105 protein-coding genes, 2 pseudogenes and 1 riboswitch (1 of these 108 running past the window's edge) are annotated in these 115,343 nt (G+C 60.0%); of the genes and pseudogenes, 36 read left to right on the top strand and 71 right to left on the bottom strand.

Annotated features, from left to right (window positions below; translation table 11 throughout):
• Together QP965_RS00535 and QP965_RS00530 are read left to right on the top strand one after the other, a co-directional pair.
• Positions 1-1,014: pseudogene (locus QP965_RS00535) on the top strand (IS256 family transposase); it begins 331 nt to the left of the window's first position.
• Positions 1,015-1,050: 36 nt separating this feature from the next.
• A pseudogene (locus QP965_RS00530) lies at positions 1,051-1,778 on the top strand (IS1634 family transposase); the annotation flags it as partial.
• Between the two features lie 30 nt (positions 1,779-1,808).
• Here QP965_RS00530 and QP965_RS00525 read toward each other — a convergent pair.
• The 15 genes from QP965_RS00525 to hisD all read right to left on the bottom strand — a co-directional run bounded on the left by QP965_RS00525 (position 1,809) and on the right by hisD (position 14,964).
• Complete coding sequence (locus QP965_RS00525; RefSeq protein ID WP_225746763.1) at positions 1,809-2,699, bottom strand: cation diffusion facilitator family transporter; 891 nt, start codon at positions 2,697-2,699, stop codon at positions 1,809-1,811.
• Positions 2,700-2,994: 295 nt separating this feature from the next.
• On the bottom strand, positions 2,995-4,410 hold the full coding sequence (pyk, locus tag QP965_RS00520) for a pyruvate kinase (protein WP_269953210.1): 1,416 nt from the start codon (positions 4,408-4,410) through the stop codon (positions 2,995-2,997).
• 159 nt (positions 4,411-4,569) lie between these two features.
• Entirely contained in the window at positions 4,570-5,523 is a 954-nt protein-coding gene (gene lgt, locus QP965_RS00515; RefSeq protein ID WP_284814906.1) for a prolipoprotein diacylglyceryl transferase, read from the bottom strand.
• A gap of 45 nt (positions 5,524-5,568) precedes the next feature.
• Positions 5,569-6,399 carry an indole-3-glycerol phosphate synthase TrpC gene (locus QP965_RS00510; protein WP_179386685.1) on the bottom strand — a complete coding sequence of 277 codons (831 nt, stop codon included), beginning with the start codon at positions 6,397-6,399 and terminating at the stop codon, positions 5,569-5,571.
• An 84-nt stretch (positions 6,400-6,483) separates the two neighbouring features.
• Positions 6,484-7,122 carry a TIGR02234 family membrane protein gene (locus QP965_RS00505; RefSeq protein ID WP_284843796.1) on the bottom strand — a complete coding sequence of 213 codons (639 nt, stop codon included), beginning with the start codon at positions 7,120-7,122 and terminating at the stop codon, positions 6,484-6,486.
• On the bottom strand, positions 7,119-7,481 hold the full coding sequence (gene hisI / locus QP965_RS00500; RefSeq protein WP_049377587.1) for a phosphoribosyl-AMP cyclohydrolase: 363 nt from the start codon (positions 7,479-7,481) through the stop codon (positions 7,119-7,121). The genes QP965_RS00505 and hisI overlap by 4 nt, the downstream gene beginning before the upstream one ends.
• Positions 7,478-8,248, bottom strand: a complete 771-nt coding sequence (gene hisF / locus QP965_RS00495) for an imidazole glycerol phosphate synthase subunit HisF (RefSeq protein WP_284843795.1) — start codon at positions 8,246-8,248, stop codon at positions 7,478-7,480. The genes hisI and hisF overlap by 4 nt, the downstream gene beginning before the upstream one ends.
• A gap of 30 nt (positions 8,249-8,278) precedes the next feature.
• Positions 8,279-9,061 (bottom strand): inositol monophosphatase family protein, encoded by a 783-nt coding sequence (locus tag QP965_RS00490; protein ID WP_284843794.1) that lies wholly within the window; start codon positions 9,059-9,061, stop codon positions 8,279-8,281.
• Between the two features lie 3 nt (positions 9,062-9,064).
• A complete protein-coding gene (gene priA / locus QP965_RS00485; RefSeq protein WP_284843793.1) occupies positions 9,065-9,853 on the bottom strand; it encodes a bifunctional 1-(5-phosphoribosyl)-5-((5-phosphoribosylamino)methylideneamino)imidazole-4-carboxamide isomerase/phosphoribosylanthranilate isomerase PriA in 789 nt (262 codons plus the stop codon).
• Positions 9,854-9,867: 14 nt separating this feature from the next.
• Positions 9,868-10,500, bottom strand: coding sequence for an imidazole glycerol phosphate synthase subunit HisH (gene hisH / locus QP965_RS00480; RefSeq protein ID WP_284843792.1), 633 nt, complete (start codon positions 10,498-10,500; stop codon positions 9,868-9,870).
• Positions 10,501-10,503: 3 nt separating this feature from the next.
• On the bottom strand, positions 10,504-11,754 hold the full coding sequence (locus QP965_RS00475; RefSeq protein ID WP_284765795.1) for an MFS transporter: 1,251 nt from the start codon (positions 11,752-11,754) through the stop codon (positions 10,504-10,506).
• Positions 11,751-11,918 carry a CG2302 family histidine operon protein gene (locus QP965_RS00470; protein WP_005324605.1) on the bottom strand — a complete coding sequence of 56 codons (168 nt, stop codon included), beginning with the start codon at positions 11,916-11,918 and terminating at the stop codon, positions 11,751-11,753. Before QP965_RS00470 ends, QP965_RS00475 begins: the two co-directional genes overlap by 4 nt.
• Before the next feature lie 5 nt (positions 11,919-11,923).
• Positions 11,924-12,526 carry an imidazoleglycerol-phosphate dehydratase HisB gene (gene hisB, locus QP965_RS00465; RefSeq protein WP_284843791.1) on the bottom strand — a complete coding sequence of 201 codons (603 nt, stop codon included), beginning with the start codon at positions 12,524-12,526 and terminating at the stop codon, positions 11,924-11,926.
• Positions 12,523-13,653, bottom strand: a complete 1,131-nt coding sequence (locus QP965_RS00460) for a histidinol-phosphate transaminase (RefSeq protein ID WP_284843790.1) — start codon at positions 13,651-13,653, stop codon at positions 12,523-12,525. The genes hisB and QP965_RS00460 overlap by 4 nt, the downstream gene beginning before the upstream one ends.
• Positions 13,654-14,964 (bottom strand): histidinol dehydrogenase, encoded by a 1,311-nt coding sequence (gene hisD, locus QP965_RS00455; protein WP_284768576.1) that lies wholly within the window; start codon positions 14,962-14,964, stop codon positions 13,654-13,656. It lies immediately after the preceding gene.
• A 125-nt stretch (positions 14,965-15,089) separates the two neighbouring features.
• On the opposite strand from hisD, the gene QP965_RS00450 reads away from it, so the two are divergent.
• Positions 15,090-15,986, top strand: a complete 897-nt coding sequence (locus QP965_RS00450; protein WP_284843789.1) for a type III secretion system chaperone family protein — start codon at positions 15,090-15,092, stop codon at positions 15,984-15,986.
• A gap of 9 nt (positions 15,987-15,995) precedes the next feature.
• Here the strand turns inward: QP965_RS00450 and QP965_RS00445 are convergent, their stop codons facing one another.
• The gene (locus tag QP965_RS00445; RefSeq protein WP_284843788.1) at positions 15,996-16,400 is read right to left on the bottom strand and encodes a hypothetical protein; all 405 of its coding nucleotides are present in this window, start codon (positions 16,398-16,400) and stop codon (positions 15,996-15,998) included.
• A gap of 82 nt (positions 16,401-16,482) precedes the next feature.
• Positions 16,483-17,271 carry a hypothetical protein gene (locus QP965_RS00440; RefSeq protein ID WP_284843787.1) on the bottom strand — a complete coding sequence of 263 codons (789 nt, stop codon included), beginning with the start codon at positions 17,269-17,271 and terminating at the stop codon, positions 16,483-16,485.
• 164 nt (positions 17,272-17,435) lie between these two features.
• Here QP965_RS00440 and QP965_RS00435 point away from each other — a divergent pair, with 164 nt between their 5' ends.
• The 5 genes from QP965_RS00435 to QP965_RS00415 all read left to right on the top strand — a co-directional run bounded on the left by QP965_RS00435 (position 17,436) and on the right by QP965_RS00415 (position 23,247).
• On the top strand, positions 17,436-17,975 hold the full coding sequence (locus QP965_RS00435) for a TetR family transcriptional regulator (RefSeq protein ID WP_284843786.1): 540 nt from the start codon (positions 17,436-17,438) through the stop codon (positions 17,973-17,975).
• A gap of 21 nt (positions 17,976-17,996) precedes the next feature.
• On the top strand, positions 17,997-20,195 hold the full coding sequence (gene glgX, locus QP965_RS00430; RefSeq protein ID WP_284843785.1) for a glycogen debranching protein GlgX: 2,199 nt from the start codon (positions 17,997-17,999) through the stop codon (positions 20,193-20,195).
• 13 nt (positions 20,196-20,208) lie between these two features.
• On the top strand, positions 20,209-21,540 hold the full coding sequence (locus QP965_RS00425) for an exonuclease domain-containing protein (protein WP_284843784.1): 1,332 nt from the start codon (positions 20,209-20,211) through the stop codon (positions 21,538-21,540).
• 80 nt (positions 21,541-21,620) lie between these two features.
• Positions 21,621-22,238 carry a hypothetical protein gene (locus QP965_RS00420; protein ID WP_005328828.1) on the top strand — a complete coding sequence of 206 codons (618 nt, stop codon included), beginning with the start codon at positions 21,621-21,623 and terminating at the stop codon, positions 22,236-22,238.
• Positions 22,239-22,248: 10 nt separating this feature from the next.
• Positions 22,249-23,247, top strand: a complete 999-nt coding sequence (locus QP965_RS00415; RefSeq protein ID WP_250409992.1) for a GTP pyrophosphokinase — start codon at positions 22,249-22,251, stop codon at positions 23,245-23,247.
• Between the two features lie 22 nt (positions 23,248-23,269).
• Here QP965_RS00415 and QP965_RS00410 read toward each other — a convergent pair whose 3' ends face one another.
• Genes QP965_RS00410 through ilvA form a run of 4 tightly spaced genes read right to left on the bottom strand, consistent with a single transcriptional unit; the run spans position 23,270 to position 25,808 of the window.
• On the bottom strand, positions 23,270-23,659 hold the full coding sequence (locus QP965_RS00410) for an RNA-binding S4 domain-containing protein (protein WP_284843783.1): 390 nt from the start codon (positions 23,657-23,659) through the stop codon (positions 23,270-23,272).
• Positions 23,660-23,899: a hypothetical protein gene (locus QP965_RS00405; RefSeq protein ID WP_225746746.1), complete on the bottom strand. Its 240-nt coding sequence runs from the start codon at positions 23,897-23,899 to the stop codon at positions 23,660-23,662.
• 2 nt (positions 23,900-23,901) lie between these two features.
• Positions 23,902-24,540 carry a YigZ family protein gene (locus tag QP965_RS00400; RefSeq protein WP_284843782.1) on the bottom strand — a complete coding sequence of 213 codons (639 nt, stop codon included), beginning with the start codon at positions 24,538-24,540 and terminating at the stop codon, positions 23,902-23,904.
• A complete protein-coding gene (gene ilvA / locus QP965_RS00395; RefSeq protein ID WP_284843781.1) occupies positions 24,540-25,808 on the bottom strand; it encodes a threonine ammonia-lyase IlvA in 1,269 nt (422 codons plus the stop codon). Before ilvA ends, QP965_RS00400 begins: the two co-directional genes overlap by 1 nt.
• A 99-nt stretch (positions 25,809-25,907) precedes the next feature.
• Between ilvA and QP965_RS00390 the strand changes: the two genes are divergently transcribed.
• Positions 25,908-27,773 carry a choice-of-anchor I family protein gene (locus tag QP965_RS00390; protein WP_284843780.1) on the top strand — a complete coding sequence of 622 codons (1,866 nt, stop codon included), beginning with the start codon at positions 25,908-25,910 and terminating at the stop codon, positions 27,771-27,773.
• 62 nt (positions 27,774-27,835) lie between these two features.
• Entirely contained in the window at positions 27,836-28,321 is a 486-nt protein-coding gene (locus QP965_RS00385) for a hypothetical protein (RefSeq protein WP_284843779.1), read from the top strand.
• A 49-nt stretch (positions 28,322-28,370) separates the two neighbouring features.
• On the opposite strand, the gene QP965_RS00380 is transcribed toward QP965_RS00385, so the two are convergent.
• On the bottom strand, positions 28,371-29,561 hold the full coding sequence (locus QP965_RS00380; RefSeq protein ID WP_284843778.1) for a cobalamin-independent methionine synthase II family protein: 1,191 nt from the start codon (positions 29,559-29,561) through the stop codon (positions 28,371-28,373).
• A gap of 72 nt (positions 29,562-29,633) precedes the next feature.
• Positions 29,634-33,206 (bottom strand): DNA polymerase III subunit alpha, encoded by a 3,573-nt coding sequence (gene dnaE, locus QP965_RS00375; protein WP_284843777.1) that lies wholly within the window; start codon positions 33,204-33,206, stop codon positions 29,634-29,636.
• Between the two features lie 27 nt (positions 33,207-33,233).
• Here dnaE and rarD point away from each other — a divergent pair, with 27 nt between their 5' ends.
• Entirely contained in the window at positions 33,234-34,103 is an 870-nt protein-coding gene (rarD, locus tag QP965_RS00370; protein WP_284843776.1) for an EamA family transporter RarD, read from the top strand.
• Here the strand turns inward: rarD and QP965_RS00365 are convergent.
• The 5 genes from QP965_RS00365 to lspA are packed head-to-tail and all read right to left on the bottom strand — an operon-like array spanning position 34,090 to position 37,416.
• Positions 34,090-34,359, bottom strand: a complete 270-nt coding sequence (locus tag QP965_RS00365; RefSeq protein ID WP_284843775.1) for a permease — start codon at positions 34,357-34,359, stop codon at positions 34,090-34,092. The genes rarD and QP965_RS00365 overlap by 14 nt on opposite strands.
• 9 nt (positions 34,360-34,368) lie before the next feature.
• Positions 34,369-35,412: an HNH endonuclease signature motif containing protein gene (locus tag QP965_RS00360; protein WP_284843774.1), complete on the bottom strand. Its 1,044-nt coding sequence runs from the start codon at positions 35,410-35,412 to the stop codon at positions 34,369-34,371.
• A 60-nt stretch (positions 35,413-35,472) separates the two neighbouring features.
• Complete coding sequence (locus QP965_RS00355) at positions 35,473-36,009, bottom strand: hypothetical protein (protein ID WP_284843773.1); 537 nt, start codon at positions 36,007-36,009, stop codon at positions 35,473-35,475.
• A complete protein-coding gene (locus QP965_RS00350; RefSeq protein ID WP_284814872.1) occupies positions 36,006-36,932 on the bottom strand; it encodes an RluA family pseudouridine synthase in 927 nt (308 codons plus the stop codon). Before QP965_RS00350 ends, QP965_RS00355 begins: the two co-directional genes overlap by 4 nt.
• Positions 36,925-37,416 (bottom strand): signal peptidase II, encoded by a 492-nt coding sequence (gene lspA, locus QP965_RS00345; RefSeq protein WP_502869219.1) that lies wholly within the window; start codon positions 37,414-37,416, stop codon positions 36,925-36,927. The genes QP965_RS00350 and lspA overlap by 8 nt, the downstream gene beginning before the upstream one ends.
• A gap of 41 nt (positions 37,417-37,457) precedes the next feature.
• Between lspA and QP965_RS00340 the strand changes: the two genes are divergently transcribed.
• Complete coding sequence (locus QP965_RS00340) at positions 37,458-38,399, top strand: hypothetical protein (RefSeq protein ID WP_284843772.1); 942 nt, start codon at positions 37,458-37,460, stop codon at positions 38,397-38,399.
• Here the strand turns inward: QP965_RS00340 and QP965_RS00335 are convergent, their stop codons facing one another.
• Entirely contained in the window at positions 38,400-39,050 is a 651-nt protein-coding gene (locus QP965_RS00335; RefSeq protein ID WP_049377625.1) for a WKL family lipoprotein, read from the bottom strand.
• 108 nt (positions 39,051-39,158) lie between these two features.
• On the opposite strand from QP965_RS00335, the gene QP965_RS00330 reads away from it, so the two are divergent.
• Positions 39,159-40,052 (top strand): asparaginase, encoded by an 894-nt coding sequence (locus QP965_RS00330; RefSeq protein WP_284843771.1) that lies wholly within the window; start codon positions 39,159-39,161, stop codon positions 40,050-40,052.
• On the opposite strand, the gene QP965_RS00325 is transcribed toward QP965_RS00330, so the two are convergent.
• Positions 40,049-41,437, bottom strand: coding sequence for a DNA polymerase IV (locus QP965_RS00325; protein ID WP_284843770.1), 1,389 nt, complete (start codon positions 41,435-41,437; stop codon positions 40,049-40,051). The genes QP965_RS00330 and QP965_RS00325 overlap by 4 nt on opposite strands.
• Positions 41,438-41,740: 303 nt before the next feature.
• Here QP965_RS00325 and QP965_RS00320 point away from each other — a divergent pair, with 303 nt between their 5' ends.
• The 3 genes from QP965_RS00320 (at position 41,741) to QP965_RS00310 (ending at position 44,303) form a co-directional block, all read left to right on the top strand.
• Positions 41,741-42,364, top strand: a complete 624-nt coding sequence (locus tag QP965_RS00320) for a metallophosphoesterase (protein WP_284843769.1) — start codon at positions 41,741-41,743, stop codon at positions 42,362-42,364.
• A 65-nt stretch (positions 42,365-42,429) separates the two neighbouring features.
• Complete coding sequence (locus QP965_RS00315; RefSeq protein ID WP_284843768.1) at positions 42,430-43,074, top strand: GntR family transcriptional regulator; 645 nt, start codon at positions 42,430-42,432, stop codon at positions 43,072-43,074.
• Entirely contained in the window at positions 43,071-44,303 is a 1,233-nt protein-coding gene (locus QP965_RS00310; RefSeq protein WP_239278940.1) for an MFS transporter, read from the top strand. Before QP965_RS00315 ends, QP965_RS00310 begins: the two co-directional genes overlap by 4 nt.
• Before the next feature lie 72 nt (positions 44,304-44,375).
• Here the strand turns inward: QP965_RS00310 and ileS are convergent, their stop codons facing one another.
• Positions 44,376-47,546, bottom strand: a complete 3,171-nt coding sequence (gene ileS / locus QP965_RS00305; protein WP_284843767.1) for an isoleucine--tRNA ligase — start codon at positions 47,544-47,546, stop codon at positions 44,376-44,378.
• Positions 47,547-47,834: 288 nt separating this feature from the next.
• Between ileS and QP965_RS00300 the strand changes: the two genes are divergently transcribed.
• Positions 47,835-48,836: an HNH endonuclease signature motif containing protein gene (locus QP965_RS00300; protein WP_284814860.1), complete on the top strand. Its 1,002-nt coding sequence runs from the start codon at positions 47,835-47,837 to the stop codon at positions 48,834-48,836.
• 75 nt (positions 48,837-48,911) lie between these two features.
• Here QP965_RS00300 and QP965_RS00295 read toward each other — a convergent pair whose 3' ends face one another.
• The 21 genes from QP965_RS00295 to QP965_RS00195 all read right to left on the bottom strand — a co-directional run bounded on the left by QP965_RS00295 (position 48,912) and on the right by QP965_RS00195 (position 70,843).
• On the bottom strand, positions 48,912-49,133 hold the full coding sequence (locus QP965_RS00295; protein ID WP_284843766.1) for a zinc-binding dehydrogenase: 222 nt from the start codon (positions 49,131-49,133) through the stop codon (positions 48,912-48,914).
• 99 nt (positions 49,134-49,232) lie between these two features.
• Entirely contained in the window at positions 49,233-50,408 is a 1,176-nt protein-coding gene (locus QP965_RS00290; RefSeq protein WP_239278942.1) for a DivIVA domain-containing protein, read from the bottom strand.
• A 203-nt stretch (positions 50,409-50,611) separates the two neighbouring features.
• Entirely contained in the window at positions 50,612-50,905 is a 294-nt protein-coding gene (locus QP965_RS00285; protein ID WP_239278943.1) for a YggT family protein, read from the bottom strand.
• Between the two features lie 76 nt (positions 50,906-50,981).
• Positions 50,982-51,434 carry a cell division protein SepF gene (locus QP965_RS00280; RefSeq protein WP_005324522.1) on the bottom strand — a complete coding sequence of 151 codons (453 nt, stop codon included), beginning with the start codon at positions 51,432-51,434 and terminating at the stop codon, positions 50,982-50,984.
• A 104-nt stretch (positions 51,435-51,538) separates the two neighbouring features.
• Entirely contained in the window at positions 51,539-52,237 is a 699-nt protein-coding gene (locus tag QP965_RS00275) for a YggS family pyridoxal phosphate-dependent enzyme (protein WP_284843765.1), read from the bottom strand.
• Positions 52,237-52,968 carry a peptidoglycan editing factor PgeF gene (gene pgeF / locus QP965_RS00270; RefSeq protein WP_239278945.1) on the bottom strand — a complete coding sequence of 244 codons (732 nt, stop codon included), beginning with the start codon at positions 52,966-52,968 and terminating at the stop codon, positions 52,237-52,239. The genes QP965_RS00275 and pgeF overlap by 1 nt, the downstream gene beginning before the upstream one ends.
• A 24-nt stretch (positions 52,969-52,992) precedes the next feature.
• Complete coding sequence (gene ftsZ / locus QP965_RS00265) at positions 52,993-54,312, bottom strand: cell division protein FtsZ (protein WP_284768541.1); 1,320 nt, start codon at positions 54,310-54,312, stop codon at positions 52,993-52,995.
• Positions 54,313-54,625: 313 nt separating this feature from the next.
• Entirely contained in the window at positions 54,626-55,297 is a 672-nt protein-coding gene (locus QP965_RS00260) for a cell division protein FtsQ/DivIB (protein WP_239278948.1), read from the bottom strand.
• Entirely contained in the window at positions 55,297-56,760 is a 1,464-nt protein-coding gene (murC, locus tag QP965_RS00255; RefSeq protein WP_284843764.1) for a UDP-N-acetylmuramate--L-alanine ligase, read from the bottom strand. The genes QP965_RS00260 and murC overlap by 1 nt, the downstream gene beginning before the upstream one ends.
• Complete coding sequence (murG, locus tag QP965_RS00250; RefSeq protein WP_284843763.1) at positions 56,761-57,861, bottom strand: undecaprenyldiphospho-muramoylpentapeptide beta-N-acetylglucosaminyltransferase; 1,101 nt, start codon at positions 57,859-57,861, stop codon at positions 56,761-56,763. It lies immediately after the preceding gene.
• A 23-nt stretch (positions 57,862-57,884) separates the two neighbouring features.
• Entirely contained in the window at positions 57,885-59,285 is a 1,401-nt protein-coding gene (locus QP965_RS00245; RefSeq protein WP_284843762.1) for an FtsW/RodA/SpoVE family cell cycle protein, read from the bottom strand.
• Between the two features lie 29 nt (positions 59,286-59,314).
• Positions 59,315-60,706: a UDP-N-acetylmuramoyl-L-alanine--D-glutamate ligase gene (murD, locus tag QP965_RS00240; RefSeq protein ID WP_284765761.1), complete on the bottom strand. Its 1,392-nt coding sequence runs from the start codon at positions 60,704-60,706 to the stop codon at positions 59,315-59,317.
• Between the two features lie 41 nt (positions 60,707-60,747).
• Positions 60,748-61,854 (bottom strand): phospho-N-acetylmuramoyl-pentapeptide-transferase, encoded by a 1,107-nt coding sequence (mraY, locus tag QP965_RS00235; RefSeq protein ID WP_239278954.1) that lies wholly within the window; start codon positions 61,852-61,854, stop codon positions 60,748-60,750.
• A gap of 30 nt (positions 61,855-61,884) precedes the next feature.
• Entirely contained in the window at positions 61,885-63,414 is a 1,530-nt protein-coding gene (locus QP965_RS00230; protein ID WP_284843761.1) for a UDP-N-acetylmuramoyl-tripeptide--D-alanyl-D-alanine ligase, read from the bottom strand.
• Positions 63,415-63,416: 2 nt separating this feature from the next.
• On the bottom strand, positions 63,417-64,952 hold the full coding sequence (locus QP965_RS00225) for a UDP-N-acetylmuramoyl-L-alanyl-D-glutamate--2,6-diaminopimelate ligase (RefSeq protein ID WP_284843760.1): 1,536 nt from the start codon (positions 64,950-64,952) through the stop codon (positions 63,417-63,419).
• Positions 64,953-64,961: 9 nt separating this feature from the next.
• Positions 64,962-66,833, bottom strand: coding sequence for a peptidoglycan D,D-transpeptidase FtsI family protein (locus QP965_RS00220; protein ID WP_502869816.1), 1,872 nt, complete (start codon positions 66,831-66,833; stop codon positions 64,962-64,964).
• Positions 66,834-67,028: 195 nt separating this feature from the next.
• A complete protein-coding gene (gene ftsL, locus QP965_RS00215) occupies positions 67,029-67,823 on the bottom strand; it encodes a cell division protein FtsL (RefSeq protein WP_284843759.1) in 795 nt (264 codons plus the stop codon).
• Positions 67,820-68,860 carry a 16S rRNA (cytosine(1402)-N(4))-methyltransferase RsmH gene (gene rsmH, locus QP965_RS00210; RefSeq protein ID WP_284843758.1) on the bottom strand — a complete coding sequence of 347 codons (1,041 nt, stop codon included), beginning with the start codon at positions 68,858-68,860 and terminating at the stop codon, positions 67,820-67,822. Before rsmH ends, ftsL begins: the two co-directional genes overlap by 4 nt.
• Positions 68,861-69,018: 158 nt before the next feature.
• Entirely contained in the window at positions 69,019-69,453 is a 435-nt protein-coding gene (gene mraZ / locus QP965_RS00205; protein ID WP_005324499.1) for a division/cell wall cluster transcriptional repressor MraZ, read from the bottom strand.
• A 450-nt stretch (positions 69,454-69,903) separates the two neighbouring features.
• The gene (locus tag QP965_RS00200; RefSeq protein ID WP_239278959.1) at positions 69,904-70,302 is read right to left on the bottom strand and encodes a DUF3040 domain-containing protein; all 399 of its coding nucleotides are present in this window, start codon (positions 70,300-70,302) and stop codon (positions 69,904-69,906) included.
• Positions 70,303-70,411: 109 nt separating this feature from the next.
• The gene (locus QP965_RS00195; RefSeq protein ID WP_239278961.1) at positions 70,412-70,843 is read right to left on the bottom strand and encodes an SAV_6107 family HEPN domain-containing protein; all 432 of its coding nucleotides are present in this window, start codon (positions 70,841-70,843) and stop codon (positions 70,412-70,414) included.
• A gap of 227 nt (positions 70,844-71,070) precedes the next feature.
• On the opposite strand from QP965_RS00195, the gene QP965_RS00190 reads away from it, so the two are divergent.
• Genes QP965_RS00190 through QP965_RS00180 form a run of 3 tightly spaced genes read left to right on the top strand, consistent with a single transcriptional unit; the run spans position 71,071 to position 74,254 of the window.
• Positions 71,071-71,625, top strand: coding sequence for a GNAT family N-acetyltransferase (locus QP965_RS00190; protein ID WP_239278962.1), 555 nt, complete (start codon positions 71,071-71,073; stop codon positions 71,623-71,625).
• Between the two features lie 50 nt (positions 71,626-71,675).
• Positions 71,676-72,755 carry a polyprenyl synthetase family protein gene (locus QP965_RS00185; RefSeq protein ID WP_239278979.1) on the top strand — a complete coding sequence of 360 codons (1,080 nt, stop codon included), beginning with the start codon at positions 71,676-71,678 and terminating at the stop codon, positions 72,753-72,755.
• A gap of 8 nt (positions 72,756-72,763) precedes the next feature.
• The gene (locus QP965_RS00180) at positions 72,764-74,254 is read left to right on the top strand and encodes an alpha-(1->6)-mannopyranosyltransferase A (RefSeq protein ID WP_284768527.1); all 1,491 of its coding nucleotides are present in this window, start codon (positions 72,764-72,766) and stop codon (positions 74,252-74,254) included.
• Here QP965_RS00180 and QP965_RS00175 read toward each other — a convergent pair.
• Positions 74,223-74,627, bottom strand: a complete 405-nt coding sequence (locus tag QP965_RS00175) for an Rv2175c family DNA-binding protein (protein WP_080970387.1) — start codon at positions 74,625-74,627, stop codon at positions 74,223-74,225. The two genes, QP965_RS00180 and QP965_RS00175, sit on opposite strands and share 32 nt — an antisense overlap.
• Before the next feature lie 10 nt (positions 74,628-74,637).
• Between QP965_RS00175 and QP965_RS00170 the strand changes: the two genes are divergently transcribed.
• Positions 74,638-75,990 (top strand): protein kinase domain-containing protein, encoded by a 1,353-nt coding sequence (locus QP965_RS00170; protein WP_284843757.1) that lies wholly within the window; start codon positions 74,638-74,640, stop codon positions 75,988-75,990.
• On the opposite strand, the gene QP965_RS00165 is transcribed toward QP965_RS00170, so the two are convergent.
• A complete protein-coding gene (locus tag QP965_RS00165; protein WP_225746712.1) occupies positions 75,987-77,375 on the bottom strand; it encodes a class II 3-deoxy-7-phosphoheptulonate synthase in 1,389 nt (462 codons plus the stop codon). The genes QP965_RS00170 and QP965_RS00165 overlap by 4 nt on opposite strands.
• Positions 77,376-77,419: 44 nt before the next feature.
• On the bottom strand, positions 77,420-77,929 hold the full coding sequence (locus tag QP965_RS00160; RefSeq protein ID WP_225746711.1) for a polyadenylate-specific 3'-exoribonuclease AS: 510 nt from the start codon (positions 77,927-77,929) through the stop codon (positions 77,420-77,422).
• A gap of 74 nt (positions 77,930-78,003) precedes the next feature.
• Here QP965_RS00160 and QP965_RS00155 point away from each other — a divergent pair, with 74 nt between their 5' ends.
• A complete protein-coding gene (locus tag QP965_RS00155; RefSeq protein ID WP_284843756.1) occupies positions 78,004-79,185 on the top strand; it encodes a glycosyltransferase 87 family protein in 1,182 nt (393 codons plus the stop codon).
• Here the strand turns inward: QP965_RS00155 and QP965_RS00150 are convergent.
• The 12 genes from QP965_RS00150 to ctaC all read right to left on the bottom strand — a co-directional run bounded on the left by QP965_RS00150 (position 79,091) and on the right by ctaC (position 92,290).
• The gene (locus QP965_RS00150; RefSeq protein ID WP_284843755.1) at positions 79,091-80,182 is read right to left on the bottom strand and encodes an acyltransferase family protein; all 1,092 of its coding nucleotides are present in this window, start codon (positions 80,180-80,182) and stop codon (positions 79,091-79,093) included. The two genes, QP965_RS00155 and QP965_RS00150, sit on opposite strands and share 95 nt — an antisense overlap.
• A gap of 65 nt (positions 80,183-80,247) precedes the next feature.
• Positions 80,248-80,988 carry a lysophospholipid acyltransferase family protein gene (locus tag QP965_RS00145; RefSeq protein ID WP_225746708.1) on the bottom strand — a complete coding sequence of 247 codons (741 nt, stop codon included), beginning with the start codon at positions 80,986-80,988 and terminating at the stop codon, positions 80,248-80,250.
• 23 nt (positions 80,989-81,011) lie between these two features.
• A complete protein-coding gene (locus QP965_RS00140; protein WP_225746707.1) occupies positions 81,012-81,944 on the bottom strand; it encodes an ROK family protein in 933 nt (310 codons plus the stop codon).
• 38 nt (positions 81,945-81,982) lie between these two features.
• Positions 81,983-83,086 carry a glycosyltransferase family 4 protein gene (locus QP965_RS00135; RefSeq protein ID WP_284843754.1) on the bottom strand — a complete coding sequence of 368 codons (1,104 nt, stop codon included), beginning with the start codon at positions 83,084-83,086 and terminating at the stop codon, positions 81,983-81,985.
• Entirely contained in the window at positions 83,087-84,130 is a 1,044-nt protein-coding gene (locus QP965_RS00130; RefSeq protein WP_225746705.1) for a C40 family peptidase, read from the bottom strand. It abuts the gene before it with no gap.
• A gap of 113 nt (positions 84,131-84,243) precedes the next feature.
• Entirely contained in the window at positions 84,244-84,873 is a 630-nt protein-coding gene (locus QP965_RS00125) for a C40 family peptidase (RefSeq protein WP_239278971.1), read from the bottom strand.
• Positions 84,874-85,827: 954 nt separating this feature from the next.
• Positions 85,828-87,450, bottom strand: coding sequence for a cytochrome bc1 complex cytochrome b subunit (qcrB, locus tag QP965_RS00120; RefSeq protein WP_239228194.1), 1,623 nt, complete (start codon positions 87,448-87,450; stop codon positions 85,828-85,830).
• Positions 87,450-88,670 carry a cytochrome bc1 complex Rieske iron-sulfur subunit gene (gene qcrA / locus QP965_RS00115; RefSeq protein ID WP_198491715.1) on the bottom strand — a complete coding sequence of 407 codons (1,221 nt, stop codon included), beginning with the start codon at positions 88,668-88,670 and terminating at the stop codon, positions 87,450-87,452. The genes qcrB and qcrA overlap by 1 nt, the downstream gene beginning before the upstream one ends.
• A complete protein-coding gene (qcrC, locus tag QP965_RS00110) occupies positions 88,667-89,554 on the bottom strand; it encodes a cytochrome bc1 complex diheme cytochrome c subunit (RefSeq protein ID WP_225746703.1) in 888 nt (295 codons plus the stop codon). Before qcrC ends, qcrA begins: the two co-directional genes overlap by 4 nt.
• A 53-nt stretch (positions 89,555-89,607) precedes the next feature.
• Complete coding sequence (ctaE, locus tag QP965_RS00105; RefSeq protein WP_431831072.1) at positions 89,608-90,219, bottom strand: aa3-type cytochrome oxidase subunit III; 612 nt, start codon at positions 90,217-90,219, stop codon at positions 89,608-89,610.
• A gap of 546 nt (positions 90,220-90,765) precedes the next feature.
• Complete coding sequence (gene ctaF, locus QP965_RS00100) at positions 90,766-91,197, bottom strand: aa3-type cytochrome oxidase subunit IV (RefSeq protein WP_049377673.1); 432 nt, start codon at positions 91,195-91,197, stop codon at positions 90,766-90,768.
• Between the two features lie 19 nt (positions 91,198-91,216).
• Entirely contained in the window at positions 91,217-92,290 is a 1,074-nt protein-coding gene (ctaC, locus tag QP965_RS00095; protein WP_005324460.1) for an aa3-type cytochrome oxidase subunit II, read from the bottom strand.
• A 390-nt stretch (positions 92,291-92,680) separates the two neighbouring features.
• Between ctaC and asnB the strand changes: the two genes are divergently transcribed.
• Complete coding sequence (gene asnB, locus QP965_RS00090; RefSeq protein WP_284843753.1) at positions 92,681-94,603, top strand: asparagine synthase (glutamine-hydrolyzing); 1,923 nt, start codon at positions 92,681-92,683, stop codon at positions 94,601-94,603.
• Between the two features lie 64 nt (positions 94,604-94,667).
• Here asnB and QP965_RS00085 read toward each other — a convergent pair whose 3' ends face one another.
• Positions 94,668-95,012 (bottom strand): HesB/IscA family protein, encoded by a 345-nt coding sequence (locus QP965_RS00085; protein ID WP_005324455.1) that lies wholly within the window; start codon positions 95,010-95,012, stop codon positions 94,668-94,670.
• Between the two features lie 141 nt (positions 95,013-95,153).
• Between QP965_RS00085 and QP965_RS00080 the strand changes: the two genes are divergently transcribed.
• Positions 95,154-95,846, top strand: coding sequence for a DUF3043 domain-containing protein (locus QP965_RS00080; protein WP_225746698.1), 693 nt, complete (start codon positions 95,154-95,156; stop codon positions 95,844-95,846).
• A gap of 12 nt (positions 95,847-95,858) precedes the next feature.
• A complete protein-coding gene (locus QP965_RS00075) occupies positions 95,859-96,653 on the top strand; it encodes a nicotinate-nucleotide--dimethylbenzimidazole phosphoribosyltransferase (protein ID WP_284843752.1) in 795 nt (264 codons plus the stop codon).
• A gap of 7 nt (positions 96,654-96,660) precedes the next feature.
• On the opposite strand, the gene QP965_RS00070 is transcribed toward QP965_RS00075, so the two are convergent.
• Positions 96,661-97,758, bottom strand: coding sequence for a branched-chain amino acid aminotransferase (locus tag QP965_RS00070; protein ID WP_284843751.1), 1,098 nt, complete (start codon positions 97,756-97,758; stop codon positions 96,661-96,663).
• A gap of 104 nt (positions 97,759-97,862) precedes the next feature.
• Here QP965_RS00070 and QP965_RS00065 point away from each other — a divergent pair, with 104 nt between their 5' ends.
• The 3 genes from QP965_RS00065 (at position 97,863) to thiC (ending at position 102,132) form a co-directional block, all read left to right on the top strand.
• Positions 97,863-99,350 carry a leucyl aminopeptidase gene (locus QP965_RS00065; protein WP_284843750.1) on the top strand — a complete coding sequence of 496 codons (1,488 nt, stop codon included), beginning with the start codon at positions 97,863-97,865 and terminating at the stop codon, positions 99,348-99,350.
• Between the two features lie 38 nt (positions 99,351-99,388).
• Complete coding sequence (locus QP965_RS00060) at positions 99,389-99,925, top strand: isochorismatase family protein (protein ID WP_284843749.1); 537 nt, start codon at positions 99,389-99,391, stop codon at positions 99,923-99,925.
• A gap of 316 nt (positions 99,926-100,241) precedes the next feature.
• Positions 100,242-100,352, top strand: a riboswitch (TPP riboswitch).
• Positions 100,351-102,132: a phosphomethylpyrimidine synthase ThiC gene (gene thiC / locus QP965_RS00055; RefSeq protein WP_284768493.1), complete on the top strand. Its 1,782-nt coding sequence runs from the start codon at positions 100,351-100,353 to the stop codon at positions 102,130-102,132. It overlaps the preceding riboswitch by 2 nt.
• Here the strand turns inward: thiC and QP965_RS00050 are convergent.
• Positions 102,124-102,534, bottom strand: coding sequence for an oxidoreductase (locus QP965_RS00050; protein ID WP_284843748.1), 411 nt, complete (start codon positions 102,532-102,534; stop codon positions 102,124-102,126). The genes thiC and QP965_RS00050 overlap by 9 nt on opposite strands.
• Before the next feature lie 125 nt (positions 102,535-102,659).
• Between QP965_RS00050 and sucB the strand changes: the two genes are divergently transcribed.
• The 7 genes from sucB (at position 102,660) to QP965_RS00015 (ending at position 112,329) form a co-directional block, all read left to right on the top strand.
• A complete protein-coding gene (gene sucB / locus QP965_RS00045) occupies positions 102,660-104,705 on the top strand; it encodes a 2-oxoglutarate dehydrogenase, E2 component, dihydrolipoamide succinyltransferase (RefSeq protein WP_284843747.1) in 2,046 nt (681 codons plus the stop codon).
• Positions 104,706-104,998: 293 nt separating this feature from the next.
• Positions 104,999-107,842, top strand: coding sequence for an aminomethyl-transferring glycine dehydrogenase (gcvP, locus tag QP965_RS00040; protein ID WP_284843746.1), 2,844 nt, complete (start codon positions 104,999-105,001; stop codon positions 107,840-107,842).
• Between the two features lie 2 nt (positions 107,843-107,844).
• Positions 107,845-108,957 (top strand): glycine cleavage system aminomethyltransferase GcvT, encoded by a 1,113-nt coding sequence (gcvT, locus tag QP965_RS00035; RefSeq protein WP_284843745.1) that lies wholly within the window; start codon positions 107,845-107,847, stop codon positions 108,955-108,957.
• 36 nt (positions 108,958-108,993) lie between these two features.
• Positions 108,994-109,386: a glycine cleavage system protein GcvH gene (gcvH, locus tag QP965_RS00030; protein WP_005324433.1), complete on the top strand. Its 393-nt coding sequence runs from the start codon at positions 108,994-108,996 to the stop codon at positions 109,384-109,386.
• Positions 109,387-109,466: 80 nt separating this feature from the next.
• A complete protein-coding gene (gene lipB, locus QP965_RS00025; RefSeq protein ID WP_284768483.1) occupies positions 109,467-110,270 on the top strand; it encodes a lipoyl(octanoyl) transferase LipB in 804 nt (267 codons plus the stop codon).
• A 127-nt stretch (positions 110,271-110,397) separates the two neighbouring features.
• Positions 110,398-111,462: a lipoyl synthase gene (lipA, locus tag QP965_RS00020; protein ID WP_005327094.1), complete on the top strand. Its 1,065-nt coding sequence runs from the start codon at positions 110,398-110,400 to the stop codon at positions 111,460-111,462.
• 81 nt (positions 111,463-111,543) lie between these two features.
• Positions 111,544-112,329, top strand: a complete 786-nt coding sequence (locus tag QP965_RS00015; RefSeq protein ID WP_239273549.1) for a DUF4191 domain-containing protein — start codon at positions 111,544-111,546, stop codon at positions 112,327-112,329.
• Positions 112,330-112,404: 75 nt separating this feature from the next.
• Here the strand turns inward: QP965_RS00015 and QP965_RS00010 are convergent, their stop codons facing one another.
• Positions 112,405-112,878: an RDD family protein gene (locus QP965_RS00010; RefSeq protein WP_284843744.1), complete on the bottom strand. Its 474-nt coding sequence runs from the start codon at positions 112,876-112,878 to the stop codon at positions 112,405-112,407.
• A 118-nt stretch (positions 112,879-112,996) separates the two neighbouring features.
• Here QP965_RS00010 and glnA point away from each other — a divergent pair, with 118 nt between their 5' ends.
• Positions 112,997-114,430, top strand: coding sequence for a type I glutamate--ammonia ligase (gene glnA, locus QP965_RS00005; RefSeq protein WP_284765733.1), 1,434 nt, complete (start codon positions 112,997-112,999; stop codon positions 114,428-114,430).
• Positions 114,431-115,343: the final 913 nt, after the last annotated feature.

The raw sequence follows: 115,343 nt of genomic DNA, 5'->3' as shown, positions 1-115,343 counted from the left end.
ACATTCTTGCTGACTATGGTCCCTAAAGGCTCGAGGAGATTGACCGATGTCGATGACATGACCGTTAGCTTGTACGCCGGTGGGATGACAATTAGGGACATCCAGCATCATATGGCAACGGCGATGCGTGTTGATATTTCCCATGAGACGATTTCTGCGGTTACTGATGCCGTCCCGGATGAGGTCATGGTCTGGCAAAACCGCCAGCTAGACGAGTTCTACCCGGTCATTTTCCTGGACGCGCTGCGCATTAAAATCCGCGATGGCGGCCTAGTGGTCAATAAGTCCGCGTACATGGCAATCGGCGTGGCTCTCGACGGTATCAAGCACTTTTTGGAATCGTGGATTGCCAAAGAAGAAAGCGCTTCATCCTGGGCGCAAGTATGCGTCAATCTTTCTAACCGTGGGGTTAAAGACGTCTTTATCGTTTGCTGTAACGGGTTCAAAGGCTTGCCGGAAGAAGTAAAGGCAACCTGGCCGAACTCTATGGTGCAAACCTGTATCGTGCACCTGATTCGTGCCGCTAACCGATGGGTAGCCTACAGGGATCGCCGGGGCGTATCGGCCGCGTTGAAAAAGATTTACACCGCCACGGACGAGTCCACAGCTAAGGCTGCCTTAGACGAATTTGAAGCCTCTGAATTGGCAGAAAAGTATCCACGCTCAGTCAAAGTCTGGCGAGATGCATGGGCGCGTTTCGTACTGTTTCTCCAGTTCCCACCAGCAGCCAGCAAGGTCATTTACACGAAGAATTCGATTGAATCATTCAACAATGAACTGCGGAAAGCTACCCGCAACAGGGTGCAGTTCACTAACAATGAATCAGCGCTCAAGACGCTATGGTTGATGATCTGCAATATCGAAGACAGACGAGCTGCCAAGAGAGCGAAGCAGGGCAAACGAGTCTCAGCGACAACCGGCAGACTCATGGAAGGGACCCGAGTTTCCGGCTGGAAACAAGCCATTAACCAAATGGCCGTGGCCTACCCCGACAGCTTCGACAAATACCTATAAACCTAGCCCCACACACAAACAACTTGACACCTTCCGAACAAGCAAGCATTGATAGATGCAGGTCTGCACTACATTTTGTCGGTGAAACCCCACCGTGCCTGAGGTGATTGAAACCTGGCGGCGGGAAATCCCTGGTGAAGCCTACGCCCACGGCCGGATCTGGACACAAGCCTCGGCAAGCGATGCGCGCAAACACACAACCCCGAATACGGTGACCCACTTCCAGTACTCCTATGATCGGGCCAGACACGGCCTGCGCGGAAACAAAGCGCAAGTCACAAAAGCCAAACGCGCTGTTGACGGCGAAATCGCCATTAAGCGCAACCGCTATTTCGATCTTTCCACCCCGAACAAGAAGGTCAACTACGCTCTTGCTGCCAAACACCGAGTCCTAGCCGGAATTAAAGGCTATGAAACCGACCTGACCGCTCTTCCCGCCCAGGAGGTTATCGGGCATTACCGCAGGCTATTCCACATTGAAAATGTCGTATCAGATGTCGAAATCAGACCTGAAAGCACGCCCAATCTATGCGAGGAAACAAAACTCGATCACAGCACATCTCAATATTGTGATGGCAGCACTAGCCGTGACCCACCTGATGGAGACCCGCAGTGGTCACTTCATCAAACGCCTCGTGAGAACACTCAAGAAATACCGCAGCTTTCAACTCGTCGTTGGCGGCGAAACCATTCACGCCGCGGTACCATTCCCGCCCGACCTCACTGCCACCATCCAAGTAATCACCGGCCGCGAACTTCCGCACAAAATTGGCCTAAGTCAGGTTAGAAGGGAATCAGCACACCGTCTCGTGGGATTCGTGCTCTGGGTGCTCAATCTGGATGGTGGAGTGCTCGATACCGTGTTCGCGCAGGGCCTGCTGAGCGGCATCCAACAGCGGGCCGGTGCCGACGGTGCCGTCGCGCACGATATGCACGGTCGTGAGCACGTTCACGCCGTCCAGGCTCCACAGGTGCAGGTCGTGGATGTCAGCAACGCCCTCGACCTGCCGCAGCGCGGGCTCGATCGCACTGGCGTCGAAGTCCGCCGGGACTTGCTCGAGCAGCACGCTCGCCGAAAGCCGCATGAGCTGCCAGGCGCGCGGCAGCACCATCGCCGCGATCGCTAGGGAGGCGATCACGTCCGCCGCCACAAACCCCGTGGTCAGTACCACGATGCCGGCCACGATTACTGCGACCGAGCCGAGCATATCCACTAACACGTGCAAGAACGCGCCCTCCACGTTGATCGAGGATTTGCGGTGCCGGTGCAGAACCCACGCCGATAGCGCATTCGCCACCAGGCCGATCACCGCGATGATCAGCATCGTTTTTCCCTGCACTTCGGCCGGGCTCTGCAGGCGGCGCACCGCCTCGACGACAATCCACACCGAGATCGCCAGCACCATCACTGCGTTCGCCAGTGCAGCAAGCACCTCCACTCGTCGGTAGCCGTACGTGGCCTGAGCCGATGCTTGTCGGCGCCCAACCAACACCGCTAACACCGCGATGATCAACCCCGCAGCGTCGGAAAGCATGTGCATCGCATCCGCCATCAGCGCCATCGAACCCGCCAACCAGCCGCCGATCAACTCCGCGAAGAAGACGGTGCCGGTAATTCCTAGCGCAATCAAGAGTGCGCGCAGCGGCATGCTGGAGTGATCGTGGTCGTGGTGCTCGTGTGCCATGCACTCAGCCTACCCCCGTCGACGCTTATTGACAATTAAATGAAAACGGATGGCGGTGGGCGCAGCCACTGAGACCAAATCGGCCTGACTTAGGTCATTGTGCAGTTGTCCTTCGAATCTGTAGAGAAGCTGAAACAAGCACAACCAAAAAGTACTGCAGCCGCATGTCAGGAAAGCTACCGCTGCGTGTACGCAAGGTAAATATAAATCTACATTTGTATAAATGCATATAGAAAAGCGCCGCGACCCGTGGAACGTGTTAAAGGATGGGTCGCGGCGCTTGCGCCAAAAGAAATTACTTCTTGGTCTCACCCAACAGGTGGCACTGGATCATGTTGGTGTTACCAGCAATTCCTGGAGGGGTACCAGCAATGACGACAATCATGTCGCCTTCCTCGTACCTGTCCATCTCCAGCAATGCGTCATCGATGGCTTCCATCATGTCATCGGTGGACTTAACGTGCGGGCTCAAGAAGGTCTCAGCACCCCACGTGAGAGCCAGCTGGGAACGAACCGCTGGGTCCGGAGTAAATGCCAACAGTGGCAGGTGGGAGTGCAGGCGTGCCACTCGCTTAGCGGTATCACCGGAGGTAGTAAAGGCTACGATGGCCTTTGCATTGAGGCGCTCGGCAATATCGCGGGCGGAATAGGACACCACACCACGCTTGGTGCGCGGAACGTGGGACAGCGGTGGAACCTTGCCACCATCTTCAGCATTAGCCACGATCTTGGACATGGTGCGCACCACATTCTGCGGGTCAATGCCCACTGAAGTCTCACCAGAGAGCATGACGGCGTCGGCGCCATCGAGAACGGCGTTGGCCACGTCGGAAGCCTCTGCACGGGTCGGGCGCAGGTTGGAAATCATGGAATCCAGCATCTGGGTAGCCACGATGACCGGCTTAGCGTTCTCGCGAGCAATCTGGATAGCGCGCTTCTGGAACAGCGGCACGCGCTCCAGCGGCACCTCAACACCGAGGTCGCCACGGGCAATCATGATGGCATCGAATGCCAGCACAATAGACTCGAGCGCGTCTACTGCCTCAGGCTTTTCCAGCTTGGCGATGACCGGAACGCGGCGGCCCTCTTCGTCCATAATCTCGTGGACTTTATCTACATCTGCTGGAGAGCGGACGAAGGACAATGCCACGAGGTCAACGCCGAGCTTCAAAGCGAAGCGCAGATCAGCGATATCCTTTTCCGACAAAGCCGGCACGGAGATATCCATACCAGGGAGGGAAACGCCCTTGTTATTGGAAACCGGGCCACCTTCGGTGACCTCACAGACGACGTCGTTGCCGTCGACTTCCTTGCAGACAACGGCAACCTTGCCGTCGTCGATCAGCAGGCGGTCACCTGGCTTGGCGTCCTTGGCCAGGCCCTTGTAGGTGGTGGAGACGCGGTCATGGGTGCCTTCGATATCGTCCACGGTAATGCGGACGATCTGGCCGTTATCCCATTGCTCCTCGCCGTTGATAAAGCGGCCAAGGCGAATCTTGGGGCCCTGGAGGTCCGCCAAGATACCTACGGCGCGGCCGGTCTTATCGGTGGCCTGGCGCACCCAGTTGTAATTCGCCTCGTGGTCTGCATGCTCGCCGTGAGACATATTCAGGCGGGCAACGTCCATGCCGTCCTGTACGAGGCGCAAGATGCCGTCCTCGCTAGCAACGGCAGGGCCGAGAGTACAAACAATCTTCGTTCTTCTATCCAGCATTATTGGCCTATTCCGTCGGGGGAAATTGAACACTCCCCAACCTACTCCTTCGAAAGGATTGGGGCCACAATTTCTCGGTTTCATTTTCCGAGCGGGCACCCCAAAATGCACCGTTTCCCACACAACCAAAACCAACCGGACATATTTGGGCGGTGTTTACGTCGATAAAGAACCCGGTTGCTGTCCATTAGATACCGCGTGCTCATCACTGTGCTCATCAGCATCCCGGCGCTCCGCCCAATATTTAGGATCCACCTCTTCGGGGGACTCTGGGCCCTGCCGGTGCCTATCAAGCACAAAGAAGACAATCGCGGCGATGATAAAAATCACAAGGGAGACGATGATATTTACGCGCACCCCAAAGATATGGGTTGCTTCATCGGAACGCATCCCTTCAATAAAGAAGCGCCCCAATGTATAGCCCATGACATAGAGGGCAAAGACGCGCCCGTGCCCCAACTTCCAGGCCTTGTGAGCCCACAAGAGGAAAAGGCAGACCAGGACATTCCACACGAGCTCGTACAAGAAAGTCGGGTGCACCGAGGTCATGACCTCACCCGTGGAGTGTCCGGAAACGGGAGCATAGCCGCCATTTTCATTGACACGATAATAGATGTCTAAAGCCCACGGAACGTCGGTCGGGCGCCCATAGAGCTCTTGGTTAAACCAGTTACCTAGGCGTCCAATCGCCTGCGCGAGGACGAGGCCTGGCGCCACCGCGTCAGCAAAGGGGCCGAGCGGCACCTTTTTCACTTTGAAAAGCACCCACAAAGCTAGTGCGCCCAAGGCTACGGCGCCCCAAATGCCCAGTCCGCCATTGGTGATCTTCAGCGCGTCCGCGGGATTGCAGCCATCGCAGAAGTACTTCTGGTTATCGGTAATGACGTGGTAGAGCCGCCCGCCAATGATGCCGGCTGGAATGACCACGATGGCGGCATCCCATACTGTGTCTGGGTTACCGCCGCGTGCGGTGTAGCGGCGTAAGGTCATTCGCAAGGCGACGATAATACCTACGATGATGCACAGCGCATAGGCACGAATGGGAATGGGCCCCAACTGCCACACGCCCTGCGGCGGAGACGGAATATTTGCAAGAATTTCTGTGTGCACGTAGCTAGTGTGCCTTATCCCCCACCACACCAGCTAGTTGGGGCCTTAATCTATCTTGCGCGCAGGGCACGCTGGATGCTGCCCGGCAGCCACCAAGGAACGCGCCAGCGCCGTAGGGTCCTGGGCCGCCATGACGGATTCGCCCACCAACACTGCATCGGCACCGCGTGAAGCATAGTGAAACAGATTGCGCGCGTTGTTTACCCCGCCTACTGCGATGCGCAGGATGGATTCTGGCAGGCCTGGGGCGATATCGTTAAACGCCTCGCGGTTAATGGCATCCGAAGCCAACGACCACGCATTGATGGCGATGACGCTACTTCCTGCTTTGATTGCGCGGTCGACCTCGGCGCAGTTGCGTACCTCGACAATGGCGGTCATACCGAGCGATTCCACGCGGTCTAAAAGCGCCTCCAGGCGAGCTTGCTCTAAGAGCTCTACCTGCAGCGGAATAGCATCGGCCCCAAAGCACCTGGCTTCATGAATTTGATAAGGGTCCACGATGAGATCGCGCGACATCATGGGAATATCAATCGCAGCGCGGGCAGCTGCCATGTCTTCTAAAGAACCGTGGAAGCGGCGGAAATCAGTCTGGCATGCCATGAGATGTACGCCGCAATGTTCAAAGGTGCGGGCCCATTCCGCCATCTGTTCCGCAGAGCCAACATGAGCGATTTCACCGCCGTAGGGTACGGCGCGCTTGAGCTCCGTGATGACCGAGCAGCCTGTGCGTAGCAACGCGGCGCGGGCATCCCGGGGAGGTTCCATGTCCCGCGAGCGCGCCTTTACCTCTTTAAAGGACACACGGGCTTCCCGCGCAGCAACGTCCTCCAAGACTCCTGCAACAAGGTGGTCAACGGCAATGGGCGTAGGCATCAGCACCTCCCTCCACGGGCGATTAAAATCACATTTAGGTTAACCCGCTAGCATGCCGTTCCGGAAATTACACAGGAAACGGGGCTATTTTTTGTCCATATCGGTGGGATCGATATCACTATCAAGTGCGTCCCACATCACGCGTCCAGAGTCGGAGGAGGTTTCCAAATCCTCCTCCAACTTTGCCTGCCGTGCCGCTGGGGTTTCGTATTTGCTAGATGCCTTCGCCTTATCTACGCCCGGATTGCGTGCAAGCATGACCGCACCGAAGAGGGCTGTTGCCGCACCTATTAGGGCCAGAATTGGTCCCAGGGAATGCACCTCGGTGGAGACGACCGTGGCCCAGTCAGAAATCTGGGCAGAGTCTACGGCGTTTTCATTGGCCGAGGCCCCCTGCAGGATCTTCTGGGCGCGCTCGGTGTCCGCGCCCGCAGTCAGCAGGCTCACCGGGGTCCATGCACTAGCCGCCGCAGCGAGGGCGCACACAATGCCCACCACTCGCCTACCGACGCGCCGCAGCGCCATCCCCGCGACGGCACCGGCTACCAGAACTAGGGTCAAGGCCATGAGTTCCAGCGACCAGGCCGAGCCGATGATGTCATTGGCCGCAGAGCCGGCCTTGTCGTCTTCGCTGGAGGCTACCACCCACGTAGCACGGGAGGACAGCAACACTACGATGGCTCCTACAGCGATAAGTAGTGGTCCAAGGCGTCTGGCCTTCACGATTGCCCTCCTAGGAGATCGGTGGCGTCAAAGCACGTGCGGTCACCGGTATGGCAGGCGCCGCCGCGCTGCCGCACGGTCAGCAGAATAGTATCTCCATCGCAGTCAAGGCGAACGCCCAGCACCTCTTGGGTATTTCCAGAAGTTTCTCCCTTGACCCAATATTCATTGCGCGAGCGCGAAAAATACGTTGCCTTGCGGGTAGCGAGGGTATGGGCCAAAGCGTGGTCATCCATCCAGGCCATCATCAGCACCTCACCAGACTCAGCTTGGGCAATGGCCGGCACCAAGCCTTGGTCATTGCGCTTGAGCTGCTTGGCGATGTCCCCGTTAAGTTCATAGTTGCCCGGGGTACTCATCGGCGCACCTCGTAGCCCGCAGCATCAAGGGCGTATTTCACGTCGCTGATTTCTACCTCACCGAAGTGAAAAATGCTTGCTGCCAAGACGGCATCGGCGCCGGCCGCAACGGCCGGTGGAAAATCTGCGGCGTTTCCCGCGCCGCCAGAGGCGATAACGGGAATGGTCACCGCTGCGCGCACGGCGCGCAGCAATTCAAGGTCAAATCCTTCCTTTGTGCCATCGCCATCCATCGAGTTGAGGAGGATCTCCCCTACGCCCAGTTCTTCGCCGCGGCGTGCCCATTCGATGGCGTCGATCCCAGCCGATTCCGTACCACCGTGCGTCGTGACCTCAAAGCCGGATGGCGCATACTCTTCGCGGCACCGGCGGGCATCAACAGACAGCACGATGCATTGGGCTCCGAAAATCTCAGCCATGTCGCGCAGCAGTTCCGGATTCTTAATGGCCGCGGTGTTTACTGAGACCTTATCCGCCCCAGCGCGCAATAATTCTCGGACGTCATCAACGCTGCGAACTCCGCCGCCCACCGTCAATGGAATAAATACCTGGTCTGCGGTGCGGCGCACGACCTCGAGCATGGTGGAGCGCCCTTGTGTAGAAGCAGAGACATCCAAGAAGGTAAGTTCATCGGCTCCTAGGTGGTCATAACGCGCGGCCAGCTCCACTGGGTCGCCGGCATCGCGCAGGTTGTCAAAGTTAATGCCCTTGACCACGCGGCCTTGGTCCACGTCTAGGCAGGGGATCACGCGTACGGCTACAGCCATGGCGGCCGCCTCCTTTTCGGGTGTTTAATCTTAGCGGTGAAATGAACCGGTGTGACGAGACAAGACATCCACGATGGTGGCATGAACTTGCGGGGTACCTGCCACCATGCCGCGCGACTGCGCGGTCCACGGATTTCCTTCCGGATCGGTGACAACGCCACCAGCTGCCTGAATCTGCAGTGCTCCCGCGGCGTTATCCCATGGGTGCGGAGAGAAGTTAATCGCACCATCGAACACACCCTGCGCGACGAAGGCATTATCAAGCCCCACAGAACCGGTCATTCGCGGGCGCAGTCCGGTCTCGCGCAGCTCGTGGAAAATGTCGGTGGGCAGGTGGGAAGAGCAGCCCACGTGACCGCGTGCTTCATCAAATCCCATTGCTTCGTCCCCTCCACCAAAACCAGTGGCAGGCCCACCTACTGAGCGCAGCGGGGAGCCATCGCAGGTGACCAGACGGCGCCCCAGAAGCGGGAAGTCAGATACCGCGGCAACGGGCGTACCCTCATGAATGAGCGCCACCAGGATGCCGGCCATGGGGTTTCCAGCAGAGTAGTTTGCGGTGCCATCGATCGGATCTACCACCCACACGGTATCGAGGACGCTGCCGCCTGATTCTTCTCCATAGATCGGGATGCCGGTCATCTGGGTCAAGATATCGCGCAGCTGTTGCTCAATGACGAGATCTACCTCGGTGGCAAAATCTCCCTGCCCCTTAAAACGAGCGGGCGCAGCTCCGAGGCCGGAGCGAAAAATAGGTTCTACTTGGTCTACGGCCGCCTCCGCGAAGGCCACCAACTCGCGGGGTTCCATCATGACTTAGTTGTCCTCAGGGTCGAAAGGGTCAATGGTTTCTTCCGCTGGCAGCGGCTCTACCTCGGCCACCGCAGCGAGAGCTTCGTCGAGGGTGAAATTCCCCTCGTACAGGGCCTTGCCAATAATGGCGGAATCGATGCCCTCATTTGCATAAAGCGCCAGCTCGCGCAGGTCTTCCACACTAGAAATGCCACCAGAGGCGGTGATCTTTGCTTCCGTCGCCATCGCTACCTCACGCAGGAGCTCAATATTAGGTCCGGTGAGCGTGCCGTCTTTAGATACGTCTGTCACCACAAAGCGCTGGCATCCGGCGGCATCGAGGCGCTCGAGTACCTCCCACAGATCGCCGCCATCGGAGACCCAGCCATTGCCGGCGGTACGCCATTCGCCGCCATCTTCGCGAACGGCAAGGTCCACGGCGACCTTATCTCCGTAGCGAGCGAGGATGTCCTCGATCCATTCCGGCTGCTCTAGAGCAGCCGTGCCGATACTAATGCGCTGCGCACCGGTAGCCAGCGCGCGCTCTACCGCGGCATCATCCCGGATGCCTCCGCTAAGCTCCACATTTACACCCAGCTCGCGGGTAATCATGGCCATTTCTTCGTGGTTGGAGCCCCGACCAAATGCCGCATCCAAATCCACAAAGTGCAGCCAGTGCGCGCCTTGGGACTGCCACTTTTGCGCGGCATCGCGCGGGGAACCATACGAGGTTTCGGTGCCTGCTTCGCCTTTATCCAAGCGCACGGCTTGGCCTTGAGATACATCGACTGCGGGCAAAAGCGTAAAAGTCATATCCATCATCCTACCTAGAGCGTGCGCATCCAGTTTTCCAAAAGCTGTGCACCGGCGTCCCCGGATTTTTCAGGGTGGAATTGGGTCGCCCACAGCGCACCGTTTTCTACCGCCGCGACGAACCTATCGCCCGCGTGCTCGGCCCAACTGACCAAGGGCGGGCGAGTAATCTCCGTTTCCAGCTCCCAGTGGCGAACGCCATAGGAATGCACAAAATAAAAGCGCTCGTCTTCGGTCACTCCGGCAAACATATCGCTGCCGACGGGTACCTCTACGGTATTCCACCCCATATGCGGCAGCACCGTAGAGTGCAGCTTTTCGACGGTACCGGGCCACTCGCCGCAACCGGTGGAGTTGATGTTGTGTTCCACTCCGGCGTCGAAAAGCACCTGCATGCCTACGCAAATGCCCAACACCGGACGCTCCCCCGCCAAGCGCTGGCCGATGACCCTCGGGCCTTGCACCGCGTGCAACCCGCGCATGCAGGCAGCAAAGGCACCCACGCCGGGGACAAGCAGACCGTCCGCTTCCACTGCTTCCTTGGGGTCCGCGGTAACGGTGACGTCCGCGCCCACTCGCTCTAGTGCGCGCTGTGCCGAGCGCACGTTGCCCGCGCCATAATCCAATAATGCGACCGTCTTTGCCATGGGCTATACCTTACGCATACGGCGCAGACGCGTCCGGATATCGTTGGTTTCGCTCACCCGGGTGCGCCCGAGTACGAAGTCTGCCACCGTCATAAGCAAGCCAACAACGAGGATGGCCACGCCGGCCCCAAACGCCCCCGCGTAGCCATAGCCAGCGACCAAGGCGCCCAAAAGGGTCGAGCCCAAACCGGTGCCGCCGTCATAGAAGATATTCCAGATGGCCGAAGCCTCCGAAACTCGTTCACGCGGCAGGCGATCAAACATCGACAGCAAGGCCTCATTTTGCGCAATACCAAAGGCACCGCCGAAGAGGAAGGCGCCCAACACGAGCCACCATACAGAGCCGTCGAGATAAAGAGGAACGGCAATGGCAAGCACACCCACGATGGCCATGATCTGGCTGGGGATGTAGAGCCGGCCAGGAGTGCCCACGCGGTCTGCCACCATGCCGGCAAAATAGCGGAAAATCATGGCGGCGCCGCCCACGATGGATAACATGATGCCGGCCAAGCTGGCGCCGCGCTCGGCATCAAGTTCTTGCACCGCCGGCGGCAGGAAGGATGATACGGCGCCATAGCTCATAGAAAACGTCGTCAGCGCCAACGCAGGGACGAGCACCAGCTTCCACGTAGGAACGCGGATAAGGTTCGGCTCCTCTTCGGTATCGGAGGCGAGCGTGACCTTGATCTTGGGAATGCGCAAACACATGCCAAAACCCACGAAACCAATAATGCCGGCGGTGATATACGTCGAGGCATAACCCAGCTTTTCCGCCATGATCAATCCCAAGGGCAAAAAGACCATCTGGCCCAGGCCAGTAAAGACACCAATCATGCCGGTAGCCTTGCCCAGCAGGCGTACGGGCGCTAGTTCCGCAATGAGCGCCGACTCAGAAACGGTCAGCGCACCAAAGCCCACGCCGCGCAGAGCGGAAAAGAGCAGGACAACCCAAGCATCGGTCCCCAAGAGGTGGCCGAAGGCAGGTACACCCAAGGTAAAGGCAGAAAGCGCCATCACGCGGCGGTAGCCCCACCGGCGCAAGAGCCACGGGGAAATGATCTGGGTCAGCACGGTAAAGGCCATGAAGATGCCCGTGGATGATCCCGCCAAGGTAGCTGAACCGCCGGAGTCAATGACAGCTAGCGGCACTACGGGAAGGAGGATGGACCAAGCGCCGAAGGCCGCGGCAATGGCCACCATGGTGGCGGTGTAGCCCGGGATCTTCCAGATATTGGTTTCTTGGGTTGTACTCATTTACCAAACGCTCCTACCATCCACGAGATAGCTGCTACCACAGTGATTGCGGCCAAAAGTGAGGCTACGACTGTCATCGCCTTCGACCCCTGTTGGTAGGCAGACCATGCGCCTCCTACCAACATGCCGGCTACGAGGAAGAGGACCAAGATCATAAAGTGCATGCGTTCTAGAGTGCTCCCTTCGTCGATGGAATGCCAGTTTGGCGTGGGTCTAATTCCACCGCACCGCGCAGCGCACGCGCTACGGCTTTATACTCCGCCTCCGTAATGTGGTGCGGATCGCGCCCATAGCGCACGTTGAGGTGGAGCGTTACCGCAGCGTGGGTAGCGAGCGTCTCAAAAAAGTGGCGATTGATCACCGTGGCGTAATGCCCACCGATGTTCTGCCACTGCAGGTGCTCCGGTTCGCCGTTCATCACGAAATAGGCACGCCCAGAAAAATCCACCACCGCTTCCACTAAGGCCTCGTCCATGGGCAAAAGCTGGGAGCCAAAGCGGCGAATGCCGGCCTTATCCCCCACCGCCTCACGCAGCGCGGTGCCGAGCACGATGGCGGTATCTTCCACAGTGTGATGGGCATCTACCTCCACATCGCCCTCAGCCTGCACGGTGAGATCCAAGCTGCCATGAGTAGCGAAGGCCGTGAGCATGTGATCGAAAAAAGGCAGTCCGGTAGAAATATCGCTGTGTCCCGTGCCATCGAGGTCAATGTCCACAGAAATCTGCGATTCCGACGTTGCCCGGTGGGCGCGTCCTACGCGGTTGCTCATGCTTCGCTCCTTTCTCCTGCGAGCGGGGAATCCGCCACTACTGTATCCGCAAGGTCCTCAGCTACGGCCAAAAAGGCAGAGTTTTCTTCTGGCAGCCCCACCGTCATGCGCAGGTGGCCTGCGATGCCAACATCGCGAATGAGCACTTCCTTATCCAAGAACTGTTGCCACACGCGGTGTTGGTCAGCAAAGCGGCCGAAGAAGAGAAAATTAGATTCGCTTGGCAGGACGGTATAGCCTAGTTCGCGCAAGCGAGCGGCCACCCGCTCGCGCTCGGCGGCGATCTTTTCCACGGTGGCGAGCGTATCCGCACTATGGCGCAGCGCCACCGTCGCCGCTGCTTGGGAAAGCACGGACAGATGATACGGCAAGCGCACCAACATCACGGCCTCCACAAAGGCCGGGTCCGCCACAAAGTATCCGAGACGGCCGCCGGCAAAATCGAAAGCCTTAGACATGGTGCGCGAGACCACCAGCTTCGTGGGGTATTTCTCCAGCAGCGTCACCGCAGAAGGCGAGGAAGAAAATTCGCCATAAGCTTCATCGACGATGAGGATGCCCGGGGCGGCGTCGGCCAGCGCGGCAATATCGTCCACGCTGGTCACCCCGCCAGTGGGGTTATTCGGCGTAGTCACAAAGATGATATCCGGCTGGCGCTGCGCCACGGCTGCCAGCGCCCGGTCCATATCGATGCGGAAATTCTCATCGCGCAGGCACTCCACAAACTGCGTATGGGTCCCATCCGCGAGGATAGGGTGCATGGAATAAGACGGGGTGAAACCGAGCACGCTGCGGCCTGGACCGCCGAATGCCTGCAACAGCTGCTGCAAAATCTCATTCGAGCCATTCGCCGCCCACACCTGCGCATAGCCCACGCGCACCCCGGTTTGTTCAGAAACGTAGTCCGCCAAGGCCTGGCGCAGCTCCACCGCATCGCGCTCCGGATAGCGATTGAGCGTGGTGGCAAGGCGCCGGGTCTCCGCCACCAAGTCATCCACCAGCGCCTGCGAGGGAGGATAAGGATTTTCGTTGGTATTGAGCTGGTAGGCCACGTGGAGCTGCGGCGCCCCATAGGCAGACTTGCCGCGCAGCTCCTCGCGCAGAGGAAGATCATTCAAGTGCGTCATTTAATTCTCCTCGAATCGGGCACGGATAGCCTCACCGTGAGCGGGCAGCCCCTCGGCCTCCGCAAAAGCGATTACATGCGGGGCAATCTCTTCCAGCGCAGCTCGGTCATATTCAATGAGGTTGACCGGCCGCATAAAGGTATGGGTAGAAAGGCCGGCAGAAAAGCGCGCCGTACCGGAGGTGGGCAATACGTGATTGGAGCCGGCCGCGTAATCTCCGAGCGGCACTGGAGCAAAGTCCCCTACAAAGATGGCACCGGCGTGCTTAATCCGCTCGGCCACCGCGCCGGGCTCTGCGGTGTGGATCTCCAGGTGCTCGGCGGCATAGGCATTGGCCACCGCCACCGCTGCATCCAGGGAATCGACCAACACAATTCCGGATTGCTCGCCGCCTAGAGCTTCGGCTGCCCGTTGCGCATTAGCGGTGGCGCCGTAGCGCGCCTCTACCTCCGCCTTCACACGCTGAGCCAGGCTTGGCGATGCCGTAATGAGCACGCTCGCGGCCATCGGATCATGCTCGGCCTGGGAGATAAGGTCATAGGCCACATACACCGGATTCGCGGTGTCATCAGCGATAATGGCGATTTCGGTCGGCCCAGCCTCGGCATCCGTGCCCACCACGCCGCGCACCAGCCGTTTGGCCGCGGTGACGAAGATATTTCCAGGGCCGGTAATCATGTCCACAGGGGCTAGTTCGGCCTCATCATCGCCGTAGGCCATCAGCGCGATGGCCTGGCCGCCTCCTACCGCCCAGACCTCATCCACGCCCAGCATCTGGCACACGGCCAACACCGTGGGGTGAGGCAGGCCACCGCACTCTTTTTGTGGCGGCGAGGCTACCACCAGGCTTTCCGCGCCGGCCGCCTGCGCTGGCACGGCGTTCATGATTACCGAGGACGGATAGACCGCCTTGCCTCCCGGCACGTATAGCCCAACGCGCTCGATGGGGCGAAAGACCTCGGTCACCGTGGCACCTGGCGCCAGCTCAGTGGTGTGCGCGGCCGGTTTCTGCTCGGCGTGAACCTTGCGGACCCTCTCGATGGAGGCCTCAATCGCTCGGCGCACCTGCGGGTCTAGGCCGGAAGCGGCCTTCTCCAACTCCACTTGGGGCACCCGCAGATGGGCTGGGCGCACGCCATCGAATTGTTCGCCATAATCCAAGGCCGCGGCAGCGCCCTCTTGACGTACTCGATGAACCAGCGGCGCCACCTTGTCCACCACGGCGGCGACGTCGGTGCCACCGCGCGGCAAAACTCGCCGCAGCTGGGCGGGGCGCAGCTCGTGGCCACGCAAATCGATGGTGCGAAGCATTCCGTATCCTCTTCTGCCTATCGGATTTCTGTTATTAAACCAATATCCTAATGGTCAAACGCCAGCGAGGGGGCCGGTTTGGGCTATAGACTCGATGTCAACACAGCTTTAAGGTGGTGGCAGCGATGAGCGAAATTGACCCCTCTCTTCTGCTTTCGCATGCCCGCACCATTGCCCGCGATAATGACGTGTCCTGCTGGGCGCTACCTACTGGCGAGCTTCTCGTTCCGCATGCGGCAGGCGGCTCCACCTTCATCTTTATAGACCAGCTGGAAGAACCGGTGCTCCACCTGCACACCAGCCCCGGCGGCGGCGTCGATCTCAGCGAGATCTCCGAGCTCGCACACCTAGCCAACGAGTGGAACCACGATTGTCTCTCTCCGGCCGTCGTGGTTGATTATGACCAGCCTGACTGCGTGAGCGTTTCCGGTCATAGCTATCTGCCGGCCGATACCTCCCCCAGCCGCGAACAGCTCGCGGCATTCCTCCTACCGGCGCTGCGCAATGCGGAGGTCCTCATGGATCTGCTCGCCCAATCCCACCCCGGCCTCGTGCGCGAAGCCTCACCGGAGCTTGCCCCGCTTGCCGACGCCCCCTTGGAACCCTTCACCCTCGATAGCCTGGCCGAGATCCTGCCGCTTATTGGCATCCAGCGCTTCCAAAGCGACGGCGCCACGGCGATCTACGCGTGGGTCAATGACGTTCTTTTCGCCTTCGCACTGGACAACGGGCCCAGCCTCATTATCAAAGGGCATTGGGACCCCAGCCTGGACGAGGCGGAATTTACCCGGCTCTTCCTCATTTGCAATGACTGGAATCGCGCCCACCACGGCGCCGTAGCATTTTGCCACCACACCGCCGAGGGCCTGCAAGTGCGGATGGATGCCGCCACCATTACCGCCGCGGGACTTACCCGGCCGCAACTATTTAGCGCCATCGGCCGCGGGCTCAAGCACATCCTGCACGGCATCGATGACATCGCACACGAAGTAACCGGTGCCTCCCCCGTCGAATGGCCCTAGACGCGCACATCACCAATCTTCATCGGCGCTCACAAAGGCCGTGGACCAATAGGCAAACATCGCCATAAAGGGGGCCACCGCCCACGAGATGGCTGGGGAAAAATTCGGGGCGAACTCTACGACTTCCCCTGGGTTTTCAGGCGGATGCGTGGCGGTGACCCCGCCAAAGACATAAAAGGACGCTGCCCCAGCCAGGGCACACACGCCGACCCACAGGAGCATCGACAAGCCCCGCCCTTGCCGGCGCAGGTACGCGCCCAATCCCAAGAACAAACCAAGCAGGCCGGTAATGAGGGCAAAGGTAATAAAGGCGATGAACTGGGCGCTTCCCATCGCATCGATGGCATAGCCACCATCGTCTACCTCATGGCCGGTAAGCGTCGGGCGGAAAAACCCCCACAACGCACCGGCCACGCCATAGACCAAGAGCGCGCACGCGAGTAACCCCGCACCGAAACCTAGGGTGCGGGGTAAACGATGATTAAACAGAGACAACTTAGTTACAGAAGGTCCAGTTGCCATTCTCGCGGCGGAAGCGGACCGTGGAGGTCTCGGTGCCCTCAGAGTTGGACACGCTAACGGTTGCAGAAGCATCGTCGCCATTGACCACAACGTCATTAACGGACTGCAGCTTGGTCGACTGCGGGATGGACTCCAACTGGCTAGCGAACTTCTCTACCTCGGCGTTGCCACCGCCCTGCTGGCGCATGGTGTTGGCGTACTCGGCGAAGGACTGGTTCGGCAGGCTATCGACGTACTGTTGGTACTGGCTGAACTCCTGGGCTTGCTCATCGCGGACTGCCTGGCAGGCGTGCTGCGGCATGTAGTTGAAGTATTCCTTCACATTATCGATCTCGTGCTGGCCGCGAACCAGCTGCTCGATGGCCTGCTTATCGGCATCATTAGCGTTCTGGCCGCCTTCAATCGGCTTGATGTCCTTCGCGCCAGCAAAAGGATCCTCACCATTGTTCAGCGGGTTAGCCAGCTGATCTGGCCCCTCGCCAGCGCCGTCCTCGCCCTCCTGGCCTTTTGCACCTGCAGCGGCGTCCTTCTTTTCGCCGTCCTTATTCTGATCCTTTTCTTTATCCTTGTCCTTGTCCTTGGACTTATCGGCGTCCTTGTCCTCGGACTTATCTGCAGACTTATCCTCAGAAGACTTGGATGCCGTGGTGGCGGAAGCCTTCTTGGAGTCGTCATTGTCATCCGAACCACACGCAGCCAAAGCCAGCGGGGTGACCAGCGCAACTGCGATGAGGGACTTCTTTGCAGGGGTCAAAAAGGACAAGGGAAAGCTCCTGAATCAATCTTGCGAATGTGAAGCCACCCCAAGAGCGGCCTCTTATTTGTCTTCGCAATACTAACAACCCGACGATGGAAATGACATTGAGACTCCGTTAAAAGAACCTGTGAACTACCGTCCCGCCCGGCCAAGTCCGTACAATTGCCAAGGTGCACATAAATCGCGAGAGTATTATCGGCGCCGCGCTTTCCCTGCTTGATGCCTACGGGCTTGGGGACGTCACCATGCGCCGCGTTGCTTCCTCCCTCGGCGTTGCCCCCGGCGCACTCTACTGGCACATTGCCAATAAGCAAGCGCTCATTGCAGCCCTAGCAGAGGAGATTATCTCCCCCGTTTCTGGGGAGTCTCTCGAAGACATCAGCCTCAACCTCCGTGATTTGCTGCTCGCCCGCCGCGACGGCGCCGAGGTAGTCATTGCCGGCCTCTCCCTCCCGCAGGCCCCTGCCTGGGACCGCCTCTTGACGGCCTTCACCGCTGCCGCCACGCGCAGCACCCTTGCTGCCGACAGCGCCCACCGCGCCGCCGCGCTCTCCGCCATTCACCTCGTGCTCGGCGCCACCTTAATGGAACAGTCCCAACGCCAGCTTGCAGAAACCACCGGTGAGTCTCCGGTCACAGATTATCGCGCAGACCTTATACGCGGCGTACGCATTATTAACGCTGGACTTACGCACGGCGCCGGCGCCTAGAAAGTGGTTATGCTCGTGGGCATGAACACTCCCGCCATGGACGCAGTCCCCACGCCCACCGAGCGCTACGGCCGCCAAATCTGGCCCGGCAAACCCACCCCACTGGGATCCACCTTTGATGGATCCGGCACCAACTTCGCCCTTTTTTCGGAAGTAGCGGACAAGGTCGAGCTCTGCCTCATTGATAAGGAAGGCAACGAAGACCGCATCGAAATGTCGGAGGTCACCGCCCATGTATGGCATATTTACCTCCCCAATGTCACCCCTGGCCAGCGCTACGGCTACCGCGTCTATGGCCCCTATGAACCAGAAAACGGCCTGCGCTGCGACCCTTCCAAGCTCCTTGTCGATCCTTATGCCCGCGCCTTCGACGGCGAATTCGACGGCGATGCCTCCCTCTACTCCTATGACATCCACGCCGAGGAACCCGGCACCGGCCGCAACGAAGAAGACTCGCTGGGCCACACCATGTTGTCTGTGGTGATTAACCCCTTCTTTGACTGGCGCAGTGACCACCGCCCCCATATTCCCGATAACGAAAAGGTCATCTACGAAACCCACGTTAAGGGCATGACCATGACCCACCCCGACGTGCCGGAAGAGCTCCGCGGTACCTACGCGGGCATGGCACACCCGGCCGTCATTAACTACTTCAAAGAGCTTGGCGTTACCACCGTTGAGCTCATGCCCGTCCACCAATTCCTGCAGGACGATCGCCTGCGCAACCTAGGCCTGCGCAACTACTGGGGCTATAACACCTTCGGCTTTTTCGCCCCACACCATGACTATGCCTTTGCTAAGAAGCCAGGCGAGGTGGTCTCCGAGTTCAAGACCATGGTCCGCGCCTTCCACGAGGCCGGCATCGAGGTCATCCTCGATGTGGTTTATAACCACACCGCCGAGGGCAACCACATGGGCCCGACCATTGCTTTCCGCGGCATCGATAATGGCGCCTACTATCGCCTCGTCGAAGGCGATGAGGCCCATTACATGGATTACACCGGAACCGGCAATTCCCTCAATGTCCGCCACCCGCACTCGCTGCAGCTGATTATGGACTCACTGCGCTACTGGGTTACGGAGATGCGCGTCGATGGCTTCCGCTTCGACCTGGCGGCGACCTTGGCGCGGGAGCTTGACGACGTCGACAAGCTCGCCACCTTCTTCGACCTAGTCCAGCAAGACCCCATTGTCAGCCAGGTCAAGCTCATCGCCGAACCCTGGGACATCGGCCACGATGGCTACCAAGTGGGCAACTTCCCGCCCATTTGGAGCGAATGGAATGGCAAGTACCGCGATACCGTGCGCGACTTCTGGCGCGGCGAGCCCGCCACCCTGGGTGAATTCGCCTCCCGCCTGACCGGCTCTTCGGATCTCTATGCCGATAATGACCGCCGCCCCACCGCCTCCATCAACTTCATCACCGCCCACGATGGCTTTACCCTGCGCGACCTTGTTTCCTATAACGACAAGCACAACGAGGCCAATGGCGAGGACAACCGCGACGGCGAATCCTTCAACCGCTCCTGGAACTGTGGCGAGGAAGGCCCCACCGATAACGACGATATCCGCAAGCTGCGCCGCCGCCAGACCCGCAACTTCCTGACCACTCTCCTGCTTTCCCAGGGCACTCCTATGCTCTCGCACGGCGATGAATTCGGCCGCACGCAGGAGGGAAATAATAACGTCTACTGCCAGGACAACGAGCTGTCATGGATGGACTGGTCCATGCTGGAGGAGGAAAAATCCGCCGCGATGCTGGGCTTTACCAAGCGCGTCCTGGCCATCCGCAACCACCACCCCGTCTTCCGCCGCAAGCGCTTCCTCGCCGGCGGCCCGCTCGGCGCGGATGTGAAGGAACGCGATATCGCCTGGCTGGTTCCTTCGGGCCGCCTGATGACCCAGGACGACTGGGACCACGACTTCGGCCGCGCCCTTATGGTCTACCTCAATGGCAATGCCATCACGGAAACCACCTCCCGCGGCGAGCGCATCACCGATGATTCCTTCATCATGATTTTTAACTCCCACGACGGCGAAATCGAGTTCACCCTGCCCACCAAGGATCTCGGCGCTACGTGGCGGCTGATGGTCGATACCGCCGATTCCGGCGGTTACCCCGCGGAGGAAACCCTTATTGAGGCAGAGGGTACGATCACGGTGCAGCCGCGTTCTACGCTGATCTTGCGTCAGGTTGAACCGCCCGTTTTCGATTCCTAGAGAAAGGCCCCTCGTGTCATTTCCCGCGCACGGCGTACTCATCGATGTCACAGCGGATAAACTCGTGCTCCACCGCACCCTGCTGGCTACCAGCCTCGGTGCCCCCGCCACTGAAGATATCCCGCTTGAGTCCATCGACACCGTGCACGTGAGTGAACCGACCCCCACCGGCTTCGGCGCCCTAGACTTGGGCGCCGCCGGCACTATCGCCTTCGCCCCGCACCAAGACCCGCAGGCCGTCGCCCGCGCCATTTCCGCCGCACAGCGCGGCGAAGCACCCTCTTCCGCCGCCACCATCCCCGGCCTTGATTTCACTGCCGTGGACGTGGAAACGGCCAACGACAACTGGGGTTCTATCTGCCAAATAGGCGCGGTGCGCTTCCGCGATGGCCAGGAGACCGCCTCCCGGTCCTGGCTGTGCACCCCTCCACCAGGCCTCGAGCACTTCGCGGATATCAACGTCTCCATCCACGGCATTACCGCGGACGATGTGGAAGGGGCGCCGGCTTTTGCCGACGTCGCCAAGGAGCTCTTCGATTTCCTCGGCGGCGACGTGCTTGTCGCGCACAACGCCCAGTTTGATTCCACCGCACTGCGCTCCGGCCTGCTTACTGCTGGCGCCGAGGTGCCCACCGTGCCGCTGGCCTGCTCCCTCGCGCTGTCCCGCGATGCCTCCAAGGCCAAGGTCATTTCGGTACGCAACCATAAACTGCCCACCGTCGCCGCCCACCTGTCTGCGCCGGACTTCAGCCACCACGACGCCACCGAGGATGCCCGTGCGGCCGGCGAAATCATCGCCCGCTTGGCCGAGCGCTTCGGGCACACCGGCAGCATCCGCGACCTATTCACCGCACGCGAATTCACCTTGGGCCGCCTCGATTCCGAGGCCATCCTGCCTGTCCTACGTGCCCACACCGCCCCCACCTCCGGCGCGGATCTCGGCGCTGGGACCGACTTCCGCGACCAGACCCGTGCGGCCGGCTCCGCACAGAAGAAGTCCCGCGGGCCCGCCCCGTGGCAGTCCGTCGCCACCCCGGACACAATCCCAGAGCCCAACCCCGACGCCGACCCGGAAGGCGCACTCTACGGCCAGCACGTCACCCTCACCGGCGATTTCGAGCCCTTTGATAAGGGCGTGCTGTGGCAGGGCATCGCCGAGCGTGGCGGCCAAGTGGCAAAGAACGTCACCAAAAAGTCCACCCTGCTCATCGTGGGCGAATGGGCCAAGAAAACCTCCAAGGAAAAGCGCGTTGAGGAGCTGCAGGCCAAGGGCCAAGAAATCGACATCTGGCCGGCCGATAAGCTCTTTGCTGAGCTGCAACTCGACGCCGAGCCGCCCTTCTAGGCCCACCCGGGGAACCAAACGGGGATTTCTCCAGTCCAATAAAGGCGACCGCACCCTACCGCCACACTGGAGAACCCGCCGTGACCGTCGCCCTGCGCCCGCCTCGCCCCACCACCGCAAACCTGCTGCCTGCTCTCTTTGCTCGTTCCTGGCTGAAAGAACAGCGGCTTTCTGACGACGGCTTCTGCGACTCCCTCGCCACCATCCAGCTCTCCCCCAGCCTGTCCATGGCTCTGGTCTTTCCTGGCAAGCAGACCTTTCGCCGGCTCAGCCACCGCGGCCTCGCGGACATGGATATCTCCGCGCGCCGAGCATGGAACCACGCTTCCCATAACCTGCAGCGCGCCGCACTCGATTCGCAAGGGCTGCGCTTTTGGACCCGCCCCGCCGCCTGCGAGCTTCCTTCCGCCGCCCGTTTCGGTGGCTTGCAGGTCCGCTCCCACGGCGCACCGATTTCCTCCTGGATTGCCCACCCAGAGACCTTTACCGTGCTGGACAAGCACATGCGCCGCCTCTTGCGATCGCACTCCCTGACCTACCTGGTGCCGGACTCCGCCACGCTCTTTGCCTTTGCCCACCTGCCGGACACCTATGCCCGCCAGCTGGCCGCCGATGCCGTCGCGCGCGTGCCCCGCCATCGCACCGTGCTCCACCCACGCCCGCTAGTATGGTCTAACGGATTCCCGCGGGAGTTATGAAAGGAGCACCATGCCGGAAAGTAGGATGTCGCGGCTGAGCAATCAGTACCACGACTGGGCGCGCAGCCACCCCACCGCCGCGGTGGACTTCCGCACCGCCATCGAGGACCTCCTCAATGACGCCGGCATCATCTTCGACCGCGTCTCTACCCGCGTCAAAACCTGGCCCTCACTGAAGGCGAAGGCCAAAAAGCGCCGCGAGAACGGCGATTTTGTCTATCCCCAGCCCTGGCAAGAGATCCACGATGTGATGGGCGTGCGTGTGACGTTGTATCACTCCACCGCTATTCCAGAAGCGCTAGGCGTTTTTGGTGAATCCTTTAAGGTTGAACGCTCCGTTGACAAGGCGGCCGAAACTCGCATTTCCGGCGGCTTTGGCTACGGCTCCCACCACCTGGTGCTTACCGTGACCGAAGATAGCGCGGCTGCGATGGAAGAGCTCGCCGCCTACGTGGGATGGACCTTTGAGGTGCAAATTCGCACCGTCCTGCAGCACGCGTGGGCGGAGTTTGAGCACGATATCCGCTATAAACAGGGACCGAACCCGCCCTCGCCGGAAGTTGACCGCCTGTTTACCCTGGCCGCGGGGCTTATCGAGCTTGCGGACCAGCAATTCGATGAGATCGCCGCCCTCAAGGCCCCCGATACAGAAACCGACAAGGACGTCGAGCTTACCGCCGAAACCTTGCCGGGCGTGCTCGCCATCATTTTGGGTAACCGCTTCCCGCTCTCACGCTCGGAGCACTACCGCTTCTTGGCGGAGCTCTTGGAGCAAAACGGCGTTCGCCACTTGGGCCAGCTTGAGCAGCTGCTGGATGACACCGCCATTGCTCACGTCCACGACGCCATGCGCTACCGTTTCCGCCCCGGCCAGGTGCGGCTTATCGACGACCTCCTGCTCAACAAATTTGGCAAGCAACACATCGAGGCCACCGCCGAATCCGGCGACCGCCCGGGCCGCAAGCGGCGGCTCACTGCGCGCCTGAAAGCGCTACGCGCCGCCCACTAGCCTCGCGGTAATTTTCGACAACTTACCGGAAACCGCCGCGGAATTTCTCCATATCGCGGCGCTCTTTCTTCGTCGGCCGACCGGCGCCGCGTTGGCGCACGGGAACCGACGGCATAAACTCCTTGGGCGGCGTCGGTGGTGCGTGGTCCGTGTAGCAGGTGCGCGCGACGGGCGCGCCGACGCGCTTGGCGACGGTCGCTAAAACCTCGAGGTCATGCTCGTGGTGGTTGCGCCATACGCGCACGCGGTCGCCCGGCACCACCTGTTGGGAAGGCTTGATGGCCTCGCCATTGATCTTTACGTGCCCGGCGCGCACGGCGGTGGCGGCCGCAGACCGGGTTTTAAACATGCGAACGGCCCACACCCAGGCATCGATCCTGACGGGGCGGCCGCTAGGTTGCGGTGCCGGCATCTAGTACTGGTTGTGGTTCTCGTTGACGATTTTCTGGATCTTCAGCCAGTTATAGCCGCCACCTGCAACGGCAACGATGGCACCAAGCAGCATCCAAGCCCAGAAGTTAGCCGAAAGCACGCCGAGCACTACGCCCACACCGATGCCGCCGGCCACGCATACGACGGCGTTGCGGGAGTGCTTGCGCACCTGCTGCTTGCGCTGCGCAATGGGGTTATTCGGTCGTTGCTGCATACTCATGGTCAGGATCCTACCTCAACCCACGCGCTGCCGGCCTCTGCCGCCTCGAGCTGGCCCTGCGAGATCGCTGCCAGCGTTGCTTCCAGCTCGTCCAGCCCGCCTGGGTGCACGGCCACGGTAAAGGTGACCGCGGCCGCATAGGCGGTATCGGTTATCTCATAACCGCGCCCACGCAGGTCCGCCTCTACTCGCCCGGCCGTCGCGTGTGGGCACTCCACCGCATAAAGCTCCCGGCGCGCCCTGGTTACCGCGCGCACCTTCTCCATGGCCTCGCTCACCGCACCACCATAGGCATGCACCAACCCGCCGGCCCCCAACTTGATGCCGCCGAAGTAGCGCACGACTACCGCGCACACATCGAGTATGCCGGAGCCCTTCACCACGTCCAGCATCGGCTTTCCGGCCGTGCCGGAGGGCTCACCATCATCGGAGGATCGCTCCACCGGGTTTGCGCCATCGACGTGGTAGACGTAGGCAGAGCAATGGTGACGGGCGTCGGGAAAGCGGCTGCGGGCGGCGTCGATAAACGCGCGGGCTTCTTCCTCATTAGTGACGCGACCAATCAAGGTAATAAACCGGGACCGCTTAATTTCAATTTCGTGTTCAACCTGGCCTACTGGGCGACGATAAGAATCCTGCATTAGGCCACGAGGAATTCATACTCGGGGGTGCCGGGCTTGAGGTACTGCACCGAAATCTTGGATTCTCCCATGCGCTCTAGCAGGCCCTCGAGATCTTCGGCACGGCTAAGCTGCAGGCCCACCAGCGCAGCGCCCGTCTCGCGGTTATTGCGCTTGAGGTACTCAAAGAGCGTGATGTCATCGGTAGGCCCCAAAATCTCGTGCAAGAAATGGCGCAACTGGCCCGGCTCCTGCGGGAAATTCACCAAGAAATAATGCTTCAGGCCGCGGTGGACCAGGGAGCGTTCCATGATTTCGGCGTAGCGCAGCACATCGTTATTGCCGCCGGAAATTACGCACACCACCGTTGAGCCTGGTTTCAGGTCCAATTGGTGCAAGCCCGCCACCGACAGTGCGCCGGCTGGCTCCGCAATGATGCCCTCATTTTGATACAGGTTGAGCAGGTCCGTGCACACCGCGCCCTCGGACACGGTGTCGAAGATCAGGCGCTCGCGATTGGCTTCCAAAATCTCATAGGGCAGCGCGCCAAGGCGCTTGACGGCCGCGCCATCCACGAAGGGGTCGACCTCCTCGAGCGTGACTGGGCCGCCGTGGTCAAACGCCGCTCTTAGCGACGCCGCCCCTTCCGGCTCCATACCCACCACCCGGGTCTGCGGCGCCATATCCGCCACGTAGGAGGTGATGCCAGAAATCAGGCCGCCGCCTCCCACAGGAACGACGATGGTATCGAGCGACTTGCCCTTGGCTGAAAGCTGTGCCAGAACTTCCGCCGCAACCGTGCCTTGTCCGGTGATGGTATCGCGGGCGTCGAAGGGCTCGATGAAGGTGGCGTCGCGCTCGGCGGCGTCGGCATGCGCGGCGGCAGCTGCCTCATCGAAGTTGGCGCCGACCACCACCAGTTCCACCTGGTCACCGCCGTGGACCAGGATGCGGTCGCGCTTTTGCATCGGCGTGGGTTCCGGCACGAAAATCTTGCCGGCAATGCCCATCGTGCGGCAGGCATAGGCCACACCCTGCGCATGATTGCCGGCCGAGGCCGTAACAATTCCCCGGCCGCGCTCTTCCTGGGGAACATTCGACATACCGTTTAACGCGCCGCGAATCTTATAGGAGCGCACGTCCTGCAGATCCTCGCGCTTGAGATAGACCTCGCAGCCCGTCTCGTCCGACAGCCGGGCGCAGTACTGCAGCGGAGTCGGGGCGATTTCCGAGCTAATCCGCGCCTGCGCCTGCTGGATATCGGATGCATGGATGGTCGAATCAGTCATGTCTTGACAGTCTACCCATTCACTGGAAATTCACTGTCCTTTAGTTGCACCGTTACCTCCATCAGCAATAGTGGACATAACCACAAGAAAGGAATACTTATGCTCAAGCGCATCTCTCTCTGCGTTACCTCCTCGCTCGTCCTCGCCTGTGCCCCGGCCGCACACGCCCACATCGTGGATAACGTGCTGGAACACTCCGCCCCCAACGCCGCACTACAGCTGACTCCCATCGGTTCCCATGAATCCGGCGTCCTGGGCAAATCCGCCGCCGAAATCGTCGCCTACTACGCTGCGTCCCAGCGCATCCTCACCGTCAATGCGCGCTCCGGCGAGGTCGATATCCTCGACGCCTCCGATCCCACCCAGCCGCGCAAGATCGGCGCCATCTCCGCCGGCGGGGACAAGGAGATCAACTCCGTGGCCGTGCGCCCCGATGGCCTGGCCGTCGCCGCGGTACAGCAGGCGGACAAAACCGACAACGGCGAGGCGCTGTTCTTCAATGCCGAAACCGGCGAGGAGCTTGGGCGCGTAGACGTTGGCGCCCTGCCCGATAACGTGCACCTCACTGCCGACGGCCGCCACGCACTGGTTGCCAACGAAGGCGAGCCTTCCGACGCACTCAACGCCGAGGGCACCGCCTACCTCAAGGACCCAGAGGGCTCCATTTCCGTCATCAGCCTGCCCGAGCACGTCGCGGCGCCCGCGCTTAGCGACGTCCACACGGCCGACTTCACCGCCTTTGACACCGCCGACCTTGACCCTTCAATCCGCGTTTTCGGCCCCTCCGCACACCATAACCTGCCCTCGCGCGACTTCGAGCCGGAATATATTTCTTCCGCGGGCGGCAAGGCCTATGCCACGCTGCAGGAAAACAACGCCATCGCGGTCATCGATATCGAGTCCGCCACCGTGGAAAAGGTAATCCCCGCTCATATCGCGGACCACTCCCAAGTGCCGGTGGATCCGTCCAATAAGGATGACGTGGCGGAGCTGCGCACCATCCCGGTCAAGGGCCTGTCCATGCCGGACTCCATCGGCGCTTTCGAGGCAGAAGGTCAGACCTATTTCGCCACCGCCAACGAGGGCGATGCCCGCGAGTGGGGAGGCTATACCGACGAAGTAGAGCTCAAGGACCTGGTAAAGGACGGCAAGGTCTGCGACGGCCTCGAGCTCCCCGAGGGCATTGAGGATAAGAAGTTTGCCGGCAACCTCAAGCTCACCAACGCTTCTGGCTGGAACGAAGAAAAGGAGTGTTTCGACGGCCTGTATTCCTATGGTTCGCGCTCCTTTAGTATCTACGACGCCGAGGGAAACGTCGTCTTCGATTCCGGTGCGGACTTCGAGAACATCACCAAGGATATGCCCGGCCTGAACTTCAACGCCGATAACGAGGATCCGGATTTCGATGACCGCTCCGATAACAAGGGACCAGAGCCGGAAGCCTTGACCATCGGCAAGGTTGGCGATCGCACCTACGCCTTCATCGGCGCAGAGCGCGTGGGCGGCATCTTTGTCTACGACGTAACCACCCCCGCCGAGGCACAGTTTGTCACCTACGTCAATAATCGCGATTTCTCCGTTGGCTACGACGAGGACGATGTTGCTGCCACCACCCAGGCCGGCGACCTCGGACCAGAGGGTCTAGCCTTCGTTCCCGCTGCAGAGTCCCCTACCGATGACGCGCTCCTCATCTCCGGCAACGAGGTATCCGGCACCACCACCGTGTTCTCCGTCAAGGACCTGCTTGCCGACGCCCCCGACGACGCCGACTCCCCTGCCGCATCCGGCAGCTCCAACGGTTCCAGCAACGGCAGCAGCGGCAGCAGCGTCGCTGCCGGCGTGGGCATCGTGGCCGGTTTGGTAGGTCTTGGCGCCCTGATCGGCGGGGCTCTGGGCTTCCTGCCGAAGACCGTCGACGAGTTCTATGCGCTGTTACCGGCGCAGGTGCGCAAGCTTTTGCCATAGATCTTCCGGGATTTAGCTGCTAAGTTATTTGAGGCTAATACCTCTCACTCTAAAGGAGAACCATGCGCAACCGTCTCAGCATTTCGCTCGTCGCCGCCACCGCCGTGGCAGCGGGCCTCGTTGCACCAGCTACCGCTTCTGCCGCAGAAGATAAGGCGAAGGAGATTTCGGCTGAATGCCAGGCCGAGGTCGATAAGGCGAAGGAAGAGCACATCAAGAAGATCGAGAGCGGCGAGCTCGGATCTTCCGCCCGCACCCCGCAGGAGCTCATGCAGGGCCTGGCCAACGGCTACGGCTCCTCCGGAATGCCAAAGGAGCCGGACTGCGTAGCCCAGGAAGCAGAGGAGCACCAGATCGAGGCACTCAAGAAGCTTCCTATCTGGGGTTCTTCCTCCCCAGAGAAGTTCCTCGAGGTCATGAGCTGGGTTACCGTGGCTGCCAGCCTCGTTGCCGCGCTGCTGCAGGCCTTCACCATGGTTGCCAAGGTGAACCCGGCTGTGCTGGAGCCGATGAAGAATGCCCTCAAGCAGCTGGGCGTGCGCTTCTAAGCACTGAATAATCTAGCCGCTCCGGAGCTCCGGAGCGGCTTTGTGCGTTTTAGAAGAGTTCGCGGGTAGCAATCTCCGCGCCCTCGACCAAGGACTGCAACTTCGCCCAAGCAATCTGGGGGTGCAGGCGGCCGCCCAGGCCGCAGTCGGTCGACGCGATGACGTTTTCTGGGCCAACCACCTCAGCGAATTGGATAATACGATCGGCCACAAGGCGCGGATGCTCTACCGCATTGGTGGAGTGAGAGACCACACCCGGGTAAATCACGGTACCCTCCGGCAGCGCGTGATCCTGCCACACGCGCCACTCATGCGCGTGGCGCGGCGAAGCGGCCTCGAAGGAGAATCCGCCGACCTCGGCACGCAGGATTTCCTCGACAATATCCGCAAAGGGCACGTCGGTAACGTGCGGGCCGTGCCAGGAGCCCCAGCAGATATGCAGGCGCGTTTGTTCCTTGGGCAGGCCAGAGATGGAATCATTGAGGACGTCGATACGCTCGCGAATAAAACCGCGGAAGTCCTCGACCGACGGCTCCGGATTGATTTGGTCCCAAGCCTCGGCCAGGTCGGGCGCGTCGAATTGCACAATAAGCCCAGCATCGGTGATGGCCTGGTATTCGGTGCGCATGGCACGGCCGACGTCGGCAAGCAGCTCATGCTCATCGTCGTAGTAGCGGTTGGTCAGGCGCGCTGCCGAGCCGGGCGAAAGGGCGGCGATGAAGCCGGGGGTGCCGGTTGGGAGGGCGTCGGCAAGCAGGCGAACATCGGCGGCAACCTCGTCCTGGCCGATGTAGGTTACAGGGCCGGTGAACTCTGGGTTCGCCACCTTGGCGCGGCCGGTGAAGATGCCAGAATCCGGATCATTATAGGCCTCCGAGAACAACGCGCGGTCGCGGCGATCAATAAACGACGTCAGCCGCGGCTCACCCGGCTTAGATCGCACCACCTCGGCCGATTCCCAGCGGTCGGTATCCGTCATCGTCAGCCCGCCCAAGCGGCTAAACGAATAGTTCCACCACGCGCCATAATCCACCGCGCCAGAGGTGATATGGCCGTACTCGCCCTCGTTAATGATATCGAGGCCGAGATCGAGCTGCCGCTTGACGACGTCCGCCACCGCAGCCTCCAAAATCCCCTGAAACTCCGCGGCCGGCAGCTCCCCGCGCTGCAGGTTGGCTTCCAGGAGCTCCGGGGTGCGCGGCAGCGAGCCGACGTGGGTGGTACGAATCTTGTTAACCATCAGGTTTCCTCCATCGATATAGACTGTGCTGTCTAGATTAGTGGAGGGCGCCTGCCGCCGCCGAGTTTAAATTCAGCCTAAAATGCCCGCGCCCATGGTGGCCTTAAGGTCGCCCATGAGGTTGCCGGATCGCTCCACGCGCAGGTGGTCGCCGAGGATCATGGTGGTGGACTCGGAGCCGTCGACAAGCTCGAGGTACACGTCTGACTCGCCCTGGTTTTTGAGCAGGACCTGCTTGAGCCGGGCAATGTTTTCCATGGTGCACTGATCCGTGCGCAAAGTCAGGCGCAGCGGCAGGCCGGCGCCACCGCCAGGACCGAGGTCTGGGACGCGGATATCAGAGCAGAACAGGGAGCGACGCTCATCGCGCACCTTGACGTTCACGCGCGCGAGGATGATATTGTCCTCCACAATCTGCGGGGCGACGAGCGAGTACACCTTGTTGAAGACCAGGATTTCCACCTGCGCGCCGTTGTGGTCTTCCACCGTGACAATGGCCCACGGCGAACCATCACGCTTAGAGAAGCGGCGGTCCACGCCCGAAATGATGCCGCCGATAATGAGCTCTTGGCCGTTATGGACCTCGTCGTTGAGGATCTTGGTAAGTGGGGTATCCGTCTGCGCGGCCAGCGCCTCCTCGAAGCCATCGAGCGGGTGGCCGGAAACGTAAAGGCCAAGCATCTCGCGCTCGAGGGCAAGTTCGTGTTTACGATCCCAGTTGTCTTCTGGAATATCCAAGGCAAAGGCGTTGGAGGCCGCATCGTCCTCTCCCCCGCCAATTCCAGCGAAGAGATCGAACTGTCCCTTATCCGCGGCCTTCTTGGTGGTTTGCACCGCGTCAACAGCGTCCTCATGGATGAGCATGAGGCCCTTTCGCGGGTGGTTCAAGTCATCGAAAGCGCCGGCCTTAATGAGCGCTTCTGTCACGCGCTTGGTGCAGGCGGCGAGCTCGATCTTGTCCAGGTAGTCACTAAACGAGGTAAACGCGCCCTTGTCGTGGCGGGATTTGATGATGGATTCCACCACTTCCGAGCCAACGTTGCGGATAGCGCCCATGCCGAAGCGGATATCCTCTCCCACCGCCTGGAAGTCCTCTTCGGACTCATTGACGGACGGCGGCAGCACCTTGATGCCCAGGTGGCGGCAGTCCGACAGGTAAATGGCGGACTTATCCTTTTTATCGCCCACCGAGGTCAACAGCGCAGCCATGTACTCCGGTGCATAGTAGGCCTTGAGGTAGGCCGTCCAGAAGGACACCAAGCCGTAGCCCGCGGCGTGGGACTTGTTAAACGCGTAGGACGCGAAGGGCTCGATGGTGCCCCACAGCGCATCCATGGCGGACTTGGAGTAGCCATTTTCTTGCATACCGCCCCAGAACTTGTCGTACTGCTGCGCCAGCACCTCCGGCTTCTTCTTACCCATCGCCTTACGGAAGCCATCTGCCTCGCCGGCCGTGTAGTTGGCGACCTTCTGCGAGATACGCATGATCTGCTCCTGGTAGACGATGAGGCCGTAGGTCTCATCCAGGATTTCCTTGAGCGGCTCTTCCAACTCCGGGTGAATTGGAGTGATTTCCTTACGGCCATTCTTGCGGTCCGCGTAGTCCCAGTGGGCGTTCACGCCCATCGGGCCCGGGCGGTAGAGCGCAAGGGAAGCCACAATATCCTTAAAGCCGGTCGGCTTCATGCGCTTGAGAAGCTCCTGCATGCCGCCGGAGTCGAGCTGAAAGACGCCCAGCGTATCGCCGCGTGAGAGCAGGTCATAGACCTTGGAGACCTTGGGGTCGTCAGCATGCAGCTGCTCTAGGTGGATTTCTTCGCCGCGGTTGCGCTTGATGTTTTCAATCGCATCGCCGATAACGGTGAGGTTGCGCAGGCCCAAAAAGTCCATCTTCAGCAGGCCGATGGCCTCGCAGGCCGGGTAATCCCAGCCGGTGATATAGGCACCGTCGGCCGGGCGCTTCCACATAGGGATGTGGTCCATGAGGCGAACCGAGGCCATAATCACCGCACAGGCGTGCACGCCCGCCTGCCTGACGACGCCCTCCAACCCCCGCGCCGTGTCATAAATCTTTTTCACATCTGGGTCGGATTCCACCATCTGGCGGACCTCGGCGGCCTCGGAGTAGCGCTCGTGGTCCGGGTCCGTGATGCCCTTGAGCGGAATGTCCTTGGCCATGATGGCAGGCGGCAGCGCGCCGTTGATGCGGTCGGCCATCTGGAAGCCGGGCTGGCCAAAGTGCACCTTGGCCGAGTCCTTAATGGCCTGCTTGGTCTTCACCGTGCCGAAGGTAATCACCTGCGCCACCTTGTCCTCACCCCAGCGCTCGGCCGCATAGGTGATCATTTCGCCGCGACGGCGGTCATCGAAGTCGATATCGATATCGGGTGCGGACGGGCGTTCTGGATTCAAGAATCGCTCGAAGAGGAGATCGTGTTCCAGCGGGTCGATATTGGTAATGGTCAGCGCGTAGGCGACGAGCGCGCCGGCCGCCGAGCCACGGCCCGGCCCCACACGAATGCCCACGGAGCGCGCGTGCTTAATGAGCTCGGCCACGATGAGGAAGTAGGACGGGTAGCCTTTCATCTCGATAACAGAGATCTCATACTTGGCGCGCTCGATATACTCCTCCGGAACATCACGGCCGGGGAAGCGCGCTTGCAGGCCCTCCATCACCTCATGGGTGAGCCAGGAGGTTGGGGTGTGGCCCTCGGGTACGTCGGCAATAGGCATGCGATCGTGGGTGTGTTCTTCCCAGATTTCGCCGTAGTCTTGCACGCGCTCGGCAATCCACAGGGTGTTATCGCAGCCGTCTGGAATCATATCGTCCCAGGTCTCGCGCATCTGCGCGGCCGACTTAATGTAGTAGCCGGTGCCGCCGAACTTGAAGCGGTCCGGGTCCATGAAAGTCTTGCCGGTCTGCACGCACAGCATCGCTTCGTGCGCCGGCGCCTGGGACTCCAACACGTAGTGACAGTCATTGGTCACCAACGGCGGCAAGTCCAGCTTGCGGCCGATCTCTAGCAGGCCATCGCGCGTGCGCTTTTCGATGTCCAGCCCATGGTCCATCAACTCCAAAAAGAAGTTGTCCTTGCCGTAAATGTCCTGCCACATGGCCGCAGCCTCCAGCGCCTCGTTGAACTGGCCGAGACGCAGGCGGGTCTGGACATCGCCAGAAGGGCAACCGGTGGTGGCGATGATGCCGTCGGCATGCTCGGCGATGAGCTCGGCGTCCATGCGCGGCCACTTGCCCAACTGACCCTCATAGGAAGCAAGCGAGGACAAGGTAAAGAGATTGCGCAGGCCGGTGGCATTCTCCGCAATCATAGTTTGGTGGAGGTAGGCACCGGACGCGGAGACGTCGTCGCGCTTTTGGTCCGGCGTGCCCCACAGCACGCGCTTTTTGTTGAAGCGGGATTCGGGCGCCATATACGCTTCGATGCCGATGATGGGTTTGATACCGGCGCCGGTCATGCGGCGGTAGAAGGCATCAGAGCCATACATATTGCCGTGGTCGGTCATGCCGACGGCCGGCATTTCTTGGCGGACCACCTCGTCTGCCAGCATATCGACCTTGGCCATGCCGTCCAGCATGGAAAACTCGGTGTGGTTGTGCAGGTGGACGAAGGAGGAGTTTTTGGCCATGCGGCTCATCATAGCGGGGCGGTCAAAATGGGCTATTATTTTGTGATGCTCTACACGCTCGCCGCCTACATCATGTGGGGATTTTTCCCCGCGTTCTTCCCTCTGTTGCTGCCGGCATCGCCGCTGGAAATCTTGGCGCACCGCGTGTTGTGGACCGCGGTGTTAGTCACCGGATTTTTGTTCCTCGGCGGCCGGTGGCGCGAAATGGCGCGCATGGACAAGCGCACGTGGGGTTGGCTTGCGGCCGCGGGTGTATTCATCACGGTCAATTGGGGCACCTACGTGGTGGCGATTAATAGCAACCACGTGGCCGATGCAGCGCTGGGGTATTTCATCAATCCCTTAGTGTCGGTCGCCCTCGGCATGGTGTTTTTGAAGGAACGACTGCGGCCGTGGCAGGCCGGCGCGGTGGGCGTTGCGGCCATCGCGGTGCTGTATTTGACGTTCTTTACCGGCCAGGCGCCATACATTTCGCTGTTGTTAGCCTTCAGCTTCGGCTTTTATGGGCTGCTCAAAAAGCAGGTTCGGGTGTCCTCGGCCGTCTCTGTCGCAGCGGAGGCGCTCGTGATGTCACCGCTGGCGGTGGGCTACATCCTGTGGCTGGAAAGTAGCGGCCAGGGCACCTTCGCCAGCGAGGGCATCGGCCATGCGCTGCTCTTGGTCAGCGCCGGCTTGATTACCGCGCTGCCGCTTCTCTGCTTTGCGGAGGGCGCACGGACGCTGCGCTTATCGACGATCGGCATGCTCCAATACCTCACCCCCATCATGCAGATGCTGTGGGCGCTCTTTGTCACCCACGAGCACTTTTCAACGCACCGCTGGATCGGCTTCGGCATTATCGGCGTGGCGGTGGCTATTTACGTCGCCGACTTGGTGCGCATGGCTAGGAGCGCCTAAGTTCCTCGCGAGCGGCACGGGCGCGGCGACGCGCCGCCTGTTCCTCTTCTGCCCGCAGCGCCCAGCGCGGCATCACCACGACGAGGAAAATGCCATAGGCACATACGATCCCGGAAAACACCAGCGTCATCGAGGTGCCGCCGGTGACAAGGCCGATTAAAAGCGCGATGCCGGAAACCACCACCGCGACCCACGCGGCGATATAGGCAAACTTGTAGTTGGGCATCCACTGCGAAAAGGACTGCTGTGAGGACATAGGTCTAGCCTACGCGGTGGTCGTATTGGTGGGCCCGGTATCGACAAGATCCGGTGGGGGCGGATCCCAGGGGTTGACCCAGCGCACGCCGCGGGCGGTGCGCTCGAAGCGGCCGTTGCGCGGCGGACCGGTGCGATGGTCATCATTGCGGCCATTGTGGTAAGCACAGGCAGTGGTGAGGTTCTTCGCATTGGTCCATCCCCCGCCGGCCCAACTGAAAATGTGGTGGATCTGGCACTCATCGGCAGGCTTATGGCAGCCCCTGACCGGGCATGTGGGATTTTCCGCCGCAGCCATCATGAACTGCTTCCAGGTGGCCCCACGGCGCATGCGGTACAGGTTCACTGGGCCCTCTACGGGGTGGAGCAGGGTGACAAATCCCTCCTCGGCAAGCGCGCGCTGGGCCAATTCGGAGCCCGTAATCTGCGCGCCATTGGTCATGGTCAGCACTACATCGTCGCTGCCATGGGCCACGCCAACCAACTTATCCAGCGGCACCACAACGTTGGTGCGCACGGTGGAGGTGGCGGCACTGGTACCGGTGCGGAAGAAGGAGGCGACGTCGGCAAGCGAGCCGGCATGCTGGTGGAGTTCTGCAATCAGCGCGGAAGGGCCAGTGATAGACAGAGTCCACGGCTTTCCGGCGGCGCGGCGCCGCAGCCGCACCCCCGGCTTGGGTTCGCGCGGCGCGCGCATCTCGCGCAGCTTCTTGCGAGCACGCCTTTCCATCTCCCGCGTATCACACGCGATATGGGTGAGCTCGGCGCGCAGGGCCCAGGCGCGGGCTTGGGTGGGCGCGCGCCGCGCATGCTTTTCGATGACCTCCAGCGTCGGCAGCGAATGCCGGTTGCGGCGGGCCCCGTCCACCGCGCGGCGTTGGCGGCGGCGAAAGCTGGTGGTCCCCAAGTAGACCTGCGCGAGCTGCGCAATAGTGTCAGCCGTGGCATCGGGCATGCCGGCGGCAGTAAGGTCCGCGGCGGAGGCATCGGCGGCCTCGGCGAGGATGTCCATCGCCGAGTTGAGCGCCGCGATATAAGCCCGAATGTGTTCCATGCCTTAGATGCTAAAAGCACTGGGCGGCCACCGCGCGCCATAGGGACCAGGAGGGCGATATTAGCTGGGAGGGCGGATGGCGAAGCTGCCCCAGGCGGCGTCGGCAGGCGCGGGTTCGACGGCGGCGACGGAGGGGGTGGAGGCGACGTCGGCAAGCTGGGCACCCGACCCCCACACCACAGCGGCGCTCACCGCGGTGGGGCGCTGCCCATAGGAGGCATCGATGCGGTCGAAAGCGCGTTGGATGACGGCGGCGCGGTCCTCGCCGGCGGTGGGTTCGGGGACGTCGATGGGGGCGGTGGAGCCGATAAGGATGGCGTCCATGCGCGGGGCTGCGGCAACGGCGGCCGCGGCGGCTACGGGCGGCAGGTCCTCGTCAAAGGTGACTAGAGCGTAGGCAGGCGCGTCTGGAATGTCGCTGCCGGACACGCGCGCAATATACTCCGCGCGCGATTCGCCATCCGGGCCGAGCTGGTCTCCTTGTACCTGCGAAGAAGCCTGGGTCCCTAGGGCGCCAAAAAGCGCGAGCGCGGCCAGGAAAACCACCGCAAGCACCGCCAAGGCCGCTAGCCGACGCCGCCGGTAGACCTTCCTCATCCCCGCAGAACCTCCAAAGCGTGCTCGAGATCGGCCGGGTACGGCGCCGCAATCTCGAACCACTTGCCGGTGCCGGGGTGAGTAAAGCCGAGTTTTACCGCGTGCAGCCACTGGCGCTTAAGCCCAAGGCGCTTAGCCAGGTTGGGATCCGAGCCGTACATCGGATCGCCCACGCACGGGTGGCCGGTGGCGGACATGTGCACGCGGATCTGGTGGGTGCGGCCGGTCTCTAGGTGCACCTCGATGAGGCTGGCCTCGCGGAAGGCCTCGATGAGGCTGTAATGGGTGACGGCCGCTTTGCCGTCGTCAAGCACGGCGAATTTCCAGCCCGACTTGGGGTGACGGCCGATAGGCGCATCGACGGTACCCTCGATGGGATCCGGCAGGCCCTGCACCACGGCGTGGTAGGTCTTTTTTACGCTGCGGTACTTAAAAGCATGCTTGAGCGCGGAATAAGCGCGCTCCGAGGAAGCCACGACCATCACGCCAGAGGTGCCCACATCGAGGCGGTGCACGATGCCCTGGCGCTCGGTCGGCCCGGACGAAGCGACTGTATAACCGGCCGCGCGCAGCCCGCCAATCACCGTCGGCCCGTCCCAGCCCACACTGGGGTGCGCGGCCACACCCACCGGCTTATGCACGCAGATGATATCGGCATCGCTGTAGAGCACGTCCATGCCCTCGACCAGCTCTTCGCGCGGCAGCAACGGCTTTTCTGGCTCCGGCAAAAGCACCGAGACCACGTTGCCGGAGGTCAACCGCTCGGACTTGCCCAGCTCCTGGGAATCGATGGTCACGTTGCCCTCGGCGCACAGCTGCGCGGTGGCGCTCCGGGAAAGGCCAAGGAGCTTGGCCAGGGCGGCGTCGGCACGCATGCCTTCTAGGCCTTCAGGAATGGGGAAGCTGCGCATCTGCCTATTCATGCTCGGCCTTCCTTTCCTCCAGCACCATGGCGATGATGAACAGCACCACGCCGCAGGTAATGGCCGCGTCCGCAATATTGAACACGGCGAAAGAGCCGACCGAAATATAGTCCACCACGTGCCCAAACCAGAAGCCGGGGGCACGGAAGATGCGGTCAGCGAAATTACCCAACGCGCCACCGGCGATAAGCGCAAGGCCCACCGCCTGGCCGGAGTGGGTAATGCGCGGGGCGGCAATGGCCACGCCGAGCACAAAGACCAGCTGGATAGTGGTAAAAAGCCACGTCGATCCCTCCCCGCCCATGGAAAAGGCGGCGCCAGGGTTAAAAAGCAGGGTAAACCGGAACCAATCCCCAATGACCGGCAGGGGCTCGCCCTCCGTAAGGATGGAGAGCATTAGTTGTTTCACGGCTTGGTCCACCAGCGCCACGGCAATGACCACCGCGGCGATAAGTCCTGTCTTGCTCCTTCGTTTTTGACTCACCCGCTCTATTCTAAACGGGAGCGTCCGGTATTTTGGTAAGCGTGTTTCGAGTCAAAGTTTTTGCAGCCCTGACCACAGCCGCCGTAGCGCTTACGGCGTGTTCCTATGAAAAGCCGGGACCCGCGGTAGAACAGCCCGTGGGCCTGACTATCGACGCCCCACGCGTCACCGTGGACAATCCCGGCACCGGGGAGAAAAAGCTCCTGGAATACCGCGATATCGACTCCACGCAGGACGTGAACTACCGCGTTACCGAGGGTTTTTCGCAGGACCTGCTCAAAAAGTCCGCGGCCGAGAAGTTTCAGGCCTCCGACGTCGAATCCACCACCACTACCCTGCCGCTATCGGCCAAGGTAGATAAGGCCAGCGAGGATGTCGAAGATCAGCTGCCCGCCACCCGCAATGCCTTTGTCACGGCCGGTGCGCCGGAAACTTCTGGCGACACCGACGTCTCCTCGGCCGAGGGATTCCAATTTGGCTGGCGTGGCCAAGACAATGGCCAGATGAATTCGCTGCGCTTGGCCGCACCCCAAGACGCCACGGATGAAGCCCGTGGCTCCGTGGAACAGGCGATTATGAAGCTGACGGCCCTACCCGTGGTTTTCCCCACCGAGGAGGTAGGCAAGGGAGCGAGCTGGACGGTGGATTCGCGCGTTACCGGCGAGTCCACCCTGCTGCAGACCACGCGCTATACGGTCGCTTCCATCGAAGGCGACCAGGTCAAGCTCAACGTGGAGGTAGAGCAGCGGCCGTCGCTAGGCGCACTGTCCTTTGAGGGTCAGGCCCAGGGCACGGAGTTGGAGGACAAGGAGCTCAAGGTTGTGGACTCCAGCACCCAGTCCAAGGGCAACATCACGGTAGACCTGAGCAAGCCGCTGCCCGTGGGCGGTAACGTGTCTTTCGACACGAAGGTCATTTATGGCGCCGCCGGCTCGGAGCTGCGCGTGGTGCAGTCGAGCCTGACGGAGCTGAACTTTTCCTAGTTACTCGGCCGGGGCTTCTACTGGGGCCTCAGCTGGGGCCTGCTCGGCGCCGGCCGCGGGGGCGTCGCCTTCAGCCGGGGCAGCGTCGCCCTCGGCCGGTGCCGGGGCAGGTGCGGAGGCACCGGCGCCGGTATCCGCGCACATCTCCGGAACCTGCTCCGGCGGCACGGTGTTTTGGATGAGCGTGCAAGCCCAGGCTTTGGAAAGCTTCCAGGTGCCGTCTTCGTAGACGAATTCCACCTGGTCAGCGGTCTGCTGCTGGCCGTCAGCGGTGGTGAAGTTCACGGTGGTCAGCACGGACTGCGGGTCATAGCCCGGAAGCACAGGATCAACGACCTCGAACTCGGCGCCGGATTCCTGCTTGGACTGTGCCATGGTGTCAAAGATTTCCGGTGCGGTCTCGCCGCCCTGCACGGTGGCGGTCTTTTCCTGCTCAGAAGCGTTCGGATCCGTGGCCTTGGCCAAGATGGCGTTGAGATCCGCCGGGGACGGCAGCGCTGGGGCGGCGGAATCGCCGTCGGAAGAGGCAGATTCCTGCGCCTCGGTGTTGGTGGCGGCGGTATCGTCCTGCTCGTCGTCGGAAGAGCAGGCGGCCAGGGCGGTGGCCGCGGTCAGTGCGAGGCACGCGGCGCTAAACTTGCGGAATTTCACTTCTAACTCCTCACGTCTGGGTTCTAAGCTCCCATCAGTTTACAGCTGCACCAGCTTTTTCCGGGCTGCGCCCGCCGCGTGGGCGGAGATTTCTTTAACCTTGAGTGCATGACCCAACTTGCTTTGATCGCCACCGGCGGCACGATCGCGTGCACCACCGTGGCCGATGGTTCCCTGGTTCCCACCATCTCCGGCGCAGACCTTGCCGCTGAAATCGACGCCGAGGTAGTGGAGTTTCGCCAGCTCGATTCGTCCTCTATTACTTTGGCGGACCTCGATGAGCTCATTGCAGTAGTCAACGAGCACACCGCGCGCGAGGACATCGGTGGCGTGATCATCACCCATGGCACCGACTCCATGGAGGAAACCGCGCTGGCGTTGGAGATTTTCTGTGCAGGGGCAAAACCCATCGTGCTTACGGGCGCGCAGCGCGCCTACGATCACCCCGCGGCCGACGGCCCCACCAATCTGCGCGCTGCCCGCGAGCTTGCGGCCAGCGGGCGCCCTGGGGTTTTCCTCTGCTTTGGCGGGGAAACCATTCCGGCGCGCGGTGCGCGCAAGCGGCACACCAGTGACCTGCGCGGGTTTGAGTCGCTGCTCGTTCCTGGCACCACCCCGCGTTTGCATCCTGCCCCGCTGGCGTCGCAGCGTATCGAGATCATCCCCGCCTATCCGGGAGCGGGGCGCCTGCTGGTCGACGCCGCCGTAAACTCCCCCACCACCGGTCTCATTGTGGAGGCCATGGGCTCGGGAAATATGGGCGAGGAGATGGGCCGCGCGCTTGCCGACGCCCTCCGCGCCGGCCTCCCCGTCATCATTTCTACCCGCACACCCTATGGCCCGACGGCGCTGGCTTACGGTGGCGACGGCGGTGGCGCGAGCCTGGGGAAGCGTGGCGCCATCAACGCCGGATGGTTCCGCCCGAGCCAAGCGCGAATCCTGCTCGCTGCGGCGCTGGCCACCGGCACCGATCCGGCGGATCTTTTCGCTCAGGAGGGCTAGTCCTCGCTGGTCAGCCAGTCCTGCCAATCCAGCGAGTCGAGCGGGTCTGCCGGCACGAGCGCGGGATCGTCGGCCGCGAAGGATGTGGTGCGCCCGGGCCCCGTGGCGCGCGTTTCAAAGCGCACGCTCACCACCCCGTGGCCGGCGCCTTGAATCCAACCGTGGCCGTAATCAGGGTGGAAAACATCCTGCGTGGCGTGCCACTGGTTATCGGTTTCTTCTTCCACCGTCACTGTAGGCGCTGGAATGGTCGGCGTTGCGTCGTCGCTTACCCCAGTTTCATAGTCCGTATCCGCCGGAGCAGGACGCACGATCTCGCGGTCGAGCTCTGGAAAAAGCACGTCTTGGCGAGCGGCCTCTAGCCCGGAATAGCTCACCCCCACCAAGCGGATGGGCCCCAGCTCATCGGGGTAGCGGGCAAGCTTGAAGGCGGCAGCGGTGAGCACGGCGGCGTCGTCAGTCGCGTAGGGCAAGGTGGTCGAGCGCGATTCGATATGAAAATCCGCCATGCGCAGCTTCACCGTTACGGTGCGCGCGCCGCGCCCATCCTTAAGCAGCCGGCGGTGAGCGCCCTCCGCCGCGCGAGTGATGGCTGCATCGACCTCAGGGGCGGTCTGCAAGTCTTTCGGGTAGGTGTGCTCAGTAGAAATCTGCTTAGAAATAGCACGCGGCGCCACCTCACGGTCATCGATGCCACGGGCTAGCTGCCACAGTTGCAGCCCCACCACACTGCCGATGGAAATTTCTACTTCCTTGCGCGTCATCGCCGCCAGCTGCCCAATGGTCTCGACGCCGATGGACTTGAGCTTCGCGCCGGTCACCGGGCCGACTCCCCACAACTTGTTCACCGCAAGGGGGTGCAGCATATCTAGCTGGCGCTCCGCCGGAATGACAAAGGTGCCGTCAGGCTTCGCTTCGCCCGATCCGATCTTGGCAAATTGTTTGCCCGATCCCGCCCCAATGGAGCACGGAAGGCCCGTCTCTTCCCGAATAAGCGCGCGCAGCTCATCCGCCCAGCGCTTGACCTCCTCCGCGCTCGCTCCTTCCAGGGCGGCGGGTTCCATAAAGGCCTCATCGATAGAAAGCTGCTCGATGACCTCCACGTGTTGCGCGATGATGCCAAATACGCGCCGCGAAGCCGCCGCATACACCGCCCGGCGCGGCTGCACTACCACCGCGCGAAGTCCAACAAGCTGCTGCGCGCGATACATCGGCATGGCCGAATGCGCGCCGTACTCGCGCGCCTCATAGGAGGCGCCGGCCACCACGCCGCGCCCACTGGTGCCTCCCACCAAAACGGGACGCCCCTGCAGCGTAGGCCGGGTCAGCTGCTCGACGGAGGCGAAAAACGCGTCCATGTCGATATGTAAAACCCAGCGTTGCATGCGGCCCAGTTTAATAGGCGCGCTCACGGGCGGACTCCTGGGTGTTTGTGCGCCGTTAATTAAAGCTTTTATTTCTTTCCATCTCATCGCCACCCGCTCGCAAAGTCATCTTTTTAGGTTTTCAAGGACACTTTCTCCAGAAAACACCCCTCAGCCTATGAAGCCTCCATAGTTGCACACGGAGTCCACAACTCTCCTCACTCCCTACTGCCCGAGCCGAACATATCGACCCCACAGCCCTGCGGAAACAATCGCAATTGCATGTATCCCCTTCGTCTTGGTAGCACAATCGAAAGGCCGCACATGCCCGCTAGCATCTTCGTCTTTTCAGATCTCCACTTGGGTCTCCCTGGCGCCCCCGGCTTGGACTGGGCCCTGCAGGAACTCGAGGTTGCCGCCAATAGTGGGGCCACGGCGTGCGTGTGCTTGGGCGATATCATTGACCGCAACGCGGACTCGGCCGAGTTCGTGCCTCAGATCCGCACCATTATGGCCCATGCTGTCACCCTGTTCAACGAAGTCCACTTCATTTCCGGCAACCACGATACCCACCACAACCTGGACTTCCCGCCCGAGGTCACGGTCCACGGCACGCAGGTGCATACCTTTCATATAGGAAACACCACGGTTCTAACCGCAGCGGTGGCCACCGATCCGGACCCGCGCCGCCTCCAGTTTCCTCCCCGCCGCAGCGACGGCCCGGTCCTCGGCCTCCTACATTCTTCCGTCACCGGTGAGTTTTCTAAAGGCACCTGCCTGCCGCTTTCCGTGGCTGAGCTACAGGCCTGCGAGGCCGATGCCTGGATCCTTGGGCACGTCCACACCCCGCACACGCTTGCCGACGCTCCCTTCATCGGCTGGGTCGGCATGGGCCACGGCTTACTCTTCGACCCTGATACGTGCCACGTCACACGTTCGCATGACTAGATTCGTTCCCCACAAATCCCCCTCATATTCTTGCTTGCATGCAAGCTTGTATGCAAGATGGATGCATGTCCAATGAACGAATGCAGCCCGCCGCGGAGCGCGCCTATGACTTCGTCAAAGAGAAGATCATTGACGGCTCCTTCGAGCCCTCGCAGATGCTTTCCGAGGCCTCCCTGGCTACCGAAATGGGAATTAGCCGCACCCCAATGCACGAGGCTTTCCTGCGCCTAGAGGTCGAAGGCTTTCTACAGCTCTACCCCAGGCGGGGTGCGCTCATCGTGCCGATCAGCCCGCAGGAAATCCGCGAGGTCTATGAGGCACGCTTGCTTGTAGATAGGCACTGCGCTGAAAAGATCTGCGCAATGTCTGATGCCGAGCGCGCGGACATCGCTGATCAGCTGGATGCGACCATCGCGGAGCAAGATACTGCGTTGGATAGCGCGGACCTGCATGCCTATACACATCTTGATGCGCGTTTCCACCAGATCATCATGGATGGCGGTGCCAATACCCTGCTGGCCGGGCTGGGACACCAGCTGCGCGAACGCCAGCAGCGTTTTACCGCCACGGCCATTGGCCGCAACGTAGCCCGCGCCCGCACCTTCGTAGATCAGCACCGCACGCTTGCCGATGCCCTCCGCACCGGCGACCTCGACGCCTACTTTTCCGCATTGGACACCCACCTAACCAACTCGAGGAATCAACTATGACCGAAAAGTTTGCCAAACACTCATGGTTTCCCGTCGCTGGCAGCATGGTCGCTGTCGCGTGGGGCGGCAATGAGTTCACCCCTCTCCTAGTGATGTACCGCGAGGAGTCGCACTTCTCGCAGGTTACCGTCAATGGTCTCTTGGCCGCCTATGTGCTCGGCATCGTGCCGGCGTTGCTGATTTCTGGCCCGCTTTCGGACTACATTGGCCGCCGCCCCACTATGCTGCCTGCCGCACCGCTGTCACTGTTGGGTTCGTTCCTCTTATCCATCGCGCCGAACGAGCCGCTCGTCATCGCCGTGGGCCGCATCATGTGTGGCTTGGCATTAGGCATCGTCATGGCGGTCGGCTCCACGTGGGTGGCAGAGCTCATTACCCGCGCTGGCGGTGATCCTGCTGCCGGCCCGCGCCACGCTTCCCTGTGCCTGACCTTAGGCTTCCTCATCGGTGCCGGCCTCGCTTCGGTGCTGGCCCAATGGGGTCCGTGGCCGACCCACTTGGCGTATATCCTGCACATCCTCCTCACCGTCGCCACCGCTATCTGGCTGATGAAGACCCCGGAAACCCGCCCACCGCGGGGCGCTACGGTAAAAGACACCTTCCTTGATTTGAGCATCCGCGACATGCTGCGCATGCTGCACATTCCCTCCGCAGCGCACCGCCGCTTCGTGCGCATTGTCCTGCCGGTCGCACCGTGGGTCTTCGGCTGCGCTGGCGCCGCCTATGCCCTCCTGCCCCAGCTTTTGTCCAAGTCCGCCGGCGATGCCCCCATCGCTTTCTCGGGCCTCATGACAGTTATCACCTTGGGCTGCGGCGTTGGCATCCAGATGCTCGGCAAGGTCATCGATACCAGCCGCTCCGCCCGCGCTTCCGCAGTTGCCATGGGCGTTATCACTGTGGGCACCATCCTCGGCGCGGTTGCCTCCCATACTCGCTCCCTGCCGCTCGGAATCGCCGGCGCAGCGGTCATGGGCGCAGGCTACGGCCTCGCCCTTGTCGCCGGTCTCTCCGAGGTCCAGCGCATCGCCCGTGCCGAAGAACTCGCCGGCCTCACCGCCGTCTACTACTCGGTGTCCTATACCGGCTTCTTTATCCCCATGGCCTTCAGCGCACTTGCCCCGCTGCTCGGCTTTACCACCCTATTCCTCATTGGCGCCGTGCTCGCACTGTGCTGCCTCGTTAACGTGGTCCTCGGTTGGCGCTCTCACCTGCCCGGCCCGGTCCGTTAAGTCCTATCACTCATAAAAAATTGCCCAGCCGCACTGGCTGGGCAATCATTCTTTTAGGTGGCAACGTACGCGCTACTGCTTGACGACGGTAGCGCTAACCCCCTTGACCACCTCGTGCACTTCCGCACCATCGAGCGCCTCGGTGGTCACCTGGAAATCGGTGGCGAGCACTTCACCGGCGATATGATCAGCGTGACGCTCCGCCCAGGCCTTCTTCTCCTCAGGGACAGAAAGTACGGCCGCGATGCGGTCGGAAACCTCGAACCCAGAAGCCTTGCGGGCATCCTGAAGACCGCGGATCACGTCCGCCGCCCAACCTTCGGCTTCAAGCTCTTCGGTCACCTCGGTATCGAGTACTACCAGGCCGTCAAGGCCTTCGATACGCGCGGTCGACTTCGGATTCGCTGCCTGCAGGCGCTCGGTGTACTCATCCGGGCCAAGCACAATATCGCCGTCCACTACAACCTCGTCGCCGCGGCGCTCATAGTTGCCAGCCTTGAGGTTCTTGATGGCGCGCTGCACGTCCTTGCCCAAGCGCGGGCCGGCGACCTTCGCGTTGCAGACCACCTGGAAGGTACCTACCGAATCGACGTCGTCAGTAAGCTCAACTTCCTTGACATTGACCTCGTCGCGGATGATATCGGCAAAGTCCGCCAGGCGCTGCGCCCCATCGAGGGCCACCGTCAGCTTCGGCAGCGGCAAGCGATTGCGCAGCTTATTGGACTTGCGCACCGAAGACGCTGCCGAGGCCACCGCACGGGTCGCATCCATCGCAGAGACGAGACCTGCATCAGACGGGTAATCCGCGGCCTGCGGGTAGTCTGCCAGGTGCACCGAACGCTCACCGGTAAGCCCGCGGTAGATTACCTCCGCCACGTGCGGTAGCAGCGGTGCCACCACGCGAGTCACGGTCTCCAGCACGGTGTACAAGGTATTAAACGCCTCAGGATGGGCGTCCTCGCCCTCCCAGAAACGATCGCGCGAGCGACGGACGTACCAGTTGGTCAGGACGTCGGCAAACAGGCGCACCTCTTCGGTTGCCGTGGCGATATCGGTATCGGCAAGCGCCGCGTTGACATTGGCCACCACATCGTGGGTCTTGGCCAAGATATAGCGGTCCAGAACATGCGTGGAGCTGGTGTCGAACGTTGCTTCCTTCTCTGCGTAGAGCTGCAGGAAGGTATAGGCATTCCAGATAGGCAGGATAGCCTGGCGCACGCCCTCGCGAATGCCCTGCTCGGTCACGATGAGGTTGCCTCCGCGCAGGATAGGCGAAGACATCAGGAACCAGCGCATGGCATCCGAACCATCGCGATCAAAGACCTCGTTGACGTTTGGATAGTTGCCCTTGGACTTAGACATCTTAAGGCCATCGTTGCCCAGCACGATGCCATGGGCCACGACCTTCTTATACGCCGGGCGATCAAAAAGCGCGGTGGACAGTGCGTGCATCACATAGAACCAACCACGCGTCTGACCGGAGTACTCCACAATGAAGTCGGACGGCGAATGGGTTTCAAACCATTCCTTATTCTCGAATGGGTAGTGCTTTTGCGCAAACGGCATCGAGCCGGACTCAAACCAGCAATCCAGCACGTCTGGCACGCGGCGCATCATCGACTTACCAGTCGGATCATCCGGGTTCGGGCGCACCAACTCGTCGATGTGCGGACGGTGCAGCGACTCCGGACGAACTCCGAAATCGCGCTCCAGCTCATCCAAGGAGCCGTAGACATCCATGCGCGGGTAATTGTCATCATCAGACATCCACACCGGGATAGGCGCACCCCAGTAGCGGGTACGAGAGATATTCCAATCGCGTGCACCCTCGAGCCACTTGCCAAACTGGCCATCCCGGATATGCTCCGGCAGCCACTCAATCTCCTTGTGGTTAAGCTCCACCATGCGATCGCGGAACTCGGTTACCTTCACAAACCAGGCCGGCAGTGCCATGTAGATAAGTGGCTCGCCCGAGCGCCATGAGTGCGGATAAGAGTGCTCGATGGTTACGTGTCGCACCACTCGCCCAGCGGCTTTCAAGTCCTTGATGATGTCCTTATTTGCATCAAAGACCAGCTGGCCTTCATACGGCGGAACCTGCGAGGTGAACTTGCCATCCTCATCCACCGGGATAACCAGCTCGATGTCGTACTGGTTGGTGGTATTCATATCGTCTTCACCAAACGCAGGAGCCTGGTGTACCACACCGGTGCCGTCCTCTGTGGTGACGTAATCAGCGATCAAGACCTGGTAGGCATTGCGCAGATCCGGGAAGAAGCCGAAGATAGGCTCATAGGTAAAGCCCTCGAGTTGCGCGCCGGTAAAGGACTCCAGTACCTCGGCCTCACCCAGTTCCTTCTCCAAGGTGGACAGCAGGTTTTCCGCCATGATGAAGGTACGGCCAGCGAAATCGCCCTCCGTAGCCTTAAAAAGCACGTAAGAAACCTCTGGATGAACCGCCAAGGCCTCGTTCGAAGGCAAGGTCCAGGGGGTGGTGGTCCAGGCGAGGAAGGAGGCGTCGGCAAGCGCAGGGTGCTCCGCCAACGTCTTTTCTGCCGCGCTTCCCTCGCGCGCGCCCTCCACGGGGAAGGTAACCGTCAGGGTCGGATCCTGGCGCATCTTATAAGAATCATCCAGGCGGGTCTCCTGGTTGGACAAAGAAGTGTGCTCCGCCCAGGAGTACGGAAGAACTCGGAAGCCCTTGTAGATGAGGCCCTTGTCATAAAGCTCCTTGAACGCCCACATGACCGATTCCATGTAGTTGATATCCATGGTCTTGTAGCCGTTTTCAAAGTCCACCCAGCGGGCCTGGCGGTTGACGTACTCTTCCCACTCGTCGGTGTACTCCAGCACGGATTTAGCGCAGTATTCATTGAACTTTTCCAAGCCCATGTCCTCGATCTGCGCCTTTTCAGTGATACCCAGCTGCTTTTCCGCCTCCAGCTCGGCGGGCAAGCCATGAGTATCCCAGCCGAAGACACGAGGCACGAAATTGCCAGCCATCGTGCGGTAGCGCGGGACGATATCCTTCACATAACCGGTCAGCAGGTGGCCATAGTGCGGCAAACCATTGGCAAATGGAGGACCATCATAGAAGATGTACTCTGGGCAGTCCTTGGTCTTTTCTAGCGAAGCCTGGAAGGTATCATCCTGCTTCCAGTACTTCTGGACTTCCTCTTCCATATCTGGGAAGCGGCTGGAGCCACCCGTCATGTCGACCTTGGGGTAAATCTTTTTCGCCATAATTATCCTTCACTCTTAACACGGTGCAGGGACGCGCCAATAAGGCTCGCGGTACCACCCTGCTTGAGCCCGCAGGCTCCGCTTCGTTTCGGTGAAGGAGTTGACGGTCCCACCCGTTCAGTTCTACTGGGCCACACTGGCTGTTCTTCTGAATTGCTCCCCGGTGATGGCCGGATCACTGCGTGTAGGCCACAGTATAGCGCCCCTGAATCTTCGTGCACAATAAGTTATCCACAGGCAAAAAATTTTCCCTTGTGAGGGCTTGCGCGGGGAAATAAATTGTGAGTCGTGAACGCGCTAGATACTTACCTCGCAGCCATGGCCCCCGGGATGGACATCGTCCTCGGGTGCGCAGGCATGTCCGAGGAGGACCTCTGCGCGCGAGGTGCCGCTGAAAAGACGGCCCGCGAGTTGGCATTGCTAAAAGAGGCGTACTGCGGCACGACCAAGTTCACGAGGAAGCGTCGTCGTGCTATCGAAGGTGCTCAGCACAATGGGCATTCCATTGTTGCTCTATCCATCATTGAAAAGTATGCGCGCAAGATGCCCACGCTTTTCGACGCCTGGGTTCTCCGCGAACAACTGTGCACCACCAAGGCCACAGCAGCGGCACTAGAAAAGCTAGCGCAATCCAAGGTTCCGAAGAAAAAGCGCAAGGTGAAGCCTGGTATACGCATCATCAGACGCAAGGATGCGCCGTGGACGCTAGCGATCGACGGCTCGTCTTCGTTTATTGCGGATCTTCACGCGGCGGTGGAAAACCAGGATAGGAAGCCGTTAGATGTAGTGGAAGATACGTTTTTCGGAGGAGATACAGCGCAACGAAGCACGGTGGTAACCAATGTCATCGTGCGGCTGGAAGACTACGTGCGCATCGTCAACGGTGATGGTGAAGAAATCACTTTGCAGATGACCAACGGAGCGACGCTTACGGGTGCGCAGTATGTGCGCCGCACCTTGAAGGAACATGGGCTCATTACCCTAGTAAGCCCCTATGAAGGCGCGGTGAACCTGTACCGCACGGAGCGCTTCGCCAATGCCAAGCAGCGGTTGATGGCGGGCGCGGAAAATCCGGTATGCCCATGGCCGCGGTGCGCTAAGCCTGCCGATGAATGCCAAATTCACCATCTGGAGCCGTGGTTGCACGGTGGATTGACCAATATCGCGAACTTATCCACAGCTTGCGCGTACCACAATGGCGCCAACGATGACGATCCCAATGCCCCGCCGCTGCGCGGGCGACTTGCCCGAACCAACGGACAGATCCGGTGGCAACCGCCCGACTGCTAGAACCCGACTGCGAAATAAGGCGCCTCGCGCGCCTTATTGGCATGCCTGCTACCGAAGGCTTGGGGTCTCGCGGCGTTAGTTCTCGCGAAAGGCTGCGCGCAGAGCCTCCTGCTCAGGTGATTCAGTTGCCTGGGCTTTGTCAGCGCGATGCTTATGCGCCCAGTCCAGGATGAAACACACAAGTCCGAGTCCAGCAGCGGCAAAAACGATATACAACGACCAATCGGCTCCCGAGATAACGAAGTTGACCAAGGCCACGAATGCCACGAGGGCGAGAACTAAAGCGGCAACGAGCACAATGGTTCCTTTCGGTAGGAGCGGGCTAAGACACTACGGTCTAAAACAACAATAGCGCCCCCGCCGCGGTGGCGGGGGCGCTAAGAAGAACGGGGTGGCTTAGTTGTTGCCAGCCTCGCCGTTCGGTGCGGCGGTGCCGCGGGTAGCCAGCTCTTCCAGCTGAGACTCCAGCAGGGTCTTCAGGCGAGTACGGTACTCACGCTCGAAGGTGCGCAGCTCGGAGATGCGAGCCTCCAGTGCGGTCTGCTGCTGCTTGACGGTGTTCATAACCTCGGTGTGCTTGCGCTCGGCATCGGCCTGCAGCGAAGCAGCCTTCTCCTCGGCCTGACGGATTTGTGCTTCGGCACGGGAAGAAGCGTCGGACTCGGTCTGCTTTGCCTTAGCCTCAGCGTCAGATACCAGCTTCTTGGAGCGGGAATCTGCATCCTGCAGCTGGGCGTCGTACTTCTTCTGGGCGTCGGCAAGCTGCGCCTTGGAGCGAGAATCAGCATCGGTCAGCTGCTTCTCGGCGGCAGTGCGTGCTTCGGACAGCATGGACTCGGACTCTGCACGAGCCTCAGAGGTCAGGCGATCTGCCATCTCCTGTGCCAGACCCAGAACGCGGGCAGCCTGCATGTGGGTTTCTGGGGTAGCCAGGCCATCGGCGGTCTGAGCAGCACCAGCGCCTGCGATACCCGCAGCCGCTGCACCAGCCTTGGAAGAACCAGCTGCAGAAGCGGACTTCTTCAGCTCGTCGTTTTCCTTCTTGGAGGCCTCGAGTTCCTTCTTAGCCTGTGCTGCCTCCGCGCGGGCTGCCTCTGCATCCTTCTTCGCCTGAGCAGCCTCCTCGCGGGCTGCCTTCAGGTCTGCAGAAGAGGAAGCAGCAGCGGAGCCAGACGCCTGCGCCTTAGAAGCCTCAGCCTGGGCAGCCTTAACCTGCTCCTGTGCCTTCTTGGTTTCTTCCTTGGCACGGGAAACCTCGGACTTGGAGTCCGCCAGCTTGGTTTCGTACTCGGCGCGCAGCTTGGCCTCAATCTCCTTGCGCAGCGCAGCCTCATCGGTACGGGTGGAAGCCGCAGTTGCGGTACCAGCAGCACCGGCGCCAGCACCCGCCTTGGCCTGGGAGTTCAGATCGCTAACCTGCGCCTGCAGGTCTTCGTTCTCATCCTGCAGCTGGGCAAGGGCGTCCTCTACGAGGTCGAGGAACTGATCCACCTCGTCTTCGTTGTAGCCGCGCTTGCCAATCGGCGGCTTGCTGAACGCGACGTTGTGAACATCAGCTGGTGACAGTGGCATGTCTTCTCTTCCCCTTCAGGTTGGTACAACCCCGGAGCTTCCAGGGCCTTAGGAGTGCGGTTCAGGTCTAACTAAACCTTCCCCACAAAGGTACATGTGGTTCATAATACGGGTTATCGCGATTTATCGTAACCAAACGCCCACAATAATCGACGCCCCGCCGAGTCTCAACGTTTACCACAGGTTTCGAGGCGACGGGGGTGCTAACTCAGAAAAATTATCCGCAAAATCATTGTGAGTATCGAGAGCAAGACGAACAGCACAAGCACCGATACATCAAGCGCTACGCCCCCCATTTGCAGAGGCGGGATCAGGCGGCGCAACGCTTTGACCGGCGGATCCGTAATTACAAACAGAGGCTCCGCTACAACCATGAACCAGCGTGGAGGGTTGAACTGCCGCGAGAAGGACTGGATCATTTCAATAATTATGCGAGCGATGAGCACCCACGTATAGATCCGCACGAGCAGGATAAGAATAATTCCGAGTTGTGTCACAATAACCGAGCCTATCGAATAAACCCCCGCAGATGCCCAATCGGCACCCCACGGGGGCTAAGTGAGACCTGCTGCTTTAGCGCAAGCCTGCGGCGCGCTCGAGCTCGTGCTTTGCAATGTCCGCAGACTTAGGCACGATAGAAAAGACCTTGCGCTCGGTGTCCATGCCCTTGGTGAGGTTGAGCATACGACCCTCCAGGCCGAAGCAGAGGCCGGCAGCGAAGTCGATGAAGCGCTTGGCGGTGGCCTTTTCTGCGTCAGTCAGCTCGAAGACAACGGCATCACCGTCACGGAAAGGTTCGCCCACCTTGGCTGCATCATTGAAAGACGTCAGCGAAATAGCCACGATGGTCGGAACGAATTCCTCCTGCACTGGGGCCGGCTCATAGGACTGCGGGGCGCGGCGAGGCGCGTAGGCCGAGGAGCTATTTTCGGAGTAACGCGGCTCCTCGTTGTAGTAGGCATCGTCCTCTTCGATGTCCACCGGGCCCAGCCCGAAGAAATCCTTCGTCTTATCAATGAATGACATTTTTGGGTCTCCCTCTGACCTAAATTTGTACAAGTCTAAACGCGTAAAATGTGTCTGGTGTGACTCATGTGATTTACGCTGTGAAATGCGCTTTTGCGATATTTTTAACCTACTGGTCGCGGTCCCGTGATACTGGTTCCGACACGCACGATATCGCTGCCCGCAACAATTGCCTCGGCCAGGTCCGCGCTCATTCCAGCAGACATTTTCAGCGGTCGGTTAAGCTCAGAGGATAGACGATCTACCTCTCCGCGGACCTTCCGGAATACCTCACCTGCATCGGCGTCGAGAGGCGGAACGACCATGAGTCCGGCGAGTTCTAGGTGCTGCGCGTCTTCTACGGCACGCACGAGCTCATCGAGCGCCTCAGGAGAAACACCGCCGCGAGCACCATCACCGTCGGCGGAGACTTGAATAAATACCGGCAAATTGCTTTCACGCTCGCCTCGTTCCTTGGCTAAGGAAACTCCCCGCTCCAGCGCGTGGGCGAGCTTGAGAGAATCAAGCGAATGGACGCTGGCTGCCCATCGGGCTACGTGGTTGGCCTTCTTGGTTTGGATTTGGCCAATCATGTGGAAACGCAGCTGCGGCAGCTCAGCGGCCTTGGCACGGGCCTCTTGTTCCCGGTTTTCGGCGACGTCGGTAACTCCTAGCTCTGCCAGCAGGGCAATATCGGCAGCTGGGTGAAACTTCGTCACCGGCAACAGCTGCGGTGGTTTTCGCCCTGACTGCGCTGCTAGCCGTTCAATCTCGGCACGGGTGGCCGCTAGGTTTTGTTCTAGCTGTGCCTTTCGGTCTGACATTACTTAGCCTCCAACCAAATTAGTCCAGCCTGGCGGCCGGTGACGCCTTCGCGTCGATAGGAAAAGAAGTCTTCGTCTTCGATGGTGCAGCGCGGGTCGGATTCAATCGCGGTGATACCTAGCCCCATAAGCTGGCGAATCAGCCCTGCGCGCACATCGATGCCCCACGTGCCCTTCGACGTCTGTGTCTTGGAGCCGGGCAAACGACGCTCGACGTCAGTGGCCATTTCCTCGGGCACTTCATAGTTCTTTCCCGAAGCAGCCGGCCCCATAACCACCTGAATGCGCTCGGGCTGTGCGCCAAGCTTCTGCATTTCGCGCACGGTATTGACCACAATGCCGTTGCGGGCGCCAAGGCGGCCGGCGTGGGCGGCGGCGATGACACCAGCGGCGACGTCGACAAGCAGTACCGGCGTGCAATCCGCAACAAGGACGCCCAAGCCCAAGCGGCGCTGGGTGGTGACAATTGCGTCTGTGGCTGGCACGGGCTCGTCCTGTGGACCATCAACGACGGTGACGGTATTGGTGTGAAGCTGTTCCATCCACACGATATTGTCCAGACCGGTCACGCGCTTCAGGCGCTCGCGGTTAGCGGCAACCGCGTCGGGGTCATCGCCGACGTGGTGCCCCAAGTTAAAGGAATCGTATGGAATAGCAGACGCCCCGCCAGCACGGCTAGTAAAAACCATGCGGACGGGGCGGGTGGTGCGATGTTCCTCGTTTACTGGCATGCACACCAGCGTAGCGCTTTGCGCTTAGCGCATGAAGGAAGGCACGTCCAGATCGTCGTCGCCGTCATCATCACGACGCTGGGATGGGCGGGACAGGCGGTAGTCATCGCGGCGCTCCTCGCGGGAGAAACGGTCAGAGTTGGTGAACAGACCGCTAGATTCTGGGCGACGCTCCTCGGCAGGGCGCTGCGGGGTGTAGCGCTCTCGCTCCTGGCCGGCGCGCGGCTCGTAGGAGTGGCGCGGGGAGTAGTCATCCTGTACCGGCTGAGCGGCAGCGGGCTGCGCCGGTGCCGGGGTGACGGGCTCTGCGGCCTCGCGCTGGCGATTATCAAAAAGGGAACCCGGCTTGCGCTGTTCCTGCTCAGGCTGCTGCTGCGCAGCGGCCTGGGTCATATTCGCCTCGGCATCGAAACCGGTGGCAATGATGGTGATGCGGATTTCATCGCCCAGGGTGTCATCGATGATGGTACCGAAGATGAGGTTGACGTCTTCGTCAGCGCGCTCTTCCACCATGGAGGCGGCGGCATTAACCTCGTGCAGGCCAAGATCGGAGCCGCCGGCGATGGACAGCAGCACGCCCTTGGCGCCTTCCATCGTGGATTCCAACAGCGGGGAGTTAATGGCTTGCTCAGCAGCGGTCATGGCGCGGTTATCACCGCGGGCGGAACCGATGCCCATCAGCGCGGAGCCAGCGTCAGACATGACGGAGCGAACGTCCGCAAAGTCGACGTTGATCATGCCCGGAATGGTGATCAGGTTGGTAATACCCTGCACACCATTGTGCAGCACCTCATCGGCAGCGCGGAAAGCCTCGACGATGGAAAGCTCTTCCCCACCGAGCTGCATCAGGCGGTCATTCGGGATGACGATGAGGGTATCGCAGACCTCGCGCAGCTCCTCAATACCGGCCATGGCCTGGCGGGTACGGCGAGCGCCTTCAAACTTAAACGGACGGGTGACAACACCGACGGTCAGCGCACCCATCTTCTTCGCGATAGACGCCACGACTGGAGCAGCACCGGTGCCGGTGCCGCCACCCTCGCCGGCAGTCACGAAGACCATATCGGAGCCCTCTAGGGCGTCTTCAATTTCGGACTTGTGATCTTCTGCGGAGGTCTTTCCTACCTCAGGGTTAGCGCCGGCACCGAGGCCGCGGGTGGCCTCACGGCCAATGTCGAGCTTGGTGTCTGCATCGGAGAAGATAAGGGCCTGGGAGTCGGTGTTGATGGCGACGAACTGAACACCCTTGAGGCCTTCTTCGATCATGCGGTTGACGGCGTTGACGCCGCCGCCGCCGACGCCGACGACCTTGATATCCGCGAGATTGTTATTGGAAGAGATCATGTGAGTAGGTCTCACCTTTCGCTACTTTAAGTCTGCACGTGCATTAAACGAGGAATGTAATGCGCTCCGCCGAAGGCGAATCGCGTTCCTTTCCATCTTTAACGACAGCGGTGTAATTTTCACGCACATTTTCCGCGTGTCGAGACCCTCAAGTTCCACTTTAGGGTTTCTCACCTGCGGTTTTATAAGTCACACCCGTATCATCCGCCCCATGGTTCAGGTACTAAAAAGAGCCCGTGCAGCGCACACGCCTAAGCGGTGCTGCACGGGCCCACAAGAGCGATAAAAAGCACCTGCGGGGGCACCCGTCGCCCTATCCGCGTGTGGTGACCAACTCAGGGTTGGAAATATTCCACTCGCGGCCTTCCATCTTCAATACTGTGGCAAAGGCATGCGCCTTGTCCTCATCGTTGGAATCGCTGGCACCCCAGAAGACGCGCCGGCCATCTTTAGTGGTGAAAGTCAGCGAGTACTCGCCCGCTACTTCGAGCTTTGCTACTTGGTTGCGGACATCGTCGGAAAGCGCTGCGATCGCCCGCACGGCATCCTGAGTTTGCGGGGAGCCACTATCGACGGAGCCGGTCACCTCAACCGCGCCCGCCGGAGGCTCAGCGGAGGTAAATTCCTCGCCCTTATCATCGATCAGGTAGGGCTTATTATCGCGCTTTACAAACGCCACGGCCTTGTGCTCGGACACGTTGATGGTCAAGGTCGAAGGGAAATCGCGGGAGACTGTCGCCGAATCGACCCAGTCCAATCCAGCAACGCCGGAAGCTGCCTCACGCGCGTTCACGCGTAGCAAATTTTCGCCCTTGGGAACCCCAGAGGCCTCCTCCACCTGTGCGGGATCAAGCTGGTGGACACCTTCCACCTGAAAATTGCGTACCTTCAGGACGGGAACTGTCCACATCACGGCGGCCGCTATGAGGGCCACAGCGACAATTGCGGCGATGACCCCAGCGATGAGCTTTGCGGATACACGCACTAGCTTGCCCGCAATTCATCGAGGATTTCTGCTGCCACCATGGTTACCGAGCCAGCACCAATGGTCAGCACCACATCGCCCGGCTCCACCACCGACACGACGTCGCGGGCAGCGGCGGAAAAATCCGGCTCGAAGATGACCTGCATATCAGCGGGCATCTTATCGGTAATGATGCGAGAGGTAATTCCCTCCACGGGCTGTTCGCGAGCGCCGTAGATGTCGAGTACCACGGCGGCGTCGGCAAGCGAGAGTGCCTGGGCAAACTCGGCGTCGAATTCCATGGTACGCGAGTACAGGTGCGGCTGGAAACACGCGATGACGCGCCCGCCGTGGCCTTCAGCCTCGACCTTGGCGCGTGCGGCCCGCAGCACTGCCGCAACCTCGGTGGGATGGTGGGCATAGTCATCAAAGACCCGCACGGGTTTGCCCTGCTTGTCGACGCTCCCCCGGTACTCAAAGCGCCGGCGCACACCGCTAAAGACAGCCAATCCCTCGGCGATAGCGGCCGGGGTGCCGCCGGAGAGCACACCGGCGATCAAGGCACCCATGGAATTGAGCACCATGTGGTGGCCTGGGATCTGCAGCTCGTAGCGCACGGTTTCAGAAACGCCAGGAAGGTCGAGCTTGACGGTGGTGTCCATGCCTTCCGCGGTGGTCTCTTCGCGGACCAGCTCGGCGGCCAGCGGCACGGTAGAGGTAAAAGACTTCTCCGGCGAGCCGTAGGCCACGACGTTGATCCCGCGCTCCAGCGCCCGCTCGCCAGCCCGGGCAGCGTGCTCGTCTTCGGCGCACACAACGAGGTAGCCGGTCTCCGGGGTGACCAAATCAGCAAAGTCATCGAAGACTTGGATATACGCTTCCTCGCTGTGGAAGAAGTCGAGGTGATCGGGCTCGATGGTGGTGAGGACCGCAACGTCGGGGCTATAGCGCAGCAGGGAGGCATCGGATTCATCGGCCTCGGCAACGAAAGCTTCCCCGGTGCCACCGTGGGCATTGGTACCCGCGCGATTGAGCTGGCCGCCGATGGCAAAGGAAGGATCGAGACCAGCGTGCTGCATCGCGCTCACGGTCATCGACGTGGTGGAGGTTTTGCCATGGGTGCCAGCCAGCAACACCTGCTTGTGGCCTTCCATCAAGGCGGCGAGCAGATCGGAGCGGCGAATTACCGGGATTTCGTTATCCTTTGCGGCCACTAGCTCCGGGTTGTCTTGGGGAATGGCGGCAAAAGAAGTAACCACGACGGTGGGCAGTTCACCAGACAGTCGCAGGTTATCCGCGGCGTGACCGATGGCGACCTTGGCGCCCATGGTGCGCAACACCTCAACCGGGGTGGAGTCTTTGACATCGGAACCTGTGACCACTCCGCCGCGAGCGGCGAGGATTCGTGCGAGCCCTGACATGCCGGAACCACCAATGCCGATGAGGTGGACGCGGCGCAGATCGTAGTGTGCGGGATCAGTCATTTACTTATCCTTCCTTCCAGCGGCGTCTTCGGCCTCGGATACGCGGGCGGCGATGCGGTCTGCGATGGAATTTGCCACGTCTCCGGCGCTGGCATGGGCGGCGGCGTGCGTCATCGACTCGAGGCGTTGCGGGTCATCGAGAATGCCGCGTACCTCGGAGATGAGTCGCTCTGCGGTCAGCTCCGCATCCGGAATCTGGATGGCAGCGCCTGCCTCGACCACGTCGCGGGAATTGAGCGCCTGTTCGCCATTGCCGTGCGGCAGCGGAACGTAAATGGCCGGAAGGCCTGCGGCGGATACTTCGGCAACGGTCATGGCGCCGGAGCGGCACACGACGAGGTCGGCTACCGCAAGTGCGGAGCCCATGTCCTCGATATACGGCAGTGCGGCGTAGTTCGGGTGTTCTGCGGGCGGATCATTCTTCTTGCCATAGGCGTGCAGTAGCTGGAAGTCCTGTGCCAGGTCCTCCACCGCTCCAGCAACAGCGCGGTTGATGCTGGCCGCGCCTTGGGACCCGCCGGTGATAAGAATGGTGGGAAGCGCGGCCAGGTTCCACTTGGTGCGCGCGTCTGCAGCGAGGTTGCCATTCGGGTCCTCCGCCAGGCTCGGGCGAACGGGAATGCCAACGACCTCGCCCGGCATGCCAGAATCCGGGTGAGCGTTGAGTCCTATGCCACCCATCTTCACGCCGAGCTTATTGGCCATTCCAGCCAAGGCATTGGTCTCGAGAACATAAAAGGGGATGCCGAGGGATCGCGCAGCGATATAGGCCGGCCCGGCCACGTAGCCGCCGGTGCCGAAGACGACATCCGCCTCGACGTCCTTGAGTATCTGCTTGGCCTCTCCCACCGCGCGGGAGAGGTTGAACGGTAGCTTGAAGAGCTGCGCGTTGACCTTGCGCGGGATTGGCACAGGGGTAATCAGGCTAAGGTCCACGCCGCGGGCGGGAATGATATCGCGCTCGAGGCCCTTTTCGGTACCGAGAGCGGTGATACGTGCGCCGTGGCGCTCGCGCAAAGCTTCGCCCACGGCGAGGGCGGGTTCAATGTGTCCGGCGGTGCCGCCACCTGCGATGACGACGGAAATAGGCGTGGAATTCATAGCCTAAAGGCTACCAGCGCCACCTAGCGATAGCGGCGCTCGGCGCGCGGATAGCGGCGGCCGCTTCCGGTCACAGGGCGGCCAAAGCGCTCCTCGCGCACGCGGGAGCGCGGCTCCTGCGGGCGGGCGTGACGGCCCTGCTGCTTCTTCTTCGGCTTCGGCACTGGCTGCGGCTCGCCGATGAACAAGAGGCGGTCGAACAGCGGGCGGCCGAAATTCTGCATGGCAGAAATCTGCATCGGCTCGTGACGCGCCACGTTGCACAGGATGCCCATCGAGCCAATCGTGATGATCGCCGCGGTACCGCCGGCAGAAATCATGGGCAGCTGAATACCGGTCACCGGCAGCAGGCCAATGACGTAGCCAATATTCACGAAGGCCTGCGTGACCACACCGATGGTCAGCGTTGCGGCCAGCAGGGACTGGAACTGGTTCTGTGCGCGCATCGCGGTGCGCAAGCCCACATAGCCCAGTGCGGCGAATAGCACGATGACGAGCGCACCGCCCCACCAGCCGAGTTCCTCACCCACGATGGCGAAAATAAAGTCATTTTTCGCCTCGGGCAGGTAGAACCACTTGGCACGGGATTGGCCGATGCCTACGCCCCAGAAGCCGCCGTCGGCAAGCGAGAGAAAGCCCTGATAGGACTGGAAACCCGTACCTTGAGTATCGGAGATATTGCCCACTAGGGCGTCGAAATAGGTGTGGAAGCGGTTGGAGCGGAAGCCGCCAGAAAGGAAGATAAACAGCAAACCACACACGGCTGCGACGCCGATGGTCGCCGGAACGCGCCAGTCGACACCCGCGAAAATCAGGGTGAAGACAACCACGAGGGCAAAGGACAAAGCCATACCCAAGTCGCCCTGAAGGACGATGAGCAAGAACATAACGCCAGCAATGAGAGAGTACATCATGAAGGGATCCGTCACCTTCATGGATTTGTGCTCCTTATCCGCCAATACGGTCGCACCAAACATGCCTACGGCGACGCGGGCAAGCTCCGAGGGCTGCAGGGAGAACGGTCCCAAGTAAATCCAGGACTGGGAACCTACCTCCTCGCGGCCGGTGCCCACACCGGGGATCAGCACCGCGATGAGCAAAATGATGGACAACCCCACAATCCACGGCACGCATTTGCGCAGGGTATGCGGCGACACCTTGAGACCAAACCAAAAGGCAACGAGGCCCAAGAACACCATCACGCACTGGCGCAATGCCTGGTTCCATACGCCGCCGTCTTCCGTCAGGGAGGTAGCCATGGAGGAAGAAAAGACCATGAGCACGCCGATGCCCACGAGGAAGAAGATGATAAAGCGCAGCAGCTGGTAATCAAGGCCTGCTTCCTGGCGGGCTCGCTCGCGCAGCTCGCGAACGCGGTCGCCAAAACTCTTGGAGCGCGGGCGCTGCTGGGAGGTGGCCGTCATGTGTTCTCCTGATCCTTAAATCTATAGCTCTAGTTGCGGGTAAGCTCCCGCGCGGCCGCGGCGAATACATCACCGCGTTGAGCCATGCCGGTATACATATCCAACGATGCCGCAGCTGGCGCCAAAAGAACGGTATCCCCGGCGTCGGCGTGTTGCAGTGCAGCCTCCACCGCAGCATTCATGGCTGCACAAGGCTCCTGCGTCTCGATGACGTCCACCAGGGCATGCGGCGCGTGCGCCGCGAGGGCCCGGGCTACCTCTTCCCTATCCACGCCTAGGACTACCGCGGCCTTGATGTGGGCGGCGTGCTTGGCGACGAGCCCGTCTACCTCCGCGCCCTTCAACTGCCCGCCGGCAATCCAGACCACGGAGTTGAGCCCCTTGAGCGCCGCATCCGCCGCGTGCGGGTTGGTGGCCTTGGAATTATCGATGAACGTAATGCCGGAATGCTCATGGACCACAGCGCCGCGGTGCCCGGCGACGGTATATGCGGCCAACCCCTGCGCAATGGATTCCGGGGTGGCGCCTGCCAGACGCGCGACGCTGGCTGCGGCCGCAGCGTCCAGAACTCCTGCCAGGCCGGCGGGCTCAATGCCCTCTGCGGACGCGAGATCCTCACGCTTCCCGTCAAGCCGCGAGACAAGACGGCCGGCACTTACGCCCACCTCTCCCTGTGTAGGTTCAGCGGCAGTAAAACGGAAGAGGTCTGCGGTATCCGCGGCGTAGCGGACCGCCTCGGAGTCATCCTTGCCCACCACGGCAACCTCACCAGAGAGCACCTTGGCCTTCGCTCGGGCATAGGCATCGAACGATCCATGCCAATCCAGGTGGTCATCAGCCAAATTCAGTAGCACGCCCACATCCGGGCGCAGGTGGCTGGACCAATGCAACTGGAAAGAAGATAGCTCGGCGCAGAGAACGTCGACGCGAGGGGTGGCAGTGAGGGCGTCGAAAAGCGAAACGCCGATATTGCCCACCGCCAGTGCGCGCTTGCCGGTGCGCTTGGCATCTGCCTGCATAATCTGGGCCAACATACCCGTAGTGGTGGTTTTGCCGTTGGTTCCGGTAACTACCAGCCAGGTACGCGGCGCGCCGAAGACACCCGCACGATCCAGGCGATACGCGAGCTCCACGTCGCCGATGACCTCTACCCCAGCGTCCTGGAGGGCGACCAACAAGGGCGAATCGGGACGCCAGCCCGGCGAAGTAACCGCAAGGTCAAAATCGCCTTGGGCGGCAGAATCGACGGAGACGGTTGCTACCCCGTACTCCTCCGCCAATTCCGCCAGCGCAGTCTGGTTGGAATCTGCCACGGTGGTATCCACCCCGAGGCTTGCCAGCATAGCGACGCAACCGCGCCCCGATACTCCCGCCCCGGCCACGAGCACTCGCCCGCGCAACGAGGATGGCAACTCGGTCATCTCTATTCCTCTTTCCTCGATAAAGCTAAAAGGCGTGAGTCTTAGGAGGCAAAGCCGACGGCAGACAACCAGTCGCCGTAGAAGATGCATACGCCGGCAATAGCGGCCATGGCGCTCAGCAGCCAGAAGCGGGTGACCACGGCGGTCTCGGCCCAGCCACCATTTTCAAAGTGGTGGTGGATGGGCGCCATACGGAAGAAGCGCTTACCGGTGCTGCGGAAGACGATGATCTGGATAACCACGGAGACCGTCTCAATCACGAAGATAGCGCCGATGATGATCATGAGCAGCTCGGTGCGAGTGGTCACCGATAGGCCGGCGACGAGGCCGCCGAGTGCTAGCGAACCGGTATCGCCCATGAAGATCTTTGCCGGCGCGGCATTCCACCACAAAAAGCCCAAGCAACCGCCCAGACCAGCTGCAGCCAGCACGGCCAAGTCGAGCGGATCGCGAACCTCATAGCACCCTGCCGCTGGCGACACGGCGCAAGAGTTGCGGAACTGCCAGAAGGAAATCAGAGCATAGGCGCCCATCACCATCGCGGTAGTGCCCGCGGCCAAGCCGTCGAGTCCGTCGGTGAGGTTTACGGCGTTTGACCACGCAGCAATGAGTAGGTAGAGAAAGACCAAGAAAACAATGGTCCCGATGACCGCGCCGCCCACGGCGATGTCGAAGGTATCAAAATCGCGGACGAAGGAAAGGTTGGTAGACGCTGGGGTCAATCCATGTGCATCTGGGAACTGCAGCGCCAGGATGCCGAAGATGAGCGCCACGGCCAGCTGACCTACCAGCTTGGCGGTCTTGTTCAGGCCGAGGTTGCGCTTTTTGAATAGCTTGATGAAGTCATCGGCAAAACCCAGTCCGCCCAGGCCCATCGTGAGGAAGTAGACCAAAAGACCGGAGGGGCTAAAACCACCGTTACCGGTCACGCGGGCATAAATTCCCACCACGAGGTAGGCCACGGTGATGGCCAGCAAAATCGCCAGACCGCCCATGGTCGGCGTGCCGCGCTTGCGCAAGTGCAGCTGCGGCCCGTCCTCGCGGATTTCTTGTCCCTTGCCTACCCCGGAAAAGTAGCGCACCAACATGGGAGTGGTAAAGATCGCGACGAGGAAGCTGAGGATGCCCGCGATAATGATCTGAGTCATTGCTAAAGGTCTTTCTCCTTGTACTGAGGACTAACGGCGATTGAGCTGTTCTGCCACGCGCCACAGGCGCTGGGCATTCGATGACTTGATAAGGACTACATCTTTGGCCTCGCGCCCCGTCCAATCTTCGATGCCGGCAGGCGCTACCCTAATGATGTCTTCGACCGCCGCCGCAGCGGCGTCAACATCCGGGCTGATAGTAGTATTTATACCCCGCGCCTGTGCGGCCTCAACCATGGCCCTCATATTATCGTTGTCTCCCACGGCCACGAGGTGGTCAACGTGGTATTTGGAAAGCACTTCTCCCAATGCACGGTGGGCGGCCACTGCTTCTCCTCCGAGCTCGCCCATCTCACCGAGCACGGCGATGGCGCGGGCATCCGGTCGGGCGGCCGAGGTATAGGCCAGCGCGGCAATGGCCGCGTGCATGGAATCGGGGTTGGCGTTATAGGAATCATCGATGGTGGTTACTCCATCGCGGCGGGTACGCACGTCCATGCGGTGTTCCGAGGCATTCTGATGCCCGGAAAGCGCGTTAGCTACTACCTGCGGGTCCATGCCCGATTCGATAGCAGCCGCGGCCGCAGCCAAAGCGTTAGAGACCTGGTGCTTGCCAAAGACCTGCAGCTTTACCGGAAGCGGGTCTGTTCCCGGCGCATGCAGCACAAACGAGGGGCGGGCGACGTCATCGAGCTGGATATCGCTGGCGTAATACTGGGCGTCGGAAACCGGCGGCTTATTGGCCGAGTAGTAGACGACCTTGGCCGAGGTGCGCGGCGCCATGCCGGCGACGAAGGGATCATCGGCATTGAGCACGGCGACGCCGCCTTCAGCGGCCGAGGGCAAGGCTTCAACGAGCTCGCCTTTGGCCTGGGCAATATTCTCGCGTGAGCCAAACTCGCCCAAGTGCGCGGTACCAACATTGAGTACCACGCCGACGGTAGGGGCAGTAATGGTGGTCAAGTGGCGGATATGACCGATGCCGCGGGCAGACATTTCGGCAACCAAGAAGCGAGTGTGCTCATCGCAGCGCAAAGCGGTATACGGCAAGCCGACCTCGTTATTAAAGGAGCCGGGAGGAGCGACGGTGTCACCCTCAGCGCGGAAAATCGTGGCCAGTAGGTCCTTGGTGGAGGTCTTACCGGCCGAGCCAGTCACGCCGACAATGTCTAGGCCCTGCTCGGCGGTCAGGCGGCGGGTGACCTCCCGCGCAATATCGGATAGCGCCTGTACCACCGCGGCGGCCGAGCCGTCCTCGTCGTGGGCATAGATATCCGCGTTGGCGGCATCACCGGTAACGCGGCCTTGGGGCTTGACGACGACCGCCGGAACCCCCACCGGCCGCGCCGCCAGCACCGCCACTGCGCCCTGCTCGATGGCCTTTTCTGCATAATCGTGGCCATCCACACGGGCCCCGGGCAGGGCAAGGAAGAGCCCACCCTTAGTTACCTTGCGGGAATCGAATTCGATGAACCCGGTAACGCGCTGGTCTGGGTCAGACACGCAATCGAGGCTGCCCCCGGTGATTTCGGCAATATCGGCAATAGAAAGTGGAATCATGTCTACTCCTTCGCATCCCCAAGGGTATCGCGGTGCGGGGTTCTGGCCAGCTTTTCCTCGATGGCGCGGGCCATTTCCTCGCGGTCATCAAAGTGCAAGGTTTTGCCGTTCACGAGCTGTCCCACCTCGTGGCCCTTGCCTACGACGATGACGGCATCGCCCGGCTCGGCCCAATCGACGACCTCATCGATGGCACGGGCGCGGGAGCCTACCTCGCGGATATCGCCCTGCGGGGCGGCCTCACGCGCACCCGCTATAACCGCCGCGCGAATGGTGGCGGGGTCCTCGGAGCGCGGGTTGTCATCGGTAACCACGGTAAGGTCAGCGCGGCTGGCTGCGGCTGCGCCCATGATGGGGCGCTTAGAGCTATCACGGTCTCCGCCGGCTCCGACGACAATGCCGACGCGGCCCTTGGTTCCCTCCAGTTGGCCGCGCAAGGTGTCGAGCACCGCAGCGATGGCCGCTGGCTTATGCGCATAGTCCACTACGGCTACAAAGTCTTGGCCGCGGTCGATGCGCTCCATACGGCCAGGGACTGCGACCTTCTCCACTCCCGACAGAAACTCCGCCGGATCCTCTCCTACCGCGGCGGCCATGCCGAGCGCCAAGCAAGCATTGGCGATATTGAACTCGCCAGGCAGCGGTAGCCGGAAGGTGAAATCGGCACCGTCATAATTCAGGGCTACCTCCTGGGCACCGGTGGCCTCAGTGGCGGTTTGGCGTGCGCTTATCGTGGCCGAAGCGCCTTGGGTGGCAACCGTAGTCACTTTGTGGCCCGCGCCCTTGGCGACGCCGCGCATGCGCTCGCCCCACTCATCATCGATGCAGAGGACGGCCCGCTCCGCCGCCTGTTCCCCAGCGAAAAGCTTCGCCTTAGCTTGGAAATAGTCCTCCATGGTGGGGTGAAAATCGAGGTGGTCCTGGCTCAGGTTCGTAAACCCGCCTACCGCAAACCGAGTTCCGCGCACGCGTCCCAACTCCAGCGCATGCGAGGACACTTCCATCACCACATGGGTAACGCCCTCGTTCTTCATGCGCGCGAAAAGCTCTTGCAGGGTCGGCGCCTCAGGCGTGGTGAGCGAGGTGGGGACCGGATCGCGGTTGATTCGAGTACCGGTGGTCCCGATTAGGCCCACGGAATGCCCGGTGTGGAGCAGGCCGGCCTCCAGCAGGTAACTGGTGGTGGTCTTGCCGGAAGTTCCGGTAACGCCGATAACCGTCAGGTCGCGGGTGGGGTGGCCATAAATCTCGGCGGAAATGGGTCCGAGCACGGCACGAATATCGTCCACCACCACAATGGGGCGGGTCTCTTGGGCCTCGGTAAGCAGGTCGAGCCCGGCGGCGTCGGTAAGCACAGCTGCAGCCTTAGTATCGCGGGCGAACTGCGCGCCGTGTGCACGTGTGCCCGGCAGGGCGGCGAAAAGCGCGCCCTCAGGCAGCTGGGAAGAATCCAGCCCGCACGCGGAGACCTCCACGGAGGCATCACCAATGACGCGCCCACCAGAAAGCTGGGCGAGAGTATCCAAAGAAACGGTCATACTAAGCTCCTATTGTGCCCGCAGGGTCAGCCGCGGTGCTGGTTTCGAAGTCGGAATATTGTCACGGTTAAGCAGCCACGAGGCGATGTCGCGGAAAATCGGCGCTGCCGATTGGCCGCCGCCTCCATTGTCCTCCACGCCGGATTTGGGTTCATCCAACATGACGGCAACGACGAAGCGCGGATCATCGGCCGGGGCAATACCGGCGAAGGTGATCCAATAGGCGGAATTCGAATACGCCCCGGTATTCGGATCGACCTTTTGAGCCGTACCGGTTTTGCCGGAGAGCTGATAGCCCTTGAGCTGCGCATTACCGGCCGTGCCATTTTGCAGGCCGGCGTCATCGTCTTGGAAGACGGCGCGGAACATATCCACCGTTGTCTTGGCGGTTTCAGGGCTTAGCACCTGAGTCTTTTTCGGTTCCTCCAGCTTTTCGTCCTTACCGTCTGGCCCCTTCACAGAATCAATGATGCGCGGCTCGATGCGCTCGCCGCCATTTGCCAGTGTTTGATACACACTCGCCATCTGCAAGGTGGTCCACGACTGGCCTTGGCCAATGGGCAGGTTGGCGAAGGTGCCGCCGGACCATTGCTCTAGATCCGGCACGCTACCGGCCGATTCATTCGGCAGCTCAACGCCGGTGGTATTGCCCAACCCAAACTTCTTGAGGTACTCGGCGTACTTTTCCTGGCCCAATTTATCGGCGATCATCAAGGTGCCGACGTTGGAGGATTTACCAAAGATGCCGGTGGTCGTATACGGCTCGGTGCCGTGCTCCCATGCATCGTTGACCGTCACGCCCGCCATATCGATGGAGCCGGGGACCTGATGCACCTCATCCGGGGTGGTCACACCCTCCTGCAGTGCAGCAGCCGCGGTAACCACCTTGGCTACAGAACCCGGCTCATAAGGATGGGAGACGCTGCGGTTTTCAAAGTCCTTGCCTTCATCGAGCTGATCCTCAACATTCTTATTGGGATCCACGGTATCGGTATTGGCCATGGCAAGCACCTGGCCGGTGGCAGCATCGAGGACCACTGCTTCCGCACCAGAAGCCTTGGAGTTGGCCTTAGCCTTCTCCAACTTTTGCTGAACGTAAGTCTGCAGGTCCAGATCCAAAGTGAGGGTGACGTCGCGACCATCAACGGTATCCACGACGTCGCGCAGCGTGCCTGGAATTACCTGGCCATCCGCGGATACGTCCTCGGTGGACTGGCCGTCAATGCCGGTAAGTTCCGTATCGCGCGCGGCCTCGAAACCGAACTGTCCATGGCCATCCATCGACACCTTGCCCACAACGTTTTCACCAATGGCACCGTTGGGATATTGGCGGATGTCTTGGCGGTCCGCTGCCACTCCGTGGTACTTATTGGCGATCTCTACGGCAACATCCGGATCGACATTGCGCACCAGTACCTCATACTGGGTATCGGCTTTGAGCTTATTGAGGATGTCGTCCTTATCCACCTTGGAGGTCGAGGCGCCGGAATCCTCAATCAGCTTCGGGATTCCCTCAGACATGTCCTTGAGGGTCTCCTCCATCTTCTTGGTGAGGAAGCTATCCAGCTTTTTATCATCCATGCCCTCGGTCGAGCCATCTTTTTGGGCCTCGATCTCGGCCTTGTCTTTTAGCTCATCGCGCAGGCGGGTCGGCGAGACGGTCAAGGAACGAGACTTCATCGTGTAGGCCAAGCGCTGGCCATCGCGGTCTAAGATCTCTCCCCTCCGGGCCGGCTCAATATAGACGCGCTCACGCTGGGTGACGGCTTTGGCGGAAAGATCCGGGCCCCACACAAGCTGCACCCACGCCAAGCGGCCAGCGAGGACGACCATCGCCACGAGCACCACGGATACGATGATGCGCAGGCGTTTGCGCATCATTTTCTTTTGCGGCACCGCGGAGCTGGCAGAGCGGCGCGGGCGGCGCCTAGCCTTACTTGGCGTAGTCACAGTCCAGTGTCACCTTCCCTATTTCCGCCACAATTTCTTGCGTGTATTGATTGTGCCCTACAAAAGTGAGAATGCCCGCGCCACCACGCGCGAGCATCATCTTTTTCACCGATTATTCTTCCCTAGCTACTCGGCGCGGCTGGCATACGGCGCACGGGCCGGAAGGTTGGGTCGCGCATTGTTCTGGGCGGCATCAGCTTCGCCGGCCTCACGATCGGAATTACGGTCGGCATCGCCACCATTGCTGGTGCGCTGCTGTCCCTGTGGCACGGCATTGAGGGAATCCGACATCCCCTCCGTATCCTTTGGGTCGCTGGAAGCCTGGCCCGGGCGGATTGGTTCACCGTTGACATCAATGAGCTTTTCGGTATCCGGGGCGCCTTCGCGCTTGTCGACGATCTTTCCATCGCCGCCAACTTCCGCAATACCCGGCTGCTTAGGAATGGCCATTCCCATTTCGTCCGCGCGGCGCGCAATATCAGCCGAGGAGCTGAGATTCTCCGCATCGCGGTTGAGGGTCTCAATCTGGTTATCCAGTTGGGATTCCTGCACGGTGAGCTGCTGGATGGCAAAGGTTTGCTTGGTGGACAGACCAGACAGCCACATGGCCAAGGCCACGCCGACGATAAGCAGGGTGAGGGAAATGACGCTCAACCGGGTAAGGAGCCCGTTCTTCTTCGTTTGCGGCTGCAGCTGGCGTCCGCGGAAGCTCACTACTTGCTTCGAGCCTAGGCGCTTCGTGCTGCGGTGCGGCACGCGAGTGCGGCTCGGAGCACGCTTAGTGCTGGGACGCTCGCGCAGCGCCGTCGGGGCTCCGGTATCAATTCCGGTGGTGAAGTCTCGGCTGGCGCCCATGGTGCGAGTGGCCTCTCTGTCGCGGCTGTCAGTCTTTAGGTGGTTGCGGCGTGGGATGGTGCTCATTGCCTGCCTCCCGGCGGTAGAAATTCTGGCATTCCCTCGAGTCTTTCGATGGCACGAACACGCACCGACGCAGCTCGCGAATTTTCCACAATTTCCTCTTCAGAGGCCTTTTCCGCCCCGCGCGTAACGATCTTGAACTTCGGCGCGGTGCCCGGAAGATCCATCGGCAATCCAGCCGGCGTCTTGGAAGTGGTCAGTTCTTTGAAGGCTGCTTTCACGATGCGGTCTTCCAAAGATTGGTAGCTCATGAATACGGCACGGCCACCTTCTGAAAGCGCCTGGGTTATGACCGGCAGGACATTTTCAATAGCTTCCAACTCGCGATTGACCTCAACCCGCAGCGCCTGGAAGGTGCGCTTGGCGGGGTGTCCTCCGGTACGGCGGGTCGCAGCGGGAATGACATCATAAAGTAGCTCAACGAGCCGCGCGGAGTTGACGAAAGGCTCCTTGTCGCGCTCTTTCAACACGGCGGAGGCAATTTTTCCAGCGAAGCGCTCATCGCCATAGGTCTTGAGGACCCGCGCTAAGTCACCGTGCGAATAGGTATTGAGTACATCCGCCGCAGTGATCCCCTGCGAAGGATCCATGCGCATATCCAGCGGCGCATCCGCTTTATAAGCGAATCCGCGGTCTGCCTGGTCTAGCTGCATTGAGGAAACACCAAGGTCAAAAAGGGCGCCGGCAATGCCTACGGTGCGGGCCGAATCAAAGATATCGCCCTCCCCTTCCGCGATGGCGCTGCCCAGCTCATCGAATCGTGCATTAACGCCGACGAAGCGATCGCCGTAGGGCGCAAGACGTTCGGATGCATTGCGCAACGCCTGCTTATCGCGGTCAACACCAATAACCCGCACCTCGGGGAAAGATTCCAGGAAGTAGCGAGTGTGACCGCCGGCGCCCAAGGTGGCGTCGACAAGCACGGCCTTATCCCCCGCCGCCTCTACCTGGGGGCGCAGGAGATCGGCCATGCGCTCGCGCATGACTGGCACGTGGCCGTGGTTATCCGACACGTCATAATTTAGGTCTTTGGTAGCCATGTCTCCCCGCAACCCCCTTTCTCAAATTTCCTGACTTCCAGTGGTGGAAAGCATGCGAGTGCGTATAGGGCCCTGTCCGAGGCAGGTTTCTGATATCGGGGAAGTACACCAGAATCATCCGCCTCGGACAGAGTCCTTACACGCACTCTTGTGCAGGCTTAGAGCAAGCCCGCCAGTACGTCATCGGCATCTGCTGCCGAATAAGCATCTTCAGTTTGCGACTGGTACTCAGCCCACGCGGCTGCGTCCCAAATTTCGAGAAAGTCCACAGAGCCAACCACAACGCACTCCTTAGACAAGTTCGCATATTCCCGATGCCCCGCGGACAACGTAATGCGCCCATGCCCGTCCGGCCGCTGTTCGTCCGCACTTGCTGCCAAGTTACGGATGAAAGCACGTGCTTCTGGGTTGGTTCGAGAAACTGCCGCAGCCTTCCGCGCGCGTGCCGCAAATTCCTCCCGCGGGTACACGGCCAGCGAGTGGTCCTGCCCCTTGGTGACCATGAGGCCACCCGCGAGTTCATCGCGAAACTTTGCCGGAAGCGTAAGACGTCCCTTGTCATCGAGCTTCGGAGTGTAGGTTCCGAGAAACATCCCGGCGTCCACCTTCCTTACTCGAAAACTCCGGATTCTCTTACTTCAGAATCGAGGCCCTTAAGCCCCTCTTTCCTCCGCTGCGCCCCACTCTACCCCACTTTCCCCCACCTAACCCACTTAAAGCGGCGTGTCCCTCAGATAGCTCTCGATTACGTGCAGCTAGATAATGGTTTTTCCAGTGGGAAGAAATCCCGCGAAAGGCCTTGACAGCTCACTACAATCACCCCACTCACCCCACCCGTAACACCAATATAATGCGCCCCACTCCACCCACCGACCCCATATGCTGTGTTATCGAGGACTTTTACCTAAGCCCATGGGGCAACTACCCCACGATTGCCCACCCAGCGCCTCATCCGTGGGGCAAAGTGGGGAATTTTGGCGAGATACAAAAGTGCCCCGGTTGACCCTCACTGGGTCAACCGGGGCGAACTAAATTAAAAAGCGCTAACGCTCCTCAAAGCGGCGACGGAAGTTTTCCTCCAACTTGCCACTGACTCCACCACTGCGGGACGCGGATTTCTTTGCACGAGCGCTGGAATAATGGCCCTGGGCGGAATGCCCAGATCCATCTCCGCGCAGCATCCACACACCTGCGGCAAACATCACCAAAAAGCCCGCGATAGAAAGCACGATAAACCACAGGCTTTGCTGCGCGAGAGCAACACCGCCGACAAGCATGCAAAGGCCAACGACAACGAGCGCTACACCTCGGAGGGTTACCGCACCGCCGGATCCGCCGAACGACGTAGGCTCAGAAACGGAAGCGCCAAACTTAGGATCGTCAGCAAGTAACGATTCCTCAATTTCACGGAGCGTACGCTGCTCCTGCTCAGAAAGGGACACTGTTCCTCCAACTAGGGATTGAGCTTCGGGCGGTAATGGTTCTACCTATACTAACGCCCAGAATAATCAGTATGTTCCCCAAAAGGTAGTGAGCGCCCCCACGGAGTGACTACGCAGCAAAAGCGCCGAAAGTAGTCCCTGTCTCACTTTCATCCAAAAATTGTGCGGCATGCTGCATGAGACCATAAACATATTCCTCGCTCGGCGCTTCATCCAGCCCCGAAGACACGCGCGCACGAGTCCGCGAATATCCCTTAAAGGATTCAGCCCACCGTTTGCCTTCCACACCGACGAGCGCTAACCGATCCCATGCACTGGAGGGAAGGCGGCGGCGCCGAGCCACGACAGATGCAGCTACTCGTGCGCCAGCAGTACGTAAAGCCGATTGGTACGCCACCTCTAAAGCTTGATCGAATCGTCCCTCAGCCGCATAACCGCGCGCAGCGTCTAATAATTCTCGCGCCTGGAAGAGAAAACGTGCCCGCTTGCCACCTTCTCGCCCAAGAGAATGGGTACGCGTTGCCGAAATAATCTGTGCCATTGCCTCTGTCCTTAACTAAATAAATAACGTCGTTGAACTGCCCCTGACCCTAAGCAAGCCGCTAGACATTTCACCCCCGAGCATAGTTCACCTGTTCGATTTAAGCAACGTTAATAGCTGGCCACACGCTTTTTCCAGACTTCTTGTTCGATTCAATTTTGTGAATTTCGAAGAACATAGCGAGCCCTGCTTTCCCTCCGCCACAGACTTCTGGTGTCATAGGAAGAGTGAGCTTTGAAATTCGCCGCCTAACCCCGCCAGAATTCTCCCTGCTAGCCCCACAGTTGGTTGAGATTTACATCGAGGCAATGCACTACAATCCCGCAATCTTGCATAGCCGCATTTCAAGCTGGCGAAATGACGTGACCCGCCCCGGATTCGGCGCGCAGATTGTCACCCATGAAAATGGCATCGTCGGCGTGGCCTATGGGTTCTTAGGCTCCCCAGATAGCTGGTGGGACGCTGAACTTCGCCGCGGGCTCCGCCTACAAGGCGGGCCCACCGAAGAGCAGTGGGACATTGTGCGCAACTACTTTGAGCTGGCTGAGATCCACGTCTTGCCGCAGTACCAGGGGCACGGCCTAGGCAGAAAGCTTTTGGAAGGATTGCTGTGGAATGCCCCGGCGCGCTATGCGCTGTTGTCCACACCCGAGGTGCCGAACGAGGATAACGGTGCCTTCCGTCTTTATAGAGCCGTCGGCTTCTTCGATGTCCTCCGTGATCATCTCTACCCCGCCGATGCTCGCCCCTTTGCCATATTGGGCGCAAGCCTGCCGCTGTAAACCTCTGTTATTTCTTGCGCAGCCTAGCCGGTATCGTGTGGGGTGTGACTATGCAGAATATTCCTGAGCTTGCGGACATCCCCGGTGCGGTGCGCGAGGAACTCGCCACCTTTCTCGATCAACGCCGAGAGCAGGTGGCCGAAATCGGCGCCCCTGTGACCAAGGCCGTGAGCTTTTTGGAATCCTTCGTGCTTGACGGTGGCAAGCGAGTACGACCTACCTATGCCTGGGCGGGCTACCTCGCCGCAGGTCGAGGAGAAGAAGATCCCGCGGCCATGCTCCGCGCGGCCGCCTCTTTGGAATTTATCCAGGCCTGCGCCCTTATCCACGATGACATTATCGATGCTTCCAATACCCGTCGCGGCAATCCTACGGTGCACCGGGGCGTCGAAAAGCTGCACCGCGAATCGGAGTACCTAGGGGATCCAGAGTTCTTCGGCACCTCCGTGGCAATCTTGGTAGGCGATTTAGCACTGGTGTATGCAGAGGACATGTTCCAAGATTCCGGCCTGAGTGCGGCCGCTTTGCACCGTGCTCGCGGCCCCTGGCGCGGCATGCGCACTGAGGTTATCGGCGGGCAGCTCTTGGATATCTCTTTGGAGGCGGCAGGTTCCGAATCGGTAGAGCTTGCCAATTCGGTCAACCGTTATAAGACGGCCGCTTATACCATTGAACGCCCGCTGCACTTGGGCGCCGCTATCGCCGGTGCAAGCGAGGAACTTATCGCTGCCTTCCGCGGCTATGGGCACGATATTGGCATTGCCTACCAGTTGCGTGACGATCAGCTGGGTGTTTTTGGCGATCCCGCGGTGACCGGCAAACCTGCCGGTGATGACCTGCGCGAAGGCAAGCGAACCGAACTTCTAGCGCTAGCGCTCCAGCGCGCGGATGAGTCTGATCCACAAGCTGCTGCTACCTTGCGCAAGCTCATTGGCCGCACCTCAGATCCCCAGGAGCTATCGCGCTTGGCCCAGATCATCGCTGATTCGGGCGCACCAGAAGAAATTGAGCGCCGCATCGATTCCCTAACACAATCGGGACTGCAACACCTGCACTCCGCACAGGTAGATCCCGCGGTCACCGAAACCCTAGAGCAGTTGGCTATCAAGGCTACTGCTCGCCGCAAGTAGGTTGTGCCGTGGCAAAGACGTACTCTTTTCCCATTCCGCGCGCGCTGCCGCTAGGGCTATCTGCCTCCTGCATTTTACTGCTCGCGTCCTTCTCTGGCGGTGCCACCCGCAACCGTGGAGGACTCCTCGAAGCATTAAATATCGGCTTCTTGTCCTATGGACACGGGCGCAATCTCGGCCTCGCGCTGTACTGGGTGGGTATTTTCCTCTTAGCCGCAGCGTGGGTGCTAGCTGGGCGCACCATCATTCGCCCGCAGCTCAAAAATCCTCTCCCCGAGGGCGGCTTGCGCGACATCCAGCGCATCCTCATCGCCTGGGTAGCTCCCCTTTTATTAGCCGGGCCATTGGCCTCACGCGATGTGTATTCCTACCTCATGCAAGGTGCTATGGTTCGCGATGGCTTCGACCCGTATACCGAAGGTGCCGCCGTTAACCCCGGACCCTTCCTCCTTGAGGTATCTCAAGATTGGCGCAATACCACCACGCCTTATGGTCCCCTTCACCTGTGGATAGGAGAACTGGTCACCAGCCTGGTAGGCGATAACGTCACTGCAGGCGTGGTGATCTATAAGATTCTTTCTCTGCTCGGGTTTGTTACCATCGCCTGGTCAATCCCCCGCATCGCCCGCAAACTCGGCGCGGATCCTGCGGTAGCACTGTGGCTTGGTGTAGCTAATCCAGTCATTATCTTGCACCTTATCGGCGGCATGCATAATGAGTCACTCATGGTGGGGATCGTGTCTATCGGCCTGCTAGCGGCATTGCATAAGCGCTTCCACGCCGCCCTCATCCTCGTGGGCACGGCCGTGGCTATGAAGGCAACTGCGGTTATTGCGGCACCGTTTATCGTATGGATGATGCTCCACCACTACGCTCCCAAGGGCTCCAGTAAGTGGCGACAACTTGCTGTCTTTGTGCTATCTGGCATCGCCGCAGTGGCAGAAATCATCGCCGCAGTGGCCCTCATCACGTGGGTTTCCGGCACGTCGTGGGGCTGGCTATCGCAGGTAAGCGGCAATTCCAAGGTGATTAACCCGCTGGCAGGTCCCACCTTGGCCACCGATATTATCTTCCCAGCGGTACAAATATTTATGCCGGATGCGTCCTATAACGCCATCCTGGCCGTCCTGCGCAGCATCGCCATGGCTTGCATGCTCATTGGGCTGGTGGCGGTGTGGTGGCTTTGCCGCAAGGACAACCGCGACGCCATTATGGGCACCGCGGCCGCGTACCAAGTTGCCTTTGTTTTCAATGCCGTGACTCTGCCGTGGTACTACGCCTCAATCTTCACCCTGATGGGCACCTTCCGGCCGCCGCTCTGGCTTATCAAATTCACGACCGGCGTGGCCCTGTTTATCGGCGTCTCGTTCTCTGGCGATGGCAATCACCAGCTCTACAACTGGTTCTGGGTCATCGGCATGATTGTGGTGGCATGGTTTGCCACCCAGTGGATCTTTGAAGACGTGCCTAAAAAGCGGCAGCCTGCGCGCGCCGAATAACCTCGCGGGCAAGGTGACCGTGCAGGGCATCGATCGGGCGGCCCGGCAGCGAGTCATCCTCGGTAAAGAGATGCTTGAAGATTTCGTCGTCCTTATAGCCGCCGTCTGTCAACACGGTAATTGCCGCAGTTACGTGCTTGGCAATAACGCCCTTGTCGTTGAAGAAGGCTAGCGGCACGCGCTTTCCTTCTGGGGAATCCCAGGCAATAAACTTTCGGTCCTGCAGCAGGTCATAAGCGCGGGTGATGGGCAGGTCTAGCTTTTCTGCCACCTGCTGCATGCTGAGCAGTTCTTCGTTTGCGAGCAAGGAATCGAGGGATTTTTCTTGGTTAGTCACGTTCTCTACTTTAACGCGGGCTAGATGATCAGCCATACTGGGAAGCATGACTAGGTTGGAAATTGGTGACGTTCTGGAGAACCGTTACCGGATCGATCGCCCCATTGCCCGCGGTGGCATGTCTACCGTCTATCGCTGCGTGGACATGCGGCTGGGGCGAGCGGTCGCGGCCAAGGTCATGGACGAGCGCTATTCCGATGACCCGGTCTTTATCAAGCGTTTTTCTCGCGAGGCTCGCGCCATGGCCCGCCTGCAGCATCCCAATCTCGTAGCTATTCACGATTTTTCCGCTGACGGCGAGCCCATTTATCTCATCATGGAGCTCATCGATGGCGGTACGCTGCGCGAGCTATTGGCTGAGGGTGGCCCCTTTCCAGTGCAGGCGGCCGCCTCTACCCTGCGCAATGTTTTGCGCGGCTTGGAAGAGGTGCACTCGACCGGGCTCATCCACCGGGACATCAAGCCCGATAATGTGCTTATTACCTCCCACCACCGGGTAAAGGTGGGCGATTTCGGGCTGGTGCGTGCCACCAATGCCGAGGCTACCTCGGACATGATCGTGGGCACCGTGTCCTATCTCGCGCCGGAGCAGGTCACCGGCGAGGACATCACACCGGCCGCAGATGTCTATTCAGCCGGCATTGTCCTCTTCGAGCTTCTTACCGGCACCGTTCCTTTTTCGGGGGATACTCCCCTAGCGCATGCCACGGCCCGTTTGGATTCCGACGTCCCCGCGCCGTCCTCGCGGATTTCCGGGGTGCCCAAGCTTGTCGACGCCCTCGTGGCCACCGCCACCGCCCGCGATCCCCGCGAGCGCTTCGCCGACGCGGGAGAATTCCTCGAGGCGCTCGATGATGTCTGCAGGGAACTCGATCTCCCGGACGTGACCATTCCCGTGCCAAGGAACGCTGCCGCGGCGCGCACGGCACAAGCACCCACGGATTTTTCTGGCACTGGAGCCACGGAAATTTTCGAACCCACCCGCAGCATTCCACAGGGCGAAACGGAGCATCTCGACGGCGGCCCGACAGAAATCATCCCGCCGCAGCGCCTTAGCTTTGAGACGAAACTGGATTTGCCTCAGTCCGGAGCCACTCCAGAACCGGAGCCGCAACCATTGTCACGCCCCCAGGCACAGCCGTATTCCGCGACCGAGCCCCCACTCGAACCATTCGCGCCGGCGGCTGCTTCTGCCCCTGCGCCGGTACCTGCTCCAGTCCCCGAGCAGCCGGTCCAGAGCGCGCATGAAGAACCCGCCGAGCGTCCGCTGACCAACCGCAATCCACTGTCACTAGTGCTGTACTTAATAGTGGTCGCGATTGCGGTGGGCGCGGTGGCTATCGGCGGGTGGTGGTTCGGCTCCTCGCTCTACGGCATGACGCCGAACCTGTGGATTTAGTTACGTAGCATCTCCGCGATGAGGAAGGACAGCTCGAGCGACTGCTGCGTATTCAGGCGCGGATCTACGGCCGACTCGTAGCGGCCCGGCAGATCCACGTCGGTAATGTCCTCGGCGCCGCCCAAGCACTCGGTGACGTCTTCACCGGTGAACTCAAGGTGTACGCCACCCGGGTGGGTGCCCAGTTCGCGGTGAACCTCAAAGAAGCCTTGGACCTCATCCACGATCTTGTCAAAGTGGCGAGTCTTGTAGCCATTAGAAGCGGTGAAGGTATTGCCGTGCATCGGATCGGACTGCCATACCACCTTGTGACCGGAGTCTTCCACCGCCTTGACAATGGCAGGCAGAACCGTGCGCACCTTATCGTGGCCCATGCGCGAGATCATGGTCAGGCGCCCCGGCTCGCGATTCGGGTCCAGCCTTTCCGCATACTCCACGGCCTGCTCCGGGGTGACGCCCGGCCCCAGCTTGATGCCCACTGGGTTACCAATCATCGCCGCAAAGTTCACGTGGAAATCTTCGATGCCACGAGTGCGCTCACCAATCCATACCTGGTGCGCAGAGAGATCGTAGAGCTTGGTATCGCCGTTATTGTCCTGGCCCAAGCGCAGCATGGAGCGCTCGTAGTCCTTCAGCAATGCCTCGTGCGAGCAGTAGATATCGGCTGAACGCAGGGTGTCATCGTGCACGCCGCAGGCATTCATGAAGTTCAAGCCGTTTTCAATCTCCCGGGCCAAGTCCTGGTAGCGGGCACCAGCGCGGGACTTGCGCACGAACTCGCGGTTCCACTCATGCAGGCGGTAAAGATCCGCAGTGCCGGAAGAGGTCAAAGAACGCACGAGGTTCATTGCCGCCGAAGAGTTCGCGTAAGCGCGGATCATTCGGGCCGGGTCGTGGCGACGAGCCTCATCGGTCGGCTCCACGCCATTGACAATGTCACCGCGGTAATTCAACAAACCATTGGAGTCCGTATCGGAAGAACGTGGCTTGGCGTACTGGCCGGCGATGCGTCCGAGTTTAACCACGGGCACGGATGCGCCGTAGGTCAACACCACGGCCATCTGCAGCAGCGTTTTCACATTGCCACGGATATGCGGCTCAGTATTGGACTCAAAGGTTTCCGCGCAATCGCCACCCTGCAGCAAAAATGCGTTACCCAAGGCAACGTCTGCCAGCTTCTTCTTGAGCGCCTCGATCTCGGGCGCAACCACGATGGGCGGCACGGACTCGAGAATCTTGCGCACGTTATCGGCCTGGGAAGTATCCCAGCTGGGCTGCTGCTTTGCGTCACGCTTGATGACGTCCTGGAAAACCTCTTCGATGCCGGCGGGCAATGGCGGGAGGTCTGGGAGAACGCCTTGCGGAATATCTACTGTCCAACTCACACTGCTATTTAACCATCAAGCGCCTATCGCGCGTTAGTTAAATTCTAGATATTAATTCTATTGCCTTTAGACAGCGGAAGCACCTGGGCGCAGGCACGGAACTTGGCGAGGTTATGGCGGGCGTCGACAAGCGCATCGTGATTGCCCTTAGGGACAGCCGGCAGGCTGGGACGCCCCGCAAACTCCCAGTACTGCTTCAGCTCGCGGGTATAGCGGGGCATGCGTTTAGGCAGTCCAGCCATATCGCCCCACAGCTGCGCCAAAACCACATGATCATAAGCGCCCACCCACGCCCACAGCTCTACCGGGGTTGAGCTCTGGGTAAGAAACTCGAAGACCTCCGTGCGAATGGTCGCCAGAGGTTTCCATACTGGGTCCCGCGGGCTAGGCAGCTTGGCCAATACATTGTCTTTGACCCAAGAATTGGCCTTGGACGGATCGAAATCTGTAGACACGGCGTAGTACTCGCTGCCATTCTCACCGACGATGCCGATGGAGACCAATTCAATGGTTTGTCCATCTTCGATAAATTCGGTGTCATAGAAGTAGCGCACGTCTCCCAAGCCTAGCGCCGCCTAGTCTGCGGCGATAAATTGGCCCCTTAAAGAGACGGTTGTACACTTCTGGCGTGAAGAAATCTTTGTGGTTTACTGCTTTGCCCTTGTGCCTCTCCGCCCTCGTGGCCCTCTGGTGGCTCATTGATATCCCGGAGCTTTTCTCCGGCCATTTTTCCGCGTATTACCACATTGACCTAGACGTTTACCGCGAAGGCGGGGCCGGCTTTGGCAGCGACCTCTATGCCAAGGACTACCTCGTTGGCAGCAATCGTGATGTCTCTCTTCCCTTCACCTATCCGCCCTTTGCGGCGCTGCTCTTTGCCCCGCTGAGCTGGATTCCCCTCACTGCTGCAAGCATCCTGGTTTCTATCGCCTCCTTTCTGGCACTGTGGGGCTGCATAGCCTTGGTTCTGCGCGCCGTTGATTGCCCTGGCTGGGCAGGCTGGGCGCTTCTAGCGGCGATGCTTACGGAGCCGGTGACGGAGACCTTTAGCTTCGGGCAGGTCAACATCCTGCTCACCGCACTTGTAGTAGCGGATATTCTCTGGCTGCGCCCCGGACGCGGCAGGGGCGTGCTCACCGGTATCGCAATGGCAATCAAGCTCACCCCTGCAGTATTCCTTGCCGTATTTTTCGTCCGCCGCGAATGGCGCGCATTTTTCGCCGCTCTCGGTTCCTTTTTGGCAGCTGGGCTCATCGCCTTCGCCTGCAATCCACATAGCTCCATCCAGTACTGGAGCGAAACCCTGCGCGATTCCAACCGCATCGGTGGACTTGCCTATAGCTCCAACCAATCTCTGCGTGGATTCTTTAGCCGCTTAGCACCTGAACACGCTGAAAAACTGTGGCTCGTAACCGTTGTCCTCGTCGTTGCCATCGTATGGTTTGCCATGGAGCGCCTCTCCCACGAGAACCAGGCGGTACTCATGCTGCTGGCCGCTTCAGTATCGCTCCTGTGCTCGCCAGTGTCATGGTCGCATCACTTCACCTGGCTGGTATTGGCAGGCGTGCTGCTAGTGGCGCAGCACCACTGGGCACTCGCTGCGCTGACATGGCTGGCGCTTTTGGCCCGCGGTCATTGGCTTGTCCCCCATGCCAATGACCAAGAGCTGGACTGGGCATGGTGGCAGCACATCGTGGGCAATGACTACGCCATCGTTACCGCTCTGCTGGTTCTTTGCTCACTACCATTGGCTCTACGACGGGCCGGCGCTTATCAATCCGCGGCGGAACCAGCGTCCAGCCAAGGATAGGAACCTTTCCCAGGGCCCAGAGCGCTACCGATGCCGCAGCGGAGTAGAAGAAGCACATTCCGATCCAGAACCAGGTATTTTCCATCGGCCACTGGCCAGCAAGGCTCACCACATAGTCGCGGTGGGCCATGAAGAAGCCGTACCCCAGCGTCATGCCGATTGGGTGGGCCAAGTAAATGGGCAGGGTATGCCGGCCCACGAACTTTACAAAAGTGGACAGAGCCGGAACATGGCTAATAAGTACAGCACCAACGATGCCCGCTGGGGTTTCAAGCGTCTGCTCCGCAAAGCGGATCAACAGGTCTAGATCGCCTCGGCCAAGAATGTCCCCGCCTGGAAGTGGCCACTGCACCGCTACCTCGCCTTCGACGGCATTCCAGGTTTGCCGAATGGTAAGTCCCGCGATGTAGCTGATGATTGCCGCACCATATGCCCACAGAGAGCCCTTGCGGAAGGTGCCTTTAAAGGGTGCTTCGGCGGCGTCGGCAAACCGCGTAATAGGCCCGCGGAGATAAGCCGCACCGACGAAGATGGGCAAGAACATGATTGCCTTGCCAATAAAGTAGTAATGATGCTGCCACGCTATAAACAGCAGCGGCGCAAAGCTCAGGCCAATGCCTGCCCACGCGGGCAACTTGCGTACGGCCCACAAAAATATGTTGAAAAAGATGAGCGCGTGAATGAACCACGCCATGGTATGACCCAACAGCAGGTTATAGAGCAGATCCGTAAGCTGAAGATAGGGATCACCAAATACCCAGTGGTACTCGATGCGCTTAGTCCACAGCTCAACGGTCATCCACACCGTATAGGGCACGAGGAAAAACCACAGGCGGCGGGTAAAGAGCTCGCTGAATGAATAGCGGAAGATCTTGGTAGAGAAATAGCCGGATACGAGGAAAAACAAGGGCAGGCGGAGCGGGTCCAGCCACACGTTTAGGTCAGCCAACCACGTTAGCTCACCTTCCGGAACCACCAGCGTGACGTGCAAGAGCACAACGCCGATAATGGATACGCCTTTAGCGGTATCTGGCCAAGCTAAGCGGGCCTTGGGAATAGTGATTACCTCCCCTTGTATTCAGCGCCGGCGGGGTAACCATGGCCGGCCTTGAGCGAAGCCTTCACATCGGAGGCGTACACATCAACATAAGGCTTATCGCTCAGCTCGGCCAAATTGCGCATCACAAAATCCGTGAAGGCGCGGACAGTCTCGTGCTCGGCCGGATTCATCCCGCGCTCCTTGGCCCACTCATGCGGCCAGATGGGGTCTCCTACCCGCACGCCAACCTTGAAGGGACGGGGAATCCACGAGCCAATGGGATTCGCCTTGCGCGAATTGATCATCGCGATGGGAAATACTGGCTGATTAGTCTCCATCGCGATGCGCCCCATACCGGTGCGACCCTTGTACACACGGCCGTCTGGGGAACGAGTTCCTTCCGGATAGATACCGAAGAGATCGCCGCGGGACAAAATACCTTCTGCGGTTTCCACAATGGCGTCGCCAGCGTCCTCGCTATCGCGCTCGATAGGGACTTGCCCTACCGAGGTAAAGAACCACTTTTGCAGGCTGCCAACAAGGCCAGGAGTGGTGAAGTACTCCGACTTAGCCGGGAAAGTGATCTGACGTGGGCATACCAAAGGAAAGAAGAAGGAATCCATGACAGCCTGGTGATTCGACACCAAAATCGCAGGGCCTTCAGCGGGGATTTTCTCGATGCCCTCACTCCACGGGCGATTCCATACTCGCAGGGCAGGTCCGAAAAAGATGTGCTTAAAAGCCCAGTACCACTTGTTTTTCATCGCCAGGTCGTCCTTTGTTAGTTTTAACGGCCGCTGCGGGCCAAATCGGCTACGCCAATCATACCCGCTGCGGACCCTAATTCTGCGGTGGCCACACGTGCGAGGGGACGGTGCCCTGCCCCGACAATATCCTGTCCCATGGCTTGGGCAGCGCCCTCGAGATACAGGTCCGCATCTTGAGATACGCCGCCTCCGAGCACAATAAGTTCCGGATCCAATACATCAGCGACAATGGATAGGCCCTGGCCCAGCCACCGGCTGAAGTCTTCCATCACCGCGACGGCAAGTGGATCTCCGCGCCGCGCCGCCTGGGTAATTTCCTTGCCTGTGGGATCAGCCGGCAGCGAGGTCTCATAGCTTCCACGCAGATCAGCGCAGGTATCCGGCAACGCGGTACCGGAGGCATAACGTTCCAAGCAGCCGCGCTTGCCGCAGGAGCACTGCCGACCATTGGGGACCACCACGATATGCCCAAATTCTGGGGCGGTACCAAACGCACCGCGGTAGATGGTGTCATGCGTCATCAACGTCGCGCCAATTCCTGTTCCTACCGCAAAGAAAACCCAATCCTCTGCTCCGCGGCCAGCTCCAAAGCACCACTCACCCCACGCGGCGGAATTGGCATCATGCTCCAAACGCACGTGCATACCGAGCTTCTGCGAAAGCGATTCTCGGACGTTGGCGTGCCGCCAGGGAAGGTGCGGGGCGAAGCGCACTACCTCACACGTAGGATCCAAAAATCCCGCCAAGGCGAGGCCGACGGCGTCCACCTCATAGTCGGCGCGCAGCTCATCGACGATGCCCACAATGTCCGCTTCCAGCTGCTCGACGTCCATGGAAGTGGGAACCGTGCGGCTCGCGAGGATCTCACCCTCCCGAGTGATCACTCCGCCGCGCACGTTGGTGCCACCGACGTCGAAGCCGATAGTCAGATCGGCGGAGTTCTTCTTAAGCATGCATAACAGAATATACCGACAACCGGGTTAGGGTCACATCAAGACATCAGCTGCCGCAATCGCTGCCCCATTATCCGCCACGTCCAATTCTCTTCTACATGGCGACGCCCCGCCTGCCCCATGTGAAGCCTACGCTGCGGGTCGGCCAAGAGAGCTTTCAACGCTCCAGCTAGTTCCGGCACAGATCCGCCCTTGACGACGACCCCCGTCTCCCCTGTCACCGTCTCTGGTGCACCACCGGAGTCTCCGGCAACAACTGGCAAGCCGCACGCCTGCGCCTCCAAATAGACGATGCCCAAGCCCTCGACGTCTAGCCCTCCGCCACGGGTGCGTGCCGGCATGGCAAAAACATCCGCTGCGTGCAAAGCAGTCTCAATGCTTTCCGCTTCCTGAATCACTGAGTCTGGACAGTAGATTTCCGCCAATTGTTCTAAAGCCGCGCGGTAGCGTCCGCGCCCAATAAGTAGGAGCTGTGCATCCGGAAATTCTTCACACACGAGAGGCATAGCGCGTAGAAGCTGATCCTGCCCCTTGCGTGGAACGAACCGCGAAATGCAGACGATGGTCGGCCCGCTGACTCCGAACTCTGCCTTTGCCGCTGCACGTTGCTCCGGCGTGGCTGGAGAAAGGCCCTCCACACTCACTCCGGAAGGCAGGTGCTCCCAGCACGGGTTCGGTCCAAATGGTCGACGCAACCGACGCAGGGTGTAGTCGGAGATATAGGTAATCACATCAGCATAGTCACCAATGCGGCGCAGGCACTGCCGAGCAACGGGCACCATTGACCACCCCACTTCGTGCCCGTGCGTCGTAGCTACTACACGGGTCGCCCCCGCCTCTTTTGCAGCCTTGCCCATCAAAGCAAGGGGCGCGGCTGCACCAAACCAGACGATGTCAATATTTTCTGTGCGGATGATCTCCTGCATCCGACGAACCGTGGCAAGCGTCGGCAACATCACACGGCGAGGCCAGCGGATGACCTTGTAGTCCACCGCGGCATCGAATTCCGCCGGTGATTCCTGGGTTGAGGCAAAGACTACGACATCGCGCGGATCTAAGGTTGCTACGAAATCGCGCAGGTAAGACTGAATCCCGCCAATCTTGGGCGGAAAGTCATTAGTTACCAGCAGAACGCGGGCCACTTAGTACCGCGCCGTTCCGGTAATCGGCATAGATTTCAACGGCACCACCTGAACGGGCACGCCATAGGTAGAGGCATGGACTACCTGACCATTACCGATATACATGCCGACGTGAGTTACGCCAGGGTAATAACCCACGATATCGCCCGGCTGTAGGTCTTCCAACGGTACCGATGTGCCACCTGCAATCTGAGCCTGCGACGTACGCGGAATGGACTTACCAATCTGCTGATACGCCCAGAACATCAATCCAGAGCAGTCGAACTGGTCGGGTCCAGCCGCACCCCAGCCATATGGGGCGCCCAGCTTCGACAAGGCAGCCGAGACAGCACCATCAGCTACCTCCCCCAGATCCATATCCGGCTTATCAGATCCGCCGAATTGGCCTTCCCAGGCCTCGCGCTGCTGCTCATCGAGAGCGTCCACCTGCTTCTCGATGTCCTTTTGCTGCTTTTCCAACTCCTCCTTTTCCTTGAGAAGCTCCTCGCGCTGCTCTTCCAGCGCCTTCTTTTCCTCGCGCACCTTCGCGGCGGCATCGGCAGCCTTATGCTTTTGCTCTTCCGCCATGGAAGCGGCATTAGCCTTTGCATCAAGAGTGCGCTGGGCCTTGCGGGAAAGCGCGCCGAGGTAGCCCATGCGCTCTACGGCATCGGAGGGATCTTCTGCAGCCAAAGCTCCAGACACTGCCGAACGGGAATCACCGCGGTAGCGCGACTGTGCGATGCCATTGACACGGTCCTGCTGGGTGGAAACATCCCCCTTCGCATCGTCCGCCCGCGTTTGTGCCTCAGCGGCGGCCTGCTCGGATTCAGCAACCTCAGCCTGCTTCTCCTCAAGCTTGACCTCGAGCTCTTTTACTTCTTCGTTCTTGGCAGAAACTTTGCGCGCAACTTCTCCTACGCGCTCCACCAAGGCGTCTACATTTTCGGTGGCACTCTCCTGTTGTGGAGCGGCCTCCTGCGCAACAACCTGCGAAATCCCAGAAACCGACGTAACAGCAAGAGCCGCTGCAAGTGCAGCTGCAGGAAGTACTCGTTTAGACACGTAAGGACCCCTAGACTAAGAAATTTTAAAAATCGTACTAACTATAGCGGGTTTTACCCCCTGATGCACGACAAAGCCCTCCCCGCGAAGGGGAGGGCAAGATCCGCCGCTTCTTAGAAGCGAACTGCGGAGTGAATCGGCATGTAGTTCAGGTCGCGCTCCTGAACCGGCACGCCGGAGTTAAGGGCGTCGATGATGGTGCCGTGGCCGGTGTAGATACCAACGTGGGAAGCGCCACCGTAGTAAGCGATGATGTCACCCGGCTGCAGCTGATCCAGGGATACCGGGGTACCGGCGGCAGCCTGTGCCTGAGAGGTACGCGGGATCTCCTTGCCAGCCTGAGCGTATGCCCAGCTGGTCAGACCGGAGCAGTCGAAAGCGTTCGGGCCAGCGGCGCCGTATACGTACGGAGAACCGATGACGGAGCGGGCTGCTGCCAGTGCCTTCTGGCCAACGGTCTGCTGTGCCGGGGCGGCTTGCTTGTGGCCAGCTGCTGCGTAGTTGGTGTTCTGCTGGTTAGAAACCTGACCCAGGGACGGAACGTAGCGGTCAATGTTCGGAACCTGGTCAATGTTCGGGACGTTTTCCAGGCCTGCTACCTCAAAGCGGTAGTCGGTATTAGGTACGACGACCTCTGCTGCCTGTGCGACGCCCGGTGCGACGACTGCTGCGGTTGCAGCCAGTGCTGCAGTAGATGCGATGCGACGGGTGTTCTTAATGCCCTGACGACGGTGCTGTGCCATGAGTAAAACTCCAAATCTTCCTGCGCGCCTACTTCCCTAATAAAGGAAGCTCTGACCCTGGGGGACTAGCGTTCGTTGGGAATCCGTTCCTTTAGGATTTCCTCCACTCGGCCCCTCAGTAGGAAGGGCCAGATGCGGCGCTGTAATTCTTCTGTTTAGATTGAGCACCTTTTCGGGCGGTAACTCAATGTCTCGAATAGGTTACGAAATCATCACAAGCAATGTCCATTCGCGACACCAAAATAACGTTTGTTATCGCTTCGTTACCTTCCGTTGACCTTGCCGAGATTTAACCTCCATATGGATGTTAGCACCCGCCAGAATCCACCGCCTCGAGACCATAAGCTGCACAAATGACAGCGGATGCTGGACATCCGACCAAGAAGTGTCCTCGCTAAGAGTTAGCTTAACAATTAAGACTTTTCTAATTTGTGACTTTCAACACTACGCAATTTTGACAGTCCCTCCTCCCCCACGATGTCACTCCTTTAACGCACGTCTAGAGCCTCGCTTTCATCACGACGGCGCCCCGCTTTGCCACCTTTCCTTGCGGTCGTTTTAGCCAAACCGTTTCTTGAAGCCCCAAAGGCACTCAAACGACGAGCGCAGCGTACCTCTAGACAATAAAGCCTTTCGGCATTCACACCCACCTGAGCCCACGCACTAGGCTCCTGAAACTGTAAAGCACGACAAAACCGCAAACTATCGACAATCCGCGCACCAGAACATGTACTAAACCGGCTGCACAACAAGCTTCAGCAGTTCTTCAGATGCTTCTAGATTCATAAATACTCACAGGCACGCAACAGCTCCCCTTCAACAACTCCTGTAGCAGCCAGAAGGATGAGGACTGGGGTCGGAATCTATCTGTACATACGCAAACCGCCCTTGCTCCTTCAGCAGGAGCAAGGGCGGTTCTGTGAGCGCGTTTCGAGTAATCCTCAGGAAAAGCGGCTAAATGCGGCCGTTTTCCTCGTCCTCACGGCGGTTAGCCTCGTTGAGGCGGCGGAACATCTCCGCTTCCTCGTCGTGGTTATCCGAGTGGATTTCGTGCACTCGGTGCATGAGGGCCGAATCATCAGGGCTGAAGGTGCCCTGGGTCTCGGAGTCAGCGAGTCCGAGGTGGTTCAGCTGCTTCGGCACCTGAGCGCCTGCATACTCGAGCGGAACCGGGTGGCCTTCGGCATCAACCGGGCCGAGCGGCTGGTGAACCTCGATGAAGGCACCATTCGGCATCTGCTTGATAACGCCGGTTTCAATACCGTGCTCGAGAACCTCCCGGTCAGAGCGCTGCAAACCAACGCAAATGCGGTAGGTCATGAAGTACGCAATCGGAGGAAGCACGATGAGGCCAATACGACCAACCCAGGTCATAGCGTTCAGCGAAATCTGGAAGAAGTGTGCCACGTGGTCGTTACCACCGGACAGGGTGACCAGCAGGAAGAACACGATGGCAGCAGCGCCGATAGCGGAGCGGGTAGGAACATCGCGCGGACGCTGCAGCAGGTTGTGGTGTGCATCGTCACCGGTGAACTTCTTCTCCAAGAACGGGTACGCCATTAGCAGGACGACCATGAGGCCACACAGCAGAGCTACCCAGAACGCGGAAGGAATGGTGTAGTTGCCAATGTAGAGTTCCCAAGCCGGCATGACACGGGCAACACCATCAGTCCACAGCATGTAAATATCCGGCTGAGAACCAGCGGAAACCTGGGATGGGTTATAAGGTCCAAGTGTCCAGATGGCGTTGATGGTCAGCAGACCAGACATCAGCGCCAGTACGCCAGCAACCATCATGCCCATACCAATAGCCTTGGTGGCGAAGACCGGCATAATGCGGACGCCAACGACGTTGTTCTCCGCACGGCCCGGTCCAGGGAACTGGGTGTGCTTCTGGAACCAAACCATAATCAGGTGGGCTGCAATCAGGCCAAGGATGATGCCCGGAATAACCAGAACGTGCAGGATGTAGAAACGATCCAGCATCAGGTCGGACGGGAAGTCACCGCTAAAGATTGCCCAGTGCAGCCAGGTGCCGATAATCGGCAGACCCAGGATGATGGCGGACATGATTCGCAGACCAACACCGGAAAGCAGGTCATCCGGCAGGGAGTAACCAAGGAAGCCCTCGATCATGCCCAGCAGGATAAGTGCGCAACCGATAATCCAGTTTGCTTCACGCGGACGACGGAACGCGCCAGTGAAGAAGATACGCAGCATGTGCGCAACCATGGACATCATGAACAGCAGAGCTGCCCAGTGGTGCATCTGGCGCACGAACAAGCCACCACGAACTTCAAAAGAGATATCCAGCGCGGTGGCGTATGCGCGGGACATTTCTACACCATTAAGCGGTGCATAGGTGCCGTCGTAAATGACCTTGGTGATGGACGGGTCGAAGAACAGCGCCAGGTAGATACCGGTCAGTACAAGAATGATGAAGCTGTATAGCGCCATCTCACCAAGCATGAAGGACCAGTGGGTCGGAAAGACCTTGTTCAGCTGAGTCCTCAACACGCCGGCGGCGCTATAGCGCTCATCCATGTTGTTGCCCATTTGGGCGAGTTTATTGCTCATTATGACTTACGCTCCCAGAATGCCGGGCCGACAGGCTCAATGAAGTTGCCCTGTGCAACGAGGTAGCCCTCGTCATCCACCGTGATAGGCAGCTGTGGCAGTGCGCGGGCAGCCGGGCCGAAGACCGGCTTACCGTACTGCAAAGCGTCGAACTGCGACTGGTGGCACGGGCACAGGATTCGGTTGGTCTGCGCCTCATACAGAGAGGTCGGGCAACCGATGTGGGTACAGATCTTGGAGTAGGCGTAGTAATCGCCGTGGTGGAAGTCTTCCTGACCTTCGCGCTCGATTGCCTTCTGAGCGTCGTTGTGACGCAGGCGAATCAGCATGACCGCATTGCGGTTGCCGTGAATCGAGTGCATGTGGTGCTCGTAGACATCGCGCTCGGCATCGTACTTGTCGCCATCGTTAACGTCTTCTTCTGCCAGCGGGAAGACGGTCTCCATGCCGCCTGCCGCCAGATCCTCCGGGCGCACACGAACCAAGCGGGTAACACCCTTGGTGCTGTAGTGCTCACCGGTTTCGCCAGAGTGCTTCTCGGCAATAGTACCGGTGTCGCGGGCCAGGTAAAGCTTGACACCTTCATTGTGCAGGGTCCAACCGGAAGTCCACAGGGTGCCGTCGCCGGCATAGTTCATATTGTGGCGAACCTTCCAAGGGTTCTTGATTGCGCCACCAAGCGGAGCAATCACGGTTAGACCGAACAGAACGCCGGCGCCGCCCAGCAGACCCTGAACGGTCTTGCGGCGACCAAGAGTCGAGGTCTTCCAAGAATCGTTCAGAAGGGCGGTCAGGGTACGGCGGTCAACCTCTTCGGAAGGACCATCGTGACGACGCTGAACGGAGATCTCCTCCGGGAGAATCTTCTTAACGTACTGGACGATGGCGATGCCCAAGCCACAAATTGCGAGGGCTGCAGTAATACCTAGCAACGGAGTGTAGAGAGTGTGCCAAATGTGGCCCTCCTCCCCCAGCTGCTTGTACTGCCACGGCCAGAACAGGTAAACGCCAAGGAATCCAAGGCCGCCGATGACGGACAGGAACAACCAGATAGCAACGTTACGTCCAGCGCGCTTTTCTGCTGGGTCGCCTTCGACTGGGAAACGCTCCTTGCGGAACGCAACGGTGACGTCGTCGAGCTCGGTACCAAGAGCAGCGAGTTCATCGTTGCTCATCTTGTCGAGCTCAGCGTTAGTGTAATTCTTCTTCACATTGCTCATGAGCGCGATCCAATCCACATAGCGGCAGCGCACAGGGCGCTAATGCCGATGATCCACATTGCCAGGCCTTCCGCTACTGGGCCGAGACCACCAAGGTCCCAACCTGCTGGGGAAGGAGTTTCCTTTGCAGACTTGAGGTAGGCAATAATGTCCTTCTTCTCGTCTGCGGTCAGCTGGCGGTCAGAGAACTTAGGCATGTTCTGCGGGCCGGTCAGCATAGCCTGGTAGATCTCCTGCTCACTTGCCGGAGCCAGCTCCGGAGCGAACTTACCGGAAGATAGTGCGCCGCCCTGGCCGGTGAAGTTGTGGCAGGATGCGCAGTTCATGCGGAAGAGCTCGGAGCCCTTCGCTATGTCTTCTGCCTGGATTTCGCCGTTATAGTTAGCACCACGCAGCGATTCTTGGGCAACGCTTCCGTCATCGTTGTAGACAATGTCAGCGCCGCCGCCGTTGGCTGCAACATATGCAGCCAACGCCAGAGTCTGCTGCTCAGTGTAGCGGGGAGCCTTGCGCTCTGCCTGTGCGTCGTTAGACATCATCGGCATACGGCCGGAGTGCACCTGGAAGTACACGGAACCAGCACCGACACCAACGAGGGACGGACCGCGACCTTCGATGCCCTGCAGATTGGCACCGTGGCAGGTGATACAAGCGGTGTCATAGATGTCCTTACCCTCTTGGACGAGGGCTTGGTCATCTTTTTCCGCCGTGGCGACCTGTGCGTCCGGGGTCAAGGCAGAAGCCAAGACGCCCGCACCGGACAGGCCAATCGCCAAAGCGAAGCCACCGGCAAGGGTGCGCTTCGCCTTGCGGCGACGGCGGGTCTTCTTAGCCGCCGCAGTGGTCTGCTCCACTGCCACGGACTGCGAATTGTTATCCATCATTTTCCTTTAGATAACTCGAACACGGGAGGACTGTTTGGGGATCTTGGCCAGTGCTACTGAACCAAGTAAATAACGGTGAAAACGCCGATCCACACAACGTCAACGAAGTGCCAGTAGTAGGACACTGCCATTGCTGCGGTCGCCTGTGCCGGCGTGAACTTGGACTTAGCAACGCGCGCGAGAATGATTGCAAAAGAAATCAAACCCGCGGTCACGTGCGCAGCGTGGAAGCCGGTGATGATGTAGAACACCGAGCCAAAGACGCTGGCCTGGATAGTCACACCTGCGTGAATCAACTCGGTCCACTCGAACGCCATGATGCCCAGGAACACAACGCCCAGTACTAGCGTCACGGTGTACCAGAGTCGAAGCTTGTAAACGTCACCCCTTTCTGCGGCAAACACACCGAACTGCGAGGTCACAGAAGAAGAAATCAGCACTGCCGTAATGAGGAAACCCATGGGCAGGTTGATATGAGCGGTGTGCTCCGCCCAATCGCCTTCCTGACCGTTTGCTCGCGAGGTAAACCACATCGCGAACAGTCCGGCAAAGAACATCAATTCCTGAGACAGGAACACGATGGTGCCCACACTGACCATATTGGGTCGGTTCAGTGAGGCAGCACGTGGTGCTGTCATACCTTGGTTAGAAACTACGCTCGTCACAGTGGCTATTATGGCTGTTCCGGGCGCTGAAGTCACCTCGATTCCCCCCGTTATCTCTATTCGTTTTTGATGCTTTATCCAGTAAACGTTCAGCGCGAATACGTGAAAAACTTTATTTTTCCAATCGGGAACTTTTCGCCCTGCTTTACGACGCCCCATTGACGCAGGTGACACCACACGTCGGGCCCCGCCCTGAAATTCCGAAGTATCTCAGACACCCGACGCCCCCACTTATCGATATTCCTATCGGAGTGCCAGACCCCATTGTCTGGAGAGATAAATCACATTCCGCGAGCCCCCTAAACGCCCAGCTTTACAACTTTCGAACGACCCCCGCAAAAATCTACTCCTACGTGGCAGAATGCAGAAGAAACGCTATCGCGTACATGCGGAATAGTCAGTTACCCCTCCCCCACCGGTAAATCTTTTTGGAACTTTCGGGAACTTTCTGACGGCGCGAACGACGCTGGATCGCCAAAGCCCTCCTAGCCATGACGACTAGGAGGGCGGAGAAGTTTTAGGCAGGGATTCCTTTATATCGAGGAATTAGTGCTTTTCCTTCGGCAGGCCGTACTGCAGGGACAGGCCGGTGCAGGCCGCGATGAGGCAAACAGCGCCGAGGGCAATCAGCCAGAAGTAAAGGAAGATGACACCCAAGCCAAGGATGCCGATTGCGCCGGCCATGGCCAGCGGCCAGATGGAGCTTGGGGAGAAGAAGCCCAAGATACCGGCAGCATCTTCGGTTTCCGCTTCTTCCCAATCTTCTGGCAGGACGTCACTGCGGTCATCAGTGAAGTGGAGGTAGGCACCTAGCATCATGCACAGCAGGAAGGCGAGGAACATTCCCACGATGCCGACCCACTCGGCACCGTAGAGGTAGCCGTCATCCTTAACGAAGGTGACGCCGAAGATGTAGACAATCAGCGAGACAAGAAGGTACGTCGCGATTGAGTAAAAGACTTTCGATGTTGCACGCATTGTGTTGTGTCCTTATCTCTTATGCCGCGGTGTTCACGTAGTTGTCGCCCTTAGCGGTATCACGCTCACCGGAGAACGGGTGGGTGGTTACCGCATATGGGTCCTGGCCGATTTCTTCCAGAGCTTCCGCGTTGGTGGCTTCTGGGTTGTCCTCGCGGAACTTCAGGTAGGTGTTGAAGTCCTCCGGAGAGACAACGCGGATTTCAAAGTTCATCATCGAGTGGTAGGTACCGCACATCTCAGCACAACGGCCAACGAATGCGCCCTGCTTCTCAATCTTTTCTACCTGGAAGCTACGCTCCTGAGCGTTTGCCTCAGGGTGTGCGTAGACGTCACGCTTGAACAAGAACTCCGGTACCCAGAATGCGTGGGACACGTCGCCCGAAGCGAGACGGAATTCAATCGCGGTATCGGAAGGAAGAACCAGAACCGGAACCTCTTCGGTGGTACCGACGGTCTCAATCTTATTGTAGTTCAGGTAGGAAAGATCGCCCATGGACTTGCCGTGGATTGGGTTCGGGTTGTCCACACCTTCAGGGTCGTGAGCGGTCTTCTCTGCCTCAGCCTGACGCTCCTTATCGGCACCGTCGTAGTTCTCACCATTGACATGGTTCTCGGCATAACCGAACTTCCAGTTCCACTGGAACGCGGTGACGTCGACGACAACCTTCGGATCCTTATCCAAGGCGGTAACCTTCTGCTGAGTCTGAACAGTGAAGAAGAACAGGCCCATGATGATAAGGATCGGGACGATGGTCAGAACCATCTCCAGCGGAACGTTGTACTGAATCTGGCGCGGGAACTCGCCCTTGCCGTCCTTCTTTGCCTTCTTCGCGCTCCAGCGGAAGATTGCAGTGAGGAACAGGCCCCACATAATAAAACCAACGATCCATGCGGCAACCCAGACCCAAATCCAGAAGTTGTACATGGCCTCCGCCTCAGGGGTAATGCCCTTCGGCCAACCGAATCCCAGGAGGTTCTCTACAGCAGTTGGCGCCTGAACGTCACAACCTGCCAGAGCGAGTCCACCCAGGGCAAGTGCGCCAGCTACGCCCGCCTTACGGGCAAAGGTGCGCTTATTACGCTGTCCCACGTGTGTTCTGCCTTTCTGTCCACACAAAACTTCTCGAATACTCACAGAGCACTCTTACCCAATCAGAATAGAGGATAATTGCCAGATTCCCAGCCTGTTTAAAGGCACAAAAGGGCACCTAGTGCGCTCATTTCATATTCCCTTTCTGGTAGGTTACCGCCCCACCTGCACAATGTTCCAACCGCACCCCCAGTAGCCATAGACTCCGTGTGTGACAATTCACAGGAACACCGTGGAACCATCATCCGAAAGTTCGCACCCCTATCGGGGAAGCTAATTCCAAGGTAGTCGGCAGGTTTCCTTAAGCCGTGGCGTGTTCTGGTTTCACGCTCTCTAGCCGTAAAGTGGGTGACTAGCAATAGACGCTTATATATAAGGAGCAATCTTTACATGTGCGGACTTCTTGGCATGCTCGCCGCCACAGGCAACGTAGATAAGTACGTTGACGCGCTGGAACGTTCCCTGCCCTGCATGCGCCACCGCGGCCCAGATGCGGCCGGCACGTGGCATGACGGCGATGCCGCGTTCGGCTTCAATCGTCTGTCCATTATCGACCTGGAGCATTCCCACCAGCCTCTCCGCTGGGGTCCGGAGGACCAGCCCGACCGCTACGCCATGACGTTTAACGGCGAAATCTACAACTACGTAGAGCTACGCGAGGAGCTCAAAGGCCTCGGCTACACCTTCCACACCGAGGGCGATGGCGAGCCCATCGTGGTGGGCTACCACCACTGGGGCAAGGACGTAGTCAACCATCTGCGCGGCATGTTCGGCATCGTCATCTGGGACACCCACACCAAGACGATGTTTGCCGCTCGCGACCAATTTGGCATCAAGCCGCTGTATTACGCCACTACCGAGGCGGGCACCGTTTTCGCTTCGGAGATGAAGTGCATCCTTGAAATGGCAGACGAGATTGGTCTAGAGCTCAACCTTGACCGACGCGCCATTGAACACTACGTCGACCTGCAGTACGTCCCGGAACCAGAATCCCTCCACGCGAATATTCGCCGCGTAGAATCCGGCTGCACTGTTACCCTTCGTCCAGGCGAAGACGTTGTCGCCGAGCGCTACTTCAAGCCTCGCTTCCCTGTGCAGCAGGTTAAGCAAGGCGAAGAGCAACAGCTATTTAACCGCATTGCAGAGGCGCTCGAAGATTCCGTCGCTAAGCACATGCGTGCCGACGTCACCGTGGGTTCCTTCCTATCCGGCGGCATTGACTCCACCGCTATTGCCACTCTGGCCAAGCGCCACAACCCAGATCTACTAACCTTTACCACCGGCTTCGAGCGCGAGGGCTATTCTGAGGTCGATGTCGCGGCAGAGTCCGCAGAGGCTATTGGCGTGGAGCACATCGTCAAGATTGTTTCTCCTGAAGAATATGCCGAGTCCATCCCGAAGATCATGTGGTACCTGGACAATCCGGTGGCTGACCCCTCGCTGGTTCCGCTGTACTTTGTGGCGCAGGAAGCCCGCAAACATGTCAAGGTAGTTCTTTCCGGCGAGGGCGCGGACGAGCTCTTTGGTGGCTACACCATCTACAAGGAACCACTATCCCTCGCGCCGTTTGAGAAGATCCCGTCGCCGCTTCGTCGCGGACTGGGCAAGCTCTCCCAGGTTCTACCGGAGGGCATGAAGGGCAAGTCCCTGCTTAATCGCGGCTCGATGACGATGGAAGAGCGCTACTACGGCAACGCTCGTTCCTTCAACTTTGACCAGATGCAGCGCGTTATCCCGTGGGCAAAGCGCGAATGGGACCACCGCGAGGTTACCGCCCCCATCTACGCCCAGTCCAAGGACTTTGATCCGGTTGCCCGCATGCAGCATTTGGATCTATTCACTTGGATGCGCGGTGACATCCTGGTCAAGGCCGATAAGATCAATATGGCCAACTCGCTGGAGCTGCGCGTGCCATTCTTGGACAAGGAAGTCTTCAAGGTTGCCGAATCCATCCCTTATGACCTGAAGATCTCGCACGGCACCACCAAATACGCCCTGCGCAAGGCCATGGAGCAGATCGTCCCGGCGCATGTTCTACACCGCAAGAAGTTGGGCTTCCCAGTGCCGATGCGCCACTGGCTGGCCGGCGATGAGCTATACGGCTGGGCCCAGGACACCATCAATGAATCCCAGACCGAGGACATCTTCAATAAGAAGGAAGTTCTTGAGATGCTCAAGGAACACCGCGATGGCGTTTCCGATCACTCCCGCCGCTTGTGGACCGTGCTGTCCTTTATGATCTGGCACGGCATCTTTGTGGAAAAGCGCATCGATCCGCAGATCGAGCAGCGCGACTACCCTGTCAAGCTCTAAGAGCCTTCCACACGCAAAAAGAGGGTGGGTGCCAGTGGCACCCACCCTCTTTTTGTCCTTCTATTTAGTTGAAGGAATCGCCACAAGCGCAAGAGCCGGTGGCATTTGGGTTATCAATGGTGAAACCCTGGGACTCGATGGTGTCAGCGAAGTCAATCTTGGCACCGGTCAGGTAGGGAACGGACATCTTGTCCACAACGAGGTTTACGCCGCCTACCTGATCAACCTTGTCACCGTCCAAGGTACGGTCATCAAAGTAGAGCTGGTAGCGCAGGCCAGCGCAGCCACCAGGCTGGACGGCAATGCGCAGAGAGAGATCGTCGCGGCCTTCCTGATCAAGCAGCGCCTTTGCCTTTGCGGCTGCTGCTTCAGTCAGAATGACGCCGGTTGCGGAAGCTGGAGCGGTCATCACTTCTCCTCAATAAGTATTGGATTCGTTGCCACTACCCTACCCGGTTAGTTCAGGTGGGAAAAGGTAGCCCATACCTACAACACCATCTGGGCCGGGCCTATTCCCCTATTCACACCTAAACCTTGTAGTGTGAGGAGCGTGAAACTCCCGTGGCAAAAAGATGACAAGACCTCCACTGAACCCGCCCCTGTACAGGACAAAGCTCAGGCCAAAGTTCAGGAAGAGCCCCAGCGCAAGGGCTACACCCCACCGAAGGGTCGTCCTACGCCAAAGCGCGCAGAGCAAGAGATTGCGCGCGGCGTAAAGCGCGATCCCAATGGCATGTCCGATGCGCAGCGCTACCAGCACCGCAAGGACATGAAGAAGTCCATGAGCAAGGACGAGTGGAAGGAATATAAGAAGAAGGAGCGCCAAGAGCGCCAGCAGGCCAACCGCGAGCAGCAGGCCCGCATGGCAGAAGGCGATCCGCGCTTCCTCCCCGCCCGCGACCAGGGTGAAGTGCGCGCCTATGTGCGCGATTGGGTGGATGCCCGCCGCAGCCTGAGCAACTGGGTCATGCCGATGGCCTTGGTGCTCATCGTGGTCATGTTCTTGACCTACGCGGTACCCAGCATTGCAACAATCATCAACGCGGTAGCGATGGTTATCCTCGTAATCTTCGCCATCGAGGGCGTCATTTTGGCCCGCCGCTGCAATAATGCCGTGCGCGCCAAGTTCCCTGGCACCACCGAAGCCGGCTTTAGTCTTGGTTTTTATGCGTATTCTCGCGCCAGCCAGCCGCGCAAGTGGCGCATCCCGCGCCCCCGCGTGGAGCTCGGTGCTGACGTTTAGGGGGGACTACTCATGGCCATTCCGCAGCCCGATAAGCAGGCACATACCGCACAGGACGCGCAGCTCGCCCCTTGGGGGCGCCTGACCGACGCCGCTCAATGGCTGGCTGCTTGCCAAGGCGCGGCACCTGCCCATGAGCCGCGGCGCGTACGGGCCGTGATTTTCGCGGATCAAGAGACCTCGCTTTCGGCCGCTGAGACCGCTGCGCGTCGCGCCGAGGCCGGGCTGAATGTAGTCACCGTGACGGATTATTCCCAGGCCTACAGCCTTGGAGCCGCAACAGCGGATGCGGAAATTGATGCCGGGGCTGACCTACTGATTCCCGGCGGCGAAGAGCTCGCCCGAGTACCGGCCGTGGTAATGGCAACTATGACGCAGACGGAGCCGGTAGTGATCGTCGGCAAGCAGCGCAGCGTGGAAGACTGGAAGCGCGAGGTCTGCGCTGTCCGGGACGCTATGTTTCGCGCCCGTAACCTCGAAGGCATGGAGCTGGTTGAATCGTGCCAGTCCACGGTGCTAGCAGCCACGGTGGGGTTCATTGCCCGAGCCGCGGAGCGCCGTACGCCCCTGCTTATCGATGCCCCCTTGACCGCCACCGCCGCGCTCCTTGCCGAGCGCGATAACCCCGGCGTGAAAGAATGGCTTTTCGCCACCACGCTGTCCACTGCCCCTGCGCATAAGTTGGCACTGGAAAAGCTAGGGCTCCACCCCCTGCTTGAACTGGGAATGGAGCCACAACCTGCACTAGGCGCGCTCGCGGCGCTGCCAATGTTGCTGACCGGAGTGGAGATCGCTGCGGACGCCTAACCGGGGACTACTTCACTAGGGTATGGAGCCAACCGTGGGTATCCTCCACTGCGCCGCGCTGGATACCGGTGAGGCGCTCGCGCAGGGCCATGGTGATCTCCCCCGCTTCATTGCCATTGACCTGGAAGTCGGCAGAGTCTCCCAACACGTGACCCACCGGCGTAATAACCGCGGCAGTGCCACAAGCAAAGGCCTCTGACATAGCGCCGGATTCGGCATCGCGCTGCCACTCTTCGGCAGTAATGCGGCGCTCGGTGACCTTGTAGCCCACATCCTGTGCTACCTGCAATAGGGATTCGCGGGTAATGCCGGGCAGCAAAGAGCCCGATAGTTCTGGTGTAACAATCTCCGCGCTATCACCAGAGCCATACACAAACATCAGGTTCATTCCGCCCATCTCCTCGATGTAGCGGCGCTCAATGGCATCCAACCAGACCACCTGGTCACACCCCTTTTCATCTGCCTGGGCCTGCGCCAAGAGCGAGCCTGCATAGTTGCCCGCAAACTTGGCCGCGCCGGTGCCGCCAGGGGCTGCGCGCACGTAGTCAGTGGATAGCCACACCGAAACCGGCTTGATTCCGCCGCTGAAGTAGGAACCCGCTGGGGAGGCAATGAGCACATAGCGGTAGGAATTGGCGGGGTGAACGCCCAAGGAGACCTCGGTGGAGATCATAAACGGGCGCAGGTACAGCGCTGCTTCCCCGCCGGCTTCTGGTACCCAGTCCTTATCCACCTCAACCAATTGGCGCAGGGACTCAATAAACTCCTCCTGCGGAAGCTCCGGCATAGCCAGGCGCTCAGCGGAGTTGATTAAGCGCTGCGCATTGTGGTCCGGCCGGAAAGTAGCGATAGAACCATCCGGCTGTCGGTAGGCCTTGATGCCCTCAAAGATCGCCTGGCCATAATGGAATACGTTGCTGGCCGGGTCCATACTCATCGGACCGTACGGACGCACCTGAGCATTGTGCCACCCCTTTTCTTCGGTCCAGTCAATGGTGACCATGTGGTCTGTAAAGTGCTTGCCAAAGCCGGGGTTGGCGAGGATATCGCTCAATTCTTCCGCGGACGTGGGGTTATCGGTACGAGTAATCGTGTAATCAAGCATGCCCACAATCTACCCCTTTATCTATAGCGAGGCAGGAATAAGTTCATCGCCGCGCGGTACAGTGGTGGGAAGATTGATAAGCCTTTCCACAAAGGAGGAGACAAATGGCACAGTCCGATCTACCAGCACGCGGCCACTTTCCCCAGGTAAAGCTGGGAAAGAAGGTTCCTAAGAAGGCGGAAGCTCTACTTATCGCCGCTTTCGAGGGCGAAGGCGGCCTAGAGCTGCCAGGCACCGATCTGCTTGGGGGCGCGGCGCTGCGCTCCACTTATGAAGCACTGGTGGCCGTAGGGGCCTCTGGCAAGGCCGGTGAGGTCACGCGCGTGCCGGCCCCATCCAAGGCGGGCGTAGCATCCATCATCGCCGTTGGCTTGGGCGATGCGGAAGAAGTTGACGATGAGACGCTGCGCCGCGCTGCCGGCCAAGCCGCCCGCTCTATCACCAAGGTGGGGGCCGTAGCCACCTCCCTGGGCGATTTTGGAATCACCCCAGTGGTAGAAGGCCTTATCCTCGGCGGCTATAAGTATTCTGGCCTGCGCTCCGAGTCGGCAACGGAGACCACCACCTACACCGTGGTGGCGGAGAAGTCCGCTCAAAAGGAGTTCGACAGCGCCAAAATTACCGCCGAGTCCGTCCTCATCGCCCGCGACCTCGTCAATACCCCTTCCAATCTGCTCTATCCAGAAACCTACGCGGCGTTCCTGTCTGCCCAAGCGGCAGAGGCCGGCCTTGAGGTAGAGGTCTTGGATGAAAAGGCGCTGGAAAAGCAGGGCTTTGGTGGCATCATGGCCGTCGGCCGCGGATCCGCCCGCCCGCCGCGCTTGGTCCGCTTGAGCTGGAAGCCGAAGAAAGCCAAGCGACACGTCGCTTTGGTGGGCAAGGGCATTACCTTTGATACCGGCGGAATTTCCCTGAAGCCGGGCGCCAAGATGTGGGACATGATTTCTGACATGGGTGGTTCCGCTGCAATGGCCGCAGCCATCATCGCCGCAGCAAAGCTGAACCTGAAGGTGGGCATCACCGCTACCCTGCCACTGGCGGAAAACATGCCGGGCAGCGATGCTACCCGCCCGGGTGACGTCATCACCCACTACGGCGGCATTACCTCCGAGGTTCTCAACACTGACGCGGAGGGACGCCTCGTGCTTGCCGACGCCATTGCGCGCGCCAGCGAGGACAACCCCGATTTCCTCATCGAAACCGCGACCTTGACCGGTGCCCAGATGGTCGCCCTGGGTGAGCGCACCGCCGGCGTGATGGGCTCGGAAGAATTCCGCGATCGCATGGCCGAGATTGGCCGCGAGGTGGGCGAGAAGGCTTGGGCCATGCCTTTGCTAGAAGAGCACGAGGAATCCGTGAAGTCTGCCAGCGCCGATATCCGCAATATCAACGCCAAGCGTGAGGGCGGCATGGAATACGCCGGCACCTACCTCCAGCACTTCGTGGGCGAGGGAATCGAATGGGCTCATATCGACGTGGCAGGCCCTTCCTTCAACACCACGGGCGCTTATGGATACACCCCGAAGATGGGCACCGGCGTACCCACCCGCACGGTAATTGCCGCCCTGCGCGAGATTGCTGAATCAAAGTAGCACCACAACAGGCTTAGTACGTTTAGAATCCTAGAGGCATGAAGCCTGCTTTAATCATCGTTGACGTACAACATGACTTCTGCCCCGGCGGCGCCTTAGGCACTGAGCGGGGCAATGAGGTTGCTGCAAAAATCGCCTCCCTGCAACAGGACTACGAAACCGTCGTAGCCACGCAGGATTGGCATATCGATCCGGGTTCTCACTTTTCAAAGGACCCGGATTTTGTCGATTCTTGGCCGGTGCACTGCGTAGCCGAGTCCCACGGCGCAGCCATGCATGAGGCCATCGGGCCGGCGCAAGCCTACTTCCGCAAGGGCGAATACACCGCCGCCTACTCCGGATTCGAGGGCGCTGCGAACGGCACCTTGCTCGCTGACTGGTTGCGCGAGCGCCACATTGACGCCGTGGATATCGTGGGCATTGCCACCGATCACTGCGTGCGCGCCACAGCCGCCGACGCACTTAGGGAGGGCTTTACCGTCCGCGTACTGCGTGAGTATTGCTCCCCAGTGGACGAAGCCCGCGGCAAAGCCGCGTTGCAAGAGTTGGCCGCTGCCGGCGCCACCATCTGCTAAACACAGGAAAACGCCTACGGCCCTCGAACCGAATGTGGTCCGAGGGCCGCTGACGTCTCTCTACAAGGTATTTCCATCTATCGGCTAAAGCAGCCGCCCTCTGGAAACGGGAGGGGTTCTCTCTATCTCTCTCGCATGCGCTCTCTCAAACGCATGAATTAAGTATGGAATACCGATATTGGATATGGATGGAAAGATCCTGGAAGTTTCCTGTCGAAGGATGCCACTAAGGCTCCTACTACCTCACCTCGACAAATGCGTCTCCACCCAAACGGCGAAAGCCCTGCGCTACGCGAGACGATTGTTATAGGGTGATTTGCGTCCCCACGGGTGCCCGAGCACGGGCTGAGAGTGCGCTAAAGCTGCGCATAGACCGTTCGAACCTGTTTGGTTAATACCTACGAAGGAAGAGAGGAGCGCTTGCCATGACGGCTGCCCCAGAAAACCACCCTAAGCATTCCTATTCCCCCATTCACCACGACGGTCTAGAAGTTCCAGAGACCGAAATCCAACTAGATGATTCCCCGCAAGGCCCCAATGAGCCCTTCCGCGTCTACCGCACGCGTGGGCCAGAATGCGCACCTGAAGTGGGGCTACCGGCCTTGCGCAGCGAGTGGATTAGCGAGCGCGGAGATACCAAAGAATACGCCGGTCGCGGCCGCGATCTGGCCGACGATGGACGTGCCGCACAGCGCCGCGGGGCGTCTTCCCAAGAATGGAAAGGTTCTAAGCGCACGCCGCTTAAGGCTCAGCCCGGGCGCCGCGTAACCCAAATGCACTACGCCCGCCAAGGAATCATCACCCGCGAGATGGAATTCGTAGCACTACGTGAGCATTGCGATCCGGAATTCGTTCGTGCTGAGGTAGCTCGCGGCCGCGCCATTATCCCTAATAATGTCAACCACCCCGAGTCTGAGCCCATGATCATTGGGCGAAAATTTCTCACCAAAATCAACGCCAATATTGGTAACTCCGCGGTTACCTCCTCCATCGAGGAAGAAGTGTCCAAACTGCGCTGGGCTACCCAGTGGGGCGCGGACACCGTGATGGATCTTTCCACTGGTGACGATATCCACACCACCCGCGAGTGGATCCTCCGCAATTCCCCAGTTCCCATTGGCACCGTGCCTATTTACCAAGCATTGGAAAAGGTCAATGGCGTGGCAGAGGATCTGACCTGGGAAATCTTCCGCGATACCGTCATCGAGCAATGCGAACAGGGTGTGGACTATATGACCATTCACGCCGGTGTGCTCTTGGCGTATGTACCGCTAGCAAGCAATCGCGTGACCGGCATTGTCAGCCGCGGTGGCTCCATCATGGCGGGATGGTGCCTTGCTCACCACAAAGAGTCATTTCTGTACGAGCACTTCGATGAGCTATGCGAGATTTTCGCTCAATACGATGTTGCATTTTCGCTTGGCGACGGCCTGCGCCCCGGCAGCCTTGCCGATGCCAACGACGCTGCCCAATTTGCAGAGCTAAAGACTATTGGCGAACTTACCCGCCGCGCCTGGGAGTATGACGTCCAAGTCATGGTGGAAGGCCCCGGACACGTGCCGCTCAACATGATTCAAGAAAATAACGAACTCGAACAGGACTGGGCTTCAGATGCCCCCTTCTATACCCTCGGCCCTCTAGTTACCGATATCGCCCCTGGCTATGATCACATCACTTCCGCCATCGGTGCCGCCCATATCGCAATGGGTGGTACAGCCATGTTGTGCTATGTCACACCGAAGGAGCACTTGGGACTGCCCAACCGCGATGATGTAAAAACTGGTGTCATTACTTATAAGATTGCGGCGCACTCAGCGGACGTTGCCAAGGGACATCCAGGCGCCCGCGCTTGGGACGATGCCATGAGCAAGGCCCGCTTTGAATTCCGCTGGAATGACCAATTTGCGCTCTCCCTCGACCCAGAGACCGCGCAGGCCTATCACGATGAAACGTTGCCTGCTGAGCCAGCAAAGACCGCACACTTTTGTTCCATGTGTGGGCCGAAGTTCTGCTCCATGCGCATTAGCCAAGACATCCGCGAGATGTTCGGCGGGCAAATGGCCGAGCTCGGCATGCCGACGCTGGGCGAGCAGGTCCGTGCGGCAGCCCACGGCCCAGCACCACAGGAAGGTATGCAGGAAAAATCCGCCGAATTCCGCCGCAACGGGTCTCAAATTTATTTACGCGAGGATGCTGACCTAGCTTAGCTCTCGCCCTGTATCGGGATTTTCGCCGCGCTCAAATCGGGCGCGGCGTTGCCTTTGTTCTTCCCTTTTGCGCAAGATGCGCTGCCTTTCCATGCGATCGCGCATGCGCTGCGGATAGCCGGTTTCTTCCACGTCATAAATATCGCAGCTCAAAAGTTCGGCCACCGCATCAATTCCTTTCGGCCCGCCAATACGGCGCCGGATAAAATCGCCGTGTTCATCCACAACGACAACGGACATCTCATTGACTACAGTTTCCGGTTCCACAAAGGCCTCTACATATACCTTTCCGGCGGCCCATTGTTGCAGATCCTGCGCGTCTTCCGGGCGGATGGTCTCCCCCGGTCCGCGGGGTGGTCGCAGTGACGATCTGGACTTGTTGCGGCGGAAAGGGTTGAACATAATTCCCTAGCTTACCCGGAAGGAGGGTAGTTACTAACCCCACATCTGCACGAGGGTGAGCATCACGCTGTAAGATTGTCGGGTAGCGATAGAACACTTCCAACTTTCGAGGAGTCTTATAACTCATGGCGAACTCCGTTGAGATGCCCGAGCTGGGCGAATCCGTAACCGAAGGCACCATCACGCAGTGGCTCAAGTCCGTAGGCGACACCGTCGAGGTCGACGAACCATTGCTCGAGGTCTCCACTGACAAGGTCGATACCGAAATCCCCTCCCCCGTAGCCGGCACCATTATTGAAATTAAGGCTGACGAGGATGACACCATCGAGGTCGGCGAGGTCATCGCCATCATCGGTGACGAGGATGAGGCAGGCTCCGCATCCAACGACTCCTCCGCTGACAAGGGCGAGGAAGAAGCAGAAGAAAAGAAGGAAGAGCCGAAGGCTGACTCCTCCAACGGCGGCTCCGGCGACGCAGCCGACGTGGAAATGCCAGAACTCGGCGAATCCGTCACCGAGGGCACCATCACGCAGTGGCTGAAGTCCGTAGGCGACACCGTCGAGGTAGACGAGCCACTGCTCGAGGTCTCCACCGACAAGGTCGACACCGAAATTCCTTCCCCAGTAGCAGGCACCCTGGTAGAAATCCTCGCAGACGAGGACGACACCATCGAGGTCGGCGAAGTCATCGCCCGCATCGGCGACGAAAACGCCACCGCATCCTCCTCCGAGGCCAAGCCAGAGCCACAGGAAGAAAAGAAGGAAGAGCCAAAGGCCGAAGAAAAGGAAGAGCCAAAGGCTGACTCCTCCAACGGCGGCTCCGGTGACGCAGCCGACGTGGAAATGCCAGAACTCGGCGAATCCGTCACCGAGGGCACCATCACGCAGTGGCTGAAGTCCGTAGGCGACACCGTCGAGGTAGACGAGCCACTGCTCGAGGTCTCCACCGACAAGGTCGACACCGAAATTCCTTCCCCAGTAGCAGGCACCCTGGTAGAAATCCTCGCAGACGAGGACGACACCATCGAGGTCGGCGAAGTCATCGCCCGCATCGGCGACGAAAACGCCACCGCATCCTCCTCCGAGGCCAAGCCAGAGCCACAGGAAGAAAAGAAGGAAGAGCCAAAGGCCGAAGAAAAGGAAGACAAGAAGCCAGAACCGAAGGCTGAGGAAAAGAAGGAATCCAAGCAGGATTCCTCCCTGAACACCTCTGCCAAGGTCAACAATGGCGACAACGTTCCTTATGTCACCCCACTGGTACGCAAGCTGGCTGAAAAGCACGGCGTAGACCTCAACACTGTTGAGGGCACCGGCGTGGGCGGCCGCATCCGCAAGCAGGACGTGCTCGCCGCTGCTGGCGAGGGCGATGCACCTGCCAAGTCTGGCGCACAGTCCGATAACTCCCCACGCGCACGTTGGTCCACCAAGTCCGTGGATCCGGCCAAGCAGGAGCTCATCGGCACCACCCAGAAGGTCAACCGCATCCGCGAAATCACCGCCGCCAAGATGGTCGAGGCGCTGCAGATTTCCGCGCAGCTGACCCACGTCCAGGAAGTCGACATGACTGCCATCTGGGATATGCGCAAGAAGAACAAGCAGGCGTTCATCGACAAGCACGGTGCCAACCTGTCCTTCCTGCCATTCATCGTGAAGGCTACCGCCGAGGCTCTGGTCTCCCACCCGAACGTCAATGCGTCCTACAACCCAGAGACCAAGGAGATGACCTACCACTCGGACGTCAACATCGCTATCGCCGTTGACACCCCGAAGGGCCTGCTCACCCCGGTCATCCACAAGGCACAGGACATGACTCTGCCGCAGATCGCTCAGCAGATTGCAGAGCTGGCTGATAAGGCCCGCAATAACAAGCTGAAGCCGAACGATCTCACCGGTGCTACCTTCACCGTGACCAACATCGGTTCCGAGGGTGCCATGCTCGATACCCCGATCTTGGTTCCGCCACAGGCCGGCATCCTGGGCACCGCAGCTATTGAAAAGCGCCCGGTCGTTGTCAACGAGAATGGCCAGGACGCCATCGCCATCCGCCAGATGTGCTACCTGCCATTCACCTACGATCACCAGGTAGTTGACGGTGCGGACGCAGGCCGCTTCATCACCACCATCAAGGACCGCCTGCAGACCGCAGACTTCCAGGCAGACCTCGAAGTCTAAAGGTTCTATCGCCGCTTAAAGCCTCTTAGCCCCACCGCAGGGCTAAGAGGCTTTAGCTATGTCTGGGGTGCCAAGTGGGGGTGATGGATCCAAAATCACCGGACTAATCCATCCCCTTTTATTCGAGGTGTTGAGGGTGCCTTGCCCCTAAGCCCATGGTGAGCGCACTGGGCGCAGATCTATACAGTGACGGGCTGCATAAAAGTTTCCAAAGGGGGAACGGTTCACCCATTGTTAAACATATAATTGGGGCGGTTACAGCCACTGTCCCCCTATTAAGGAGTCTCACTGACATGGAATTCATCTCCCGCCATCTAGGGCCGGATTCTGCGGAGCAGGCCACCATGCTTGCGAAGGTAGGCTACGACAGCGTGGACGCGCTGGTCGATGCCGCCATTCCGTCAAAGATCCGCGCCGCAGAACTGCCTCAGCTTCCTGAGGCACTCTCGGAAGATGAGGCGCAGGCTACATTGCGGGAGTACGCCAACCAAAACACCGTGCTGAAGTCCTTCTACGGACAAGGCTTTTCTGACACCCTCACCCCCGCGGTCATCCGCCGCGGTTTATTGGAAGATGCGGGATGGTACACCGCCTACACCCCGTATCAGCCAGAGATCTCCCAGGGTCGTCTGGAAGCGCTGCTGAACTTCCAGACCATGATTGAGTCCCTGACCGGCCTGCCCATCGCGAATGCATCCTTGCTGGATGAGGCCTCCGCCACCGCGGAAGCCGTGGGGCTTATGTCCCGCGCGGTAAAGAAGGGTCGCCGCGTGGTACTGGATTCTCGCCTGCACCCGCAGGTGCTTACCGTCGCCGCGGAGCGCGCCCGCGCGATTGACCTCGAGGTAGAGATCGTAGACCTGCGCGAAGGCCTCGTGGGCGAGGATCTCATCGGCGCAGTAATCGCCTACACCGGTACCGAGGGCGATATCTTTGACCCCTCCACCATCATCGAGGAGCTGCACACCCGCGGCGCTCTGGCGACCGTGGCCACCGACCCGCTTTCGCTGCTCCTGCTGGAGGAACCTGGCTCGCTGGGCGCCGATATTGTGCTCGGTTCTTCCCAGCGCTTTGGCGTTCCGCTCTTCTTCGGCGGCCCGCACGCTGCGTACATGGCAGTCACGGAAAAGCTGAAGCGCCAGATGCCTGGCCGCATCGTAGGCGTGTCCAAGGACGCGGATGGTCGCCCCGCTTACCGCCTAGCGCTGCAGACCCGCGAGCAGCATATTCGCCGTGAACGCGCTACCTCCAATATTTGTACTGCGCAGGCGCTGCTGGCCAATGTCGCCTCCATGTACGCCGTCTACCACGGCCCGCAAGGCCTCAAGGCCATTGCCCAGCGCGTCCACGCGCTCGCTTCCTCCTTTGCACAGTCCCTCAAGGATGCCGGGAAGCAACTCGTGTCCGAGGACTTCTTCGATACCGTTACTGTCGCCGGCGTAGACGCCGCCACCATCAAGGCTGACCTCCAGAAGGAGGGCTACCTCGTGCGTACCATCGGCGAGGACAAGGTATCGGTGTCCTTTGGTGAGTCGGCGACCAAGGAGGACGTCGCCAAGCTCGCCCAGGCCTTCGGCGCCAAAGCTGCTGAGGCCGACTTTGCTCTGCCGGAGAACCTGCAGCGCGGCGAGGAGCCACTGCAGCACGAGATCTTCAATCGCATCCACTCCGAGACCCAGATGCTGCGCTACCTGCGCAAGCTAGCCGATAAGGACTTGGCGCTCGACCGCACCATGATTCCGCTGGGCTCCTGCACGATGAAGCTCAACCCCACCGCCGCCATGGAACCCATCTCCTGGCCGGAGTTTGCGGGCATCCACCCCTACGCACCAGAGGAAACGACCGCCGGCTGGCGCGCCTTGGTAGACGAAATTGAAGGCTGGCTGGCCGAGGTCACCGGCTACGCCAAGGTCTCCATCCAGCCCAATGCCGGCTCCCAGGGCGAGCTGGCGGGTCTATTGGCCATCCGCCGCTACCACGTAGCCAATGGCGATAACGAGCGCGATGTAGTGCTCATCCCAGCTTCCGCGCACGGTACCAATGCGGCCTCGGCAACGCTGGCTAACCTGCGCGTTGTTGTGGTCAAGACCGCCGAGGATGGCTCTATAGACCTGGCAGATTTGGATGACAAGATTGCCAAGCACGGCAACCACATCGCCGGCATCATGGTGACCTACCCGTCCACCCACGGTGTCTTTGACCCCGAGGTTCGCGACGTATGCGATAAGGTCCACGCGGTGGGCGGCCAGGTCTACATCGACGGTGCGAATATGAACGCGCTGACCGGCTGGGCCCGCCCAGGCCAATTCGGCGGCGATGTTTCCCACCTCAACCTGCACAAGACATTTACCATTCCGCATGGCGGTGGCGGCCCGGGCGTGGGTCCGGTCGCAGTAGCCGAGCACCTCATCCCCTTCCTGCCCACCAACGCCGCGGATCCGCAGCTGGATGCCACCACCGCTACCCCGGTAGGCCAGGGCGTGCCAATTACCAATACCAAGTACGGCTCGGCTGGTGTGCTGCCGATTTCCTGGGCGTACCTAGCTATGACCGGTGCGCAGGGACTGGCCCAGGCCTCCGCCCACGCGATCTTGGGTGCGAACTACCTGGCCAAGTCCTTGGAAGATTCCTTCCCGGTGCTCTACACCGGCAACGCTGGCTTGGTGGCGCACGAATGCATCCTTGATCTGCGCGCGCTTACCGACGCCTCCGGCGTCACCGCCGCTGACGTAGCCAAGCGCCTCGTGGACTTTGGTTTCCATGCCCCGACCCTCGCCTTCCCGGTGGCCGGCACCCTCATGGTCGAGCCCACCGAGTCTGAAGACTTGGCCGAGCTGGACCGCTTCATCGAGGCTATGCGCACCATCCGCGCCGAGATCCAAGAGATCATCGACGGCGAGGTGTCCTACGAAGGCTCCGTTATCCACCACGCACCATTTACCGCGGAGTCCGTCGGTGCCGATGCGTGGGAGTTCGCCTTCAGCCGCGAAAAGGCAGCGTGGCCCGTGAAATCCCTGCGCCACAGCTACAAGTACTTCCCGCCGGTGCGCCGCATCGACGAGGCCTACGGCGACCGCAACCTGGTCTGTAGCTGCCCACCACCAGAAGCTTTCGACATCGACGATTCTGAGGAGTAACCATGACCGAACTACTCACCTCCCCGCTTCATGCCGAGCACGACAAGCTCGGCGCCACCTTCACGGCCTTCGGCCCGTGGAATATGCCCTTGAAGTACCAGAATGAGCTGGAAGAGCACCGCGCGGTGCGCAGCACCGCTGGCCTCTTTGACCTATCCCACATGGGCGAAATCTGGGTCAACGGCGCCGACGCCGGCAAGTTCTTGTCCTATGCCTTCATCTCCAACTTTGAGCCCCTCAAGGTGGGCAAGGCCAAGTACTCCATGATTACCGCTGAGGACGGCGGCATCATCGATGACCTTATTACCTACCGCTTTGAAGAGGACAAATTCCTCGTCGTCCCGAATGCCGGCAACGCCGATACCGTATGGGACGAGCTCAATAAGCGCGCCGAGGGCTTCGATGTTTCCCTGAAGAACGAGTCCCGTGACGTCGCGATGATCGCCGTCCAGGGCCCTAAGGCCGCAGAAATCCTCGTCCCGCTGGTAGAAGACAATAAGCAGGACGAGGTATATAACCTCGGCTACTACGCTGCCACCATGGGCAAGGTAGCGCGCACCTTCGCCATTATCGCGCGCACCGGCTACACCGGTGAGGATGGCTTCGAGCTCATCGTGTATAACTCCGATGCCCCACAGCTGTGGGAAGAACTGCTCAAGGCCGGCGCGGAATACGACCTCAAGCCGTGCGGTCTTGCCGCCCGCGATTCCCTGCGCCTCGAGGCCGGCATGCCGCTCTACGGCAACGAGCTCTCTCGCGATATCACCCCGGTAGAGGCGGGCATGGCGCGTGCCTTTGCCAAGAAGGAGGCCGATTTCGTCGGCGCCGAGGTCATCCGCCAGCGCGCTGCCGAAGGCCCACAGGTAGCGATCACCGGTCTCACCTCCACGCAGCGCCGCGCCGCGCGCGCCGGAGCCGAAGTATTCGTGGGAGACAAGAAGGTCGGAACCGTCACCTCCGGCCAGCCTTCCCCCACCCTGGGACACCCAGTGGCCATCGCGCTGCTGGAAACCAGCGCTGAACTCGAGCCCGGCGCCGAAGTCGAGGTAGAGATCCGCGGCAAGCGCTATCCTTTTGAAGTAACCGCGTTGCCGTTCTACAAGCGCGATAAGTAAACACTTTCTCAACCAGCCCGAAAGGACTACATCACCATGGCTACCCTTCCACAAGATTTCTCCTACTCCGAAGACCACGAGTGGGTCAACGCCACCGCTGACGCCGTCGCAGGCGCTACCGTGCGCATCGGCATTACCTCCGTCGCTGCCGATCGCCTGGGCGAGGTTGTCTTTGCCGAGCTACCGGAGGTGGGCGATACCGTCACCGCCGGCGAGTCCTGCGGCGAAGTCGAATCCACCAAGTCCGTCTCTGACCTCTATTCCCCTGTCACCGGCACCGTCAAGGCCGTCAACGAGGCCGTGCACGATGACTACGCGGTCATCAACAACGACCCGTTCGGTGAGGGCTGGCTCTTCGAGGTCGAGGTAGATGAGGCCGGCGAGCTCATGGATGCCGCCGCCTACGCATCCGCCAACGGCCTAGACTAATTCGGCCCCACGCGGGAGGGTGTGCCACGCGCATCCTCCCGCTTTGCTTTGCCCACCGCACCAGAGGAAACTTTGAGGCTATGACTGCACCACGCGATCCTTTCTTCCCCGCCGAGCGCTCTATCCGCGCCTCCGATAAGCCACTAGAGGTCCGTTTCCTGGGCCGGATGGACTACCAGGAGGCGTGGGATTACCAGGCCGAGGTAGCGGCCGCCCGCGCCAAGGGCGAGCAGGGCGACGTGGTGCTCGTGGTCGAGCATCCCAATATCTATACCGCCGGCAAGCGCACCCAGCCAGAGGATATGCCGGATAATGGCCTGCCCGTTATCACCGTGGACCGCGGCGGGCGCATTACCTGGCATGGCGAGGGCCAGTTGGTCATCTACCCCATTATCAAGCTGGCAGAGCCTGTCGACGTCGTCGACTATGTCCGCCGCTTGGAGGAAGCCACCATCCAGACGGTTCGCCAGATGGGGGTGACCACCGCAGGGCGCATCGACGGCCGCTCGGGTGTATGGGTCCCCTCCACCACCCAGGCCAAGGATCCGGCTGCCCCGAAGCGCGACCGCAAGATCGCCGCGCTGGGCATCCGTATTACCCGCGGGGTGACCATGCACGGCTTGGCGCTCAATTGCTGCAATACGCTGGAATACTACGACCACATCGTGGCCTGCGGCATCGACGACGCCGACGTGACCACTCTGTCCTTAGAACTGGGCCACCAAGTCAGCCTCGAGGACGCCACCCAGCCGCTGTTGCAAGCGCTGGACGACGCCCTCTCGGGCCGCCTCATCGTTGCCGACCACACCTTCGGCTCAGCCCCGGATCCCACGAAGCTGGCCAATGAAAGGGCACGGGAGAGGCGTCGGCAAGCGCGGCACTAGCCCTCGTTCGGGGCTGGCGCGGAATAGGATGTGACTGCGGCGACATATACCTAGAAGAGCTATTAGCCATCACCACCATCAACCGATAAAGTGAGTTTTTGTGACTGTAAAGCCTGAAGGACGCAAGATGCTCCGCATTGAAAAGAAGAATGCGGAGTCACCCATCGAACAAAAGCCACGCTGGATACGCAACCAGGTCCGCACCGGCCCGGGCTACGAGGACATGAAGTCCCGCGTGGCCGGCGCCTCCCTGCACACCGTGTGCCAAGAGGCAGGCTGCCCGAATATCCACGAGTGCTGGGAATCCCGCGAGGCTACGTTCCTTATCGGTGGCGATAAGTGCACCCGCCGCTGCGACTTCTGCGATATTGCCACCGGCAAGCCGGAAGAACTCGACCGCGACGAGCCGCGCCGCGTGGCCGAAAATATCCGGGAAATGGACCTTAACTACACCACCATTACCGGCGTTACCCGCGACGATCTTCCGGATGAAGGCGCCTGGCTCTATGCCGAGGTCGTGCGCAAGATTCACGAGCTTAACCCGCATACCGGCGTGGAAAACCTCACCCCGGATTTCTCCGGCAAGCCGGACCTTTTGGAAGAGGTCTTCGAGGCTAAGCCAGAGGTCTTCGCCCATAACCTGGAGACCGTGCCGCGCATCTTTAAGCGCATCCGCCCGGCCTTCCGCTACGAGCGCTCCCTGGACGTAATCCGCCAGGCCCACGACTATGGTCTGATTACCAAGTCCAACCTGATTTTGGGCATGGGCGAGACCGAGGATGAGGTCGAGGAAGCATTGCGTGACCTGCGCTCTGCCGGCTGCGATATCATCACCATCACCCAGTACCTGCGCCCCGGCCCGCGCTTCCACCCGATTGAGCGCTGGGTGCGCCCAGAGGAATTCGTCGCCCACTCCAAGCTGGCCAAGGAGCTCGGCTTCGGCGGCGTCATGTCCGGCCCGCTGGTGCGCTCGTCCTACCGCGCCGGCCGCCTCTACGTGCAGGCCATGGAAAAGCGCGGCTTCGAGCTGCCGGAAAATCTCAAGCACCTGGCCGAGACCTCCCAGGGTGCCACCGCCCAAGAGGCCTCCACCTTGCTGGAGAAGTACGGCCCCTCGGAAGAGACTCCAGTGACCACCCGCATGGCCAAGACCCCGGCTAATGCGAATTCGGCGGCGGCCACCATCCGCTAAACCGAACGTTTTCATAACGGCCTGCGCTTTTCGCGTGGGCCGTTTTAACATTTATGCCCGTTGACCTTTAAAGTAGGAGCCATGGCGAAAGATGACAAGGCAGCACTAAAGGCTGCAAAGAAGCAAGAACGCGCGGCCAAGCGCCAGCAGCGTAAGCAAACCTGGTCCCAGATGTGGCAAGCATTCAATATGCAGCGCAAGCAGGATAAGGCGCTTATCCCCATCATGCTGGGTGCCTTCCTGGGCATGGGATTGCTCTTCTTCCTCATTGGCCTGCTTTTTAGCGGCCAGTGGTTCATGCTCATCCTCGGCTTGGGCATTGGCGCGTTGCTCGCCATGTTCCTCTTTACCCGCCGCCTTGAGCGCGATATGTACAAGCGCGTGGAAGACCAGCCGGGCGCTGCCGGCTGGGCGCTAGAGCAGCAGCTGCGCAATACCGTGGGCATCGTGTGGTCCGTAAAGACCGGTGTGGCCGCTACCCGCCAACAGGATCTTATCCACCGCGTCATCGGCAACGCCGGCGTCATCTTCGTTTGCGAGGGCAATAAGAACCGCGTACGCCCCACCTTGAACCAGCTTAAGAAGCGTGTAGACAAGATCGCCGGCGGCGTTCCTATCTACGAGATCTTCGTGGGGAACGGCGAGGACGAGGTTCCCGTATCCAAGCTGCGCAATAAGGTCATGAAGCTGCCGCGCAACTTCAATAAGAACGAAACCTACGACAACATCCGCCGCATCGAGGCCATGGACTCCATGCCGGGTACCACCCCGGGCATGCCCAAGGGCCCAATGCCCCACCAGGCGCAGAACATGGCCGGCATGAACCGCCGCATGCGCCGCGCCCAGCAGCGCAAGAAGAATAAATAAGCGCCTAAAGCTAATCCCTGCTACACCGTCGACGGCGTAGCAGGGATTTTCTTATGCCCAGAAAAGTCGGGCACCTTAGGAGCGAATGACGATGGTGCCGGTGGCGCGGTCATGCATACCGCGACCGTCCGCATCAACCATGGCTGCTGGAAAGAGCACGCCGGTAAGCAGCGTACGCAGTACGGCGCGCCACAGACCCACGCGGGCACCGGGGACATCGAGACGCGCCACGCCCATCCCCAGCAGCAGCATGCCGGGGGTACGGGCAAAGAGCCAACCACACACGATGCCCATGATGACCCACAGGGCGTAGCCCAAGAAGGCTACACCGCCCAATTCCGTGGTGAACATGTGGATCAGGTTGGCAATGAGCATGCACACGATCCAGTCAATGGCCACGGCGCCGGCGCGGCGGCCTACCGAAGCCAAAGATCCAGGTCCAGACTCGGGAAGACCGAGCTTTTCGCCCGGCCAGCGGCCGGGTCCTTCCATGTCATCGTATTCGCCCGGAATATTCGGCCCGTCGAGCCACGTACGCTTATCTGCCATGCTCACCAATCTAGCGGGCACAAAGTGAGATGTGAAACGAGGGGAATCGCGATGCCAACGGTGGGAACCTAGTAGGCTATAGAGAGACAATTCACCGGTCAACAACGAGGAGACAAACGTGTCTTTCGAGACAGTGCAGGACATCGTCCAATTTATTAAGGACGAGGATGTAAAGTTCGTCGATATCCGCTTTACGGACGTCCCAGGCACCGAGCACCACTTTTCCATCCCAGCAGATGAGTTCACCGTAGAAGATGCCGAAAATGGCCTTGCCTTCGACGGCTCCTCAATCCGCGGATTCACCACCATTGATGAGTCCGATATGACCCTGCTGCCGGATCCGGCCACCGCGCATATCGATCCGTTCCGCACGGCCAAGACCCTGAACATCAAATTCTTCGTCCACGACCCATTTACCTTTGAGCCTTTCTCCCGCGACCCGCGCAACATCGCGCGCAAGGCGGAAGAGTACCTGCAGTCCACCGGCATCGCCGATACTTGTAACTTTGGTGCTGAGGCAGAGTTCTACCTCTTTGACTCCGTGCGCTTTGGCACCGACGTCCAGCACGGCTTCTACGAGGTGGATTCCGATGAAGGTTGGTGGAACCGTGATAGCGAGACCAACTTCGACGGCACCCCGAACACCGGCTACAAGACCCGCCTGAAGGGCGGCTACTTCCCCACCGCGCCGTATGACAAGCACGGTGAGGTGCGCGACGCCATGGTGGAGAACCTGCAAAAGGTTGGATTCCAAATCGAGCGCTTCCACCACGAGGTCGGCGCCGGCCAGAATGAGATCAACTACCGCTTCAACTCCATGTTGCACGCGGGCGATGACATTCAGACTTTCAAGTACGTGATTAAGCAGACCGCGGCACAGTGGGGCAAAACCGCAACCTTCATGCCTAAGCCGCTGGCTGGCGATAATGGTTCTGGCATGCACGCCCACATGTCCCTGTGGAAGGACGGCAAGCCTCTCTTCCACGACGAGGCTGGCTACGCAGGCCTTTCCGATATCGCCCGCTACTACATCGGCGGTATCCTTCACCACGCTGGCGCCGTTCTTGCGTTCACTAACCCGACGCTGAACTCCTACCACCGCCTGGTCCCAGGCTTCGAGGCACCGATCAACCTGGTGTACTCCCAGCGCAACCGCTCTGCCGCCATCCGTATCCCGATTACCGGTTCCAACCCGAAGGCCAAGCGCATCGAGTTCCGCGCACCGGACCCATCCGGCAACCCATACTTGGGCTTTGCCGCCATGATGATGGCCGGCATCGACGGCGTAAAGAACCGCATCGAGCCGCACGCTCCAGTTGATAAGGACCTCTACGAGCTGCCTCCAGCAGAGGCTGAGTCCATCCCACAGGCACCGACCTCCCTCGAGGCTTCCCTCAAGGCCCTGCAGGAGGACATGGACTTCCTCACCGAAGGCGATGTCTTCACCGAGGATCTCATCGAGACCTACATCAACTACAAGTACGAGAACGAGATCAATCCGGTTCGCCTGCGTCCTACCCCGCAGGAATTTGAGATGTACTACGACTGCTAGATATTGGGGCATTTTTGTACATCTGACCTGCGGTTATTTGTACAACTCGTAAGCATAAACGAACCCCTCGACTTTTAACCAGAATTGTCGAGGGTTTCGCTATTTTCGTACCCGTACTGAGCGGTTTTGGCCTGAATATCCTCATTTTTACCGGCCTTACTCGCCTTTCCGGCACCCGCTCACGACTTCTAGGCCACGGCCTCCTGGAATAAGTCCAGTAAGGCTCGTGACCTCTTTTACTGCCTCACCAATCTGCGGCGGGACCTTCGCACCAGCAATATCGAGAATGTCTTCGCAGGCATACCCGTTGCGCGGGCGCCTACCCCGAGGCGGACGCAAACTAGCCTGGTCGTCTGCTTGCTTGCACAGATAGTTCATAGCATTTCTCTGGGCGACCGCTAAACCGACAAGCAGCATGTAGGCGCCGACACCGCGCATGTAGCGCTTAGTGCGTTCACCTTTTCCGATAGCAACCATACTTTTTAGGCTATGGTTGCGAGCCTCGACCAAGTTCGCGGCTTGCGGTAGAGCTCGTCCTACCCACTGGTGTAGACGGGCGGGCCTTGCTGCGCGTACTTGTGAAAGCGGTCGGGCTCGTGAACACTCACCAGCACGGACGATTGGGAGTAGATTTTGCCACAGGTATTCACCTTGTCCAGCACGCCTGTGGTCAACAGTAGCGGCGGCTAGGCCCCAGCAGTATTCTTTGAAGCCGCGCGTCGGGCTTTCGTGTCACCGGCCCGAAGCGGACAGGTAACCTTGCCTAACAGTGCCGGGCACTCAAACCTCTGGGAACCGTCCGGCCGTGTCTTTTTCACTGTCAATTGTAGAGGTTACGTCCCCTAACGTGGTGTATCTGTAGCCCGCGGTAAGTCTTGTGCCGGTGTGCATGAAGGCGACCATCGCGGGTACC

The sequence above is a fragment of the Corynebacterium sp. MSK074 genome (assembly GCF_030229735.1).
GTDB lineage: Bacteria > Actinomycetota > Actinomycetes > Mycobacteriales > Mycobacteriaceae > Corynebacterium.
Note: the sequence above shows the minus strand (reverse complement) of the source record. Positions and strands in the feature narration are given on the sequence as shown.

Coding starts and splice junctions, on each gene's coding strand:
- QP965_RS00140 (WP_225746707.1), bottom strand. CDS start 81,944: ATGCTTAAGAAGAACTCCGCCGATCTGACTATCGGCTTCGACGTCGGT.
- QP965_RS00195 (WP_239278961.1), bottom strand. CDS start 70,843: ATGGCACAGATTATTTCGGCAACGCGTACCCATTCTCTTGGGCGAGAA.
- QP965_RS00325 (WP_284843770.1), bottom strand. CDS start 41,437: ATGCAACGCTGGGTTTTACATATCGACATGGACGCGTTTTTCGCCTCC.
- gcvP (WP_284843746.1), top strand. CDS start 104,999: ATGGAATTCATCTCCCGCCATCTAGGGCCGGATTCTGCGGAGCAGGCC.
- murC (WP_284843764.1), bottom strand. CDS start 56,760: ATGACTGATCCCGCACACTACGATCTGCGCCGCGTCCACCTCATCGGC.
- QP965_RS00360 (WP_284843774.1), bottom strand. CDS start 35,412: ATGGAACACATTCGGGCTTATATCGCGGCGCTCAACTCGGCGATGGAC.
- sucB (WP_284843747.1), top strand. CDS start 102,660: ATGGCGAACTCCGTTGAGATGCCCGAGCTGGGCGAATCCGTAACCGAA.
- QP965_RS00330 (WP_284843771.1), top strand. CDS start 39,159: ATGACCCAACTTGCTTTGATCGCCACCGGCGGCACGATCGCGTGCACC.
- mraY (WP_239278954.1), bottom strand. CDS start 61,854: ATGACTCAGATCATTATCGCGGGCATCCTCAGCTTCCTCGTCGCGATC.
- qcrB (WP_239228194.1), bottom strand. CDS start 87,450: ATGAGCAATAAACTCGCCCAAATGGGCAACAACATGGATGAGCGCTAT.
- lipA (WP_005327094.1), top strand. CDS start 110,398: ATGCTCCGCATTGAAAAGAAGAATGCGGAGTCACCCATCGAACAAAAG.
- QP965_RS00275 (WP_284843765.1), bottom strand. CDS start 52,237: ATGTCAGACCGAAAGGCACAGCTAGAACAAAACCTAGCGGCCACCCGT.
- hisD (WP_284768576.1), bottom strand. CDS start 14,964: ATGCTTCGCACCATCGATTTGCGTGGCCACGAGCTGCGCCCCGCCCAG.
- murD (WP_284765761.1), bottom strand. CDS start 60,706: ATGACCGAGTTGCCATCCTCGTTGCGCGGGCGAGTGCTCGTGGCCGGG.
- QP965_RS00390 (WP_284843780.1), top strand. CDS start 25,908: ATGCTCAAGCGCATCTCTCTCTGCGTTACCTCCTCGCTCGTCCTCGCC.
- QP965_RS00230 (WP_284843761.1), bottom strand. CDS start 63,414: ATGATTCCACTTTCTATTGCCGATATTGCCGAAATCACCGGGGGCAGC.
- hisF (WP_284843795.1), bottom strand. CDS start 8,248: ATGGCTGTAGCCGTACGCGTGATCCCCTGCCTAGACGTGGACCAAGGC.
- thiC (WP_284768493.1), top strand. CDS start 100,351: ATGACGGCTGCCCCAGAAAACCACCCTAAGCATTCCTATTCCCCCATT.
- priA (WP_284843793.1), bottom strand. CDS start 9,853: ATGACTTTTACGCTTTTGCCCGCAGTCGATGTATCTCAAGGCCAAGCC.
- dnaE (WP_284843777.1), bottom strand. CDS start 33,206: ATGGCCAAAAACTCCTCCTTCGTCCACCTGCACAACCACACCGAGTTT.
- QP965_RS00185 (WP_239278979.1), top strand. CDS start 71,676: ATGCAGAATATTCCTGAGCTTGCGGACATCCCCGGTGCGGTGCGCGAG.
- QP965_RS00015 (WP_239273549.1), top strand. CDS start 111,544: ATGGCGAAAGATGACAAGGCAGCACTAAAGGCTGCAAAGAAGCAAGAA.
- QP965_RS00450 (WP_284843789.1), top strand. CDS start 15,090: ATGAGCGAAATTGACCCCTCTCTTCTGCTTTCGCATGCCCGCACCATT.
- QP965_RS00320 (WP_284843769.1), top strand. CDS start 41,741: ATGCCCGCTAGCATCTTCGTCTTTTCAGATCTCCACTTGGGTCTCCCT.
- QP965_RS00175 (WP_080970387.1), bottom strand. CDS start 74,627: ATGGCTGATCATCTAGCCCGCGTTAAAGTAGAGAACGTGACTAACCAA.
- QP965_RS00350 (WP_284814872.1), bottom strand. CDS start 36,932: ATGAATAGGCAGATGCGCAGCTTCCCCATTCCTGAAGGCCTAGAAGGC.
- ftsL (WP_284843759.1), bottom strand. CDS start 67,823: ATGAGCACCATCCCACGCCGCAACCACCTAAAGACTGACAGCCGCGAC.
- mraZ (WP_005324499.1), bottom strand. CDS start 69,453: ATGTTTCTCGGAACCTACACTCCGAAGCTCGATGACAAGGGACGTCTT.
- QP965_RS00145 (WP_225746708.1), bottom strand. CDS start 80,988: ATGAAAAACAAGTGGTACTGGGCTTTTAAGCACATCTTTTTCGGACCT.
- lipB (WP_284768483.1), top strand. CDS start 109,467: ATGACTGCACCACGCGATCCTTTCTTCCCCGCCGAGCGCTCTATCCGC.
- QP965_RS00400 (WP_284843782.1), bottom strand. CDS start 24,540: ATGCAGGATTCTTATCGTCGCCCAGTAGGCCAGGTTGAACACGAAATT.
- ftsZ (WP_284768541.1), bottom strand. CDS start 54,312: ATGATCTCTTCCAATAACAATCTCGCGGATATCAAGGTCGTCGGCGTC.
- QP965_RS00310 (WP_239278940.1), top strand. CDS start 43,071: ATGACCGAAAAGTTTGCCAAACACTCATGGTTTCCCGTCGCTGGCAGC.
- QP965_RS00475 (WP_284765795.1), bottom strand. CDS start 11,754: ATGAGTACAACCCAAGAAACCAATATCTGGAAGATCCCGGGCTACACC.
- hisI (WP_049377587.1), bottom strand. CDS start 7,481: ATGAGTACCCCGGGCAACTATGAACTTAACGGGGACATCGCCAAGCAG.
- QP965_RS00280 (WP_005324522.1), bottom strand. CDS start 51,434: ATGTCATTCATTGATAAGACGAAGGATTTCTTCGGGCTGGGCCCGGTG.
- qcrA (WP_198491715.1), bottom strand. CDS start 88,670: ATGAGCAATGTGAAGAAGAATTACACTAACGCTGAGCTCGACAAGATG.
- QP965_RS00510 (WP_179386685.1), bottom strand. CDS start 6,399: ATGCCTACGCCCATTGCCGTTGACCACCTTGTTGCAGGAGTCTTGGAG.
- QP965_RS00070 (WP_284843751.1), bottom strand. CDS start 97,758: ATGCTTGATTACACGATTACTCGTACCGATAACCCCACGTCCGCGGAA.
- QP965_RS00415 (WP_250409992.1), top strand. CDS start 22,249: ATGCCGGAAAGTAGGATGTCGCGGCTGAGCAATCAGTACCACGACTGG.
- QP965_RS00365 (WP_284843775.1), bottom strand. CDS start 34,359: ATGTCCTCACAGCAGTCCTTTTCGCAGTGGATGCCCAACTACAAGTTT.
- QP965_RS00290 (WP_239278942.1), bottom strand. CDS start 50,408: ATGCCACTGTCACCAGCTGATGTTCACAACGTCGCGTTCAGCAAGCCG.
- QP965_RS00385 (WP_284843779.1), top strand. CDS start 27,836: ATGCGCAACCGTCTCAGCATTTCGCTCGTCGCCGCCACCGCCGTGGCA.
- QP965_RS00525 (WP_225746763.1), bottom strand. CDS start 2,699: ATGGCACACGAGCACCACGACCACGATCACTCCAGCATGCCGCTGCGC.
- pgeF (WP_239278945.1), bottom strand. CDS start 52,968: ATGCCAGTAAACGAGGAACATCGCACCACCCGCCCCGTCCGCATGGTT.
- QP965_RS00170 (WP_284843757.1), top strand. CDS start 74,638: ATGACTAGGTTGGAAATTGGTGACGTTCTGGAGAACCGTTACCGGATC.
- QP965_RS00405 (WP_225746746.1), bottom strand. CDS start 23,899: ATGAGTATGCAGCAACGACCGAATAACCCCATTGCGCAGCGCAAGCAG.
- QP965_RS00460 (WP_284843790.1), bottom strand. CDS start 13,653: ATGACGCACTTGAATGATCTTCCTCTGCGCGAGGAGCTGCGCGGCAAG.
- ctaF (WP_049377673.1), bottom strand. CDS start 91,197: ATGCGTGCAACATCGAAAGTCTTTTACTCAATCGCGACGTACCTTCTT.
- QP965_RS00220 (WP_502869816.1), bottom strand. CDS start 66,833: ATGATGCGCAAACGCCTGCGCATCATCGTATCCGTGGTGCTCGTGGCG.
- QP965_RS00085 (WP_005324455.1), bottom strand. CDS start 95,012: ATGACCGCTCCAGCTTCCGCAACCGGCGTCATTCTGACTGAAGCAGCA.
- QP965_RS00410 (WP_284843783.1), bottom strand. CDS start 23,659: ATGCCGGCACCGCAACCTAGCGGCCGCCCCGTCAGGATCGATGCCTGG.
- asnB (WP_284843753.1), top strand. CDS start 92,681: ATGTGCGGACTTCTTGGCATGCTCGCCGCCACAGGCAACGTAGATAAG.
- QP965_RS00050 (WP_284843748.1), bottom strand. CDS start 102,534: ATGTTCAACCCTTTCCGCCGCAACAAGTCCAGATCGTCACTGCGACCA.
- glgX (WP_284843785.1), top strand. CDS start 17,997: ATGAACACTCCCGCCATGGACGCAGTCCCCACGCCCACCGAGCGCTAC.
- qcrC (WP_225746703.1), bottom strand. CDS start 89,554: ATGATGGATAACAATTCGCAGTCCGTGGCAGTGGAGCAGACCACTGCG.
- QP965_RS00315 (WP_284843768.1), top strand. CDS start 42,430: ATGTCCAATGAACGAATGCAGCCCGCCGCGGAGCGCGCCTATGACTTC.
- gcvT (WP_284843745.1), top strand. CDS start 107,845: ATGACCGAACTACTCACCTCCCCGCTTCATGCCGAGCACGACAAGCTC.
- QP965_RS00225 (WP_284843760.1), bottom strand. CDS start 64,952: ATGACCGTTTCTTTGGATACTCTCGCCCAGCTTTCTGGTGGGCGCGTC.
- ilvA (WP_284843781.1), bottom strand. CDS start 25,808: ATGACTGATTCGACCATCCATGCATCCGATATCCAGCAGGCGCAGGCG.
- ileS (WP_284843767.1), bottom strand. CDS start 47,546: ATGGCGAAAAAGATTTACCCCAAGGTCGACATGACGGGTGGCTCCAGC.
- hisH (WP_284843792.1), bottom strand. CDS start 10,500: ATGGCAAAGACGGTCGCATTATTGGATTATGGCGCGGGCAACGTGCGC.
- QP965_RS00470 (WP_005324605.1), bottom strand. CDS start 11,918: ATGCACTTTATGATCTTGGTCCTCTTCCTCGTAGCCGGCATGTTGGTA.
- QP965_RS00355 (WP_284843773.1), bottom strand. CDS start 36,009: ATGAGGAAGGTCTACCGGCGGCGTCGGCTAGCGGCCTTGGCGGTGCTT.
- QP965_RS00075 (WP_284843752.1), top strand. CDS start 95,859: ATGGCCATTCCGCAGCCCGATAAGCAGGCACATACCGCACAGGACGCG.
- QP965_RS00490 (WP_284843794.1), bottom strand. CDS start 9,061: ATGATGGAACCCCGCGAGTTGGTGGCCTTCGCGGAGGCGGCCGTAGAC.
- rsmH (WP_284843758.1), bottom strand. CDS start 68,860: ATGGCTACCAAAGACCTAAATTATGACGTGTCGGATAACCACGGCCAC.
- rarD (WP_284843776.1), top strand. CDS start 33,234: ATGGGCTATTATTTTGTGATGCTCTACACGCTCGCCGCCTACATCATG.
- gcvH (WP_005324433.1), top strand. CDS start 108,994: ATGGCTACCCTTCCACAAGATTTCTCCTACTCCGAAGACCACGAGTGG.
- QP965_RS00060 (WP_284843749.1), top strand. CDS start 99,389: ATGAAGCCTGCTTTAATCATCGTTGACGTACAACATGACTTCTGCCCC.
- QP965_RS00245 (WP_284843762.1), bottom strand. CDS start 59,285: ATGACGGCCACCTCCCAGCAGCGCCCGCGCTCCAAGAGTTTTGGCGAC.
- murG (WP_284843763.1), bottom strand. CDS start 57,861: ATGAATTCCACGCCTATTTCCGTCGTCATCGCAGGTGGCGGCACCGCC.
- QP965_RS00125 (WP_239278971.1), bottom strand. CDS start 84,873: ATGGCACAGCACCGTCGTCAGGGCATTAAGAACACCCGTCGCATCGCA.
- hisB (WP_284843791.1), bottom strand. CDS start 12,526: ATGAGCAACCGCGTAGGACGCGCCCACCGGGCAACGTCGGAATCGCAG.
- QP965_RS00065 (WP_284843750.1), top strand. CDS start 97,863: ATGGCACAGTCCGATCTACCAGCACGCGGCCACTTTCCCCAGGTAAAG.
- QP965_RS00380 (WP_284843778.1), bottom strand. CDS start 29,561: ATGGTTAACAAGATTCGTACCACCCACGTCGGCTCGCTGCCGCGCACC.
- QP965_RS00010 (WP_284843744.1), bottom strand. CDS start 112,878: ATGGCAGATAAGCGTACGTGGCTCGACGGGCCGAATATTCCGGGCGAA.